The organism is Actinoplanes sp. 13, assembly GCF_056134165.1.
In genome coordinates this window covers 111,869-205,054 of record NZ_JBVYOQ010000013.1, presented here as the reverse complement: position 1 = coordinate 205,054, position 93,186 = coordinate 111,869, and the positions used below count along the sequence as shown (strand labels likewise).

The 93,186-nt window shown below is 68.8% G+C and carries 85 protein-coding genes and 1 pseudogene; 35 read left to right on the top strand and 51 right to left on the bottom strand.

The genetic code is table 11. The features are described from left to right. Positions 1-112 precede the first annotated feature (112 nt). Both AC0NH5_RS24890 and AC0NH5_RS24885 read right to left on the bottom strand, forming a co-directional pair. A complete protein-coding gene (locus AC0NH5_RS24890) occupies positions 113-1,219 on the bottom strand; it encodes an L-dopachrome tautomerase-related protein (RefSeq protein WP_474408054.1) in 1,107 nt (368 codons plus the stop codon). 62 nt (positions 1,220-1,281) lie between these two features. Beyond that, on the bottom strand, positions 1,282-1,533 hold the full coding sequence (locus tag AC0NH5_RS24885; protein WP_474408076.1) for a hypothetical protein: 252 nt from the start codon (positions 1,531-1,533) through the stop codon (positions 1,282-1,284). A gap of 479 nt (positions 1,534-2,012) precedes the next feature. On the opposite strand from AC0NH5_RS24885, the gene AC0NH5_RS24880 reads away from it, so the two are divergent. Then, positions 2,013-3,893: a hypothetical protein gene (locus AC0NH5_RS24880; RefSeq protein ID WP_474408052.1), complete on the top strand. Its 1,881-nt coding sequence runs from the start codon at positions 2,013-2,015 to the stop codon at positions 3,891-3,893. Between the two features lie 63 nt (positions 3,894-3,956). Here AC0NH5_RS24880 and AC0NH5_RS24875 read toward each other — a convergent pair whose 3' ends face one another. Together AC0NH5_RS24875 and AC0NH5_RS24870 are read right to left on the bottom strand one after the other, a co-directional pair. Continuing rightward, positions 3,957-5,042, bottom strand: coding sequence for a GNAT family N-acetyltransferase (locus tag AC0NH5_RS24875; protein WP_474408050.1), 1,086 nt, complete (start codon positions 5,040-5,042; stop codon positions 3,957-3,959). Then, on the bottom strand, positions 5,039-5,911 hold the full coding sequence (locus AC0NH5_RS24870) for a PIG-L deacetylase family protein (protein WP_474408048.1): 873 nt from the start codon (positions 5,909-5,911) through the stop codon (positions 5,039-5,041). The genes AC0NH5_RS24875 and AC0NH5_RS24870 overlap by 4 nt, the downstream gene beginning before the upstream one ends. A gap of 114 nt (positions 5,912-6,025) precedes the next feature. Here AC0NH5_RS24870 and AC0NH5_RS24865 point away from each other — a divergent pair, with 114 nt between their 5' ends. Together AC0NH5_RS24865 and AC0NH5_RS24860 are read left to right on the top strand one after the other, a co-directional pair. Beyond that, positions 6,026-7,000: an endonuclease/exonuclease/phosphatase family protein gene (locus AC0NH5_RS24865; RefSeq protein WP_474408045.1), complete on the top strand. Its 975-nt coding sequence runs from the start codon at positions 6,026-6,028 to the stop codon at positions 6,998-7,000. Positions 7,001-7,037: 37 nt separating this feature from the next. After that, positions 7,038-8,171 (top strand): cellulase family glycosylhydrolase, encoded by a 1,134-nt coding sequence (locus AC0NH5_RS24860; protein WP_474408042.1) that lies wholly within the window; start codon positions 7,038-7,040, stop codon positions 8,169-8,171. Here AC0NH5_RS24860 and AC0NH5_RS24855 read toward each other — a convergent pair. The 10 genes from AC0NH5_RS24855 to AC0NH5_RS24810 form a co-directional block, all read right to left on the bottom strand. After that, on the bottom strand, positions 8,139-9,884 hold the full coding sequence (locus AC0NH5_RS24855) for a glycosyltransferase (protein ID WP_474408073.1): 1,746 nt from the start codon (positions 9,882-9,884) through the stop codon (positions 8,139-8,141). The two genes, AC0NH5_RS24860 and AC0NH5_RS24855, sit on opposite strands and share 33 nt — an antisense overlap. Next, complete coding sequence (locus AC0NH5_RS24850) at positions 9,884-11,158, bottom strand: polysaccharide pyruvyl transferase family protein (protein ID WP_474408039.1); 1,275 nt, start codon at positions 11,156-11,158, stop codon at positions 9,884-9,886. The genes AC0NH5_RS24855 and AC0NH5_RS24850 overlap by 1 nt, the downstream gene beginning before the upstream one ends. Then, positions 11,155-12,468 (bottom strand): lipopolysaccharide biosynthesis protein, encoded by a 1,314-nt coding sequence (locus AC0NH5_RS24845; protein ID WP_474408037.1) that lies wholly within the window; start codon positions 12,466-12,468, stop codon positions 11,155-11,157. Before AC0NH5_RS24845 ends, AC0NH5_RS24850 begins: the two co-directional genes overlap by 4 nt. Before the next feature lie 4 nt (positions 12,469-12,472). Next, positions 12,473-13,570: a glycosyltransferase family 4 protein gene (locus AC0NH5_RS24840; protein WP_474408034.1), complete on the bottom strand. Its 1,098-nt coding sequence runs from the start codon at positions 13,568-13,570 to the stop codon at positions 12,473-12,475. Between the two features lie 8 nt (positions 13,571-13,578). After that, positions 13,579-16,155, bottom strand: coding sequence for a glycosyltransferase (locus AC0NH5_RS24835; protein ID WP_474408032.1), 2,577 nt, complete (start codon positions 16,153-16,155; stop codon positions 13,579-13,581). Continuing rightward, positions 16,152-18,431: a hypothetical protein gene (locus AC0NH5_RS24830; RefSeq protein WP_474408029.1), complete on the bottom strand. Its 2,280-nt coding sequence runs from the start codon at positions 18,429-18,431 to the stop codon at positions 16,152-16,154. The genes AC0NH5_RS24835 and AC0NH5_RS24830 overlap by 4 nt, the downstream gene beginning before the upstream one ends. A gap of 92 nt (positions 18,432-18,523) precedes the next feature. After that, complete coding sequence (locus AC0NH5_RS24825) at positions 18,524-19,627, bottom strand: glycosyltransferase family 4 protein (RefSeq protein WP_474408026.1); 1,104 nt, start codon at positions 19,625-19,627, stop codon at positions 18,524-18,526. Continuing rightward, a complete protein-coding gene (locus tag AC0NH5_RS24820) occupies positions 19,628-20,590 on the bottom strand; it encodes a glycosyltransferase (RefSeq protein WP_474408024.1) in 963 nt (320 codons plus the stop codon). It lies immediately after the preceding gene. After that, positions 20,566-21,744: a glycosyltransferase family 4 protein gene (locus AC0NH5_RS24815; protein ID WP_474408021.1), complete on the bottom strand. Its 1,179-nt coding sequence runs from the start codon at positions 21,742-21,744 to the stop codon at positions 20,566-20,568. The genes AC0NH5_RS24820 and AC0NH5_RS24815 overlap by 25 nt, the downstream gene beginning before the upstream one ends. Then, a complete protein-coding gene (locus AC0NH5_RS24810) occupies positions 21,741-22,658 on the bottom strand; it encodes a glycosyltransferase family 2 protein (protein ID WP_474408019.1) in 918 nt (305 codons plus the stop codon). The genes AC0NH5_RS24815 and AC0NH5_RS24810 overlap by 4 nt, the downstream gene beginning before the upstream one ends. Before the next feature lie 551 nt (positions 22,659-23,209). On the opposite strand from AC0NH5_RS24810, the gene AC0NH5_RS24805 reads away from it, so the two are divergent. Then, complete coding sequence (locus AC0NH5_RS24805; protein WP_474408017.1) at positions 23,210-23,728, top strand: hypothetical protein; 519 nt, start codon at positions 23,210-23,212, stop codon at positions 23,726-23,728. Positions 23,729-23,897: 169 nt separating this feature from the next. Here the strand turns inward: AC0NH5_RS24805 and AC0NH5_RS24800 are convergent, their stop codons facing one another. Both AC0NH5_RS24800 and AC0NH5_RS24795 read right to left on the bottom strand, forming a co-directional pair. Beyond that, positions 23,898-24,452 (bottom strand): hypothetical protein, encoded by a 555-nt coding sequence (locus AC0NH5_RS24800; RefSeq protein WP_474408015.1) that lies wholly within the window; start codon positions 24,450-24,452, stop codon positions 23,898-23,900. Between the two features lie 65 nt (positions 24,453-24,517). Beyond that, positions 24,518-25,174: a hypothetical protein gene (locus AC0NH5_RS24795; protein WP_474408012.1), complete on the bottom strand. Its 657-nt coding sequence runs from the start codon at positions 25,172-25,174 to the stop codon at positions 24,518-24,520. 106 nt (positions 25,175-25,280) lie between these two features. Here AC0NH5_RS24795 and AC0NH5_RS24790 point away from each other — a divergent pair, with 106 nt between their 5' ends. Next, positions 25,281-25,478 carry a hypothetical protein gene (locus tag AC0NH5_RS24790; RefSeq protein ID WP_474408010.1) on the top strand — a complete coding sequence of 66 codons (198 nt, stop codon included), beginning with the start codon at positions 25,281-25,283 and terminating at the stop codon, positions 25,476-25,478. A 97-nt stretch (positions 25,479-25,575) separates the two neighbouring features. On the opposite strand, the gene AC0NH5_RS24785 is transcribed toward AC0NH5_RS24790, so the two are convergent. The 4 genes from AC0NH5_RS24785 to AC0NH5_RS24770 all read right to left on the bottom strand — a co-directional run bounded on the left by AC0NH5_RS24785 (position 25,576) and on the right by AC0NH5_RS24770 (position 27,870). Continuing rightward, positions 25,576-26,085 (bottom strand): hypothetical protein, encoded by a 510-nt coding sequence (locus tag AC0NH5_RS24785; protein WP_474408008.1) that lies wholly within the window; start codon positions 26,083-26,085, stop codon positions 25,576-25,578. Positions 26,086-26,224: 139 nt separating this feature from the next. Beyond that, on the bottom strand, positions 26,225-27,184 hold the full coding sequence (locus AC0NH5_RS24780; protein ID WP_474408005.1) for a YihY/virulence factor BrkB family protein: 960 nt from the start codon (positions 27,182-27,184) through the stop codon (positions 26,225-26,227). 89 nt (positions 27,185-27,273) lie between these two features. Then, positions 27,274-27,600, bottom strand: a complete 327-nt coding sequence (locus AC0NH5_RS24775; RefSeq protein WP_474408003.1) for a carboxymuconolactone decarboxylase family protein — start codon at positions 27,598-27,600, stop codon at positions 27,274-27,276. Between the two features lie 135 nt (positions 27,601-27,735). After that, entirely contained in the window at positions 27,736-27,870 is a 135-nt protein-coding gene (locus AC0NH5_RS24770) for a hypothetical protein (RefSeq protein ID WP_474408001.1), read from the bottom strand. A gap of 425 nt (positions 27,871-28,295) precedes the next feature. On the opposite strand from AC0NH5_RS24770, the gene AC0NH5_RS24765 reads away from it, so the two are divergent. Then, positions 28,296-29,045 (top strand): FadR/GntR family transcriptional regulator, encoded by a 750-nt coding sequence (locus tag AC0NH5_RS24765; RefSeq protein WP_474407999.1) that lies wholly within the window; start codon positions 28,296-28,298, stop codon positions 29,043-29,045. A gap of 22 nt (positions 29,046-29,067) precedes the next feature. Here the strand turns inward: AC0NH5_RS24765 and AC0NH5_RS24760 are convergent, their stop codons facing one another. From AC0NH5_RS24760 to AC0NH5_RS24740, 5 genes are read right to left on the bottom strand one after another with little or no spacing between them, the layout of a single operon-like run. Continuing rightward, positions 29,068-30,213 (bottom strand): mandelate racemase/muconate lactonizing enzyme family protein, encoded by a 1,146-nt coding sequence (locus AC0NH5_RS24760; RefSeq protein WP_474407997.1) that lies wholly within the window; start codon positions 30,211-30,213, stop codon positions 29,068-29,070. 27 nt (positions 30,214-30,240) lie between these two features. Next, a complete protein-coding gene (locus AC0NH5_RS24755; protein ID WP_474407995.1) occupies positions 30,241-31,122 on the bottom strand; it encodes a carbohydrate ABC transporter permease in 882 nt (293 codons plus the stop codon). A 4-nt stretch (positions 31,123-31,126) separates the two neighbouring features. After that, entirely contained in the window at positions 31,127-32,059 is a 933-nt protein-coding gene (locus AC0NH5_RS24750; protein WP_474407992.1) for a carbohydrate ABC transporter permease, read from the bottom strand. Next, positions 32,056-33,378, bottom strand: coding sequence for an ABC transporter substrate-binding protein (locus AC0NH5_RS24745; RefSeq protein ID WP_474407990.1), 1,323 nt, complete (start codon positions 33,376-33,378; stop codon positions 32,056-32,058). Before AC0NH5_RS24745 ends, AC0NH5_RS24750 begins: the two co-directional genes overlap by 4 nt. Positions 33,379-33,391: 13 nt before the next feature. Beyond that, positions 33,392-35,776, bottom strand: a complete 2,385-nt coding sequence (locus AC0NH5_RS24740; RefSeq protein WP_474407988.1) for a ricin-type beta-trefoil lectin domain protein — start codon at positions 35,774-35,776, stop codon at positions 33,392-33,394. A gap of 248 nt (positions 35,777-36,024) precedes the next feature. Between AC0NH5_RS24740 and AC0NH5_RS24735 the strand changes: the two genes are divergently transcribed. Next, positions 36,025-37,362 carry an RICIN domain-containing protein gene (locus tag AC0NH5_RS24735; protein WP_474407986.1) on the top strand — a complete coding sequence of 446 codons (1,338 nt, stop codon included), beginning with the start codon at positions 36,025-36,027 and terminating at the stop codon, positions 37,360-37,362. A gap of 124 nt (positions 37,363-37,486) precedes the next feature. Here AC0NH5_RS24735 and AC0NH5_RS24730 read toward each other — a convergent pair whose 3' ends face one another. Continuing rightward, on the bottom strand, positions 37,487-37,816 hold the full coding sequence (locus AC0NH5_RS24730) for a hypothetical protein (RefSeq protein ID WP_474407984.1): 330 nt from the start codon (positions 37,814-37,816) through the stop codon (positions 37,487-37,489). A 131-nt stretch (positions 37,817-37,947) separates the two neighbouring features. After that, positions 37,948-38,427 (bottom strand): hypothetical protein, encoded by a 480-nt coding sequence (locus AC0NH5_RS24725; protein WP_474407982.1) that lies wholly within the window; start codon positions 38,425-38,427, stop codon positions 37,948-37,950. Between the two features lie 502 nt (positions 38,428-38,929). Between AC0NH5_RS24725 and AC0NH5_RS24720 the strand changes: the two genes are divergently transcribed. Both AC0NH5_RS24720 and AC0NH5_RS24715 read left to right on the top strand, forming a co-directional pair. Next, complete coding sequence (locus tag AC0NH5_RS24720; protein WP_474407979.1) at positions 38,930-39,421, top strand: sigma-70 family RNA polymerase sigma factor; 492 nt, start codon at positions 38,930-38,932, stop codon at positions 39,419-39,421. A 222-nt stretch (positions 39,422-39,643) separates the two neighbouring features. After that, complete coding sequence (locus AC0NH5_RS24715; protein WP_474407976.1) at positions 39,644-40,159, top strand: hypothetical protein; 516 nt, start codon at positions 39,644-39,646, stop codon at positions 40,157-40,159. Between the two features lie 59 nt (positions 40,160-40,218). Here AC0NH5_RS24715 and AC0NH5_RS24710 read toward each other — a convergent pair whose 3' ends face one another. From AC0NH5_RS24710 to AC0NH5_RS24690, 5 genes are all read right to left on the bottom strand, one after another. Further along, positions 40,219-40,539, bottom strand: a complete 321-nt coding sequence (locus AC0NH5_RS24710) for a transcriptional regulator (protein ID WP_474407973.1) — start codon at positions 40,537-40,539, stop codon at positions 40,219-40,221. Beyond that, positions 40,536-40,976 (bottom strand): hypothetical protein, encoded by a 441-nt coding sequence (locus AC0NH5_RS24705; protein WP_474407971.1) that lies wholly within the window; start codon positions 40,974-40,976, stop codon positions 40,536-40,538. The genes AC0NH5_RS24710 and AC0NH5_RS24705 overlap by 4 nt, the downstream gene beginning before the upstream one ends. 560 nt (positions 40,977-41,536) lie before the next feature. Then, positions 41,537-42,028 carry a sigma-70 family RNA polymerase sigma factor gene (locus AC0NH5_RS24700; protein WP_474407969.1) on the bottom strand — a complete coding sequence of 164 codons (492 nt, stop codon included), beginning with the start codon at positions 42,026-42,028 and terminating at the stop codon, positions 41,537-41,539. Positions 42,029-42,187: 159 nt separating this feature from the next. Next, complete coding sequence (locus tag AC0NH5_RS24695; RefSeq protein ID WP_474407966.1) at positions 42,188-42,652, bottom strand: roadblock/LC7 domain-containing protein; 465 nt, start codon at positions 42,650-42,652, stop codon at positions 42,188-42,190. 316 nt (positions 42,653-42,968) lie between these two features. Continuing rightward, positions 42,969-43,406 (bottom strand): helix-turn-helix domain-containing protein, encoded by a 438-nt coding sequence (locus AC0NH5_RS24690; protein WP_474407963.1) that lies wholly within the window; start codon positions 43,404-43,406, stop codon positions 42,969-42,971. 400 nt (positions 43,407-43,806) lie between these two features. On the opposite strand from AC0NH5_RS24690, the gene AC0NH5_RS24685 reads away from it, so the two are divergent. The 8 genes from AC0NH5_RS24685 to AC0NH5_RS24650 all read left to right on the top strand — a co-directional run bounded on the left by AC0NH5_RS24685 (position 43,807) and on the right by AC0NH5_RS24650 (position 51,398). Continuing rightward, entirely contained in the window at positions 43,807-45,216 is a 1,410-nt protein-coding gene (locus tag AC0NH5_RS24685) for an FAD-dependent oxidoreductase (protein ID WP_474407960.1), read from the top strand. A gap of 5 nt (positions 45,217-45,221) precedes the next feature. Further along, positions 45,222-45,755: a hypothetical protein gene (locus AC0NH5_RS24680; RefSeq protein ID WP_474407957.1), complete on the top strand. Its 534-nt coding sequence runs from the start codon at positions 45,222-45,224 to the stop codon at positions 45,753-45,755. Beyond that, positions 45,752-46,972, top strand: coding sequence for an MAB_1171c family putative transporter (locus tag AC0NH5_RS24675; RefSeq protein WP_474407955.1), 1,221 nt, complete (start codon positions 45,752-45,754; stop codon positions 46,970-46,972). The genes AC0NH5_RS24680 and AC0NH5_RS24675 overlap by 4 nt, the downstream gene beginning before the upstream one ends. 210 nt (positions 46,973-47,182) lie before the next feature. Continuing rightward, positions 47,183-48,157 (top strand): ABC transporter substrate-binding protein, encoded by a 975-nt coding sequence (locus AC0NH5_RS24670; protein WP_474407953.1) that lies wholly within the window; start codon positions 47,183-47,185, stop codon positions 48,155-48,157. Between the two features lie 5 nt (positions 48,158-48,162). After that, the gene (locus AC0NH5_RS24665; RefSeq protein WP_474407951.1) at positions 48,163-48,975 is read left to right on the top strand and encodes an ABC transporter permease; all 813 of its coding nucleotides are present in this window, start codon (positions 48,163-48,165) and stop codon (positions 48,973-48,975) included. Then, positions 48,972-49,757 (top strand): ABC transporter permease, encoded by a 786-nt coding sequence (locus AC0NH5_RS24660; RefSeq protein ID WP_474407949.1) that lies wholly within the window; start codon positions 48,972-48,974, stop codon positions 49,755-49,757. The genes AC0NH5_RS24665 and AC0NH5_RS24660 overlap by 4 nt, the downstream gene beginning before the upstream one ends. Beyond that, positions 49,750-50,550, top strand: coding sequence for an ABC transporter ATP-binding protein (locus AC0NH5_RS24655; RefSeq protein ID WP_474407947.1), 801 nt, complete (start codon positions 49,750-49,752; stop codon positions 50,548-50,550). Before AC0NH5_RS24660 ends, AC0NH5_RS24655 begins: the two co-directional genes overlap by 8 nt. Positions 50,551-50,585: 35 nt before the next feature. Beyond that, a complete protein-coding gene (locus tag AC0NH5_RS24650) occupies positions 50,586-51,398 on the top strand; it encodes a PaaX family transcriptional regulator (RefSeq protein ID WP_474407945.1) in 813 nt (270 codons plus the stop codon). Here AC0NH5_RS24650 and AC0NH5_RS24645 read toward each other — a convergent pair. From AC0NH5_RS24645 to AC0NH5_RS24630, 4 genes are read right to left on the bottom strand one after another with little or no spacing between them, the layout of a single operon-like run. Next, positions 51,389-52,876 (bottom strand): acyl-CoA synthetase, encoded by a 1,488-nt coding sequence (locus AC0NH5_RS24645; protein ID WP_474407943.1) that lies wholly within the window; start codon positions 52,874-52,876, stop codon positions 51,389-51,391. The two genes, AC0NH5_RS24650 and AC0NH5_RS24645, sit on opposite strands and share 10 nt — an antisense overlap. A 21-nt stretch (positions 52,877-52,897) precedes the next feature. Beyond that, positions 52,898-53,779: an amidohydrolase family protein gene (locus tag AC0NH5_RS24640; protein WP_474407940.1), complete on the bottom strand. Its 882-nt coding sequence runs from the start codon at positions 53,777-53,779 to the stop codon at positions 52,898-52,900. A 22-nt stretch (positions 53,780-53,801) separates the two neighbouring features. Then, positions 53,802-54,725: an SDR family NAD(P)-dependent oxidoreductase gene (locus tag AC0NH5_RS24635; RefSeq protein ID WP_474407937.1), complete on the bottom strand. Its 924-nt coding sequence runs from the start codon at positions 54,723-54,725 to the stop codon at positions 53,802-53,804. Between the two features lie 36 nt (positions 54,726-54,761). Then, positions 54,762-56,063 (bottom strand): extracellular catalytic domain type 1 short-chain-length polyhydroxyalkanoate depolymerase, encoded by a 1,302-nt coding sequence (locus tag AC0NH5_RS24630; RefSeq protein ID WP_474407934.1) that lies wholly within the window; start codon positions 56,061-56,063, stop codon positions 54,762-54,764. Between the two features lie 167 nt (positions 56,064-56,230). Between AC0NH5_RS24630 and AC0NH5_RS24625 the strand changes: the two genes are divergently transcribed. The 7 genes from AC0NH5_RS24625 to AC0NH5_RS24595 all read left to right on the top strand — a co-directional run bounded on the left by AC0NH5_RS24625 (position 56,231) and on the right by AC0NH5_RS24595 (position 67,345). Continuing rightward, complete coding sequence (locus AC0NH5_RS24625; protein WP_474407931.1) at positions 56,231-57,211, top strand: PaaX family transcriptional regulator; 981 nt, start codon at positions 56,231-56,233, stop codon at positions 57,209-57,211. 82 nt (positions 57,212-57,293) lie between these two features. Then, entirely contained in the window at positions 57,294-58,838 is a 1,545-nt protein-coding gene (locus AC0NH5_RS24620; RefSeq protein WP_474407928.1) for a CYTH and CHAD domain-containing protein, read from the top strand. Next, complete coding sequence (locus AC0NH5_RS24615) at positions 58,835-59,572, top strand: ParA family protein (RefSeq protein WP_474407926.1); 738 nt, start codon at positions 58,835-58,837, stop codon at positions 59,570-59,572. Before AC0NH5_RS24620 ends, AC0NH5_RS24615 begins: the two co-directional genes overlap by 4 nt. A gap of 532 nt (positions 59,573-60,104) precedes the next feature. Then, complete coding sequence (locus tag AC0NH5_RS24610; RefSeq protein ID WP_474407924.1) at positions 60,105-61,301, top strand: hypothetical protein; 1,197 nt, start codon at positions 60,105-60,107, stop codon at positions 61,299-61,301. Between the two features lie 173 nt (positions 61,302-61,474). Continuing rightward, the gene (locus AC0NH5_RS24605; protein ID WP_474408071.1) at positions 61,475-64,567 is read left to right on the top strand and encodes a DEAD/DEAH box helicase; all 3,093 of its coding nucleotides are present in this window, start codon (positions 61,475-61,477) and stop codon (positions 64,565-64,567) included. After that, positions 64,564-65,814: a hypothetical protein gene (locus AC0NH5_RS24600; protein WP_474407921.1), complete on the top strand. Its 1,251-nt coding sequence runs from the start codon at positions 64,564-64,566 to the stop codon at positions 65,812-65,814. Before AC0NH5_RS24605 ends, AC0NH5_RS24600 begins: the two co-directional genes overlap by 4 nt. Continuing rightward, positions 65,807-67,345 (top strand): phospholipase D-like domain-containing protein, encoded by a 1,539-nt coding sequence (locus AC0NH5_RS24595; RefSeq protein ID WP_474407919.1) that lies wholly within the window; start codon positions 65,807-65,809, stop codon positions 67,343-67,345. The genes AC0NH5_RS24600 and AC0NH5_RS24595 overlap by 8 nt, the downstream gene beginning before the upstream one ends. 226 nt (positions 67,346-67,571) lie before the next feature. Here the strand turns inward: AC0NH5_RS24595 and AC0NH5_RS24590 are convergent, their stop codons facing one another. From AC0NH5_RS24590 to AC0NH5_RS24545, 10 genes are all read right to left on the bottom strand, one after another. Further along, entirely contained in the window at positions 67,572-68,174 is a 603-nt protein-coding gene (locus tag AC0NH5_RS24590; RefSeq protein ID WP_474407916.1) for a DUF4865 family protein, read from the bottom strand. A gap of 125 nt (positions 68,175-68,299) precedes the next feature. Beyond that, on the bottom strand, positions 68,300-68,878 hold the full coding sequence (locus AC0NH5_RS24585) for a TetR family transcriptional regulator C-terminal domain-containing protein (RefSeq protein WP_474407913.1): 579 nt from the start codon (positions 68,876-68,878) through the stop codon (positions 68,300-68,302). Positions 68,879-69,245: 367 nt separating this feature from the next. After that, positions 69,246-69,509 carry a hypothetical protein gene (locus AC0NH5_RS24580; protein ID WP_474407911.1) on the bottom strand — a complete coding sequence of 88 codons (264 nt, stop codon included), beginning with the start codon at positions 69,507-69,509 and terminating at the stop codon, positions 69,246-69,248. 213 nt (positions 69,510-69,722) lie between these two features. After that, positions 69,723-70,637: an S-4TM family putative pore-forming effector gene (locus tag AC0NH5_RS24575; protein WP_474407910.1), complete on the bottom strand. Its 915-nt coding sequence runs from the start codon at positions 70,635-70,637 to the stop codon at positions 69,723-69,725. Positions 70,638-70,756: 119 nt separating this feature from the next. Next, positions 70,757-71,743, bottom strand: a complete 987-nt coding sequence (locus tag AC0NH5_RS24570; RefSeq protein WP_474407907.1) for a nucleotidyltransferase-like protein — start codon at positions 71,741-71,743, stop codon at positions 70,757-70,759. A 32-nt stretch (positions 71,744-71,775) separates the two neighbouring features. After that, complete coding sequence (locus AC0NH5_RS24565) at positions 71,776-72,456, bottom strand: hypothetical protein (protein ID WP_474407905.1); 681 nt, start codon at positions 72,454-72,456, stop codon at positions 71,776-71,778. A gap of 827 nt (positions 72,457-73,283) precedes the next feature. Next, positions 73,284-74,366 (bottom strand): hypothetical protein, encoded by a 1,083-nt coding sequence (locus AC0NH5_RS24560; RefSeq protein WP_474407903.1) that lies wholly within the window; start codon positions 74,364-74,366, stop codon positions 73,284-73,286. An 818-nt stretch (positions 74,367-75,184) separates the two neighbouring features. After that, positions 75,185-75,748 carry a histidine kinase dimerization/phospho-acceptor domain-containing protein gene (locus AC0NH5_RS24555; protein ID WP_474407901.1) on the bottom strand — a complete coding sequence of 188 codons (564 nt, stop codon included), beginning with the start codon at positions 75,746-75,748 and terminating at the stop codon, positions 75,185-75,187. 143 nt (positions 75,749-75,891) lie between these two features. Beyond that, complete coding sequence (locus tag AC0NH5_RS24550; RefSeq protein ID WP_474407898.1) at positions 75,892-76,287, bottom strand: ATP-binding protein; 396 nt, start codon at positions 76,285-76,287, stop codon at positions 75,892-75,894. Positions 76,288-76,539: 252 nt separating this feature from the next. Then, positions 76,540-76,803 carry a GlsB/YeaQ/YmgE family stress response membrane protein gene (locus AC0NH5_RS24545; RefSeq protein WP_474407896.1) on the bottom strand — a complete coding sequence of 88 codons (264 nt, stop codon included), beginning with the start codon at positions 76,801-76,803 and terminating at the stop codon, positions 76,540-76,542. A 682-nt stretch (positions 76,804-77,485) separates the two neighbouring features. Between AC0NH5_RS24545 and AC0NH5_RS24540 the strand changes: the two are divergent. Beyond that, positions 77,486-77,629, top strand: a pseudogene (locus AC0NH5_RS24540) (IS5-like element IS4811 family transposase); the annotation flags it as partial. Between the two features lie 91 nt (positions 77,630-77,720). Here the strand turns inward: AC0NH5_RS24540 and AC0NH5_RS24535 are convergent. Next, a complete protein-coding gene (locus AC0NH5_RS24535; protein WP_474407894.1) occupies positions 77,721-78,221 on the bottom strand; it encodes a MarR family winged helix-turn-helix transcriptional regulator in 501 nt (166 codons plus the stop codon). An 89-nt stretch (positions 78,222-78,310) separates the two neighbouring features. Between AC0NH5_RS24535 and AC0NH5_RS24530 the strand changes: the two genes are divergently transcribed. Beyond that, positions 78,311-79,267, top strand: coding sequence for an NmrA/HSCARG family protein (locus AC0NH5_RS24530; RefSeq protein WP_474407892.1), 957 nt, complete (start codon positions 78,311-78,313; stop codon positions 79,265-79,267). A 245-nt stretch (positions 79,268-79,512) separates the two neighbouring features. Further along, positions 79,513-80,130: a transposase family protein gene (locus AC0NH5_RS24525; protein ID WP_474408069.1), complete on the top strand. Its 618-nt coding sequence runs from the start codon at positions 79,513-79,515 to the stop codon at positions 80,128-80,130. Positions 80,131-80,247: 117 nt separating this feature from the next. Here AC0NH5_RS24525 and AC0NH5_RS24520 read toward each other — a convergent pair whose 3' ends face one another. Then, the gene (locus tag AC0NH5_RS24520; protein WP_474407890.1) at positions 80,248-80,769 is read right to left on the bottom strand and encodes a GAF domain-containing protein; all 522 of its coding nucleotides are present in this window, start codon (positions 80,767-80,769) and stop codon (positions 80,248-80,250) included. Between the two features lie 384 nt (positions 80,770-81,153). Between AC0NH5_RS24520 and AC0NH5_RS24515 the strand changes: the two genes are divergently transcribed. From AC0NH5_RS24515 to AC0NH5_RS24500, 4 genes are all read left to right on the top strand, one after another. Next, entirely contained in the window at positions 81,154-82,791 is a 1,638-nt protein-coding gene (locus tag AC0NH5_RS24515) for a sensor histidine kinase (RefSeq protein ID WP_474407888.1), read from the top strand. Positions 82,792-82,925: 134 nt separating this feature from the next. Further along, complete coding sequence (locus AC0NH5_RS24510; protein ID WP_474407886.1) at positions 82,926-83,774, top strand: response regulator; 849 nt, start codon at positions 82,926-82,928, stop codon at positions 83,772-83,774. Positions 83,775-83,923: 149 nt separating this feature from the next. Further along, positions 83,924-84,832, top strand: a complete 909-nt coding sequence (locus AC0NH5_RS24505) for a GAF domain-containing protein (RefSeq protein WP_474407884.1) — start codon at positions 83,924-83,926, stop codon at positions 84,830-84,832. 123 nt (positions 84,833-84,955) lie between these two features. Further along, a complete protein-coding gene (locus AC0NH5_RS24500) occupies positions 84,956-85,351 on the top strand; it encodes an ATP-binding protein (protein WP_474407882.1) in 396 nt (131 codons plus the stop codon). 73 nt (positions 85,352-85,424) lie between these two features. Here the strand turns inward: AC0NH5_RS24500 and AC0NH5_RS24495 are convergent, their stop codons facing one another. Both AC0NH5_RS24495 and AC0NH5_RS24490 read right to left on the bottom strand, forming a co-directional pair. Further along, positions 85,425-87,101: an ATP-binding SpoIIE family protein phosphatase gene (locus tag AC0NH5_RS24495; protein ID WP_474407880.1), complete on the bottom strand. Its 1,677-nt coding sequence runs from the start codon at positions 87,099-87,101 to the stop codon at positions 85,425-85,427. Between the two features lie 106 nt (positions 87,102-87,207). After that, a complete protein-coding gene (locus tag AC0NH5_RS24490) occupies positions 87,208-87,624 on the bottom strand; it encodes an STAS domain-containing protein (protein ID WP_474407878.1) in 417 nt (138 codons plus the stop codon). A gap of 158 nt (positions 87,625-87,782) precedes the next feature. On the opposite strand from AC0NH5_RS24490, the gene AC0NH5_RS24485 reads away from it, so the two are divergent. The 4 genes from AC0NH5_RS24485 to AC0NH5_RS24470 all read left to right on the top strand — a co-directional run bounded on the left by AC0NH5_RS24485 (position 87,783) and on the right by AC0NH5_RS24470 (position 91,828). Next, positions 87,783-88,583 (top strand): alpha/beta fold hydrolase, encoded by an 801-nt coding sequence (locus tag AC0NH5_RS24485; protein WP_474407876.1) that lies wholly within the window; start codon positions 87,783-87,785, stop codon positions 88,581-88,583. Between the two features lie 32 nt (positions 88,584-88,615). Beyond that, the gene (locus AC0NH5_RS24480) at positions 88,616-91,036 is read left to right on the top strand and encodes a SpoIIE family protein phosphatase (protein ID WP_474407874.1); all 2,421 of its coding nucleotides are present in this window, start codon (positions 88,616-88,618) and stop codon (positions 91,034-91,036) included. Next, entirely contained in the window at positions 91,033-91,416 is a 384-nt protein-coding gene (locus tag AC0NH5_RS24475) for an STAS domain-containing protein (RefSeq protein ID WP_474407871.1), read from the top strand. The genes AC0NH5_RS24480 and AC0NH5_RS24475 overlap by 4 nt, the downstream gene beginning before the upstream one ends. A 148-nt stretch (positions 91,417-91,564) precedes the next feature. Next, entirely contained in the window at positions 91,565-91,828 is a 264-nt protein-coding gene (locus tag AC0NH5_RS24470) for a hypothetical protein (RefSeq protein WP_474407868.1), read from the top strand. Positions 91,829-92,216: 388 nt separating this feature from the next. Here the strand turns inward: AC0NH5_RS24470 and AC0NH5_RS24465 are convergent, their stop codons facing one another. After that, complete coding sequence (locus AC0NH5_RS24465) at positions 92,217-93,101, bottom strand: hypothetical protein (protein WP_474407865.1); 885 nt, start codon at positions 93,099-93,101, stop codon at positions 92,217-92,219. Positions 93,102-93,186: the final 85 nt, after the last annotated feature.

The following is a 93,186-nucleotide window of genomic DNA, read 5'->3' as shown; positions in this document are numbered from 1 at the left end:
CAAACCCCCGCGACTGTGTGGAAGAGCCCTTAAGCGGATTGTCCTTGTCCGCACCCTCCCCCTTGTCTCTCTCGCCCCGTCTCCCTCTGTTTTGTCGGGGCCCCCCCCGCGCCTACCTGTGCAGCCGGACGGGGCCGGCGTCGATGGCGACGCGGAACAGGGCGTACGGCTTGTGCCGCAGATCCTTGCCGCGCTGGTAGGTGGCCTGCCGGTGCAGCTGGTTGGCAGTGACGTACAGATGTCCGTCGGCGGCGACCGACATGGTGTCCGGCCACAGCAACCGCGGATCGTGCACCAGCGTCTCGTACGCACCATCGGGCCCGCGCCGCAGGACGGCGTTGTGCTCGTACGCGGTGAGGTACAGATTGCCGGCGTCGTCGGTCTCCAGGCCGTCGGAGCCGCTGCCCTTGTCGCCCTCGTCGGTCACGGTCGCAGCGACCGCGCCGTCGTCGAGCGACCGGTCGCAGAGGGCGTCGACAGAGACGCTGTAGAGCCGCCGGGAGGCGAGCGCGCAGTAGTACAGGCGCTGCCCGTCATGGGAGATCGCGATGCCGTCGGCGCCCATCGTGATCGGTTGCGGATCGTCGTCGGCAGGCCGTTCCATCAGATAGCGACCCTCCACCACGGGCCGGAAGGCGGTCAGCGGCTCCGCCTTCGTCGACGGGTGCTCGTGCAGCCGGCGCCACGACTCACCGGTGGCCAGATCGACGACGATGATCCCGTTCGGCCCCTGGTCGGAGGAATCGGTGATGAAAGCCATCCCGTCGGCGCCCCGGCGCAGGTCGAAACGGACGTCGTTGAGGTACGTGGTCGGCAGGGCGACGTCCGGTGGGAACACGATCGTGCGTACGACCTCGTCGGTCCCGAGGTCGACGCAGACGAGCTTGGGCCCGCCGGGCTGTGTGGGCCGGAACATCGGCGAGCCGGTGTCGAGCACCCAGAGCCGGTCGGCCGGGTCGACGACGACGCTCTGCACCGAGACGAAGGCGTGCTCGTCGGCGTCGCCGTCCGGGGTGTTCCACCGCTGGTCGGGGAACGGCACCGGCCGGCCGTCGCGCAGCTCCGTGACGGTGGCCGGCACGTCGTCGCCCCACTTCGGGAAGTTGACGAAGACGCGGCCGCCGCGGGAGACCGTGACGCCGGTGGGCATCGGGCCGTCGAACGTCGCAACGGTCTCCAGGGCCCCGACCGGCTCGTCGCCGAAGATGGTGGTCGTCATGCGACCTCCTTCCAGAGGCGCTCAGAGGCGAACACCATGGCGACTACCCCGTCACGAGCCCTTTATGGCCCCTCAGAAAAAGTGAGGTGATTCGGGGTCCGCAGCGCATCCCAAGTCACCACGCTCAACCGGCGCACCTCACCCTCGGCGGATGGTCCTCGTGCGGAGGTGCCACAGCCGGACTCGTCGTCCGCGCCGGCGGTGGGCAGGTGCTCACTGTCCGGGCTGAACACGACCGAACGCACCGCGCCGTCATGACCGGTGCGGGTGGCCCACAGCCGGACGGTGCCGTCGTCACCGGCGGTGGCGACCAGGCGCCCGGCGGCCGGGCGCGGTGTACCACTGTTTCACCGTTCCGTGCCGGACGGTGGCGAACATCCGCCCGTCGGGTCGCACAGCGATGATCCCGGCCATCCCGAGCAGGACGGGTCCGGGACGGGGCGGCGATCGCCGCGCCCGTGACGTCCACGGTCGGGCTGCGCCAGGCGAGTTCTGAGCCCAGGGTGAGCGAGGGCTGGCGCTCCACTGAGGACGGCCGCGCCCGGCCGTCGGCCGGCTCATCCCGGCAACCGTCGCGCACCCCGATGCCGACGAAGGCGCAACCCCTCAACCGACACGCACCTCGACGTCAACGAACGCGCACCCGTCAACCGTCGCGCACCTCAACCCCAACGGATGCGCACTCGCCGCACCTGGGACCGGGTCCGAAGAGGCACCTGTCAGCCGATGGAGCATCGACCGCCGCCGCGGTCCAGTTCGCCCATCGGTCGTCCCTGAACCAGGAGCCGCCCGAATGTCGCCACTGTCCACCAAGTTCTCCACCGTCGTGGGTGTCATCGCCACCGCAGCCTCCGCCGGGCTCACCACGGCCGTCATCGCCCCCGGCCCGGCCGCCGCGACGACCGCCGTGACGTACGACGCGGCCGTGCTGGCCGACCGGCCCCTCGGGTACTGGCCGTTGAACGAGCGCTCGGGACAGGTGCGCGATCTGACCGGCAACTTCGCCGCTTCCACAGTGTCCACCGGTGTGCTGGGCGGCGAGGGCGCCGTCGGGACCGGCGTGTCGTTCGACGGTGTCAAGCAGCAGATCCGGGTGCCCTACAAGTCGACGATGCGGCTGCCCGCCTCGTTCAGCGTGGAGGTCTGGGCGAAGCTGCCGGCCCGCCCGCAGACGACCGGCTGGCCGACCGTCTTCAGCCGGGGCAGCAGCATGGCGGGCCGCTTCGGCGCCGCGATGTGGGTCTCCCCGGACAGCCGGCACACCGTGCGCTTCAAGCGCAACGGCATCGATCTGAGCACCTCGCGCGGGCTGAACTCGACGTCGTTCCGCCAGCTGGTTTTCACCTTCGACAGCACGAGCAAGCGGTGGAGCTGGTTCGTCGACGGCACCCTGGACACCACCGGTGTCGCCGCGGGTCTGGCCGGCACCGACACGGAGACCGCGCCGCTGGAGATCGGAGCGATGCTGAACTCCGCGACGGGCTCACCGGTGAACTACGGCCGGCTGCAGGTCGACAGTCTTTCGATCTACCCGAAGGCCCTACCGGCGTCAGGGGTGGCGGCGCACTTCGCCGCGGCACGCAACTCCGGCACGCCGACCACGGCGCCGACCACCACACCGGCCAAGACCCCGACGACCGCACCGGTCACGGCTCCGACGACCACCGCTCCGACGACCACCGCACCGGCGAGCACGCCCGCCGACCCGGCCGCCGGGACCGGCGCGAAGCGCTACGTCGCCGGTGTGGCGCTGGGCGCCGGAATGCCGTGGAACACGCGCCGTGTCGCGGACTTCCAGGCCGTGCGGAACGCGAACGCCAGCTGGATCCGCACGGACCTCGGCTGGCAGTACCTCGAGCCGGTCAAGGGCGACTGGCGCTGGAGCACCTTCGACAAGGTCGTCGCCGACGCCAACGCCAACGGCCTGCGTTACCTGGCGATCCTGCACACGGTGCCGGGCTGGGCCAACGGCAACGTCGGTGACTACGGCCCGGCCAAGGACAGCTCGCTGCTGAACAACTACTGCTACCAGACCGCCAAGCACTACATCCCGATGGGCGTGGTCGACTACGAGATCGGCAACGAGATCAACCTGCCGCACCCGGGTCTGCAGACTCCGGACGGCGCGTCGTACGCCCGTGACACGTTCGTGCCGTGCGTGTCCGGTGTCCGCAAGGCGGCTGCCGAGCTCTCCGCGAAGGTGACCATCGTCTTCGGTGCTCTCGCGCCCACCGAGTGGACCGGCGGCGCCGACCCGTTCACGTTCCTGACCGACGCCTACGCCAACGGCGCCAAGGGCCTCGTCGACGCGGTCGGCTGGCACCCGTACACCGGCAGTTACACCCCGGCGAACAGCTCACACATGAACGCCGACTCGGCCCGCCTGCACAGCATCATGACCGCCAACGGCGACGGCGCCAAGAAGCTCTGGGCCACCGAGTTCGGCCTGCCCACCGGCGGACCGTACTCGTTCACCGAGGCCCGGCAGGCGTCGGACATCTCCGAGGGACTCGACGTCTGGTATGCCAAGTCCTTCGCGGGACCGATGTTCATCTACTCCGCCCGCGACACCGGCACCTCCACGACCGATCGTGAGCAGCACTTCGGTGTGCTGCGTCACGACGGCAGCGAGAAGCCCGCGTACGCGACGATGAAGGCGCGTCTGACGCGCTGACCGGTGCACGACGGACTGCGGCGGTGCGCTGAGCGCACCGCCGCAGTCGTGTTCCGGCACGATTCATCGCCGCAGCCAGGCGGCCGCCCGTGCCACCGCCCGGTGGCGTCCCAGCCGGGCCCGACCAGCCCGGTGCAGCACGTCCAACATCACCGCGCAGTGGCCGCGGCCGACCTGCGGCCGGAGCAGCTCCAACCGCTGGTTGCGGCGCGGCTGCGGCTGCCAGCGCAGCTTGCCGGTCTCCTCACCGCGCAACATCGAGAACCGCGTCGCGCCCCGCTCACGGCCGAGCGCCAACGTGGACTGGATCAGCATCGCGCTGACGTCGACCTGCTTGCGCAGTGCCGGCTCGGCGCCGTAGAGGTAACCGCCCACCAGGTCAGCGGTGTGCAACGTCACCGATACCGCCACCTGCGCCCCGTCGAGGGTGTACCGGTTGACCTCGGCCCTCCCCTGCGGCGCCAGGCTCCGCACGGCCTCGGTGAGGTGCCGGCGGAACGGCTCACCGCGATGCAGCGGGTTGCCCCCGCGCCCGGCCCACTCCCGTTCGTGCAGGTCGAGCAGATCCCCGACGGCGCGGCCGAGACTTTCCGGATCGTGGGCCACGACATCGTGGTGCACCTTCAGCCGGCTGCCCTGGCGCAGGTGCTTGCGCCCACTTCTGGGCAGCCGCGCCAGCAAGGTGTCGGTCGGCGCCACGGGCAGCTCCAGGCAGACGCTGCCCGGCCGGACGAACGAGTGTCCCGGCCAGGATGCGAGCAGTTGCCGCACCTGGCCGTCCGGCGGCGCTTCCGGCAGCACCAGCACGTCCCAGCCGGGCACCTCCAGCAGCGCCGCAGCGAGCCGAGTTCCCGCGTCGAGGCAGCCCGCATCCATGAGCACGTCACTGAAGTCGGCGATCTCCGCACCGGCCGGCTCCAGGATCCGCACGCCGTGATCGCGGCGCATCCGCAGCGCGGCGGCGGCCACCAGCCGTCCGGCACTGTCACCGACACCGACCACGCGCAGCGAACGCGGGTCGCCGAAAGCCTCCCAGTAGGAGCTCAGCCAGCCGTGAGCCAGGAACGGCGTGGCGCCGGGCGACCGTTCGTACAGCTCTTCCCAGGGGGAGCGCAGTGCGGCGAACTCCTCCGCGGTAGTCAGGATCACAGCGGCCTTCCCATCGCCGGGACACGCTGGAAGACCTCCAGCGGCTGCTGGAAGAGCGACACCGACTCGGCCGGCAGGTAACTCCACGACGGCTCGCCGGTGAGGTTGGTCGTCTGGCTCGCGTACGCCTCGATCGCCGACATCTTGGCCCGCAGGTGCTCCTCGCACCGGACGGTGACCCAGTCGGCGGCGCCGAGCTGGCGCATCGCCCAGCCCAGCAGCCGCAGCCGGCGGCCCGGGGCGGCCTCGAGGAACCAGGGCCCGCTCATCCAGGCCCAGACCGGGTACGCCAGCACTTCCGGAGGCGTCACCCGGCCGGCCGGTTCCGTTGCCGCCATCCGCCGCACCACGAGGCGGAGCGCCTGATGCAAGGCCTGGTGGTCCGGGTGGTTGTCCCCGGCACACGTGACGAAGACGGTCTCCGGCCGCTGCTGGGCGAGCAGCAGCGCCAACTCGTCGGCAAGTTCCGGCACGCAGCCGCTCAGAGATCCGTCTTCGTGATCGAGCTGTATCACGTGGTCGTCGTTCACCCCGAGCAACCGGCAGGCCCGGCGGAGTTCGGCGGTGCGAACCCGGGCCAGCATCCGCGGTCCCACGATCGCCGACGGACTGCTGTGCCGGCCATCGGTCACCGCCACGACGGCGACGTGGTCACCGGCGGCGCGGGCGCGGGCGATGACGGCGCCGCACCCGAGCGTCTCGTCGTCGGGATGAGGCGCCAGCACCATGAGCCGCCTGCCGTCCACCAGCCCGGTCGCGTCGACGGCCCGGTGCAGCAGCGTACGCCGCCACCAGCCGGCGGTGTGGGCGAGCATCGGACGGGCGACCGAGCGCGCGACGGAGACGAGCAAGGATTCCTCCAGGTACACCGGTTGCCTCCACTCAACAGGATGCGGCGCCCGATCGGGCTGGAATCGGTCTAAATCGCAACACGCCGCCCTTTCGCGTCGGAGCCGGACGCGACCCGGGTACGTTCGATGGCCATGACCATGCGCCCGATCCTGTGGTCGCTGATGGTGGCTCCAGGACTGATCTGGGGAGCGTTCCGCGTCAGTGGCGCCCACGTCGACGCCACCGCCCAACTGATCGCGCTCACCCCGTACGCCGCGGTGTGGTCCTTCGTTCCGCTCCTGCTGACTCTGATCCGGCGCCGCCGGCGTCTCGCGCTGCCCGCCGTGCTCGCGACCGCGCTGCTGGTCGGCAGCGTCGCCCCCCGCGCGATCCGCGCGAGCGATCCCGGCCCCCGCAGCGGAGTCACGGTGGCCGTGATGACCGCGAACACGCGTGCCGGTGCGGCTGATCCGGCCACCATCGTGCGACTGGTGCGGGACAATCATGTCGGCGTTCTGGCGCTGCAGGAATCCACGAGGAAGAGTCACGAGGCGCTGACCGCCGCCGGGCTCGGCGCCCTCCTGCCGTACACCTCGCTGGCTCCGCCGCACAGCGCGGACCCGCACCATGACACCGGCTCTGCCCTCTACGCGCGGTACCCGATCAGCGCGGCCGGGGCGCGGCTCAACCACGGCGGCTTCCAACAGGCCTACGGCCGGGTTCAGCCACCCGGCGCCGGAGCGCTGCTCGTCGAGTCGGTGCACGCGCTCGCGCCGGTCTCCTCCCGGACGGTCGACGGCTGGCGCGCGGATCTCGCCGGCCAGCCGGTGCCGGCGCCCGGCGAACCGCCGCGGATCCTGCTGGGCGACTTCAACGCGACGCTCGACCACCGCCCGTTCCGCGCTCTTCTCGCACGCGGTTACCGGGACGCGGCGGACGCTGCCGGGGCGGGCCTGCGTCCCACCTGGGGACCCTACGGCGTACGACCGCTGCGGCTGCTCACCATCGACCACGTCCTCGCCGACCAGCGCATCGCTGTCGCCGCACTGTCGGTCCGCGACCTGCCGGGCAGCGACCATCGGGCGCTGCTCGCCGTTCTGCGGGCCCCGGTGCTCACCACATCGTGAGGTGCGCCGCCACACTTGTCCGGTATATCCTTTTCGCATGATCCGTCGCCGGTATCCGATCGTCGCGCGGCGGTTCCTGGTGATGCTCGCCACGGTGTCCTGTGTGCTGGTCACCTGGTCGTCACCGCCACCGCGACCGGATCCCCCGGCGCCCGCCCTGCAGGTCGGCATCGCCTACGGCGACACCCTGGTGTGGATGTCGGAGAAGCTTCTCGCGCAGGCGCTCGACGACGCCGTCCACGTCGGTGCGACCTGGATACGCGCCGACCTCCGCTGGGACGAGGTCCAGCACGAAAGCCCGGCACGATACCGGTGGGAGAAATTCGACCGGGTCGTGGAAGCGGCCGGGAAGCGCGGCCTGCGGGTTCTTCCCATCCTCGCGTTCACGCCACCGTGGGCACGACCGGCGGGATGCCACGATCGAACGTGCGCACCCGCCGATCCGGCGGCCTTCGCCGCTTTCGCCGCCGCGGCCGCCCACCGGTACGCGCCGTGGGGCGTCCACGTCTGGGAGATCTGGAACGAGCCGAACATCGACTTCGGTAAGCCCACGCCGGATCCGTACGCCTACACCGCACTGCTGAGAAGCACGAGTGCCGCGGTACGGGCGACCGACGCCTCGGCCCGGCTTCTGCTGGGCGGGCTGGCCTCGGCCCCCACCGAGGCGGGGAGCATCGCGCAGTCCGACTTCCTGACGGCGGTGCTGCTGGCGGGCGGTGGCCGATTCGTGGATGCGGTCGGCTACCACCCCTACACCTACCCGTACCTCGCCAGCGAACGACCCGCGGTGGGCACGGCGTGGGAACGCATCACCAGGGGACCGGACAACCTGCGCGCCGTGCTGGCGCGGCACGGCCACGCCGACATGCCGATCTGGGTGACCGAGGTCGGCGCCCCGACCGGCGGTCCCGGTGCCGCCTCCGACGGAAGGCCGGTCACCGGGAACCGCATCACCCACGTCACCGAGGGCCGGCAAGCGGAGATCGCGGCGGACGTGCTGGCCACCGCCGCTGCCGAGCCCCTGATCGACGCGGTGTTCTGGTACTCCCACCGCGACCATGACTTCGCGTCGTTCACCAGCGAGAACTTCTTCGGCCTCCGGCGAGCGGACGGATCCGTCAAGCCCGCGTACGAGGCGTTACGTGTGGCTGTCCACACGGTCCGCCGCTGACGCCACCGGGACGCCCGCCAGGTCGGCGAACAGGGCGAGATAGCGATCGGTGAGGTGCGGCCAGGCGTACCGGTCCTGCACCTCCACCCGCCCGGCGGCGCCCAGCCGATCGGCGAGCGCCGGGTCGTCCAGCAGGCGCCCGCAGGCCGCGGCCAGCGCCTCGTGGTCGCCCGGCGGGGTCAGCAGGCCGGTAACCTCCGGGGTGATCAGGTGCGGGATCCCGCCGACCGCGGAACCGACCACGGGGGTGCCGCAGGCCATCGCCTCGGCGAGCACCATGCCGAACGACTCCGCCGCGGTGAGCGAGGGAAGCACCAGCACCGCAGCCTCCTGCATCGTCCGCACCAGGTCCGTGCCGGTCAGCTCGCCGGCGAAGTGGACACGGTCGGCGATGCCCGACTGCACGGCGAGGCGGCGGTGGTCGTCCAGTGCGTCGCCACCGCCGACCACCCGCAGCGTTGCGCGGGAGATCAGCGGGATCGCCCGGAGCAGCACGTCGAGGCCCTTCCAGGCCGAGGTCCGGTCGATGCGGCCGACATAGAGCAGCGTGCGCGGCCGGCGGGACGGCGGGGGCCCGGGAGTGAAGCGGACGACGTCGACGCCCGGCGTGATCTCAACGGCTCGCGGCCGGCCGGCGGCGAGCGACGTCTGCGACACCGGCACCACCACGTCGGCCCGGCCGAAAAGGCGCGGCAGCACGAACCGCTCGTACGGGCCGATCATCCAGTCCGCCGGCTTCGCTCCCTTGAGCATGGTGCCGGCGTGATAGGTGAAGACCGTCGGGCGGCGGCCCGCGGAGCAGAGCGCGACATCCGGCAGACCGGGCACCGGCGCGTGCGCGTTGACCACATCGACGCTCAGCCGACGCAGCCAGCGGCGTACCTGGACGACCCACAGCGGGTTGAGCGGCGTGTTGGACACCCGCAGCCAGGTCCCCAACCGGATCACCGGCACGTCGCCGTCCAGTCCAACGGTGGTACGCCGGCCGGCCGGGTTGGTGGTGAGCACGACGGCCCGGGTTCCCGGTGCGGCGGCGAGCGCCCGCGCGACCTGCGCCGCATAGTTCTCCGCACCGCCGATCTTGGGCGGATAGTACGGCGAGACGACCGCGACCGTGACGCACCGGGCCGGACTCCACGCTCGCCGGAAGACCTCGACGGTGCGGTCGGACGCACGCTGCCACGAGGCCGGGTCATGATCCGCTCCGGGCTCCACGATCGACCGGCGACCGGCGAACAGAGCCGGAAACGCCTCGGTGCCGGCGTCCGACGTACAGATGATCTCCCGAGCATGCCGCGCCGTCGCCGCGAGCAGGAACCGCTCGTACATCGCGCGGATCGCGTCCGGCACCATCCGGCCCGTCCGTATCCGCCCGCCGTGGTACGTCAGCACGAACGGAAGGTCGCCGGCGGCGAGGCGCGCGGCACCGGCGAGGACCGGTGCCGGGCCGTGTGCGTTGACGAGGTCGATCCGTTCCTCCCGGATGATCCGGCGGACGGCGCCGGTCCAGCCCGGGGCGGGCGCCGTGAGCCGGTACACGACGACGCCGTCCTCGCCGGTCCCCCGGCCCCCACCCGCGCCGCGGGCCGCCGGGGCAACCACGACGACGCGCATACCGTGCCGGCTCACCAGAGACCGAGCCAGCTCGACGACGTATCGCGGGACGCCCCCGGGGGCCGGGTGGCAGAAGGGCGTCACCAGCAGGGCGGACATCATCGGTGGCCGGCCCGCGCGACGCCCGGGAGATCGACAGCGCGGAACATGTCGAGGAACGAGTCCGCGCGCGCCACGTACGCCGGCAGGGTGGCGCCCAGGTGGCGCAGGTACTCGTCACGACTGCCGTCCAGGCGCTCGATCATCCCGCGCAGCCGCTCGTACGTCACTTCCTCGATCGGTAGCACCCACTCCCCCAGACCGAGGTCCCGCATGATGCCACCGGTCTTGTGCTCGTACTCGATGGCGATACACGGCACCCGGCTGGTGAGCGAGAAGATCACCGAATGGAACCGGGTGCCGAGCAACATGTCGCATTCGCTGTACAGACCCTTGAGGTCGCGGTAGTCGACGATGTCGTCGATCAGGATCGGCTTCGTCGCGCAGTGGGCATGGATCCGGCGGCTGACGATACGGTCGTCGTCACCCAGGTAATCGGTGGCCACCTGCGGGATCAGTACCACCTGCGTCTGCTGTGCGTGTAGGTGGTCGATGGTGGCGGCCAGCGCGAGCTCGTACTCGTGCTGCTGACGCGGCGGCAGCCATTGCCGTGCGGTCAGCCCGGCGAGCCGTGCCGACCGATCGACTCCCAGCCTGGCCCGCCAGTCCGACGAGGTCACGGGATCGAAGGCGAACCCGGAGTCGACGGCACGCGTGACCCGGCTCGCGGGCACCCCGCACTCGGCGAGGATGCCGACGCTCACGTCCTCGCGGCACGACACCACGGCGGCGCGCCGCAGCACAGCGGCGACGAAACGGCGCTGGAGAGCGGTCGAGAACGGGCCGTAGGACTGGGGCGCGAAGACCACCGGAACCTGATGCTTCCCAGCGATCAGGGCGGGCAGGAGCACGAAGAGCAGATTCTGGTAGCCGTTGAGACCGGGGCGCGCGTTCAGGTACCCGCCTCCCATCGACACCAGCACGTGCGCCTGCGACACCGCGTCGATCTCGCGCCGGACCTCGGCCGGCAGCCGGCGTTTCAGCTGCCTCCCCACCCGGGACGGCGTGGCGAGATAGAGGCCGACGGCCAGCACGACGAACGCCTTGCGCAGATGGCGCACGCGCCGGCGCACCGTTCCGTCGCCGATGTAGCGCCGGATCGAGCCCAGGTTCCGGGCTCCGTCGAAGGTCGCGTGCAGCTCGGGCGCCTCCATCCCGGCGATGACCACGTCGGCTCCGGGGAAGGCCTCACGGACCTGGCGTAAGCAGACCGAGAGCAGGGCGGCGTCGCCCGCGTTCTCGCGCAGGTACGCGTTGATGATGACAACTCTCAAGGATTCTCCCGTGCGATCAGGCGGCCGGTGGGCCGACCGGGAATGTTCCGAACGACTCCTAGGCACGCCACCACGCCCGCGAGGAGGTTGCCGATCCCCCAGGCGGCGGCCGCCCAGGGCAGCCCGTCGGGTACCTTCGCCACCGCGACCCCGATGGTCACCACGGCGAAGACGGCGTTGGACGCGGTCAGCAGACTCAGCTGACGCGTGATCTTCAAGAGGAAGCCGGCCCAGGTGTTGAAGGCGACGGCCAGTGACGACGTCGCGAACAGGATCAGGGTGACCGTGCCGATCCTCGCGTAGTCCGCGCCGAACACCTGCAGGACCGGCTTCGCCAGGACGATCAGGAGCACCGACGCGGCACCGGTGAGGGCGAGGATCAGGCCGGCCGACCGGAGCGCGATGGTCCGCAGGTTGCCGCTCTCGTGCGAGCCCTCGGCGAACAGTGACTGGCCGACCGCGAACGAGGCGGCATTGATCAGGCCCGCGACCTGGAAGGCGACGAAGTACGCGGCGGATCGGACCGGGCCGAGCTGGTCCAGGACGATGATCGGTAGCGCGATCTGCGGGATGAAGCTGAGGCAGGTCGACAGGTAGTTGCCCAGTGAGTACCGCAGCATGCCCCGCAGTGACACCAGGCTGATCCGCGGGCGCATCCGGATGCGCAGGTGCCGCCGGATCACCACGATGCTGATCACGGCGGCGACCGTCGATGCGACGCCACTGGCGGCGAAGACACCGAAGGCGCCGAAGGGCACGGTGACGACGAGGAGCACGAGCTTGACGGCACCCATAAGCACGCCGTTGATCAACAGGTTGGCGCCCGCGGCGCGACAGGCCACGAACACCGCGTCGGTGAGCAGGTTGATGGCCGCGCCGCCGGCCAGCACCACGAACAACAGCACGTGCGTGCCCGAACTGCGGACGAACCCGAGGTTGGGTACGAGCCAGGGGCCGACGAGCGCGAACCCGGCCGTCGTCACCACGCTGCACAGGAACACCGTGGAGATCGCCGTGCCGGCGTCCGCGGCGCGATCCCGGCTGGTCGGCAGGAAGCGGATCAACGTGCTGCTGAACCCGAAGAGGCTGAAGCAGGAGAGCAACGCGACGCTGGACAGCAGCGACGAGGCACCGCCCACCTCGGCGGCCGGGTACAGGCGGGCGGCCAGCAGCCAGAACATGAAGCCGGAGACCGCCACCAGCCCGGTGGTCAGCATCAGCAGGGACGAATTCCACATCAGCGGGTCCCCCCGCCAGGCGCTGAGCCGAACGGCTGAGGAGAGGCGCGACGTCCCGCGTACTGCCGTCATGCGGTCATGCCAGCGCCTCGGCGTAGGCGGATTTCACGCGTTCCACCACCGCCGTCCAGGTGTGCGACGTGGCGGCCGCAACGCTGCGACCGGCCATGCGCTCGAAGGCTCCCGCGTCGGAGGCGAGCGAGTCCAGGCCCGCGGCGAGGGCCTCCGAGGTGGGTTCCACGAGCATCGCGATGCCGTCCAGCAGTTCGATGTTGCCCGGCACCGCCGTCGCCACGATGGGCAGGCCGGCCGCCATCGCCTCGAGCGCGACAAGCGGCATGCCTTCCCGGTCGGAGGGCAACACGAAGACGTCCGCGGCCGCGTACGCCGCCCGCAGTTCGGCGTCGAGACGCGTGCCGGCGAAGGTGACGTCGGTCAGCCCCAGTGCCCGCGCCCGCTCACCGAGCATCGCCCGCTGCTCACCGTCGCCCACCACGGTGAGACGCACCGGGTGCCGGCACCGCGACACCGCGTCGAGCAGACGGGCGACGTTCTTCTGCGGGCTCAGCCGTCCGACGAACAACAGGTTGAGCGGCTCTCCGCCGGTCCGTGCGCCGCGCGGCGGCAGGAAATACTCCTCACCCACCCCGTTCGGCACGACATGGATCCGATCGCGCGGCACGGCGTAAGCGCGCTCGACGAAATGCGCCTGCGCCTCGGTGAGCACCAGCACACCTGCGGCTGCTCGCAGCACCCTCGCGAACAGGTGCTTCTTGTAGAAGGGCAACAGCCGGCCGAACGGGCCGGACGCGTCGACGTCGAGGTGGAAGTGGAACAGGAACCGTTGACCGCGGAGCCGGGCCACCAGGGCGAGGACCTCGGGGATCAAGGCCTGCGCGCTGTGCAGATGCAGCACCGTGTCCCGGGGTGTCCGCAACAACGAGAGCACCAGGCCCGGAGCGATCGGCGTGTGCGCGAACTCCCAGGACCGGTGCCGGAGCACGCGTACGCCGCCGTCGTGTACGCGGCGCGGCGAACCCTTCGCACCGAGTGTCGTGGTCAGGACGGTCACGTCGTATTCCCGGCCGAGGCCGCCGGCGAGGATCTCGACGACCCGCTCCATCCCACCGAGATGGGGCGGGTAGTAGGGAGTGATCTGAGTGATGGTCGTCATCTGTCTGCTCAATTCCCGCCTGCGACAAGTGGTTGACGGCCGGGCAGTTCGTGCGGCCCGGCGCGCAGCGCCCGCGCTATGACCCGGAGATAACCCGCGGCGAGCAGGATCTCGCCGCCGAGCATGGCCACGCCGATCCACACCAGACCGTGACCGGCCAGCAGATAGGCCGCGGCCAGCGAGACACTGTAGGCCGCCGCCGAGAGCCGGCAGAGCAGCCGGATGCGACCGGTGGCCAGCAGCAGCGTGCTGCCGATGAAGCCGACGGCGCACAGCGCGGTGGTCAGAACCAGCAGGATCAGCAACGGGTATGCCGACACGTAGTCGTCACCGAAGACGCGCAGCAGAGGCCGGCCGACCAGCACGAGAGTCGTCAGCACTGGCAACTCCAGCACTGCCGTGACGACCACGACGCGCGGCAGGAGTTCGCGCAGCCGCTGCCCGTCGTGGGAGACCTCCGCGAAGAAGCTACGCGCCGTCGCCTGAGGCACGAAGACGAGCACCCCGGCGAGCAGCGAGGCGATGTAGTAGTGCGCGGCCTCCCGCGTACCGATCCGATGGGCGACCAGGATGGGCATCACCAGGCTGGGAGTCATGAGGATCGCGGTGGCCATGTAGTTGGCGGCGGAGTACCGCCACATGGCGCGCAACCGCGCACCGGCGAAGGCGAGCCGGAGCCGCATGCCGTGGCGACGGGCGCCGGTGAGGTACAGCGGCAGGGCCAGGGCCAGGGCCAGCCAGTACGCGGCGAAGATGTCGAACGCGGCGCTGCCGAGCACGAGCAGCGGCAGGGCGAGACGCAGGCACACCACGAGCAGGTTGCGTCCCAGGACGTACCCGCTGCGGCGCACCGCCACGAAGACGTTGTCGCAGCAGATCCCGACGGCGCCGGCGACCGTCAGGGCGATGAAGGCCAGCGACTGTCCGGGGTGGCCGATGCCGACGAGTCCGGGGGCGAGCGTGGGCAACGCGGTGACGAAGAAAATCGTGCCCGCCGTCGCGGCGACCGCCACGACGGTGATCGCCGTGTTCACCGTGCGGGCCCGGTCCGGCCACTTCTCGAGGTAGTGGATCAGGGAGTTGTTCAGCCCCAGCAACGACAGGTTGACGACGAGTGTCGATGCTGAGATCAACGCGCCTGCCCGGCCTACTTCGGAGGTCGGCAGCAGCCCGGTCACCACCCGCCAGAACAGGAAACCCCCACCGGCCAGCACCGCCGTGGACAACAGAAGCAGCGCGGAGTTGCGCAACAGGCTGTCGGTCATGACCTGCCGGGCCTGCTCCGCCACCCGGGTGAGCAGGCCGGCGACGGGATGCCGGCCCGTGCCCCTCGCCGGCCGGCGCCGCTGCCGCAGGTCGATGGCGTCGCGGTACACCTGGTGCAGGGCGGACACGTGCCGGTCGAGGGCGAATTCGGCGTGCACCTCACGTGCCGCCCGCCCGAGCGCGTTGCGTCGTTGCTCGTCGTCCAGCAACTCGCAGATCACCCGGGCCAACTCCCCGGCGTCGCCCGGCGGGACCAGCAGGCCGGTCACCCCGGGGCGGACGAGGTCGGGCAGCCCTCCGACACCGGAGGCGACGACCGGCACGCCGGCGGCGAACGCCTCCAGGCAGGTGCGGTTGAACGCCTCCGGCCACACCGACGGCACCAGGACCAGGTCGGCGCCGGCGATGCGGCGCTGCAGCGCGGCCGGATCGAGCCAGCCGGTCAGCTCGACACAGTCGTTCAGGGCGTGCTTGTCGGCCAGCGCCCGCAGCTCCGGTTCCATCGGGCCGGCCCCGCAGATGCTCAGACGCACGCCGGGATGCGCCGCGCGCACCGCCGGCAACGCGGCGATCGCGATCTGTGGCCCCTTGAAGTGTTCGAGGCGCCCGGCGAAGACCAGTCGTGGACCCCGCTCCGCGGCCGGCGCCGATCCGGGATGCTCGTCCACCTCGACAGCGGTGAACCCGTTCGGGACGACCCTGGTGGTGCCGAGATCACGGCTGACCAGTTCGGCGAGGTAGTGGCTGGGCGCGAGAATGATGTCCACGACCCGCAGTCCCCGGCGCCAGCAGCGCCCGGCGACCAGTCCGGCGATGACCATCGCGAGGCGGCCGCGCCAGGTCAGCACCGTTCGTTTCCCGCCTGCCTGCCGGAAGTACCGGCCCGGAAGGCAGGCGTACCCGTTGGCCCGGATGTAGATCTCGGGTCCGTGCACGGTGAGCACCGTCGCTACGTCCCGGAGAACCGGCAGGCTGCCCGGTGCGAGCAGCCCGACCGTGTGCAGGTGCACCACGTCCGGCCGGAAGCTGAGCAGCTCTCGCGCCAGCACCTCCCGCGCGGCCGGGTTGCGGCGCAGACCGGCCAGGCGGGCGGCCCAGTGCCGGGACCGGGCCGCCTGCGGCCACGCGACGTCGTTGAATCGCTCACCGCTGCCGGGCAGGTCGCTGGAGAGCACCAGGACCTGGTGGCCGGCGGCTCGCTGGGCGGCGACGGTGTCGGCCAGTTGCCGTTCCGCTCCCCCGGCGGTGGTGCCGAGGTTGATCACGTGCAGGATGCGCAGCACCCCCTGGCGTGGCGGTGCCGGCGCTGCGGCGCTCACGGATGCTCCACGGGGCCGTAGAGGCGGTGCTGAGCCGTCGCGTTCAGCAGTGGCCGGTCGGCGGCGACGCACGCGATGGGAAAGGTGTACCGCACGATGCGATCACCGATGATGGCGACGGCGACAGCGAGGTCGGGGTTCCCGCGGACGGCGGTCAGGGTCACTGCCGCATTGAGCGGGACCATGCCCGGCAGCACGCCCTCCTGCGGATAGAGGACGGTCAGGCTGCGCAGGCTGGCGGTGTCGCGGCTGTCCGTGATGACATACGCGGCGGGGTGCAGGTTGCGGCGCATCCAGGCGGCTCTGCTGATGTCGCTCCGGTCGGTGTAGTAGGCGCGGTAGTACGGGCCGGCGTTGTTGAGATGGAGCTGCGGGACGTAGCCCCCGATGACTTGCGGGACCACACCGCTGGTCGTCAGCAGGCAGCCGATGGTGGCGGTCGCCGCGATCGCCGCGGTCACCCGGCGGGCACGCGGGACCGGGACGACCCGAGTGATCAGCCACCCCAACGGCACCGTGACGCCGAGTACGACCAGGGGGCCGAGCAGCGCCAGGAACTGCTGGAACAACCGGAGCAGTCCATAGCTGTCGGACAGCTGCGGCGCGACGACCACGACAGCCAGCAGGATCACCGAGCCGCCGGCGAGGTGGGCCAGCGCCTCGGTGGCCTCCCGGCGACGGCGCCACCACAGGATGACGCAGCCGACGACACCGCCGCCTTGGAACAGCAGCACGGCAGCCTTACGCACCGCGTCGTTGACCTGCTGCGGCGGCACTCCGGCCCGGTTCAGGGCAGCACCGGCTCCCGTCGTGCTCAGCGTGTCGGCCGGTAACAGCCGCGGTATGCACTCGGGTGGCAGAAACAGCGGGCCGGCCGGCACATTGTCGTTGCGGCGTACCTCTGCGGCGTAGCCGGCCAGCAACTCGCTGTCGCTCTGCGGCTTGCCGTCGGCGATGAAGCTGTACCGCGTCGACTCGGCGGTCACCGAGGCGTCCTCGATGACCGCGGCAGCGGCTTGCGCGAGCCCGGCGGCGAAGGTGGTGGCGCTGGCGGACACCATCGCCCAGGCGACCGCCATCAGGGTCATCGCGAGCCCGGCCCGGCCGAGGCCGAGAACTCGCCGCGGCGGGCCGACGGTGACGGCGGCCCGGGACAGGCGCCGGCGGCGCAGCACCCGCAACGCCCAGCCGATCAGCAGCAGGACAGCGGTGATGTAGGTGCTGGTGTAGTGCGACACCGTCATTCCGGCTGCCGAGACGGCGAACAGGATCGCCCGCTGTCGGCGCGGGCTGCGGACGTCGAGAAGGGCGCTGAGCAGCACGGTGAAGAAGATCAGAGCGATCTCCTGCCGGTTCAGCATCGGCATGTCGTTGATGAACGTCGGGAACGCGATGAACAACACGGCCGCACAGACCGCCGTACCGCCGGGGAATCGCCGGCGGGCCAGCAGGAACACGCCGACCGGCGCGGCGGCGAAGAGGATCTGGAAGCAGATCCGGAAGGCATCGTCGGCAGCGATGCCCAGCAGCCGCACCAGCAAGGCGGGCAGCACGGTGATGCTCAGGCACGAGTTGTAGGCCACGAAGAACCCGGCGGGGCGCTGCCATGTACCGGTGGCGAGCGTATCCACCAGCACCCGGTATTCGATCTTGACGTCGTGGCCGGTCACTCCGACGCCGCGCAGCGAGGTGGCCAGCAGGATCGCGAGCGCCACCAGATAGATCGCGGTCGCGGGGGCGGTGACACCGTGCCGGCGCCCGGAGACCACGGCCGCGACCAGCGCGGCGGCTGCCACGGCGAGTCCCGTCGCGGTCAAGGCCCCGGTGCCCCCGGAATTGAGGCGTTGCGCGCCGAGAACGGTCAGGATCACCGCAACGACGCCGAGGGCCACTGCCACGATTCCCGCGACGTCTCCGGCAGCGGGCCGCGGGGCGTGGGCGGCTGATCCCGCACCGGGCGCCGGCCACCGGCGCTCGCCCAGCACGGCAGCCGTCGCGAGGACCACGATCAGCAGATCCAGCGCCAGCAGCGACCCGATCTCGGTCAGCCCTCCGCCGGGCAACAACCCCAGGCAGACACCGATGGCCAGCAGTCCGGCCAGCGACAGCGCCATCGCGTGCAGCAGCCAGTTCCAGCCGGTCCGATCGACGATCCGCAACGCGCGCAGGGCGAGGGCGCCGGGCAGCACCGTCGCCACCGGGAACCCGATCACCGCGCGCAGCGGCGCCAGCACGTCGGTGAGCACGGCCAGATTCAGCAGGACCAGTCCGGCCACCGCCGCGCAGGACAGCACTCGGCTCCGGCGACTGCCGGGCCAACCAGGCGACAGGAGGCCTTCGCATCCCCGGACCAGACCGTCAGCCGCGATCAAAAACCCTCCTCCAGTACCTGGGCGTAGACAGCGTCCACGCGATCAACGACCTGGGGCCACGCGTAACCAGCCGCCCGGCTGCGTGCCAGCCGGGAGAGCCGCTCCCGGCGCGGGGCGTCGGCGAGAAGGTCGCGGACCGACTCGGCGAGCCGCTCGGGGGTGAGCGGCTCGACCGCGACCACCGCGTCCCGGCCGATCTCCATCAGTTCCGGCAGGTCCGAACAGATCACCGGCGCGCCCGCAGCCATCGCCTCGAGGAGCACCAGCGGCAGACCCTCGTGCGTGGACGGCATGAGCACGGCGGTGGCCCGCTGGTAGCAGGCGGCGATCTCAGGAGCTGCCAGTTGGCCCTCGAACCGGACGTTCGTCAGGCCCAGTTCAGCGATCCGGCGCTCCAGCGCCTGGTGGAGTTCGCCGGTGCCGACGACGCGCAGAGTCGCCTCCGGCAGCGCAGCCATCGCCTCCACCAGCAGGCCGACGTTCTTCTGTGCGGTCAGCCGGCCGACGAACAGCAGTTCGCGGTCCGCCCGCCGGTCCGGTTCGGCCACGGTGAACACGGTGGTGTCCACCCCGTTGGGCACCACCACCACCCGCTCCGGAGGAAGTCCGAAGATCTCGATGACCCCCTGCCGCATGGCCTCGGTCAGGCAGATGACGCGGGCCGCCTGCCGCAGAAAACCGCGGTAGAACATCCGCTGGTACAACGGGAGCAGCCAGGTACCGGCGCGGCTGGAAGGCCGCACCATCAGGTGCAGATGTACGACGTACGGGATCCTGCGCAGCCAGGACGCCAGCCGTACGATCTCCGGGGTGACCGCCAGCCCGGCGTGCACGTGCACGATGTCCGGCCGGGGCCGGTGCTGCAGCAGGCGGCGCAGCAGATGCGGGGTGATGGGCGTGTTGCCGATACGCCGGGCCCCGTCGCGGAAAACTCGCAGCCGCCCGTGCTGCTCGAGACGCGGGGCGGTGGCCGCGCCGATCCGGGAGGTGTAGACGGTCACGTCGTGTTGCTGTGACTGCAGGCCCGCCAGGTGCTGGGCCACCTTTTCCTCGCCACCCAGGTGCGGTGGGTACAGGGCGGCGACCTGAACGATCTCCATTCAGGCCGCCGTCCGGGTCAACTGCGGCGGCACCTGGGAGCGGGCGGTCGACTGCTGGACGATCGCCACCAGGACACCGAGACCCCACCCGGTGTTCTTGACCAGCCAGCCGAGCGCCATGAGCGGCCACAGCCGGATCGGCGGGCGCCGGTAGCTGATCACGAAAGCCGTCTCCGCGAGCGACATGCCTGGTACGGTCAAAAACCAGTACGGCGACACGGCCGCGCTCAGCACCACGGCGGCGACCAGCGCGGCGGTGGGCACGTAATCGATCGCCCGCACCTTACGGGTGCGTGCCGCGTACCGAACCCGCCACAGGCCGTACCGAAACATCTGCCGTAAGTACGCGCAGGGTGTGGCTCTGCTCTCGTGCCAGACGCGAGCCGCTGGAGCGACCGCCCAGCCGCACCGGTCCCCGACACGGTCGACGAACTCGATGTCCTCGGCGTGCACCCAGCGCTCGTCGAATCGTTCACCCGCGACGGCGGTCAGGTCGACGGCCATGTTGCAGCCGCCGACCAGCAGCTCACCGGAGGTCGCGAGCCGCCGGACCGTGTCGTCGTTGACGGCGACCGCCTCGGCGAACGGCGACGCGTGCGCGGTGTCGATACCACCACCGACCACGCCCACCCCGGCCTGTCCGGCGAACGCGGCGACGAGCTCGCCGGTCCATTCGGGGACGGCCCAGGCGTCGGAGTCGAGGAATGCCACAAGCCGGGTCCTCGCGGCTGACATCCCGAGGTTACGGCCGCGGGAAATGTTGTGGCTGCCGTTGCGCAGAACGCGCACCGGCACATCGCACCGATCGCGGAACGCCGCCACGGCGGCGAGGGTAGCGTCCGTCGAGTCGTCATCGACGACGACGATCTCCGCGGGCGCGATCTGCTGCGCGGCGAGGGAGTCGAGGCAGCGGTCGATGGTACGGGCGCTGTTGTAGGTCAGGACGACGACGCTGATGTCCATGTCCGGTCCTCACGGTTGGGGTTCCCGTCGGCGTGGTCACCCTGGTCGTACACCTGGGAAAGGGCCTTCTGGTTGACGCGCCAGTCGAAGTGCTCGACCGCGAACCGCCGGGAGTGCTCGGTCATGCGCCGGCTCAGGGCGGGGTCGGCCAGGATCGCGCGGATCGCCCGGCGCAGCTCGCCGGGGTGGGGATCGACGAGGAGGAACAGCTCGCGGTCGATGTCGTAGGTGTGGTAGCGGGGGTCGTCAGTCGTCACGATCGGCAGACCGCAGGCCATCGCCTCCTGCACCGCCAGCGGGAACACCTCGCCGTCGGACGGCAGGACGAAGATGTCGGCGAGGCGGTAGAGCGTGACGAGATCGGCGCGCGGTACGGGGCCGACCCAACTGACTCCCGCCGGCACCGGGCGCGCCGGCCGGCCGGAACCGGCCAGCACCACGTGGTAACCGGCCCCCGCCGCCTCGATCAGCCGATCGTAACCTTTTCGCGGTACCAGCCGACCGGCGAACAGCACCAGCGGAAGCCCGTCCGGCAATCCGAGCCGCTGCCGCATCGCGTGCTCGTCACGGGTCCGTCCGGGAGTGAACGCCGTGGTGTCGATGCCGTTGGGGGCGAGCACGACACGAGTGGCGGGCACCCCCCGGGCCCGAAGATAATCGGCGACGAGTCCGTTGTGGGCGACCACCTGTCGGGCCTTGCGCCAGAGGTAACGGCCGGCGACGGCCACCGACAACCGCGTGATCGCCACCACCACCGGGTTGGGGTGGTCGATGTGCCCAACGTGCTGGGTGACGTACATCGGCTTGCCGGCGAACCGTGCGAGCAGAGCGGCGAGCTGGGACGGCTGGTACAGCACATCATGCACGTGGACCAGGTCGCACCAGTTGATCAGCGAGGCGAGGGCACGGCAGAAGGCCGGCCCGATGATCGGGTACGGCACACCGGTGCGACGCTCCACGACGTTGCTCACGGGTAGCCGGACGACGTCATAGCCGTCGCGTCCGTCCTGCCCGGCCGGAACGGGCTCGGTGTGTGAGGTGGCGACGACGACCGTGTGACCGGCGTCGGCAAGGCTGTGAGCCTGTTGCTGGGCCACCACCTCGACACCGCCTACATGGGGCGGGAAATAGCTGGAGACGATCAGGATCCTCACGGCGGTGTCACGGGGGCCAGGTGCGGCGCGCTCCGGTCGAAGCAGGCACTGCAGACCGCCGCGGGAGCGGTCGGGAAGATCTGTGGTACCCCCAGGCCCTCCGCCGTGTCCGCATAGCCGCGGCTTCGGGCGGAGGCCACCGGCCTGGTGCGCTCGACCATCAGCTGCGCCAGGTTGCGCAACCCGTCGACGACGGTGTGGATCTTCGATTCGCCGCCGCGCGGGCGGTAGACGATGGGGATCTCCGCGCACTTGAATCCGTGCCGGAAGGCCTCGACCTTGATCTCCTGGGAGAAGGCCATCCCGCCGGAACGCATCCGCAGCGCCGCCCACACCTTCCGGCGGAACACCCACATGCCGGACTGCGAGTCGTGGAAGGGCACACCGAACAGCTGCCGTGCCGCCGCACTCAGTCCTCTGTTGCCCCAGAGGTGGGAACGCGACATCGATCCAGGCTCCAGGCCGTCGAGTCGGTTGGTGGTGAGAAAGTCGATGTTCTCACTCTCCAGAGTGCCCACCACCTCCGGCAGGATCTCGAAGGGGTAGGTCCGGTCCGCGTCCCCGGTGGCGATGATTTCACCGGAACAATTGGCGAATCCGGCCTTGTACGCATTGCCATAGCCTCGTACCGGCTGGACGATCACCTTCGCACCGAGCTGCCGGGCCAGCTGCCCGGTGCCGTCCGTCGACCCGTTGTCGACGATGACGATCTCCGTCTCGTGCCCTTCCGACCTCAACTTCTCGACCGGGATGGCCCCAATGGTCTGCGCTATGTTCTCGCGCTCGTTCAAAGCGGGAACGACTACTGAGACGAGCAACTTTCCTCCAGGTGCACCGTTTGTGCTCCCGGAAGAATTAACACGGTCCGGAACCCGGGCGTGGGGGAATCCCCAAAAGAAAGGTTCGGCCGCCATTCAACAGACGTTTCATGGCCATTCGGTGGATCCGCGTCGTCCCTCCTCCGTGCAGCCGTGAGTGATCTTCACCGTCATCCGGCCGATCCGCCGGGCACCGCTGCCGTTCGCAGGAGCGGTTCATCGCCCGGCTGCGGATGTCGCCCATGACCTGCGGCAAGCCGGGTGGGCGCACGTCCTGGCCGACCTGCTCGGCCGCGGCAGCAGTTCACAACCCGGGATGGGGAGTACGCTCCGAAAAACGGTTATGATCACGTACGGGATCTTTCCGGTATTTCGCCTCCTGGCCGCCGGGCCGGCCGCCCCCGTCGCCGGAAGACAGTCACGGGCCTATGAGGGCGAACCAAAATCAGCGCCGACACGGACGACCGCTCACCTCTGCCCCGCCGGGCGAAAGGATTCGGGTCGGCCCACATTTTCGCTCGAACGCGGGAAATGAAGATTGTGACGGCGGGCCTCCCCGATGCGGCGCTTCAAGGTCGGCATGATGAGGCAGCACCGGAAAGTGGTTATATCCGGCACTCCCCCATTTGCTCACGTGAAGGATTCCTATGAAGAATCACCTGAGGCTGGCCGTCCTGACCGGCGCAGCGGCTGCCGCACTGGGCTTCGTCGCGGCGCCCGCCGTGGCGGCCCCCTCGACGAACGCCTCCGTCGCGGCTCAGAACGGCAGCAACACCGCCAGGGGAAAAAGCCCCGCCTGCAGTAAGAACGACATCCGGCGGAACAAGCCCCACTGTGTCCGAGCGGCCTCCGGCAACGACACCAAAAATGACAAGGGTGACACCATCAATCGCCACACCAGTCGTGACACCCATAACAACACCAGCCACGACACCCACAAGAACATCAGTCATGACACGCATAAAAACACGAGTCGCAACGTCACTCACAACACCAGTCGCGACACTCACTACAACACGACTCGTGACACGCATTACAACACCAATTACAGCAAGACATACAATACAAATTACAATACGACTTACAACACCACGTACGACATGGGTGACAAGCGGACGCTCCCCGACGTCCAGGACCTGCCCTTCCTCGGGTCTTTCTTCAACTGATTTCGGACTGGTGAACCCGCGCGCGGCGAGTGTCGGCTGACGTCCGGATCCGTCCCGGCGGAACCGACGTCGAGCTGCCGGCACAGAACGGAGTCACGCGGGCCGTCTCCATCGCCACGGGACCGGCAGGCTCCTCGCCGGCACGGCAGGACCTCGTCGCGGGTTAGGATCACGGTCCTCTCGCCACCGAACCCCGACGAGGTCGCCGCCACCGGAAGCCCGGGACAGGTTGAGGTCGTCCACGTCGAGCAGCGCGTAGATGCCGGTCTTGGCGTCCTGACTGCCGATGAAGTCGGCCGCCGTGGGCCGGTTGCGGTCGCTGCCGCCGGACAGCGCGGCGGCCGGCGGGTTGACCGCGCCCTTCGAGTGTGAGGTCGTTGGCGTCGGAGCCGGTGAAGCGGAGCACCGCGCCCGGCTCACCGGCCAGCACCTGCAGGCGCTGGCCGACCGTGTGGACGCGAGCGCCGGACAGCGCCGTGGAGCCCGGGCGGCCCGGGGCGGCCCGGCGCAGTTTGCGCTCGAGCAGTAGGGCCAGCTCGCTCACCCGAGCCGGTCCGGCACCGTCGGCGGCCGGGTCGAAGAGGTCGATGTCCCAGTCCTTGTCGCCGTTCTCGACGGACACCTTGAACGTCTTGCCGGTGACGTCCGGCAGTGGGTCACCGAACGCACCCGAGACCGTGCCCGACGGTGTCAACGCCACGGCGCGGTCGGGAATCGGACTCACCCGACGCATTCACCGATGCGCACGGACACTGACATCTATGGATCAGCAATAAGAAGAAGATCCAATCATCCTGCCGCGGAACCGGGAGTGGCGGCCGGCGCCGGAGATTGCCAGCCGACGTTGATGCGCGGCGGGCGCGACGGCTTGTCCTCGAGCCGGCTCAGCAGAGCGTCCATCCGCTTGTTGAGCGTGGTCATGGCCGCGGCGAGGTTGCGATCAGCGCCGTACCGGCTGCGCTGGTCGTGCAGCGTGTCCGTCAGCTCGCGCAGGAGCTGGGCCGCCGCCGGGTCGGACTTCTCGAAAGCGGTGAGCGCCTCGTCGATCTCTTCGCGGGCCGCGGCGAACGCCGTGGTCAGCAGCATGTCCAGGCGCTCCTCGGTCAGGCCCCGCAGATGCGACAGCGGTCCGGGCGGCGCCGGTTTCCACGTCTGGAGCAGTTCGACCGGGTGCGCCGACTCGTTGCGGTCGATCGCCTTGCGGTGCGGGACGCAGAGCAGGAGCAGGTTGTCATAGCTGTCCCGCTCCTCGGGGGTCAGCCCCGGCGCGTGCCGCGGTCCGTCCGGGTCGGTTCCGCGGATGCGGACCGGCTCGACGTTGACCTCGGGTTCACCGCCGAGAAGCACCGTGACGGGTGTGCGGCAGCCGGGGAAGTCACAGCTGCCCTGGGAGAGCGCCACCAGAGCGGCGCGCGTGGCCGGCGTCAGCCGGGTCGTCTCGTCCATAACTCGCTCCACGGAGAATGTGCCACTTCCAGTGGCTGTGGGCAGTCGGGTGATTAAGGCCGGATCGCTCGGGAACCCTGGAATCCCGGCCAGAAGCGAGGTTGATATGGCGATCCACACCATGATCTGCGAGGCGGAGAGCGCCACCGACGTGCTTTTCGTCTGCGCCGACGAGGTCTGCGGCCGCCGGGTGGTCGTGGGCAAGTCACGTCCCCGGCTCACCGTGATCGACCAGGGTGACTTCGACGCCCGGCACACCGGGTCCCTCGGCGCCATCACCATCGACGCCGTCGATCTGACGTGATCCGGCCGATCCGCGGCCCGGGCCTGTCCGACGCGGACCCGAAGGCCGGCCGGCCGGACCGGACGCCGTTGTCCGGGCGGGCCGACCGGCCGGGCCGTCAGTTGGGGTCTTCCACCTTGATGATCGGCCCCTCGGCGTAACCCATCATGTCGTAACCGACGGGCCCGAGGTCGGAGTCGAGGAACGTCGTAACGACGATCTTGTAGACGCCGGCCTCTGTGGTGTTGCCGGGGTTGCCCTCGGGCAGCGCGAAGGCCGGGACCTCGATCCTGGCCTTGTAGATCTCGTTCTGCGAGAAGAACGGCCCGCGAACCGGGACCCGGACCTCACCGAGGGACACCTCGACGCCGGGGCCCTGCGACTCCGCGAACGCGGTGACGACCCAGTCCTGGGTGCGCACGGACAGCGCCGTCAGCCACAGTGGGACCAGGTTGCCGAACACGCGCCAGCTGACGTCGATGTCGAACGGCTTGGCCCGGTTGACGACCAGGTTGGACTTCCCGAGCGTGGGCCTGTCGGTGATGCCGACGATGCCGAGGAACTCACCCTCGATGGCAGGGTCGGTCGGCCCGGTGGGTGGAATGTTGGGATCGAAGCGATCGGTCATGGCGATGCTCCCTTGCATCTCCGAGATCCGGTGCCGCACCGATGTGCCTGGCGCCCAGCGTTGTCGGGCGTACCGGGGAATCACCCAGACCGTATCCCCGGCGGGAGACAGCAGGCTGCCGGATCAGGGACACAGCGTGTCAAGACCCAGTTGCTTCATGTGAGGGAACAGACTCCCCGTCGTCGCCCGGCGAACCGGGCGGGTCGTGCCTCTCGCTGTCATCGGCGGTGGCGAGGTCGGCCGGGCGGCCGGCGGTGCTCGTCGCGGTCAGCGCGGCGGCGAAGAGCACCATCTGGTTGACGGCGTTGAGGAAGACCAGCAGCCCGACCGGGCCGGCCACCAGCTGATACGCGGGATTGGCCGCGATCTGCCCGACATAGAGGCTGCCGAGGGCCTTGAGCAGTTCCAGGCCGACGGCCACCAGCAACGCCGGGCCGAGAACCCGGCGCCACGACATCCGCACCCGCGGCAGTCCGGTCAGCATGGCGGCGGCCAGCACCAGGTTCACACCGGCGCCCAGCAACAGCGTCACCGCGGCCAGGATCCACCGCGCCGGCGTGGCATCGGTGTCGGTCGCATCGACCAGCCGATTCGCGACGATGGTGCTCAGATATGCCGCCGACAGCGACACGACCAGCAGGATCCCCAACCCGGCCAGTATGAGCAGATCGATGAGCACCCGGACGACCAGCCGGCCGGGATATTCGGGCATCTCCCAGATCCGGCGGATCGACGATCGCATCGCGTCGGCCCAGAACCACCCGGTGAGCGGCAGGCCGACGAAGGCGATGATCCCGGCCGTGCTGCCGACGTTCCGCAACGTCCCCACGTCCACGTTGGGCAGATATTCCGCGGCGTACTGTTCCGTCCAGCCCAGCACCGACGGGTTGTCCAGGACCGAGGTGAGGACCGCGAACCCCAGCATGCCCAGCGAGAACATCGCGAAGAACGCGTAATAGGTGACCGCGGCGGCGAGCCGGCCCCCATCGGCGACGTCGTACCGCATCCCGGCGCGGGCCAGATGCTTCCACCACCCGGCACTGCGCCGGAACCGGCGCCACCCTGCCGCAATCAGCCGTACGAAACCCGGAGCCGTCACAAGAGGCGGCTATACCCGGCGTACACCCCTTCGACGCAGCCGGGATCCGGCACCCGACGCCGGCGCCCGCCACGACCGGCGCTCGTGAGTCAGGCGTCGGCCTCGTCCGCTGTCTCGCTCGTCATGGCGATGGCGACACCGAGCGCCTTGGTGATCGCGCCCGCGGCCCGGAGCACGCGCGGCGCGCCGACGATGGGCGCGACAGCGACCAGGACATCCTGAACATCGTCGAGCTTGACGCCGGACTCCACCGCCGGGGACACGTGCAGCAGGTAGGAGGCCGGGGGTGCGTCGACCGCGACCAGCGCGGCGATCCGGACCATGAGCAGTGTGGCGGGGTCGAGCTCGACCCGGGCCAGCGACACCGCGTTGATCTCGGTCAAGGCCTCGAAAACGGGTGCTTCTCCGGTTGCCATCGACGTTCTCCTTCCGGCTGACGTGAGCCGTCCGCTCGCGCAGCTACAGGCTCGTTCGGCGGCGTGCGGTTTTCCTCATCCGAGAGGGATGAGCGGGCACCGCCATGCGTCGCCGGCGGAGAGATGCTGCTGCTCTCAATGACCGGTAGGCGGGATGTTCGAGGTCTTGCCCGCCTGCATGATGCGCTTCACCTTCTTCGCCTGCTGCTTCTCCTTCAAAGTCTTGCCCTTTTTCTTGTCGTTGCTCTTGCGCACGGACTTCTCTGACATGACCACTCCTTCTGGACGGGGAACTGCCGGTGAACGAGCCCCAGTTCCGTGAACCGGAGACTTGTCCGCGAGACGGCCCTGGTTGTTCGGGCCCAGGCATGGGTGATGGCGCCGCACGGGGAGAACCTGAAGGCTCCGGCGGGATTCTGATGGCCCGGCACGGCGTTACGACGGTGTTCGTCGCCGGTCGCCGAGTTGCGCATGACGGTCACCGCCCTGGCCACCGGCATCGACGCCGGCGAGTCGCGCTGAGTCTGACAGGTCGTGTTCGCGCTGGACGGCCCGCAGATCGGGATCATCGCCGAGGGCTGGGGCAACAGCCCCATGCTACCGCCCACACCGGAGCTGAACGCGATCACGACATCGCTTTTCTGCCCGCGGCCGAGGGCCGGGAAGGACGTGTCACGCGCCGTATATTTGCGGGCATGGCAGCCCAGCCCTACACCTTGACCTTTCCGCCCCGGCGTCGTTCGGAGCGGCTGGGTGTGGCGGTGACCAGTGAACTGGTCGAGCTCATCGTCACCGGTGAGATCCCCGAAGGTGGCTTGCTTCCGCCGGAGGGACCGCTCAGTGAGCACTTCGGGGTGAGCCGCACCGTGATCCGCGAGTCGGTGAAGCGACTCGAGGAGAAGGGGCTCGTCGTCGTCGCGCAGGGGCGCGGCACCCAGGTGGCCCGGTCCGGGTCGTGGAACATGCTGGATCCGATCATCCTCTCCGCACTGATCGACAACGACGAGTCGCTGGGCATCCTCGACGAACTCACGATCGTGCGCGGCAACCTGGAGTCGGCCATGGCCGGCGCGGTGGCCGCCCGCCACACCCCGGACGAGCTGGCCCGTGTCGAGCACGTGCTGGACGCCATGCGGGAGATGGGGCAGGAGAGCGACGCCTTCCGGCAGGAGGACGTGGTCTTCCACTTCACGATCATGGAGATCTCCCGCAATCGGCTGGCGGAGAACATCACGAAGCGGCTCTACCGTCGCGCGCTGGAGAGCCGGAGATATCAGGGGCTCGGCTACGAGGGGGCGTTCACCTCGACGATCGAGGAGCACGGCCGGGTGGTCGAGGCCATCCGGCGCGACGACGTCCAGGGTGCCGAGCGGGCGATGCGTGACCACATCGTCAACTCGTGGCAGCGGCGCCGCCCGGCAGCGCCACCGGAGGGCAACGAGTAAGGCCGCAGTGCTCCGGTCGTACTCACGCGGGATTTTCGGGGATCAGCCGCAGGCCGGCCCGTGCGGGACGGACGTGCGGACCGGCGATCCGGGCCATCGGATTGACCGCCCGGACCTCCGCGATCCGGTCCTCGTCGACCCGGATGCCCAGGCCCGGCTGATCGCCGAGGACGATCCCGCCGTCCAGAATTTCCTGATCGACGCGCAGGCCGATCGGCGGGTCGAGGTGCTGGACCTCGAAGGCCAGGTGGTTGGGCACCGCCACGGCGGCGTGCGCCACCGGGTTGCCGTGGTAGGCCACCGGGCTCACCGGCAGGTCGCGGCTGTGCGCGACGGCGGCCACCCGGAGGAAGTGGGTGATGCCCCAGACATTGCCGACCTGCACGATGTCGACGGCGTCGGCGTCGAGCAGCGGCCGGTACTGTTCCAGGCCGGTCAGGTTCTCGCCGGTCGCCACGCCCGCGCGGACGTGCTGCCGCACCGAGGCGAGACCCGCCGCGTCCCACCGGCGCACCGGTTCCTCGATCCAGGCGAGGTCGACGGTACGTTCCAGCTCACTGACGAAACGGACTGCCTGGGTACGATTCCAGGCCTCGTTGGCGTCGAGCATGAGTGCCGGGTGTGCCGAGTTGCGGTCGAGTACCTCGCGGACCGCCAGGAGCCGCCGCCTGTCGCGGGTGACGTCGAGGCCGCCTTTGAGCTTGGCGGAGCTGAAACCGCGGTCGGCGAAGCGCTCGTAGAGCCGGACCAGTGCCTCGTCGTCGAGTGCGATGTCGAGGCCGGAGGCGTAACCCGGCACATACCTGTCGAGTGCGCCGAGGGTGCGCCAGAGCGGCTCCCCCGCCGCCTTCGCCTTGAGGTCCCAGAGCGCCATGTCGATCGCGCCGATCGCCCCGAACGTCGCCCCCGCGTGGCCGGCCTTGAAGACCCGGTTCAGCATGCGGTCGTAGAGCGCGGTGACCGCCCGCGGGTCCTCGCCCTCGACCGCACCGAAGATCCGGTCGATGTCGCCGTGCGCGCCGAGGCCGACGCCTTCCAGGCCGTCGTCGGTCTCCAGGATCAGGACGTGCACGTCGGTACGCGGCCCCGGCATCACGCCGTTGGCGTCGCCCGTCAGCCGGCCCCAGTCGTGCTCGGTCAGCAGGCTCCGATAGCCGGTGACCTTCATGTCAGCTCCTCGCCGCAACGGTTGGGCTCACTCCTTGGTCCCGCCGGCTGTCATGCCGGCGACCAGGAAGCGCTGGGACACGATGAAGACGATGAGCACCGGCAGCACCGAGACGGCCGTCGCCAGGGCGAGCGTCGGCAACTGCACCGACTGCGCGCCCGCGGAGCTGGGGTTGAACGCCGGCGTCGAGGCGAGCAGGGAGGTCAGTCCGACCTGCATCGGGTAGCCGTCGCTCGACGGCAGCATCACGAACGGCAGGAAGAAGTTGTTCCAGTTCTGGACGAAGCTGAAGAACGCGACGAGCGCGACGATCGGCGCGGCCAGCGGCAGGGCGATCCTGGTGAAGACCTGGATCTCCCGGCACCCGTCGATGCGGGCCGCGGCGAGCAGGTCGCGGGGGATGCTCGTGGAGAAGTAGATGTAGGTGAGGTACACCCCGAACGGGAAGAACGACATCGGCAGGATCACCGACAGCGGGCTGCCGATCAGGCCCACCGCGTTCAGCTCCAGGAAGATCGGAAGAACCAGCGCGGTGTTGGGGATCAGCATGACGACGAGCGTCAGCACCAGCAGCAGCCGCCGGAACCGGAAGGTGGTCAGGGCCAGCGCGTAGCCCGCCGGGATGCTCGCCACCAGGGTGAGCGCCAGCGCACCCAGGGCGTACAGCGCCGAGTTGGTCATCCAGGTGGTGACCGCGCCGTCTTGGTAGTCGAACAACCGGTTCCAGTTGGCGGCCAGTCCGGCCGCGCTGCCGGGCGTGAACGGGTTGCCGACGGACAGGCCCCGCGCGGATTTGGTGGTGGCCAGCAGCAGCCAGACGATGGGTACGGCGAAGAACAGCACGAAGACCGTCACCATGACCGCGACGATCGTACGGCCGCTCCAGCCACTGACTTTCGCAGAGGTCATGGTGTCACTCCCGTTCGAACAGGCCGCCGCGCGTCACGAAGACGGCCGACAGCGCGAGGGCGACGACGAGCAGCAGCAGGGAGATGGCCGCCGCCCCGTTGAAGTCGTTCTGCTGGAAGGCGTATTGGTAGGCGAGCTGGTTGAGCGAGTAGTCGTTCGGCACGACGGCGTTGCTGGCCTGGGAGAGCAGCTGCGGCTCGACGAAGAGCTGGGTGCCGGCGGCGAGCGACATGATGCCCATGTAGGAGATCCATCTGCGCAGCATCGGCAGCTGGATGCGCCAGGCGATCTGGACGGCGCTCGCACCGTCCACCCGGGCCGCCTCGATGATCTCGGCGCTGATCGTGTTCAGGGCGCCGTACATGATCACGATCCAGCCGCCGGCACCGGTCCAGAAGGCGATGATCGCGAACACCACGGGTAGATTGCCCGGGACGATGACCTGGACGAAGCTGTCGAAACCCAGCAGCCGCAGCAGGCCGCCGGCCGGGCTCGCCGCCGGGTCGAGGACGAACAGCCACAGCAGGACGCTCGACGCGCCCGCCAGCGCCCCCGGCAGGTAGAAGACGAACCGCAGTGTCCGGCTGAGCCAGCGGACGCTCATCGCGTGGACGACGATCGCCAGCACCGTCACCAGCACGACCAGCGCGGCAAGCCAGATCACCAGGTACAGCGCGACGTGGGAGACCGCGGGCCAGAAGCGGAAGTCGCCGGCCACCTTCGTGAAGTTCGCCAGGCCCGCGAAGCGGCCCGTGGTGTCGGTGAACGCGAGGTAGACCGCGTAGCCGCCCGGCAGCACCCCGAACGCGAGCGTGAGCACCACGTAGACGGAGATCAGGCCGTAGCTCAGTGCGATGCCGCGCGGGGCGGGTGGTCGCCCACCCGCCCGCGCTGTCGTCATGGCCGCCGCGGGGACGGCTTCACCGACGACCGTCATCCGACCGTGTATCCGTCGACCTGCGCCTGGTTCGTGATCGCCGTCTGCCATTGTGGAAGGAGGTCGACGAGGCTCTTGCCGTCGGCGATCGCCGGGGTCATCGTCTTGGCCCAGATGGCCTCCTGGCTGAAGATCCCCGAGCCCCAGCCGCTCCAGATCGACGCGCCGGCCTTGACGACGGGCTGCAGGTCCGTGGCGTAATAGCCGCTCGACTCCTGCTTCGCCACCCACCTCTCGGCGGCCGGTCCGTACGCGGGGTAGCCGGGGGCGAGCGCGACCTGGTATTCGTCGGCCGTCGTGACGAACCGGGCGAAGATCTCGGCCGCCTTGAGATTCTTCGAGTGACTGCTGACGAACCAGGTGCCGCCGCCGACGTTGCCGGTCACCGCTTCCTCGCCCGCCCACGCCAGCGGCGCGGCGACACCGAGCTGACCGGCCGGGACGTCGAGGGACTCCGGGTTGTTGAAGATGGCGCCCGCGTACCAGGCCGGTCCGGGCGTCATGAGCACCTTGCCGGAGTACTTCTTCACGAACTCGGGCGCGAAGACGCTGACGTTCGGCGTGGCGCCATTTTTGATCAGCGTGTCCAGCATCGACGCGGCGCGCCGGCACTGCTCCGTCCCCGTGTTCACGGTGACGGACTTCGGCCCGGTGATGTCGTTCGCCTGGCACTTGCTGCCCCAGAAGTAGGTTTCCGGGGTCCAGGCGTCGCCGACGGTGCCGACGATGTGGCCGGGGTGCTCGCGGACCACCCGCTCACCGAGTGCCTGGTACTGCTGCCAGGTGGTGGGGACCTGATATCCGAACCGCTCGAACAGCGCCTTGTTGTACCAGAGCACCACCGGGGCGAGGTCGTTGCGCAGGCAGTGCACCTTGCCGTCGACGGTGCACGGGTTCAGCGCGCCCTCGATGAACCCGTCGAGGGTCTCCTGGGGCACGAGCCCGCCGTCGAGGACCGCGGCGAAGGCCTGTTTGCCGTTGTTCGCCTGGGCGGCCCACGCCGCGTCGTTGTTCTGCGTGGAGAACACCACGTCGGGCCAGCCGCTCCCGGTCCGGTCGAAGAGCTGGATCTTCGTACGGAAGGAGTTGGAGCCGTTGGCCGAGCCGTCGTAGGTGACCACCTCGATCGGCACCTCGGGGTGGGCCTTCTTGAAGGCGTCGGCGGCCTTGGTCCGGTCCGCGTCCACCCACACCGTGATCGTGGCCTTGTCGTCCTGGGCGACCTGACTGTCACCGCCACCGCCACCGCAGCCGGCGAGGGCGACGGTCAGTACCGCGACGCAGCCGAGAATGGTGCGGACGGACCTGGTTCGTACCATGTATTCGTCCTTTTCAGCGAAGGGCCCATTGCTGGTTGGCGCCGCCGTGGCAGGACCAGAGGTTGAGCCTGGTTCCGGCGGCGGTGCCGGCGCCGGTGGCGTCCAGGCAGAGCCCGGACTGGCCGCCGACGACGGTCCCGCTCGCGGTGAGGTTCCACTGCTGGTTGGCCTGGCCGTTGCAGTCCCAGATGATGACCGCGGTGCCGTTGCTGGTGCCGGCTCCGCTCGCATCCAGGCATTTGGTGCCGCCGTAGACGGTCAGCTGCCTGCCGGACGTCGCGGTCCAGGTCTGGTTCGCCGCACCGGTGCAGTCGCCGAGCTGGGCAGGGGTGCCGTTGGCCGTGCTGCCGCCCGGCACCTCGACGCACCGGGCGGACTGAGCGCCGACGATCCGGCCCGTCTGCGGGTTGCCGCCGCTGCGCACCCCGGCGGCTGCCATCGCGGCCTGGGCGGCCGGCGGCCAGTTTCCGTTCGTCACCGTGACGTTGTTGGTGACCACGTTGCCGCGGTCGCCGTTCGTCACGTTGCTGCCGCTGCTGCTCGTCCAGTTGCCGGTGACGGTGAAGTTGCCCATGTTCTCCCCGCCCCAGTAGTTGGCGGTCAGCCAGGTGCCGACGGAGGAGAAGACGTTGCCGGTGGCGGTGAAGTACTTGGAACCCTCGTCGAAGTAGAGCCCGAACCAGCCGTTGGTACGCAGGCAGTGGTTCCCGTCGATGCGGGCGCCCGGGTTCCACGACAGCGTGTAGATGCACCCGCCGTCGGTCATCTGCTGCATCACGTCGTGGATGTAGTTGCCGATCAGCCGGTTGTTGCTCGCGGTGGTCGGTGTGGTGTACCGCAGCTGGTAGTTGTACAGGCCCCGGTTGGCGTACTGGGTGCTGCCGCCGGGCTCGTTGGCGCCCCAGCCGTAACCGATCGACATGCCGGAGTAGGGCATGTTGTAGACCTCGTTGTGCGACACGGTGGAGTTGGTGACGTAGGTCGTCAGGACCGACACGTTGCCCCGGTACTCCACGCCGAGGTCGTGGATGCGGTTGTCGCTGATCGTGATGTCGCGGTTGACCATCCGCTGGTCGCCGGGGTGGTGCGCGTCGGCGCGCACGCCACCGACCACGATGCCGCCGGCCGAGCTCCGGGCGATCTCCGACCCGGTGACCGTGATGCCGGCCGCGCCGAGGCCGACCCCGCTGCCGTGGGCGTTGGCGTCGTTGCCGATGCCGATGGCCGTCTGGCCGAGGTTGACGAATCGGGAGCCGCTGAACGTGATGCTGGTGGCGGCGGAGACCTGGACGGCGGCGGGCATCTGGTTCCAGTGCGGCCGGGCGGCCTCGAACTGGGTGCAGCCCTGTTGGCAGGCACTCAGCGCCGGCCAGTTCCAGTTGCCGGTCAGGTACGCGCCGGTCTGCTGGTCCGCGAAGCCCTGATTGCTGCCGGCGCCGCGCCAGCTCGTACCGGTGAAGGTGATCCCGGTGAACGTCAGGTGGTGGGCGGGCGCGTCGTAGGTGCCGCCCACCTGCACCAGCGACTGGAGGACCGGCAGTTCCACGCTGACGGCGCTCATGGTCTGCCCCGCCGCCGGGATGTAGTACAGCGCGCCGGTGCCGGGGTTGAGGTACCACTCCCCCGACGCGTCCAGGAATTCGTAGGCATTGACCAGGTACAGCGGGCCGGCCCGGTGCGGGCTGGTGAACGTGTCGTACCCGAACGTGTTGTTGTTCCAGCCCGGCTGCTGCATGGTGATGAAGTTGCCGCTGATGCCCTGCACGGACACGTACCTGTCGGTGAAGGAGTTGACGCTCTCCATCTGCACCCGGCTCTGGTCGGCCACATTGTTGAGGTAGCTCAGCGCACTGTTGCTGAACCGCAGGCCGGTGTTGGTGGCGGTGAAGTCCGCCCGGTTGACCTGGGTGCGCGCCCGGGTGGCGATGGCGCCGTCGACGTAGAGCTGCCGGGTGTCCGTCCCGGCTCCGACATCGGCCCGCCAGATGTTGCGACCGGCGTCGGCCAGAGTCCATCCGGTGACCGCCCGCGCGCCGCTGATCGCCGGACGGGCCGACGGGGCCGCGCGCCACACCACGGTGTGACCGTTGGTGCCGGAGTCCTCGGCCGTCAGCCGCAACGGTGCCGACAGGCGGTACACGCCGTCGGCCAGCTGTACCACGATGTCGTCGGACATCGCGTCGTTCAATGCCCGCACCGCGGTCTGCGCCCCCGTCAGCGAACACGGCTGGGCACTGGAGCAGGTGCTCCCGGAGCCGGTGGGTGAGGCGTAGAGCATCGTGGGCGCCGCCAGCGCAGGGGTGGCCCCGGCGACGGTCACCGCGGCGGCGGCCACGCTTGCCGCGAGGGATCCGGCCAGGACCCGCCTTCGCACCGTGGACAACGCGGACACCGACATGGGGATCTCCTCGATGTGGGGATGGAGGCGAGGCCGTCGAGCTTGCGTATGACGTATGACGTTTGACCCGGCCGACGTTAAGGCGGCGTTTCCACCACGTCAAGCGATGAACGTCGATCGACAAAGCTCCAGAAATCCGTAACGGAGCTGGTCCCGATTCAGTCGCATTGACTTACGGCGATACGTGCTCACATGCTGGCCACGTCCTTCGGTGGTCTTACCGCCGCACCATGAAGAGCGGAGCACTCATGCGACAAGGCACCGGTCATCATCGGTGGCGGACCTTCTTCGTCACCGCCGCGACAGTGGTCCTCACCGCCGCCGGCGTCACCGCCGTCACGCCGCCGGCGGCGTCGGCGAAAGCGGCCGTCGCCCTCGCCCCGAGCAGCGGATGCGGCAAGGCACCGGCCTTGACCAGCGGTTCGCGCTCGATCCAGGCCAACGGGAAGAACCGCAGTTACATCCTGCGGATCCCCGACAACTACGACAACAACCGCCGGCACCGCCTGGTCCTCGGGTTCCACTGGAACGGCGGCACCGCGGGCGACGTCGACTCGGGTGGGACCAGTGGCTACCCCTGGTCGTACTACGGGCTGCGGGCCCTGTCCGGCAACAGCACGATCTTCGTCGCACCGCAGGGTCTCAACAACGGCTGGGCCAACGCGGGCGGCGAGGACCTGCTCTTCGTCGACGCCATGCTCGCGCAGATCGAGGCCGCCCTGTGCGTCGACACCACACAGCGCTTCGCCGGCGGCTTCAGCTACGGCGGCGGGATGAGCTACGCCCTCGCCTGCGCCCGCGCGACCGTGTTCCGCGCGGTCGCGGTCTACGCCGGTGGACAGCTCAGCGGATGCACCGGCGGCACCCAGCCGATCGCCTACATCGGACTGCACGGCCTACGGGACCCGGTCCTCAACATCTCCCAGGGCCGGGCGTTGCGGGACAGGTTCGTCCGCAACAACGGCTGCACAGCGCAGAATCCGCCCGAGCCCGCGCAGGGCAGCCTCACCCACACCGTCACCGCCTACTCCGGGTGCCGAGCCGGATATCCGGTGACCTGGGCCGCGTACGACGCGGGACACACCCCCGGCCCGGTCGACGGGTCGGCCGGCGACTTCGAACCGGGTGAGCGTTCGTGGACCAGGACGGTGGTGTGGAGCTTCTTCACGCAGTTCGCCGGCTCCGACCCCGGACCCGGGCCTGGGCCGACCACGTTCCGGCTGCGCAGCGAGTCGGCCGGCAGGTGCCTCGACGTCAGCGGCGCGGGTTCGGCCAACGGCACCGCGACGCAGGTCTGGGACTGTCACACCGACGCCAACCAGCAGTTCAGCCAGAACGGGCGCGAGCTCCGGGTGATGGGCAAGTGCCTGGACCTGGCGCCGAACGCCGCCGCCGGCACCCGGGTGCAGATCTGGGACTGCAACGGCGGCACGAACCAGCAGTGGAACGTCACCGGCAACGGCACGATCAGCAACGCGCAGACCGGGCTCTGCCTCGACGTCACCGGCTCCGCCGCCGCGAACGGCACCGCGGTCGTCGTCTGGGGCTGCCACAACGGCGCCAACCAGCGCTGGGCCCGGGCCTGACCGGCGGCATTGAACGCGGGCCTGACGCCCTCCTCGACGCGGACCGCAGGAACGCCGCCACTCTCCCCACCCGGCTGTTGCCGGGCGTCGGGGTGCCGGCGTTCCTCCGTCAGCGCCGTTACGGTCAGGGGATGCGCCTGGTCAAGACGATGGAGCTGGGATTCACGGGAGCGCCGAAGTACACGTCGCCATCAGGCGAAAATGTCCGGTCGGCCCGTCCCGGAACCTTTACCACGCCACCATAGCTTCCTGTTTCTATCCAATACACGCCAACCTTGTTGAACTCGTTCGCGCCGAGATTGAAAAAGCAGATCTGCGCGCCACCGATCAGATGAACCTTGACGAATGATGCATCACCGCACGGGACTTGGGCGGCAGATGCCGGGCTGGTGACGCTCAACGTTGCCGCCAAGGCGGCTATCAGTACGCCGAAACTGGTGAACATCTTGCGCACGAAACACTCCCGTATGGTCTCTGGTGTGATTGCGCCGAAACGGCCTGGCCCGCGGCAGTCCGGCTCCGAGTGCTCGCCCGTTGAGGACGATGCGGCTCAGAGCCGTATGCGATGGTGCGTTCGGAGCAGAGTCAGCCCCGGATGATCAGCAACAGCACGTCAGCGACGATGCCCGCCACCCGTTCCGGCACGCCGAGCCCGGTCAGGTGCGCGATGAGGCCGGCCCGATCGACCCGCTGAGCCTCCTCGAGGAAGTCAGCGATGCTGTCGGCATGCTGCCGGATGGCGGCGCCGGCCTCCGGGCTGACGGCACCCACAATGGTATTCAGCAGCACGCCACCCTGCCGCAAGGCGTTGATGACGACCTGGAGCGGGAGGTCGGCCGCGACCATGGCACCAGTCTCGGACCCGGTCGCAGAGATGGTCGCCCCGGACACCACGGCTACCGTTTCGGCGGGCGGTGAGACCGACGCCGATGCAGCAGCCGGGGCGACTGCCATGGCGATGGTGCAGGCGCCGGCCGCGGTGAAGGCGATTTTTGCGAGAAGTTTCGAGCGCACGAATTGGTTCCTTTCACGGAGGAGGGGATCCTTCGGGATCTTGCTTCCCACACGACCGCCGACCGCTGGAATGCTGCAGCTTGGCAGCAATCGGGCCGGTGAGAATCACTCGGCTTCCGGTTCTGATGCCGCGATGCCCGCCGTTTCATTGCCTTCTCCGTTTTCTGACGGCACGACTCAACCGTGTACACGACTTGAAGTCGCCGCCGGACTGCACGGCTGCACGGAATATTTTTTCCAATAAATAGGCCATCCGGCTGCATGGCGCCGGACTTGCGAGATCAGTCGCCGTCTCGGCTCACAGTATCCCCACAGAGCCTGCACAGGATCACGATCCGGGTTGCCCAGGGATTGAATCCATGACAATGTCTTCATTCGCATAGATAGATGAGCGTCTATCAGTGGATCTTGCCTTTCGGCAGCTTGCGCACCAGTTCACTTCGGATGGAACAGCGAAGTAGCTCATCAGTAGAGGCGGCTCAATAAACACACGACATAGCCGCAGCAGCGTGCTGCATGCCGCACCCATCACATGTCGAAACGGGGAAAGTTGATGGCCGACGAGCCTGACGAGACGAACTTCGAGGTGTTCGCACAACGAATCCGGCGCTGGCTACGCCATGAGGCTTACGGCATCTGTGGCGACTGGCACGAGGCTGAGGATCTTGTCCAGATGGCCTTGTTGAAGATCTACCGCCGATGGTTCCGGCTGCACCGGCACGCCGAGCTGAGGGCGTACGCCCGGCAGGTGATGGTGAGCAGCTTCCTGACCGAGCGGCGCCGTTCTCGCTGGCGACACGAGGTCACGACCGCGACGACGGTCGACTGGGGGCAGGTGTCCAGCGGCCATCGCGCGATCGAAGACCGCAGCCTTCTGGTAGCCGCGATGCGGCAGCTCGGGGCCCGGCAACGAGCCGTTCTTTCGCTGCGGTTCATCAGGGATCTCAGCGTCGAGCAGACTGCACGGCTCCTGGGATGCGCACCCAGCACCGTGACCAGCCAAACCGTGCGTGCCCTGGAGACGTTGCGCCGCACGCTGCAATAGCTTTCGCCACTCGGCGGACAATTAGTTGTCGGTGAATGCAGTCTCGCAGCGGCCTCGAGTTGTGTACCTGGCAAGGCCCCGGAGGCGACGTGCCGCAACAACGGCAAGCCGCTCCTCCGTAACACCGATGCTCGCGGCCTCTCCCGGGACGCCGGAAAAAGACGCCGAGCAGCTGTCTCAGCACCACGTCCGTATTCCGGTACACCCCAGAGGGGACAACTCATGCTCCGCAGAAGTCTGCAGGTCTTCTTCATGATGCTCACTGCCGCCGCGATGCTGTTCACCGCCGGCACCGGCGCGTCAGCCTCCGGCAGCGCCGCCGTCGCCAAGCCCCCGACCAAGACGGTGACCGTCAACCTCGCCGGCGTCCCGGCGGCCGGTTCGCCGCAGGTTCGCCAGATCACCCAGGCCTTGCAGGCCGGCCAGCGGGTCGTCCTGAATGCCGCTGACGGCGGGTCAGCGACCGTGTCGCTCAACAACGGTGTGATCGATGTCGTCGCTGCCGGTGGCGGAGCGGCCTCCACCATCGACGGGCGCGGCTGGTGCGCGAGCTCGATCGCCACCGTCCTGTTCGGCATGGGTGCCATTGCCATCGGGGCACTCGCTGTCGCCTCCGGCGGCGCCGGCGTCACCATCGCCGGTTACTTCATCACCACCAACGCCCTGTACGGGGCCGCGGCCGTCGCCGGCAGCTTCTCGGCCCTCTACGCCTTCATCGACAGTAAGATCTGTAAGTAGAAGTCCTCGAAACACCTGGGTCCACGGTGCGCGCCTCGGCACCGTGGACCCAGGTGTTTTCATGCTGATGAACCCGTGTCAGTGGACGCATCGGACAACATGTCCTGCAAGGCCTCGGCGTGTGCTCGGAAGGCACGCCGACCGTGCGAGGTCAGCGACACCCACATCCGCCCCCGGCGTGACACCCCGATCTCACGCCTGGTCGTGATGTAGTCAGCGATGGTCAGTGGGGCCAGATGCTTGCTGAGCACCGAGTCGCTGACTCCGAGCGTGTCGCGCAGGGTGCTGAACTCGATCGCTTCGGATGCCGCCAGCATCGCGCAGATCCGCAACCGGTACGGCGCGTGAATCAGTTCGTTGAACCCGGTGGCGGAACTCATGACCGGGTCACTCGCGCGCCGACAAGAGCGCGCCGCCAGGAGATCATGCCCACGGTGACCGCGACCGCCGAGACCGCAGCCAACCCCGTCAACCACCGCATCTCGAAATGCTGACCCGCCAGGCCGGCGGTGAACACTGCGAACAACAGCGCGGTCCCGGCGCAGACCTGGACCAGGGACCGACGGCTCTCCCGGGGCACCACACCTGCCCGGACCGGAGTGCCGAACACCACCAGGGCACCTGTCAGGTAGACCACCGTCGCCATCACCAGCACCACCGAGTTCTCCACCAACAACGCGGCGACCGCCGCGCCCATGACCCCCGCCACCACCCACTGCGAACGCGTCACCCACGCCTTGTCCAAGCGATCGGCCACGGCGGCCTGCTCCTGCCGGATCACGGCCAGCGCCTCTTCAGCGCCTTTGTCGTCTGTCATGAGGACAGCTCCAATCTTTCCGTGCCGGAAACTTATCACTTTCCGTCATGGAAAGAAAGGATGTGGCCGGGACTCGAATCAAGGTGGGGGTAACGCGTGGAGAACCGCGGTGAGCATCGGCGACCCTCAACCGGTCCGGCACCGACGCGCGGAACTGCCGGCCCACCAGATCGGTGCGGGCCGGCGGCCGGGGTCCTGCCGTGTTGAGCCGCCGCGACGCCGCGCCGCGCCCTGCCGTTCCTGCTCGCGCCTGGGCCCTGTTTCGCAGAGGGGCAGGAGCGAGGTGCGGCGGCCCTGGCCGAACGGGGGGTCGGCCAGGGCCTGCTCAGCCGCGCGGTTGCCAGCATCGCCGCCTTCTCTGCGGGGCCGCGCCTCAGCAAGTTCGAGGCCCTGCGGTCGTGGCAGGAGCGGGCTTCCGGCTCAGCCGTCGAGCTGGATCGCACGGCACACGCTCGACGTCTCTGCCCGTGTACACAACATGCACCCGCGGAAAGACTGCATCGGCCGGCGGCCTGATGAGAAAAGGCAGACGCGTGAGCCGGGGCCGCCGGAGCGACGTCCTACATCAGTTGGCGGCGCAGGTTTTCCAGGGCACGTACGGTCTGGCTGGTCACCGTGCTGGGCGCACATCCCAGGTACTGTGCGGTCTGCTCGACGCTGAGGTCTCTGAAGAACCGCAACGAAAGCACCGCTTGCTGACGAGCACCCAGTTGAAGCATCGCGCTCACCAGCAGGCTGCGGTCCTCGATCGCCTGATAGGCGCCGCAATCCTGGGCCCGGTCGACCGTCGTCGCGGTCGTCATCTCGAATCGCCAGCGCGAACGGCGCCGCTCGGTCAGGAAACTGCTCACCATCACCTGCCGGGCGTACGCCCTCAGCTCGCCGTGCCGACGCAGTGCGGCCCAACGGCGATGGATTTTCCACATGGCCATCTGAACCAGATCATCGGCTTCGTACCAGTCACCGCACAAGCCGTAGGCCTCATGGAGCAGCCAGCGCCGGATCATCCCGGCGAACTCCTCGAAATTCGCCTCGTTCCCCTCACCGGCCATCGGCCGCCCCCACTCCCCCCGTGCTATCGCTCCTCGGCGTGCGGCACGCCCAGGGCTGCGACCAGCTTCACCAGCTCCTCATCACAGAAGAACCAGTCCTTGCACTGCCGATCCTTCATCCATCTGAATGAGCCGTCCGTTGGCGTTCCCATCCCGGAATCACGCAGGCGGCACGGGTAGATTCCGCCGGCGCATTCCGTGGCGGACGCCGGGGGTCAATACGGGACCCATCGCCCGCCCGAAAGAAGTCATCGCGCAGCCGAGCACGTTCATCTGGGCCTGCGGCGCGGCGGCAGCGAGCAGAGCAGCCGCGAATTCACCCACACTGTCGTTGATTCGCAGGAGCGCGAGATCGCCGTCGGGGTAACGCATACTCAGCATCTCCGGCGCGGGCCCGAGCATCAGCTCGGCACCGAAATGGCGAGTCATGCTCAAGAAAACACCAGCGAGCGCGGCGCTTCTCTCCGCGCGATCGCGGCGGAGAGCGCCTGCGCTGGCCAAGTGCAACCCGTCAGCCGAGACGAGGACGACGCACCGGAGCGCCGGCACCTCCTTCAGGAGCCTGTCGAGCATCCGTTGAACACGACCCACGGGAACGTCAGGTGGTTCATCTGGATGGATCATGCTGCCGCCCTCCAGCGAGAACAGTTGATGTCTGCGCGGCGCCGAGCCTCCTGGCATGCGGACGGTGAGATGCCTAGCGCAACACTGCAGTGTCCGGCGCCTGATCATAATTCACTACAGTGCTGCGATTGTCGCAGCATAGATTCATACACGCCGATAGCAACAGGGGTGCGCGAAATATTCACTGTCAGTTGCCGCCACGGGGACGTCACGGCGCGCGCGCAGGACGGCCCAAGCGGTTCATGCGGTGCGACAAGCGCCGCCTCAGCGGTGCGCGGCAGCCGCCGGCATCCTCATCCCGCCGTTCGGGCCGGAGCTACCGGTTCTCCTCGCCTGCACCAGCGTCCCGCCTGGGGGCACGTTCCTTGTCGATCAGGAGTTCGACCAGATGGGCGATCGCCTCCACCCCCGAGCTGCTCAAATTCAGCATTCGAGTCGCCAGCCGATCCACGTCGGCGCGTTGCATGGTGCGGTTCAACGCGACCAGGCTGCGGAGCTGATCGAGCTGCTGCTCGATGCGCTCGGCAGCATCCTCATCGGCGGTGAAGTAGGCGACGGGTACGCCGAAGAACTTCGCCAGCGCCTCGGCATTCTGCAGGGTCGGGTTGTCCCGCTCACCTCTCAGCAGGTAGCCGATGTAGGACGGCGAGAGGCCGGTCCCGGCCGCCACTTCGGCGTTGGTGAAGCTGTCCCCGCCCTCCGACTTGACCGTCTCCAGCAGGTACCTCAGCTTCTCCGCCAATGTGCGCGCCATCGGATCGAGCTCCTCTCGCCGGGTCCAGTATCAACGCGGCCAGGCCGATGGCGCCTCATACCAAAGATCAATTATTGGCGGCAACTCTTGATGCGGGAGTCACCAGAGGACTTCGGTCAGGAGGGGACGAGGCAGCCGAGCCGAGTCGCTCTGAGGAGATCCCAGGACGGATTACAACGAGTACCCTCAATGACCGATATAGACGTCGATGGAAGCGACTAGATAAAACGGGGCGGGCTGGCGTGGATGAACGAGACCTGATCCACCGATCGGAGAGCAGTTTCCCGGCTACCTTGCCGTTTCCGCCCGCGCTGCCAACCGTCCGGAATCCCGCGCCGGTCCACGCCGACCGCAGCCATGGCGGAGCCCGGTGTCCACTCGCCGCGGTCAGCACTCAGGGATGACGATGCCGACCAACACGCATGCCGTCGTGATCGGCGCCGGCATCGCCGGTCTCTGCGCTGCTCAGGGACTCGCCGACGCCTATGACCACGTCACCTTGATCGACCGCGACCCGTTGCCCTCGAGTGCCGTTGCACGACCTGGAGCGCCACAAGGCCGGCACGTACACGCCGTACTCGTCTCCGGGAGCCGTGCGATACAAGAGCTGTTCCCCGGTCTGGTGGACGAGTTCATCGCCGATGGGGTACCCACCGGTGACCTGCTGGCCGATGCCCGCACCTACAGCGGCCGCCATCGCCTGGCACCGGCACCCAGCGGTTTCGACGGCATCTACATCGGCCGTCCCGACCTGGAGCACCGCCTGCGTAACCGGCTCTGCCAGCGATCGAACGTCGCCGTCGTCGAGCGGTCCGTCGTCGGTCTTGCCGCGTCACCAGACACGGCTGCTGTCACCGGAGTACGCACGACCACCGCTGGAAGCACCCAGGAGCAGTTCCTCGAAGCCGACCTCGTGGTGGACGCTTCGGGCCGCACCTCCCGGATGCCGCAGTGGCTCACTGACATCAATCACACTCCGCCACCGGAGCAACGACTGCGCATCAATGTCGCCTACAGCAGCTGCACCTTCTCCATGCCCGACGACGTCATCGATCACGATCACGGAATCTTGATCACGCCGAGCCCCGGCAACCCTCGCGGTGCCGGACTCATCGACATGGGTGACGACCGGTGGCTGGTCTCGCTGACTGCCTACGGCGACACACCGCTGCCGGTGGAGCTCGGCGCCTTCACCGAATTCACCCGGCAGTTGCCCGTGCCCGACATCCATCAGGCATTGCTCCGAGCGACACCCACCGGCACCCCGGTGCGGTACCGCATGCCGGAGGCCATCCGGCGCCACTACGAGAAGTTGCGCCGCTTCCCGGACCAGCTCGTCGTTGTCGGAGACGCCGTCAGTGTCTTCAACCCGATCTATGCCCAGGGCATGAGTGTCGCGGCGCGGCAGGCCCTTCTCCTGCGCCGGCATGTGCAGAAGCACGGGCCGCATCGCTTCCCTGACCTGCGCTCGAGTATCGCTCGGGCCGCCGGCCCGGCATGGACCATGTCGACCAACCACGACCTGCGCATGCCCTGGATTCGCGGGCGCCGCACACCGGCGGTCCGGCTGGGAAATGCCTACCTCGCCCTGCTGCATCAGGCGGCCGCCACCGATGCCACGGTTGCCCGAGCCTTTCTGCGGGTCGCCAATCTGCTCGCTGCGCCTACCCACCTCGCACGGCCGTCGATCGTCTGCCGGGTCCTGATCGGTGCGGTGTCTGCGCGCCGGCGGCCTTCGCCCGGCAACACGACGCCCGGCACAGTGTCGCCCGCTCCGCACGAGACCACATTCCGCGACGGGAGCCGGTAGGAATCATGCGCCCGAAGGAAGCACGCCACCGCTGCCAACAGATCATCAACGAACTCGATATTCCGCGGCCGTTCGACCTGCGGGAATTCTGTGCGCGCATCGCGGCCACCCGCGGGCGGCCCATCGACCTCGTTCCCACGGTCATGCCGCTGGACAGCCCCACAGGAATCTGGATCGCGACCGGCGGGCGCGACTACATCCTCTACGAGCAGAACACCGCAGCCCTGCACCAAGAACACATCGTCGTGCACGAACTCGGGCACCTTCTCGACGACCACGGCGGGTCGGGACTGCTGACCTCCGACGCGGCGCAGCTGCTGCTGCCGGATCTCGATGCCCGCATGGTCAGCCGCATGCTCAAGCGCACCGCATACTCCGACGAGCAGGAAGTCGTCGCCGAGATGATCGCCACCATGATCTTGGAGGCGGCGAACCGGTGGAAACCACTGGCCGAGTGGGAGGCGCCTGCCAGCGGTGCCGGCACTCGGCATCGCATCCACCTGACCGTCGAATCTTCCTCCGAGCGGTGGCCGCAATGAGGGCTGCGGTCTTCGTGCCCATGGCCGTCGGTTACGTGATCTTCCTGGCACTGAGGATCAACAGCCTGCGGCAGGATCCGTACAATCCGTTTCTCAGATCCATATGCGTGGTGCTGGCGCTGGCAGCCATGGGGGCCTGCGCCGGCATCCCCGCCGTCGCGACGGCCCTGGAAACCTCCAGCGGCATAGTCGCCGTCTGGATCCTGGTCCCGGTCACTGCCGGCTGCGCCGCGCTGTGGTCGATGTTCCTGCTGTGGGCTCACCCGCTGCCCGAGGCGGTACGCAAGATCCGCGTCGGCCTGGTGTTCTACGCGCTTGCCATCGGCGCCATCATCACCTTGGGCCTCGCAGCTCGTGGCAGCGTCACCGCCGAGGAGATCATCCGCAACGAGCAGGCACCCGAACCGTTGTGGGCCGTCACACCGCACATCCGGGACGCATATCTGATCTACGCCGCCGCTCTTGGTTTCACGTGGGCGAACACCGCCATTCGCGCGATCTCCATAGTCCGGCTCGTCGACCGTCGCTGGCTACGGCGAGGCATGTGGACCATATTCATCGCTAATGTGCTCTTCTTCCTCTACACCGCATCATCGGCCGCCTACTTCATCAGCGTTCGGGGAGGCAGCGAAATACCCGCGCTGCGAGCCATCGGCCTGATCGCGGCGGGCTTCGCAGGCATCCTCAGCGCGATCGGCGTCGCCCTGCCGACCGTCGGCCCGCGGTGGGAGCGCCTGCGGCGGTACCGGCGCCTGGAACCGCTGTGGGCGGCTATCTACCAGGCCGTACCGCACATCGCCCTCGAACGGCCGTGGACGGCCGGCATCGGTGGCTGGAATCCTTGGCGGTCCGACTTCCGCGTGTATCGCCGGGTCATCGAGATCCGCGACGGCATCCTTGCCCTGCGGGCATACTTCGACCCTGAGGTGGGTGCCCTCGCCAGGCAACTCGGGCAGGCCGCCCATCAGACGGGGCCCGACCTCGACGCAACCGTCGTCGCTGCCCAACTGGTAGCAGCGATCCGCGACAAGCAGCACGGTCGGTCACCTCACCGGCAGGACATCACCGACGCCCCACCGCGCTCGGGAGGACACGATCTCGACTCGGAGATCGACCTGCTCCTTCCCCTCGCCGACGCGTTCGCCAAGTCGCGGATCGTCAGAACGGCAGCAGCACATGCCTCGCTGCCCGACAGCGGATCATCGCCAGCGCGCTGACGTCTCCGCACCGCACCGCCGGCCGGATGGCGGCCGATGACGGAGCGCTCAGCGCCCGCAACCGCGATCATTTTACTTATTCATGACGGTCGTCAGATTTTCTTGACACTGTGTGCCCGCTCGCTGGACCATGACGGCACACGAGCGGTGTGGTCCACATCACTCACCAGCCCCGCTTCCCGGCCCGCGCCGCCCAGGAAGGGCTTGTCGATGAAGAAGGTCACCGCTCTCGCGCTTGTCGCCGGCGTCACGATCGCCGTCGCCGGATGCACGGACTCCGATGCCACCACCCCGTCCCCGGAATCCGGTGCCGAACTTCGGCAGGTGCGCGTGGCAGCCCTGCCCATCACCGAGACCGCCGCGCTGTGGGGCGGCATCAAGGCCGGAATCTTCGCCGAGCGTGGACTGCGGGTGGAGGTGCTGCCCGCTCAGGGCGGGGCGCAGGCCATCCCGGCACTGATCAACGGCGACATCGATTTCGCCATCGGTCAGCCGTTCGGCCCGTTCCGCGCCGGCCTGCAGGACCTAGGGGTCGTGATCATCGGCAACTACGCCTCGTCCTATGCCGAGGGTGACGACATCAACGCCGTCATCGCCTCCGCGAAGTCGGGCATCAAGCGGCCTGCCGATCTCGCCGGGCGCAAGGTCGCGGTGAACAGCCTCGGGGCGGCCGGCGACGTCACGATCATGGCGTCGGTCGAGAAGGACGGCGGCGACCCGAAGGCGATCGAGTTCGTCGAGGTGGCCTTCCCGGACGCCCCGGCACAGCTGGAGGCCGGCAACATCGACGCCGCGTGGGTGCCCGAACCCTTCGTCACCCAGCTGCGCAGCCGCGGCGACACGTTCGTGGTCGCGCCGTACCAGGCCACCGTCCCCGGGCTGGCGACGCTCACCACGATCACGTCGACCACGCTGCGCGACACCGATGCGGCGCTGATCGCGGACTTCTCCGCGGCCATGAAGGAGACGCTGCGGTGGGCGCAGGACCCGGCCAACGAGCCGGCCGTCCGGCAGGCCGTCAAGGACAACCTGGAGCTGCCGGACGCGGTCGCCGAGTCGGTGCGGCTGCCGGAGTTCGGCTGGGAGATCGACCGGGCGGACCTGGAGTCGCTGGCCCGACTCGCCCAGAAGTACGGCGTACTCGATCGCCTGCCCGATCTTGATCGTCTCGTCCAGCAGCAGTGACCGGCGTGCTGACCGCGCCTCGGCGCCCCTCGGCCCGGTCCCGGCGTTCCCGGCGCGGCGTGCTGCTGGGCGCCGCCGGCCTGCTGGGCTTCCTCGTCGTCTGGCAGCTGGTCCCGGCGTCGGGACTGATCAGCCCGCAGTACCTGCCCTACGTCACCGACGTCGCCGCCCGGCTGGCCGAGGAGCTGCGCGACCTGGCGTTCTGGCGGCGGCTCGGGCTCACCATGACGTCGTGGGCGATCGGCCTGACGGGGGCGACGCTCGCCGCCGTCGTGCTCGGCACGGTCGTCGGTCTGGTGCCGTTCCTGCGCCGCGCCACCCACACGACGATCGAGTTCCTGAGGCCGATCCCGTCGGTCGCACTCATCCCGCTCGCCGTGCTCATGTTCGGCCTGCAGATGCGTGCCGCCCTGGTGATCATCGTCTACGCGTCGTTCTGGCAGGTGTTCGTGCAGGTGATCCACGGTGTCGCTGACGTGGACAGCGTCGCCCGGGACACTGCTGCCAGCTTCGGCCTCACCCGGCGGGAGCGTCTGATGTACCTCGTGCTGCCGACCATGCTCCCGTACCTCCTGACCGGCCTGCGTCTCGCTGCGGCGGTCGCCCTGATCCTGGCCGTGACCGCGGAGATGGTGATCGGCAATCCCGGGCTGGGGCGCATGATCGAGCTGTCCCGCTCCGCCGGTGACGCCCCCGGCCTGTACGCCCTCGTCGTGGTGACCGGGCTGCTGGGGCTCGGGGTGAACCTCGTCTTCCGGTTCGTCGAGCGCCGCTCGCTGGCCTGGCACCAGTCGATACGGGCGGAGGAGGGCCGGTGACCGCCCGCCTCGGCCGGACCGCGGCCCACGTCGGCTTCGCGCTCGGGCTGCCGTTGCTGATCGTGGTGCTGTGGGCCCTCTGGTCGACCGGGTCGGCGAACCGGTTCTTCGTCGGCCCGCTGCCCATCGCGGCGGCGTTCCGGGACACATGGATCGGCCCCGCTCTGGTCGACGACGTGCTGCCGAGCCTGGCCCGGCTCGCCCTCGGCATCGTGGTGTCCATCGTCGCCGGGGTCGCCGCCGGTGTCGTCATCGGGCGCGTGCGCTGGTTGCGTGAGCTGCTCGAGCCGTTGCTGGAGTTCTTCCGCGCCATTCCGCCGCCGGTGCTGATCCCGGTCGCCATGCTGATGCTCGGCATCACCGACACGATGAAGGTGGTGGTCATCGTCTCCGGCGCGATCTGGCCGATCCTGCTGAACACCGTCGAGGGCGTGCGTTCGACCGACAGCGTGATGAGCGAGACCGCGGAATCGTTCGGGCTGACAGCCTGGGAGCGGCTGTGGTTCGTGGTGCTCCCGGCGGCGAGCCCACGGATCATGACCGGTGTGCGGCAGGGACTCTCGGTCGCCCTCATCCTCATGGTGATCTCGGAGATGTTCGCGTCGTCGTCCGGCCTGGGCTATCGGATCGCCTACTTCCAGCGCAACTACCTGGTCGCCGAGATGTGGAGCGGCATCCTGCTGCTGGGCCTGGTCGGTGTCCTGCTCGCTGTGATCTTCGGTTTCGTCGAACGGCGCGTCCTGCGCTGGTATCACGGCATGCGGGAGGTGACCCGTGCCTGACGGGAGCACCCTGCTGAGGGTCGAGCACCTGCGCAAGGTCTATCCGTCACCGGCCGGTGCGGTGGAGGCGATCGCGGATCTCAGCTTCACGATGGACGCCGGTGAGCTGGTGTGCGTCGTGGGGCCTTCCGGCTGCGGCAAGACGACGTTGCTGAAGTGCCTGGCCGGGCTGCTGCGGCCCACCAGCGGGACCGTCGAGATGGAGGGGGCGCCGGTGACCGGTCCGAGCCCGGCCATGGCGGTGGTCTTTCAGGAGTACGGCCGCAGCCTCTACCCGTGGCTGACGGTGCGGGGCAACGTCGAGCTGCCCCTGCGTCACCAGAAGCTGTCCCGGGCCGAACGCGACCGGATCGTCACCGACGCCCTCGACGCGGTGGGGCTGCCGCACGCGGCCCGTAGTCACCCGTGGCAGCTGTCCGGCGGCATGCAGCAGCGGGTCGCGATCGCGCGGGCCATCGCGTACCGTCCCGAGATTTTGATCATGGATGAGCCGTTCGCGGCGGTCGATGCGCAGACCCGCGCCGATCTGGAGGATCTGGTCCGGGAACTGCACCTGACCCGCAAGATCTCGACAGTGTTCGTGACGCACGACATCGACGAGTCGGTGTATCTGGGACAGCGGGTCCTGGTGCTCTCGCAGGCGCCGACCGTCGTGCGCGAGGACGTCGCGATCGACCTGCCGCAGGAACGCGACCAGCTCACGACCCGGTCGCTGCGGCGCTTCACCGAGCTGCGCACCCACATCTACGATCACATCCAGCGGGCCAAGGCCGCCGCCCGGCCACCGTCGTGATCACCCGGGCGACGGACCCGCCGGGGAGGAGAACGGTGCGCAGCAGGCAGCCGAAACAGTTGCTGCTCGCGTTCTTCGGCGAGCACGTCGTCGACGATCCGCCGGGGCCGATCCGCGCCAGCGCCCTGATCGGCGTGCTCGAGGGTGCGGGCGTCGGCGCCCCGGCGACCCGGGCGACCCTCGACCGGCTGGTGCACAGCGACGTCCTGCAGCGCAGCCGCAGCGGCCGCGAGATCCGGTTCGCGCTGACCGCGCACGGGACAGCAGTGCTGCGGGAGGCCACCCATCGGGTCCGCGGCCCGCACCCGTTCGACCCGCAGGGTGAGGGATGGACGCTGGTCACTTTCTCGATCCCGGAAGGCCGGCGGACCCTTCGGCACCGGCTGCGCTCGACCTTGACGTGGGAGGGCTTCGCACCGCTGCGGGACGGCTTGTGGCTGGCGCCCGGCGAGGTCGATCTGGCGGGATCGCTGGAGCCGATGCGGCGGGATCTGCCGCCGAACACGGTCGTTGCCTTCCACGCGCGCGAACTCCCCGGCTTCCCGATCGCCGAGAGTGTCCGCGCCGCGTGGGACGTCGAAGCCATCCGGCGTGAGCACCTCGCCTTCATCGAGGCATGGGACGAGCCGGCGGCGGCCGAGCTCGTGCCGAGCGCCCTGACCGTGCGAACGATGCTGGTGGCGGACTGGCTCGCCCTGCTGCGCGCCGATCCACGGCTGCCGCGTGAGTTCATGGACGCGCAGTGGCCGGCCGCCCGGTCGGCGGCGGTCTACCGGCGGATGCACGAGAAGCTCGCGGAGGACTCGGCCGCGGAGTTCGCGACGCTGGTACGCGACAGTCAGCAGTAACGGCCGCGCAGCTCTGCCTTGCGCACCTTGCCCGACGCCGTGCGTGGCAACTCGTCGACGACGACCACCTTCCGCGGCATCTTGTAGCGGGCGAGCCTGCCGTCGAGGTGCGCCCGCACGCCGGCGAGGTCGATCCAGGCCCCGTCGCGCACGGTGAGGATCGCCCACGGCACCTCACCCCAGCGGTCGTCCGGCACGCCGACGACGGCCGCCCCGGTCACCCCGTCGATCTCGCTGAGCAGCAGTTCGATCTCGGCCGGGTAGATGTTCTCGCCGCCCGAGATGATCATGTCCTTGATCCGGCCGGCGATGTGCAGACAGCCGTCGGCGTCGACATGGCCGAGATCGCCGGACCGGAACCACCCGTCGGCGGTCATCGCGGCGGCCGTCGCCTCCGGCATCCCGTGGTAGCCGCGGAACACGTTGGGGCCGGCGATCTCGATCTCGCCGACGGTGCCGGGCGGGACCACCGTGCCGTCGGCGGCGGTGACCCGGACCGCGGTGAAGAAGTGCGGAAGGCCGACGCTGCCCTGCTTGGCACGGGTCATCGCGGGCGGCAGGCTGGTCGCGCCCGGCGACGTCTCGGTCATTCCATAACCCTGCGAGAAGGACAAACCCCTTTGTTCGTACGCCTGGAGCACGTGTCCGGGCACGGGCGAGCCTCCGCAGGTCAACTTCGCCAGCGTGGACAGGTCGGTGCCGGCCCAGTCCGGATGCTCGGCCATCAGCTGGAAGGTGGTCGGCACACCGCTGAGCATGGTGACGCCGTGCCGCTCGATCTGGGCCAGGGCCCGCCCGGCGACGAAGCCCTGCTCCAGCACGATCGTGGCGCCCTTGAGAATGGCCGGCAACGCGCCCATGCCCAGCGAGGCGACGTGGAACAGCGGCGAGATCATGAGGGCCACGTCGGTGGAGACGATGTCGTAGTCGACGATGCAGTTCAGCGCCACCCAGGTCAGATTGCCGTGGGTGAGCACGGCGCCCTTGGCCCGCCCGGTCGTGCCGGAGGTGTAGATGATCGCGGCCGGGTCCTCGAGGCCGGTCGTGACGTCGGGCAGCCGCCCGGTCCCGGCCGGGAACTCGCCGGCGCCCAGGACGTGCGGAGTTCGCGCACGGGCCGCGGCGCCGGCTGCGCGGCCGGCCAGCGCGGGGTCGTGGGTCAGCAGACGGGCGCCCGAGTCGGCCAGCACATGGGCCATCTCCGGCTCGGCCAGCCGGGTGTTGACCGGCACGAAGACGGCGCCCAGCCGCGCGGCGCCGAACATCACCAGCAGGAAGTCGGGGCTGTTCTCGCCCAGGTGGGCCACCGCGTCGCCGGCTCGGATGCCCCGCCCGGCAAGCAGGGCGGCGGTCCGGTCGGCGCTGTCGGCGAACTCCCGGTAGGTGATGGCCCGGTCGCCGTGGACAAGGGCGACCTTGTCGGGCGACCGGAGCCGGCGTTTGGCCAGCCAGGTGCCGATGCCCTGCGCAGTCGTCATCGGTGGCCTCCTCGCCGTGTTCTACGGGCACAGCCCCAGCAACCGGGCGGCGTTGTCCTTGAGGATCCCGGGCAGCACCTCGGGCTTGAGGTCGGTGTCCTCGATGTCGCGCAGCCAGCGGTCGGGGGTGAGCATCGGGTAATCGGTGCCGAACAGCACGCGGCGTCTCAGGATCGAGTTGGCGTGGCGGACCAGTGTCGCCGGGAAGTACTTCGGGCTCCAGCCGGACAGGTCGATCCACGTGTTGAGCTTGTGGGTCGCCACCGACAGGGCCTCGTCCTGCCAGGGCACCGACGGGTGGGCGAGGATGATCTGCAGGTTCGGGAAGTCCGCCGCGACCGGGTCGAGCAGCATCGGGTTGGACAGCCCGAGCCGCAGGCCGTACCCGCCCGGCATCCCCGCGCCGATGCCGGTCTGCCCGGTGTGGAACAGCGCCGGGATCCCGGCCCGCTCGATCAGGCTCCACAACGGCGCGTGCTGCTCGTGGCTCGGGTCGAAGCCCTGCACCGTGGGGTGGAACTTGAAACCCCGTACCCCCTCCTGCTCGATCAGCCGGGCGGCCAGGTCCAGCGCCGCCGGCCCGGTCCGGGGATCGACCGAGCCGAACGGGATGAGGACGTCGGCGTGCCGGCCGGCCGCCCGGGCGATATCGGCGCTGGACAACGGCGGGTGACCCAGCTGGGTGCGGGCGTCCACGGTGAAGACCACGGCGGCCATCGCCCGCTCCCGGTAGTACTGTGCGATCGCGTCGACGGCTGGTCGCGGGCCCTGCGTCCGGAAGTACTTCGAGGCGGCCGCCACGAGCGCGCCGGGCAGCGAGGTGTGACCGTGGTCGTCGACCTCGACGTGCACGTGCATGTCGATCGCCGTGACGGCGTCCAGGTCGATGGCGCTCTGGTACACGATGCCGGCCTCCGCGCGGTTCTCAACCAGTGGACCGGAACTCGGCGGGCAGGTCCGGCAAGCTCTCGCCCACGCTCTGCGCGGCGCCGGCGAAGCGCGCCGGCCAGGCTTCGACCAGGGCTTCGTACGACCAGCCGCCCTCGCGGTAGGCGGTGAGCGCCGCCTCCGGGTGAGTCCACACCTGCAACCGGTCGCCTCCGATCCCGATCACCTGGCCGGTCACGCCGGCCGCCGCCGCGGAGCACAGGAACGCGACCAGCCCGGCCGCGTCACCGGACGTGCCGAACCCGAGATCGTGCCGGAAGAACGCCGGCAGCGGCCGTCCGTCCGCCTCCGCCCGCACCGCGGCGGCGAAGTACCCGACGGTGGCGGTCATGGCGGTGGCCGCGACCGGGACGACGGCGTTGGCGGTGATGCCGGCGCGCCGCAGCTCCAGCGCCCAGGTTCGTACCATGCCGACGATCCCGGCCTTGGCGGCCGCATAGTTGGTCTGGCCGAAGGTGCCCCGCTGCCCGGTCGGGGACCCGACGCAGACGATCCGGCCGCCCTCGCCGCGGGCCCGCATGTGCCGCACCGCCTCGCGCACGGTGGTGAAGGTGCCGCGCAGGTGCACGTCGATGACGGCGTCGAAGTCGTCGTCGGTCATGTTCCAGAGGGTGGCGTCGCGCAGGACACCGGCGTTGGAGACGAGGATGTCCAGGTGCCCGAAGTGCCGGACCGCCGCCGCGACGAGTTCCACCGCCGTCGCCGTGGGGCCGACCGGTCCGGCGACGGCGACGGCTCGGCCGCCGATGTCGCGGACGGCCGCAACCGCCTCGTCCGCGGCCGTGGCGTCCACATCGTTGACGACGAGGGAGGCGCCCTGCCGGGCCAGCTCGCGGGCGTAGGCCAGACCGAGGCCACGGCCGGAGCCGGTGACGACGGCGACCTTACCTTCCAGCGACATGGCGACTCCCTCGTGTCGATGAGTGGCGAAACGCGCCTAGGAGCACGCCGCGCCGTTGAGGGTGAACCCGGTCGGCGGCGCGGGGTTGCCGGTGTGCGCGGCCTGGAAGCCGACGGTGACCGAGCCGCTGGCGGCGATGGTCGCGTTGTAGCCCGCGTTGCGGGCCGTCACCTGTCCGGAGGCCGGCGTGTACGTGGCGTTCCAGCCGGAGGTGATGGTCTGCCCGGCCGGCAGCGTGAAGGCGAGCGACCAGCCGTTGATACTGCCGGTGCCCAGGTTGGAGACGGTGAGGTTGGTGGTCAGGCCGGAACTCCAGGCGTTGACGGCACTGGTGACCCGGCATGCGCCGGTTGCCGGCGAGCTGGGGGCGGAGGCGGACGGAGAGGGCGACGGCGGCGTCGACGGGGTCGTGGTGAGCCCGAAGAAGGCAATCGCGGCGGCAGCCATCCCGCTGCTGGGCAGGGTGTGCCCGGCGCCCTGCACGCTGTAGGCCTCGACCTGGACCGTGCCGCTGCTGTCGGCCCACCGGCGGCGGTTCCAGTTGGCCTGCGGCGTGTCGCTCGACGTGGGTGTCGCAGCGAGCCGGAACACGTCGGTCCATTGCTCGACCGACTCCTGCAGCAGCGAGAAGGGCACGAGCGTGTCGTTGGTGCCGTGCCACAGCTGCACCCGCGGGCGCGGGCCGGCGTAGCCGGGGTAGGCCCGGCGGACGGCGTCGCCCCACTGCTGCGGGGTGCGGTTCATGCTGCCGCCGGTGCACCGGCCGCCGGGCGGGTAGTCGGCCGCGTCGGCGAAGCAGTCGAACGGCACGCCCATGAAGGAGGCGCCCGCCTTGAACAGGTCGGGGTAGAGGGCGAGCATGTGCTGGGTCATCATGCCGCCGGAGGAGCTGCCGGTGGCGTACACCCGGCTCTGATCGGCGCCGTACTGGCGGCCGGCGTAAGCCACCATCGACGCGATGGAGACCGGGTCGCTGCCGCCGTCACGCCGTTTGGCCGCCGCCGACCAGGTGTCGAAGCACCTGCCGAAGCCTGCCTCCTGCATCGCCGACGGGTAGATCACGATGAAGCCGTGGCGGTCGGCGAGCGAGGCGAACTCGCTGCTGGAATAGAAGCCGGGGCCGGAGCCGCCGCAGCCGTGCATGGCGACCACGACCGGCGGGTTTGCCGGCCGGGTGTCCGGCACGTAGACGTGCATGCGCATGCCGCCCGGGTTGGCGCCGAAGCTGGTGACCTCGGTCAGCGCGGCGGCGTAGGCGGGGCCGCCCACCGGGACGGCCAGGGCGGCGACGGCCAGCGAGGCGGCCGCGATCAGGAGCGCTTTCCGTCTGATCCTCATGTCGGGAAACTCCTCGGGAGATGGCTACCGCGCGGCCCCGGCGCAGTTGATGTGTGGCACTTAGATTCCTCCGGGTCTGCAAAACTGTCAATCGATTGCCCTCGATCGACAGCAGCCACCGTTTACAGTCGAGGGCAACCGCCGCCTGAATCCGCCGGAGTGTCGCCGTGACCAGCCCGTACGACATCGAGGAGATTTTTCCGGACGATGCGGCGGCACCGGTGCGGCTGCCGCGCCGCCAGAGCGGGAACGCTCCGCAGGACCTGGCGGTGACCCTGATGGCGGACTACACCCTGCGGGCCCGGGCCTGGCTGCCGTCGGCTGCCGTCGTGACGCTGCTGGGCGAGGCCGGGGTGAGCCCGGCCGGCGCCCGCACCGCGATCAGCCGGCTGGCCCGCCGCGGGGTGCTGGAGGGCCGCCGGCACGGACGGCAGAGCTCGTACCGGCTCACTCCCCCGGCGGCCGCGTTCCTCGCGGTCGGCGGCAGCTCGATCGTCTCGACCGCCGCCGAGCCGTGGGACGAGCACTGGACGCTCGTCGCGTTCTCCCTGCCGCAGGAGGAAACCGCCCAGCGGCGAGGGCTGCGCGCCCAGCTGCGGTGGATGGGATACGCCCCGCTCTACGACGGCCTGTGGATCTCGCCGCGCGACCTGGCGCCGCAGGCGCGGGCCCAACTGGCGCGGCTCACCCTCGGCGCCATGACCGTGTTCCGCGCCCGGCACGTCGACGTCGACGCGGCGATCGGGCGGGCGCCCCTCGACGCCTGGGACACCGCGGCCATCGCCAAGGAATATGACGCGTTCATCCAGGGCTGGAGCGCTACGCCGGCCCGCACCGCGGAGATCACCGGCGCCGAGGCGGTCCGGGTCCGCACCGAGGTGATGGCAACCTACCGGCGGTTGCCGGTCCTCGACCCGCACCTGCCCCGCAGTCTGCTGCCCGTGGGCTGGCTGCGCGAACCCGCCCGGGACCTGTTCACCGCCGTCTACGACGGTCTCGCCGCACCCGCCGAGGACCACGTGCGCGCCGTCGCCGCCGGTGACGACGGCACCCCGGTGCCGGGCATCCGGGCGCACACCGTGGCGGAGCTGGCCGCCGGGCTGACCCGGCCCGAGCCGGCGGCGCGCGGATTCACTCCGCCTGGATGAGGTGCGGGCATCCATCGCCCGTTATCGTTACCTCGGACAGATGTTCGGTCCGCCAGCCACTGACCACGGAGCCGGAGCTGACATGCGCCGATCATCCGCTCCGCCGTACCTCGCGGTAGGCCGTGCACAGCTGCTCGGCCTACCGGATCGGAACGACGATCCGATCACCGCGGAAACCGTCACCGCCGCCCTCGCCGACGAGTTCTCCGTCGGGTTCGACCCTCCGTCGCTCGTGCACGGCGCCGCCCTCGACACCTTCGACCGGCGGCTGACCGCGGCCGGGCTCTCTCTTCATCACGTGTCCGACCCGGCGGGTGAACGGCTCGTGCTGTCCTCGGAGAAGGCCGGCGCGCCGTTGACGACGCCGATCACGGACGCGCGTTGGCCGGCGCTCGTGACCGCCCTGCCCGCCGGTCCGGTTCGCGACGCGCTGGCCCCGGTGACGACGATCCGCGCCCTGATGGTGCTCGACGAGCAGACCCACCGGGTACGCCACGGCGCGCTGCGCAACCAGGACCAGAAGATCCTGGCCAGGCTCGAACTGGTGGAGCACGCCACGGACGCGGCGACGGCGACCTCTTGGTTGAGCGTGAACCCGCTCCGCGGATACCGCACCGAGGCACGGCAGGCCGTCCGCCGGCTCGCCGCGGCGGGGCTGCGCCCGGTCACGCCGGCCCCCATCGCCTCGACCCCCGACGACACCGGCGTGCGGCCCATCTCGATCGATCGGTCCGCGCCGGTGACCACTCTGCTGGTCGCCGAGTGGTCCAAGTACCTCGCCACGATGCGCGCCAACCTTCCGGGGGTGCTCGACGACGTGGACACCGAGTTCCTGCACGACCTGCGGGTGGCGGTGCGGCGGACCCGATCGACCCTGAAACTGGGCCGCCCCGCGCTCCCGGAAGGCGTGTCCGCACAGTGGGAGCCGGCATTCAAGTGGCTGGGCGACCTGACGACTCCGGTACGCGACCTCGACGTCTACGAACTGGGCCTGCCCGAGATGGCCGGCTGGCTGGTGGCAGCCGACGGCGCCGACCTGCAGCCGATCGCCGACCAGTTGCGTCGCCGCCGGTCGGCCGCCCGGCGGAGTCTGGTTCGCGGGCTACGTTCCGCCCGGCTCCGAACCACCCTGTCCGGCTGGACGGACATGCTGGCAGACCTCTCCGACGCCCCGCCCGGACTCACCGTCGGCGTGCTGGCGAACCGGAGTATCGGGCACGCCTATCGACGTGTGGTGCGACACGGTGCCGCCATCGACATCGGGTCGCCGGCCGAGGCGCTGCATTCGCTGCGCAAGAGGGGCAAGGAGCTGCGCTACGCCCTGGAGCTGTTCGCGTCTGTCAGTGACGACACCGCCCGCAAGCACGTGGTGGCCGACCTCAAGGACCTGCAGAACGTCCTCGGCCGCTTCCAGGACTCGGACGTGCAGAAACAGATGCTCTACGGTCTCGCCGAACAGATGCGGGCGGCGAACGCGCCCACCAGGGCTCTCCTTGCGACGGGTGAGCTCGTCGCCCACCTGGAGATGGACCAGCGGCGGGCCCGCGCCGAGTTCGACCGTGCGTTCGCCCGGTTCAGCCGACCGGCGAACCGCGACCACATCCGGCTGATGAGGGTGGGTCGATGAAAGTCGTCGCGACGTACAACATCAAGGGTGGCGTCGGAAAGACGACCACCGCGGTCAACCTGGCCTACCTGGCGGCGCGCGAAGGGCAGCGAACACTGCTGTGGGACCTCGATCCCCAGGCGGCGGCCACCTTCATGTTCCGGGTGCGACCGCGGGTGAAAGGCGGAAGCCGCGCCCTGCTCACCCGCGGGCGCCCGCTCGCGGCAGCACTGAAAGCAACCGACTTCGAGGGCCTCGACCTGCTCCCGGCCGACTTCAGCTACCGCAACATGGACCTCGAGCTCGACGACACCAAGAAGCGGACACGAAAGCTCGCCCAACTGATCAGCACACTCTCCGGCGACTACGACATCGTCTTCCTGGACTGCCCGCCCAGCATCTCCCTGGTGTCGGAGAACGTGATGCACGCGTCCGACCTGCTCGTCGTCCCGCTCATCCCGGCGACCCTCTCGCTGCGAACACTCGATCAGCTGACCAGCTTCGTCGCGGAGGCGGGCGGCAACCAACCACAGGTGAAAGCCTTCTTCTCGATGGCCGACCGCCGCAAGAAGCTGCACCGCGACGTCATCGCCGCGCTCTCGCGCGACCATCCCCACGTCGCGCAGACGATCGTGCCGGCGCTCTCGATCATCGAGCAGATGGCCGAGCGGCGTGCCCCGGTGCCGGCCTTCGCCCCACGCAGCCGCGCCGCCATCTGCTACGAGCAGCTGTGGGCCGAGGTCCGCCCGACCTAGATCTGACCCCGCACCGCGCGGGCGTGCCGCATCTGAGGGAGTGCGCTTGGGTGGCCAGTCACCGTCCCGTGGGGAGCGACATGGACCGCTACCTCCTCGTCGGCCGGGTGATCGGCAATCGGCCCAGTCCCAGCACGTACTCAAGGTCGGCGAATTCCTGAGCATCGTCCGATCTCGTCGCTCCTCTTTGCTCGGCGCATGTGGTCCGGTAATGTCGCTCTCTTGCTCCGGAGACGGGGTGGGTACCGGAAGGCATCCATAGATGGGAAACGGCGAAGACACCGTCCACGGGATCGCCCGAGCCGACGTCGAGCGGTACGCGCGGATTCACCGGGGCTTGGAGCAATACGGCACCGGTACCCGATCCGATCAGGCGACGGCCTTCTACCTTCAGCATCTGATCAAGCCCGCAGTCGAACAGGCTCGGTTGGTCAGCGTTCGGCCTCCGGCGAAAGTCGATCTTCTGGTCAGCCTGAGCGGGTTCACGCCGACACCGGCGATCCTAGCCTATGAGCTGCTCGAGCCGGAGCGCATGGTCGTGATCGTATCCGAGGCGGCGCAGCGCAGCATCGATGTCATTCATGACCACGCGGTGCAGCCCGGCGGCCGGCTACGGCCCAGCCAGTTCCGGGCCATGGACTGCGACCCCACGGACCCGCTCAGCATCTATCGCCTCGTCAAGGAGGAACTCGACCGCCTGGTGCGGCACTCCGAGTCCAAGCCGTACGCCATCATCGATATCACCGGTGGGCGCAAGGTGATGAGCGCCGCCGCCGCACTCGCGGCCTGGCAGCTGAAGCTCGGTCTCGCATACATGGAGGGTGAGTTCGACCAGAACACCCGGCACCCGATCCCGGGCACCGACCGGTTGCTGATCCTTGACGACCCGAACACCATCTTCGGCGAGCAGGAGATGTCACGTGCCCGCGAGATGTTCCGGGCCGGCGCCTTCGAGGCCGCACACCGCCGGTACGACGAGCTTTGTGACAGCATCGACGTCCCGGCACACGCCCGGTTCATGCGCGGACTGAGCGGGATGTACCGGGCATGGTGCGACCTCGACATGGAGCAGTTGCCCGGTGCCGTCGATGCGGTCGTGCAGGCGATGGGCTACGTCCGCCGCAGTGTCGGTGCCGCCTACATCGACACCCTGGAGCAGCAGATCACGTTCGTCCGCCGGCTGATCGACGGCGACCGCGACGCGATGGCGCTGTGCTTCTTCGTTCTAGGCCTGCACTACCAGGAACTCGGCCGGCGCGACTTCGCCGCCCTGCTCTTCTACCGGACCATCGAGAGCTGCCTGACGCGCCGGCTGCACCACCGTTTCGGCGGCCTCGACCCCGACCGGCCCGACTGGAGATTGCTCGGCGACGCCGCGGCGGCGAGGGACCGCTACTCGGCGCTCGCCCGCAAGATGGGCTGGAGCAGTGCTCCGCCGCACAAGCTGATGCTGATCGCTTGCGCCGTGATGCTCGCCGCCGAGCAGGACGATTACGCGAACGAGTGTGGATTCGCCACGACCGCCGGCCTCAAGCAGCTTCAAACACTCACCCGGGTGCGCAACCGTTCCGTGCTGGCGCACGGGTTCGAGGCGATCGGCACGAGGCAGACCGACGCATTGCGGGACCGCGCGAAAGATTTACTGAAGGCGTTCTGGCCACGGCACGGCGACAACCAGGACCTGGATCTCATGCTGCAGAACCTGCGTTTTCTGCGAGCGGACCGGTGAGCCCGGGAGCGGTTTTTGAGCCGTCCGAAGCCGACCTGCTGCGCTACTGCCGGACCAGACACCCGGAGGAGTTCGGGCCGACCCCCGTCGAACGAACGGCGATCACCCTCGGCTGTTCGCCTACCCGGCCCTTCCTGTCGACGACCGACCTGGACGACGTCGCCGCCGACCTCATGTCCGGCCTATCGATAGCGAAGAAGACGGGCCAGACCAGCGACTATTACGTCCTGACCGGAGCTCGCTTCGCCGTCGCCGCCGACGCGGTCATCGGTGGCGACGGCCATACCTATGCCGATGTCACCAGCATCAGGCCGGTCGGCCGGATGCGCCGGCAGGACCCGGCACGCCCGGCGGCAGTCACGTTCGCGTCAAACCGGGTGGTGACCCCGTTCGATCTTGGGGTGCTGGCCGCTCATTACGCCGCGAGCGTGGCGATCACCCGGCGGCGTACTCAATTACGCCGTGAGCTGTCACGGCAGCTGCGCCACCCCGGCGCCGCCCCGCCTCAGCCGATGGCGGGTTTGCGGACCCGGACTCAGCGCTACTACCAGCCACTGCAGATGCTGCTCGACCTGCTCCGGGACCGGAGCAGGCTCAGTGGCGACGTCAGCGCCGAAGGGCGGGTCATAGGCGCGCGAGAAGACGAGTTCTACGTACGGATGAACGGTCTGCCGGCCGACTTCGCCGAGCGCCGTGCGGCCCGTCTCCACGTCGACGGCCGAGAGCTGACGACGGCCGTACAAAGCATCGAGGAGTTCGAGGGTGACCTGATCCTGTGCCTGGAGCCACCGCGAGGCGCACCCGTACCGCCGCTCGGGGCGGCCGTGAAGGTCACGCAACGGGGGCGCTTCTCGATGTCCCGGCACAGCCAGGCGCTGCGGCAGCTGCTCGACGAAGACGTGGAAGGCCACTGGGAGAACCTTGCGATGCTGTTGTGCCAACCCCAGGACCTACCAGCGTTCACCGTCACCGAACCGGCTCGGTATTTCGCCGACGACGGACCACGGCGACTCAACACCGAGCAGCGGGCCGCAGTCGCCGGCGCGCTGTCCACCCCGCATGCCTACCTGATCCAGGGTCCACCCGGCACCGGCAAATCGACGGTGATCGAGGAGTTGGTGCTCCAGCTCCTCGCGCGAAACGAGCGCGTGCTGGTGCTTGCCCCGATGCATGTAGCCGTCGACGAGGTGCTCAGCAGGCTTGGCGATCAGCCCGGCGTGCTCGCGCTACGGATGGCTGCCGACAGCGACAACGTACGACCTGAGAACCTCCGCTTCCTGCCCGGCAATGTCGCGACGTCCTGCCTGGCTCAGGCCAAGACCCCCGAGCGGTCCGAGTCGCCGGCATGGCAGGCGCAAGCAGCTGAGTTGACGGCCGCAGCGGAACGAATCGAGGAGTATGTGACGGCCGCCGAGGGGCTGGCCGGACTCGTGGCGAAGCGGGCGAAACTCGTGGCGGAGCACGAGGACCGTCGGCGCACGCTCGATACCGAGCTGGCAACCGCGGCCGATGAACAGAACCGGAGTGCCCAGCAGATACTCCATGCCGACGAGGAGCTGCGGCGGGTATCCGCCGAGTTGGCCGAGCTGCAAGAACGGCTTGCGGCGTTCTCACGCTGGATGCGGCTCGTGAGCCGGCTGCGAAGCGCATTGCACTCACCGGACGAGGTAGGCAAGCTCACCACAAGAAGCGCCGCGCTCGTCCTCCGATCCAGCGGACTCGCCAACGATCTGCGCCGTTGGACCGGATCCCGAGACGGAGCGGAGGCGCGGCAGGCAGATCTGGTCGGCCGGCTGGCCTCGACGAACGCCGCCCACTCCACCACGCTCGCGAAGCACGATCGGAAGATCACCGAGGCGCGAGCACGCCTGACCGCGGCCGAGGCTCAGCTGAGTGCCACTGACGGAAGTCCAGGTTCACGGGATCTTCCGCGGTGGCGGCAAGCGGCAGCCCAAACGCGGCAGCGGGCCGACCTCTTGCGTCAGCAGCGTGAGCTGGAGAGACGTTGGTTCGAGGTGACCGGCTCAGGTGGCATCGGTGGGCTCGCCGATGACGAGCGGCTCCGCTCGGAGCTGATGCAGGCCGTCAACGTCGTCTTCGGCACCACTGTCGGCGCCTTCGGCAAGGAGATCGACGATGCCGACTTCGACACTCTCATCCTGGATGAGGCGAGCCGGGTCGTCGACAGCGAGTTCCTCATCGGCGCGGTCCGGGCCCGCCGCTGGATCCTGGTCGGTGACCAGCGTCAGCTGCCGCCATTCGTCGACCAGACCGAGGAACATCACCTGCACGCTCTGACCGCCGACCACCTCCGTGCCCGCCAGGGCGGCACGCCCGCGGCGGCGATCGGCCGGCTCGCCGAGCTATGGCAGGAGGAGCCACAGCTGCACGCCTTCCGCAACAGGTCGGTGGAGGCCACCCTGGACCGGCTCACCAGTGACCCGAAGTGGGAGACGTACCAGCGCAACTTCACCCGGCACCCGGCCGTTGGCGCGTTCGGCGCGGAACCCGATCGAGGGGTGCTGGCAGCCATGCGTAACCACCTCGTGCGAAGCTTGTTCGAGCGCTGCTTCACCGCCGAGCCCGCCGCGATCACGACGGCGCTGCGGTGGCAACACCGGTCCATCGACGCCATCGCCGCGCTGGTCCGCGATCCGGTGTACGGAGGACGGTACGAGACAGCGCCCGATCTCGACCAGCAGCCGGTGACAACGTCAGCCTTCGAGAAGCCGGTGGTCTTCCTCGATACCAGTAACCACGGCGACCGGGCCCGCGACCAGCCGCAAGGCCTCGGCTTCCGCAACCAGTTCGAGGCAGAACTCGTCGGGCGGGTGCTCCACGAGTTGAATCGGGCCGCGACGGCCTCACCTGGCGGGTCAGAGCTGACGATCAGCATTCTCAGCTTTTACCTGCATCAGGTACGCGATCTCCGAGCCCACGTGCGGTCGGCCGAGTACCCGGCCCTCGCCATCAAGTTGATCGACGTCATCGACCGGATCCAGGGTCAGCAGAGCGACATCGTGATCATCAGCTTCTGCCGCACTTTCCTGAGCAAGGGTCGGCCGCGGGCCAATTACGCCAGGTGGCTGCAGGACGTTCGTCGCCTCAACGTCGCCGTGACCCGCGCCAGGCGCGGACTCTATCTCGTCGGGCACGCCGACACCCTCAGCAAGATCAACGGAGTGCCCGAGGCAGAGCTGTTCTACCGCAACATGTTCACGCAGTTCCAGAACAACCCGTCCATGGTGCGGGTGAGAGACATATGACCGACCCGCAACGCTTCGAGCTGACCCGCATCGCACGGCCGGAGGAAGGAACGGTGGCTCTCATCGTCGATGCGGACCTACCGCTCGCGCACTGGCGCGGGGTGCCGGTTCACAAGCAGTCGACCGTCGAGCTGAGTCGCCTGGAGCTCTTCGTACTGGAAATCGCGACCACCTTGGGCAATGTCGGCGAACAACAGCTGACCACGATCACCGGGCTGCCCGGACAGCTGCTCGCGCCGCTGACACGGCGGCTGCTCCGCGACGGTGCGCTGATCCGGGCGCCCGGCGGCTTCGCCCCGGCACCGGACAAGGCAGCGCAGGTGCTCGCCGCCGGCCGGGTCCACGAGATCCGCGAAGCCCGAATCAATCTCGTGTACCTACCGAACAGCGACGAGATGATCATGGTGGACGATGGCTTGGCCGCCATCGACAATCGCCGGCTGGACCCGGTGGGGCGGGCACCGGTCGGCGATGACATCGCGCAGGCTCCGTGGTCGGAGTTCATCGGCGACCGGATCCGATCCCGCCGGATCGCGGGACTGTCGCCGGACATCGTGGACGTCGGTGCCACGGCCGACGGTTCGCCGTTGCTGCCGACAGGATTCTGCCCCGTCTACCGCTGCGACGCCCAGGTTCGCCGGCGGGACTCGACACTCACCACCTTTCTGACGTTGAAGGGCACTTCCCAGCGCATGCGTCGCGGCGAGACGTCAAGACATCGGGAGGCGGCGATCGTGCTCGGCGGAGCCGACCGCCTCGCCGCCGGCTGGTCGGCTTCAGCAGTGCTACCTCGGCTGCCCGACGACCGTACGAAGATCTGGACCGTGCTCCTGGGACGGTTCGCCGAGTATGCGCCCGCCATCGACCAGGTCGACGACATCACCTGGCGAGTGCACCTGACCGAACGCTCGGCACAGGAACTCGCCGGCTCCGGGTGCGACCTGGCACAGGAGCTGATGCTACGGATCGCTTCGAAGTCCTTCACGGCGCATGTGATCGTCGAACTGGTTCCGACAGATCCCGGCTCTCGCGCCCTGATCGACCGGGACCGGATCCTGGCCCGGGCGGAGTGGGATGCCGCCCATCTCGTAGCAATAGAACAGGATCTCGCCCACCTGGCCCGTGACCTGCCGTACGAGATATCGGGTCTGGTGAATCCCGTCGCGGTCCGCGACCGGGCATGGCAGCTCAAGCGCTACCACCTCGCCTACACCCTGCGCCGGCGGGAGGACTTCCGCTATGCCTGAGATCGACCTCGGCGCATACCGGGCAGAGCAGGGCTTCTACCTGTTCAAAGCCCGCACCGAAGCCCCCTTCGAGGATCGCACTGCCGCGCCTGCCGGTTACGCGCACCGCTTCTCCTACCGCGGGTCGGCGACCACCATTGCCGACACCGCCGTTGACCTCGTCCGCGGCGCGCGCGGCAAGATTTTCCTTGCCAGCTACCGCATCGGCGACGGGCCACTGCTGGAAGCTCTCTACGAGGCTGTCGACCGCCTGCGCGGCGGCGTATACGTCATCACCAGCTGGGATGAGAAGGCGCTGCGAAAGGACCTGCCGGACCTCGCGCCCGAGGAGACGGCGCACGACGTCAAGGCGCAGCGTAAGCGCTTCGACGAGATGACCCGGCGGGGCATCATCGTGCGGGGTCACTCCTCGTGTCACGCCAAGTTCCTCGTGGTCGATGACAAGGTCGCCCTCGTCTCCAGCGCCAACCTCGAGACCAGCGCGCTACGCGGAACCGCCGACCGGCCCGTCACCGGCGAGAGCGGAACGTTGATCACCGACTCCGGCGAGGCGGAACTGCTCGGCCGATTCTTCACCCGGATGTGGTTCGCCGGCTGCACCGGAGAGGCGCGGCCGGGCGAGACATATGTCCTGAAGGACCGCGATGTCGAGCCGAGCCCGTGTGATGTCTCCGTGCCCGCAGCCGAACCCCGGCCCGGCGTCATCTGGACCCACGACGATGAACACGCCATCCTGGCAACGATCAACGACATCGTCGACCGGTCCCGCGACGAGCTGCTCCTGGCGAGTTACAGCCTCGTCGGCCTGGCCGAGCAACCCCAGCGCCTGCTCGACGCCATCGCCCGCGCCTGCGCCCGCGGCGTGAAGGTCGCACTCCTCGTCCGCGGTAGAAACCTGCCCCGAGACCTGCGCGACGCCCGGGCTCTCACGGAACTCGGCGTTCAGATCCACCCCGACTCCCTCACCCATGCCAAGGGTGCCATCGCCGACGGGCGGACCGGCGCCGTCTTCTCCGCGAACTTCGACTTCGACCACGGCCTGATCAACGGCGTCGAGATGGGCGTACGCCTCGATAGCACTCCCGCGTTGGCGGACGCCCGCCGCTATCTGCTGCACGCCATGCAGCACGCTGACATGGAGTACGCCGCCCGCCCCAACCAGCGCGAACTCGCCGCCCGGTACCCGGCTCGGTGGCGCAAGCCCTGGCCCCTGCCTGCAGTGGTGACTGTTACGGCGGACGGAACAACTTGGACGCGATTCGCTGCTGCGGCGGCTCACCCGCCAGTTCTGTTCGAAGCGCAAGGCGACGTGGTCATGCTCGCGACCGCCCAGGACCGGTGGCGCCTGGAGCGTGACGGGAACCGGTGGCGGCTCACCGGACAGCCGTCGACCGACGATCCACTGACCTTGCTCAGCAGGTGGTCCCGGCCTGGCGACCAGCGCACGGCAACTGGCCAGCCGGAGGCCACGCGCGGCTTTGCCGATGCGGTCCTCTGCATTGATGCACTCCGCGGTAGCGGGGAGAATTGATCTCTGCGCCGAGCTCGGGTCAGCTGCCGACCCGCCGCACCGACCGGACCGGGCCTTCGGGCGTGCCCTAGGCACCCCTGGAATCACCCGAAAGTCCAAGCACTGCTCGCCAATGCTCACTGAGTTCATCTCAGCAGGGAATGTACATCCACAGGATCATTCGCCCGGACGGCCTGCCGATCCGGACGTCAAATGCGTCCCCGGGGCACGACGGTAGGTCATCGCTCTACCCCAGGCGGTTTTCCACCCGGTCGGGCAGCTGTCCACGTTCCGGCGCCGCGGCGTGCAACACCTGGAACAACTCAGCGGCCTCCGGGACCTCGGTGGGGCGCTGCTCGTGCAGGGTGACGGTGACGAGCTCCCAGGTGCGCGGGTCGATCCCGTACGCCCCCAGCTGGGTCTCGCCTGCCGCGACAGCCTCGGCCAGCCGGGCGTCCGTCGAGCGGGCGATCTCCACCAGGTCGGCATCACCCGCAAGCGCGGTCTTCTGCCGCACGGCATACGCGGGAGGAACATGCCAGTCCGGGCTCTGATGGGCCGTGCCGCCGATCCAGGTCTGCACGACCGGTCGGCCGAAGTCGCGCAGGATCGCGGTGAATCCGGCACCCGACCAGAGGAAGGACGCCGCACCCGCCGCGTCGGCCCAGAGATAGAACGGGGCGTACTGGTTGGCGGTGGAGCCGTCGACGCCGCGTTCGCGGATCAAGAACACCTTCATCCCCAACCCCGGGTACGAGTCGAGCAGGTGACCGGTCGCGGCGACGCGGTCGCGGATGACCTGCATGTCGTAGTCGGCGGGCAGGGTGATCTCGTACTGCATCGCGAGCATGGGTGGTTCTCAGTCCTTCGGGTAGTCGTCGGCGCTGACCGGCTCCCGGACAGCGGCCCCGCCTCGGGCGTCGCGTTCCTGCACCGAGGCCGGCGCGGGCCGGGAGGGATGCTGACGGCTGACGATCACGGGGCGATCATCAGGCCGCGGAGCAGCCCGAGCAGACCCCGGACAGCGGCGGTGAACCGCTCCGCGTCGAGTTCGGCGCGCGCGAGCACGTACCCACCCTGAAGCGTGGCCAAGATGGTTCCCGCGAGGTCGTCGGGGGCGATGCCGGGGGCCAGCTCGCCCCGGGCCTGTCCCTGCTCGATCACCGCGGCGATCGCCCCGCGAACCGAGGCCAGCGCGTCGGCCACCGGCTGCCGCAGGGGGTCCTCGGCAACCACGTCCGGGTCCTGCGCCATCCGGCCGATGCGGCATCCGCGGAGCACGTCGCGGTCGCGTAACAGGAAACGCTCGAGCCGTTCGTAGGCGGTGCCGGGTCCGTCGAGGGCGTCCCGCGCCGCCTGCATGAGGGTGTCGGCGTTGAGCCCGATACCGGCCACCGCCAGGGCCTGCTTGCCGGTGAAGTGGTGGTACAGGCTGCCCTGTCCGACCCCGGCGCGTTGGAGCACAGCCGACGGGCTGGTGCCCACGTAGCCGCGCTCCCACAACAGGTCCGCCATGCCCTCGACCAGCCGCGTACGGGCGTCCTTGCCGGTCATGCCGTGACCACCGCCTTTTCGCATGTGAGTTCCCGCTTTGAAGTGCCGAGACGCCGAGGACTCGGTTCAACATACCTACTAGTATGTATGCTCGCAACCGCGAAGACGCGAATCATCCAGATGTCGCCGCCGGCACACCCGGCCATGCGACTGACTGGCCGATCACTCCTGGTCTCGAGGTCGCCGGCCTCCTTCGGTGAACATCCGTCAACGCGTAGTCGCGACCTGCTCAGTGGTTAGGATCCGGTCCCGGCCGGGGCGCGCGGGTGAGAAGCGTTTCCGGAGCTGCCCGCCGGGACCGCGTCGGTGCAGATGCTGATGCCGTTCGGCACGGCTGCGGGCCGGGTGCCGGTCGGTGGCGGAGCGCTCATGCCGACGGCGGGGAACCGGCGCACCGCTCGGAGGAGTCGTCGGCGCCGGGCTCGGCCCCGACGGGGATGGTCGCGACGACCTCGTCGACCGCGGACTCGTCTGGCAACCCTCCGAGCTCTCCTTCGAACAGCAGATGACCGGTGCCGATGATCGCGTGCGCCAAGGCGGCCGGTGCCACGCCGGTAAGGATAAGGATGCGGCCGGCCCTCTGCTCGGCCCGCAGGTGGTTCGTGAGGGCGTTGATCGTCTCGGCGAGCATCGGAGTCCCCTGGCGAGTTCCCGCCGGCAGGCGGGAACGGAGCTGATCGCGGGAGAGTACGAGTCGAACAAGTGCCAGCCCAAGCAGGTCGAACAGCTGGAACAGCGCTGCCGAGAAGTTTCGGATCACGGTTGCACTGCCGGCACAGTCGACCAGATCGGATCCTGCTCGGTCACATAGACCTCCGAGGAACACGACTCGGGACGCAATCTCTCAAGGCTGGCGCCGGGTGATTATGGCGTCCTGGGCCTCGCGGACCATGAGTGCGGCGGTGACGCGCATCGCGTTGTTCAGATGCTTGGCCAGGACGCTGTTGAACCAGTCCGGGACCGATGCGTTGCTTTGCCGGAACTGCACTATTTTGTCCTGTACCATGCGGCAGTCTCCGGCCGTGACGTCGGCGGGGTCGGACAGTCCACGCCGCCAGTGGGCGAGGACTTTGCTTTCGGCAGCGGATTTGCTGTTAGCGCCTTCCAGATTGGCGCGAAAGTTCTCTAACAATTCCTTCAGCAGAGAGATCTGAGGGAAGAACACTCCGACTAGTGCGCCGATGAAGTCCAAGCGGCTCACGATCGAGAGCGCCACCGACAGCGATACGAGAAGCAGCAGTGCCGCGGTCAGGACCGCGGACCAGGCGCGGTGCGTGGTCGCTCCCCACCCGAGGTTGCTGTTCTGGCAGATCAGCACATTCATCGGGTAAGGCACGTCACCGGTGTCGGGATACCAGTCTTCCAGCTCTTTTGTGTCGCCTTTGAAACGTGTCGCCGCGCCCGTGATCACCGTAACGGTGGGCCTGTCGGAGCACATTTCGTTCCAGGGCAGCTGAAACAACATCACGTCGAGCTCTTCCTGCACCGACGAGGCTTCCTTGATCTTACGTTTCTCCCGTGCGCCACCCAGGACGCTGAGGGTCAGCAGGATGAAGCCGGTCGTGACGCCGATCGGAGTACGCCATTGCGGGAGGGCGAGCGCGGCCGCCACGCCACCGACCGCACCGACGAGGGCGACAACGAGGCGCGCATTGTGGATGATTTTGGCGTCGGAGTACAGGCGTCGCTGGGCGGCAAGCAGGGTCAGGGCCCGCTTGCTGTTCTGTAGGGCCGCGATGGCCGGACGTCTTGTGGGCATCTGGCGTCATCCTTGCACTCGCACAGGGGTCCGGTCGGCACATGTGCCGTCAGGCAGCCACGTCATCGATTCGCTTGGTGGATGTTCCGATGTCGGCCGATGGTCTTGCTTGCCGAGACCTATCGAAGGCGCCGGGCGACAGCCTCGGCGTGCAAGGCGAACACCATGGCATTGCCGCTCTCCAGCCATAGCGTGAACGGGCTCGCCGTCAGCTGGTTGAACGCCGCCAGCCCGTTGGGCATGACGAGATCGACGTCGAACCGGCTCTTGGCCGCCGCCTCGCAGTACTCCAGCAACCATCGGGAAACCCGGTCGAGGCAGACAAGGGGTCTCCTGTCAAAATACTCGTCCGGAGCGTTGTACAACAGGCATTCGATGAAGTAGGAAAGCAGATTATTCCGAACAATCCGATGGTAGACGGTCTGTCCGTTGAATTGACGTTGGGCTTTGAGAAGGCGTACCAGTCCACAATAGGCGCCGCCGGTCCGTGCATCCTTCAAGTGGGTGTTCCTCAAGTGCTCGTGTGAGTTGCCGAGAAGGACCGTCCAGGCCGGAGCCTCCCACATGACGAATGAACCGGCCGGTAGGCCCGCACCGACGACCGACTGGGTGACGATGATTTCGTCGGGCATCACTCGGGCCGGGTCGTGCAGCTTGAGGTAACCTCCCGCACTGAGGCTAACGGCATTACCGAATCGTGCTCGGAGCTGAGTCTCCACCGCCTGGCGAAACGATATCCAGTATGTCGCTAACGCGGCCTGGTACGTCATGACGGGAGCCGGTACTGTCACATCCGCGTATGCGGACATCGATGCGAGCATGGTGTTCGCACGCAGATCGTCCGGACTGACCCAGCCCTCGCGGTGGGGCTTGAGGAGTAGGTCAAGCGCAAGGGGATGCTGCAGTTCGACCACCACATCGAGATCGAGTTCATGGCCGGTCGCCATCTGCGTGGCAACGGACCCCTGAAGATAGATGTCATGCGGAAATCCCAGGAACGCCAGTCGATCGGCCAGGAATCCGCGGATGATTCCGAAGCGTTCCAGCGCGGTCCTGACGTCGGGCAGAGCGGCCCAGTCCGGCGCTCGCCGGAATCGGTTCAGCATGCCTTGCCCTTCTCTTGTCACGGGTGGGTCGCTCAGGGATCGAGCTGACGCCTCCACTGGTTCCAGACGGTCAACGGGCCGAAGCAGTACCGCTCGAAGGCGCGGGCGCCGTATCGGCCGACGGAGGTGTTCGCCGGTGCCGGCGGTCCGGCTATACCCAGGATGGCGAGAACCGCACGAGCCTCACCCTCGAGCGAGCACAATGCCGCGTTGAGGTCGAACTCCCGCAGCTCGCCGTGCCGGGCTGCCGTACCGTGATGCCTCGTGCCAGCATCCAGGCACTTGCGCAGCAGCGGGTGCGCGCGAGCCGCCGCAATCGCCCCGGTCAGCCCGGCATACCGGTTCGACGCCTCGGCTGTCACGTGCCATCCGTGGGCGGACTCGAGCAGATCTGCCAGTGACAGCGCCCGGGAGTGGACACCGGCCATGATGATGTCGGCTTGACGAATGAGCTCCTGCATTTTGGAGCGACCGAACCCCCAACGCGACCATGCGAACACTGTCGCTCCCTTCTCGTCTTCAGACGGGGTCACGCCGGCGCAACGGCACCGAGCGTCCGGGATCACGGTCGGCGACCGCGCTGCCAGCGCGCCGCACGCTGCCGCCCACGCCGCATCGAGATCCGCCTCCTGGAGCAGAGGTGCTTCCGGCTCCGGAACCACCACACCGGTGAGCGGCCGCTTGCCCTCCCCCGGACGCACGGCCGCAGACATGTCGGGTCCGAACCATGGGGAAGTCGGAAGGTGTGCCGAGGACACTTCGCGACAGCGATACACCAGAACAAGTGGGGCATCGGCGGACGTCTCGAGCAGACATAGCCACGCTGGTGGACCACTCGGGACCGGATCCGCGATGCCACGAAGAATCGATGCCAGCCTCGCCCCGTCCATTCCCGGCGGAAGCACAATGGGCCGCGGACGTCTCGTATCGGGATCGAGCAGGGCGATCGGCCATGCCTGCGACGCATTCACCGGAGACATCCCGCCGGGGTATGCCCCGGCCGAGCCGACAGTGCGCTCGCGATCCTCCCCCGGAGCGGCCTCGCCCGGCGGCGTATGTCTGCTCGGGGCCGAGCACAGCCGCGTCCCATCGCAGCGGCAGAGAACAGAGCTGCCCAAAGGTGAGTTTGTCGGCGAGGTACCGGCGATAGGCAACGAGCCGGCAGTGCCAGGCGATCTGCATGTCACGCTCGACCAGGCGCGCCGTGTCCCCAGCGGCGGACCGAATGATCAACCCGTAGGCCGCCCTTATCGGTCGCTGAAACTGATCACGGACCGGAGCGCCGGAGACCGGTCCCGAGGCCAGCCAGGAGCGGGCAGCGAGGTCGGATTCGCGTATGACGCAGCTGCGGTAGCACGAGGTCGAGCCTTCGGCAGTGGGGTGCGGAAGGGGACGGCGCAGCACTCGGTCGCCCCGATGCTCGAGGTCCACGCTGTCGCGCACCGTGGCGCCGAGGCGGCGTTCGGCCAGCCAGTCCGGCAGGAGAATCGAGCGTTGCCCACGGCGGCGACCGGCGGCGACCAAGAACGGCGCAGCAAGGCTAGACACGGCCGAGCACCGAGGCCGGTAGGCGGTCCTCCAGGTCGAGGAGGACCCGTTCCAGGCGGTTGAAGACATGGTTCGTTGCGACGTACCGACCGGCGAGCTGCCCGCTTTTGCGAACCACGTCTTCCAGGCGGCGAACCGCCGCTTCCACGACCACGGGAGGGGTCTTGAACCCCCGCCGGCTGAACTTCCGAGCGACGAGGCAGATCACCTCGTTGACGACCCTGTCCACGGGAACCGAACGCGCGCCTTCGGCGATCCGGACGAGAGCCCGGTGCATCCGGCGGCGGCGTCTTTCGCCGGCGAACACTTCCGCGACCAGGTGCTCCACCATGTCCGGAAGGACGGCGGCGAACGGCACCTCCACATCGCGCGGGCTGATCCGGACCCGCGGATCTGTCCGCTTACGCTGCACGCCACCGTCGATCTCGACGAACGCGTGTCCGACCGAACTCACCGGGATCAACCGGATGACGCGCTCGCCCTGACATCCGGTGATCAAATCGTGCAAGTTCGACAACTGCATCAAGGCCTCGGAGACTTCACTCAGGCGACCGTTCTCCTCAGCGTTTGGCGGACACAGAACATCCCACTTCGTAATGACGAGATGCACCGGGCACACACCTTTTTGACCGACATCAAGGATCCCCGGCAAGAAGTTGTCGATATAGTCGATGCCGGACTCCTCGTGCCTGAGCCGGCGGTCAAGCATGTCACCGCCTAGCAGACAGAGCTTCGCCGATGCCCGCCCGATGCGGTCCTCAAGCATTTGCCAATTCTCCGAGAAGCCGTCGGCCTCCGACCAGAGCGGCTCCAGCAGTTCGCCAGAGTAGTCGAGATAGCGCAGCGAAAACAGGGTGTCCTCGTCGTGCCTCGGCTGGGCGGTCTCGCGGTCCCGCAGTCGCGCGCGGCAGTCGAAGGTGTACTCGCGGACTTCGCTGGTAGGTGTCGCGGCGGGCCACTCGCCGTGCGGTTCAGCCAGTTGCCGACATCGTCGATGCAAGAGATCGCGCTGCTCCCGCGGACATTTCAGATAGAAGCCTGTCTCGGGCGGTGCGATGCACAGCCGATCGAACATGGCAGCGAGGTAAACAGTTTTTCCACTTCCTCGTGCACCCAAGACGATCACCGTTGGCGCGAACCGAGATGTACGTTTACGAAACGGCATCAGAACTCCCCGCCCGAGGCCGGCGACTCGGCAATCATAAGGGCGCGAGAAGATCGACACCACAGGGTTAACACTTTCGGTCGGCGAGTCCGCCGTGATCACAGTGAGAATTGACCTTGCATTTCGCTGCCGTCCCGATGAAGCCTCCTGCCTGAACCCTCGACATCCGGTTCTGACGTCGATCGTGCTCCGCGGGTGGTGTGGCGGCTGCTGATCCGTATCGACATCACTGTGTCGTCGCAGGTCCTGGCCCCGATGGCTACGGAGCCGGACAACGCCGGGGCGGGCCGCCGGGCATTGGTGGCGCCTGGTCGTCGCCGTCGACGGCAAGGTCGAGCGTGGTGCCCGGCTGGCCGACGGCTGCCAGGTCCATCTGCTCAGCGCGTACGACACCAGCACCGGCATCGTGCTCGCCCAGGTGCAGATCGCCGCGAGGTCCAACGAAATCCCCATGTCAAGGGCCTTCCCTGGGCGCAGGTCACGATCGGGGCGCAGGCCCGTGAGAGCGGTCACGGCGATGGCGATAAGGAGACCCGCACGGTCAAGGCGCTCACCGTCGTGACCCCGGGCGGGCTGGGATTCCCCACGCGCAACAAGCCGTCCGGATCGCCCGCACCCGTACGGTCAAGGGCAAGACCGGCCGTGAGACGGCGTACCTGACGATCTCGCTGCCCGCCGGCCAGGCCCGGCCCGGCCGAACTGGGCGCATGGGCGCGGTCTAGCCCTGGTCAGAGCGGTGAGGCTACGTTGTCGAGCAGCCGCTGCAGGTCCTGCGCGCACTGGTAGATCACTCGCATCCGGCGGGCGTGTACCGGGTCCACGGTGTCGTCGTCGTGCAGGATCTCCGCCCAGCCGAGGATCTTCGCGACCGGATGGCGAATGTGGTGCGACAGCTCCCGCCGATCGTGATCGCCGCAACTGAGCCACATCGCGGTCAGGTGCGGCACCGCCGCCGACGCCGCCTGCATGTCACGTTGGCCCGGAAAGCCCTCCATCGCGGCCAGCGCCTGCCGGCACAGTTCGCACAGCGGGAGGTGGGCCTGCCCGTCGACGACTTCGGCGGGCCGAAGACACGCGATCTTCGAACCGGGATCCACCATCACGCAGCACTGCACGGTCGCGGGCGTGAACTCGTCGGCCCAGAGCTCATGCTCGGCCAGCTGCTCCGCAAGCTCGCCGGCCCGGCGGTCGCTGACCCAGAATCGGTCCCGGTACAGCCGGTGACAGCTGTCCTGCCCATCCACATGTGGCACCTGCGACAGCCGCCACCCGCGGGCATGAACAAGCTGCATGAATGCTCCCAGATCCCAGCAGGCTCAGGGCCTGCGCATCGGCGTGGACCTCGAACATCGGCAGAGCGCGCCCTGACATGAGCACAGCCCGACCTTGCAGCGGCACTGTGTCAGCCTGACGCCGGTGGCCGCGCCCGGACCGGCTACAACGTGCTGGCCGGCAGTACTGCCGGCAGGAGCACCCAGACGCATTTTCCGGCGCCGTACGGCCGCACCCCCCAGGCACGGGACAGGGCGTCGATAATGGCCAGGCCACGTCCGCCGGTCTGGTCGCCGCGCCGCTGGCGTGGTGGGGTCGCGGTACGGTCCGCGGCGGTCACCGTGACACGGCCCCGCACGGCATGAAGACTCAGGGCCAGGATTCCGCCGCCGTGGCGGACGGCGTTGGCGACCAGTTCGCTGATGACCACCGTCGCGTCGTACACCCAGTCGGCGTCGGTGAAACCCCAGCTCTGCAGCACGGACCGGGTAGCGGTCCTGGCGGCCGCAGCCGCGCCGGTGCCCGGCAGCACGTCCAGGTGCGCAACGAGGGCGCTCATCGGCCTGGCACCTCCTGGAGTTCCAGCGTGATCGGCAGCAGTCGTTGAGTTCTGTACCCGGCCACACCGTTCCAACGCCGGGTGTCGCCATCAAGGCTCGCGCTCACGACGGCCGGCGTTACCGGCAATGGCGTCAAGCAGAGACCCGGGCACCCCCCGGAGGGCGGATCACGCCGGGACGGGACAGACAGGGGTGAGGGGCAGGCGGATCGTTCCGCTCTGCCCCTCACGTGGGCTGGCGTGCTGGGGTGCCTACCGGCGTACGCGCTTCGCCCACAGGGGGGTGACGACGGCGATCAGACCGGCGGCGGCGGCGATCTGGACGATGTGGCGGATCCAGTCGATGCCGCCGGTGTCCCTGACGCCCAGGGCAGTGGCGATGACGTTGCCGATGATGGCGCCGAGCACGCCCAGGATGATGGTCAACCAGATCGGGATGTCCTGCCTGCCCGGCAGAACCGCGCGTGCGATCAGACCGATGATCAATCCGGCGATGATGGCCCAGAGGAACGACATGACGTGCCCTTCGGTGAAGTGTCCATGTGCTGCGGATGCCCGTGAAGTACCGGGGGGGTTCAACGGCCACGATTGTTTCCTCAGCGCGCGACCGCCAAACACCCCGCCTCGCGGTCTTACGGCTGTGTACGGCAACGCAGCCCGGTGCCACACGAACAGACCGCCGACCCATCGCGTACCCGGACGCAGGCGGGCACCGCACCGCGAGCACGCCGCAGTGGCGTGAGGCCGACGGCGCTGCCGAACGAGCGCGCCGAGACCACCTGGCGGGCACCAGGACAAAGACAACCAGCAGCCCAGCATCGGTACGCCCGAGCTCGGTCTCGTCTGGCATCCCATGGACTCGCACCACGCCGGCCGTGTCGCAGTAGATTCACCTCAGTCTGCCCGGCGGGCAGTCGCCGGACTCGCCCTACTGGCTCCGCGTCTCCTCGGCGAGAAGCGACTGGCCTATGACTCTGAATTTGATGATCGCCGCTTGCGCGCAAATTCAGGGTGGGCGAGCTGGCGCATGTAGTTCGCCGTCATTGGGCGTCTTGCCGGCAGCATCCCTGAGCTAGTCGTGCACACTAAGCGTGTGCCTAGAGAGTTCAACTGGCATCAACAGGCCACGAGTCGTGGTGGCTCAAGATGATGGGAGCAAGCGGCACGTCGTGGTGGACACCAAGGCCTGCTCATTACCGTGCTCCCACGCCGGTGGATCGTGGAGCGCTCGCTGTCCTGGCAGGTGCGCGCCCGCCGCAACTTCCGCGAACGCCTGCCGGAGCACTCTGAAGCTCACATCACCTGGGCGAATATCACCCTTATGACCCGCCGCCTCAGCCGAGCGAACAAGCAGCAGGTCACGCAGCCCACGATCCTGGCGCCTGACCTGGCCCACGTGCCGTAGGGACCCTTGGGCCCGGTGGGGAGCTATCTCACTCCTCCTGAGGTGCGTCCGTCCTGAGGGAGCAGTCGTCGGCTTGGTGGGCGTCGAGGCCGCCGAGGATCTTCCGGGTAATGGCGTCAAGGGCCGACCGACCCTCCTGGCCCAAGGGCTCGAGGAAGAGTGACTGGACAGCTGCGACGTGTCGAGGCGCAGCCCTGGTGATGAGGGCGAAGCCTTCTTCGGTCAGGACGACGTCGGGGTACCGGGTGTGCGGCGAGGGTACACGGCCGATCAGGCCGCGTTTACCGGTCCGGGTCAGCTGGTGGGACAGGCGGCTCGGGTCCCAGCCGGTGCTCTCGGCGAGGGTGGCTACCGGCAAGCGGTGTCCGGGGGCTTCGGAGAGGCGCGCGAGCAGCTCGTACTCGGGTACCGACATGCCGCACTCGTGCTGTAGGTGCTGCCGCAGGTGGCGCTCGAGTTCCCTGACCATCGTCAGGTAGCTCCGCCACGTCTTCTGCTGGATGTCGTCAAGCCAGGTTTCAGCCGCCATGGTCAGCATCCTACAAGTTAGATTGACACATCAAGCTGAGGCTCTCTAAGGTCTAGCTTGACACGTCAATCTAGAGAGTCGAGCTGAGAATGAGCGCGAAACGCATCATCACCGTGCTGGGTGCCACCGGGGCTCAGGGAGGCAGCGTCGTCCGCGCCATCGCGGCCGATCCCACCGGCGGGTTCACCGCTCGCGCGGTGACCCGGGACAGGGCGAAGGCCGAAGACCTCCTGGCCGCGGGTATCGAGGTGGTCGAGGCCGATCTGGACGACGAGGCGAGCCTGCGCCGTGCTTTCGACGGCGCCCACGGAGCGTTCGTGGTGACGAACTGGTGGGAGCCGCCGGCTGCGGGCTCGGTCTGGACCTCCCGGACCGAACGCGAACAGGGGCAGGCCGCGAACGCGGCCCAGGCGGCCGCCGCGACCGGCCTGCGGCACGTCATCTGGTCCACACTTGCCGACACCCGGCCCTACCTGCCGGACGCCCCGCGCCAGGAAGCCGGCTATACCGTGCCGCACGCCGACGGCAAGGCCGAAGCGAACGCGTTCTTCCTCGACGCGGAGGTCCCCACCACGTTCGTGACCGCGCCGATGTATTACGAGTCGCTGTTCACCTTCAATGCCCCGCGACGCACGGAGGACGGCACCCTCGTGCTGGCGATGCCGATCGGTTCTGCCCGGGTGGTCAGCGGCACCGTCGACGACGTCGGCCGTATCGCGTACGCCATCTTCAGCAGGGGTGACGCCCTCGTCGGTCGCACCGTGCCGATCGCGAGTGACCTGTGCTCCGGAGAGGATTTCGCCGCCGGAGTTGCCGACGCGCTCGGCGAACCTGTGCACTACGTACCGGTCGATCCGGCCGCGTTAACTCACTCGGGCATGCCCGACGCCGGCGAGCTGGCCAACATGTTCCAGTACTTCGTCAACGCCGAAAAGGACCTGACCCAGATCGACTTCAACTGGCTGCGTGACCTCAACCCGGGCCTTCAGTCGTTCACCACTTGGGCATCCGCCAACCGCCACCGCTTCCGGGCTCTCGACCTCTGAGGCCGAGGAGCCCCTGTACGGGGTCGGTGTGTCGATCGGCCATCTCGGGTCGCCTTCCGACTACAGCCCGTCGATCCTCGCATCGGCCCCTCCGCGGGCCAGATCACACCGTCATACCATCGAGTCCGGTGGGGCCACTTCAAGCCGCTTGTAGCCACTGGTTTTGTTCGTGAGTTCCGGGTTCTGGCACAGGAAGTGTTGTTGATCTTCGCAGATGACTCGTTGGCACTCCGTGTGACGCGACGATCAGCCGACTCCTGCCGCACCTTGGCGCGCTCAGTATCGAGGGGATTGAGCAGTCGGATGATGGGCTGTGGCTGTCGGCCAGCGTACGAGTTCAGACGGCGACCTGCTGGTCCTGCGGCACGGCTTCGGATCGCGTGCACGGACGGTACTCGCGCAACCTGACGGACGTCCCGATAGCTGGCGTGGCCGCCAAGATCTGGCTGCAGGTACGCCGCTTCATCTGCGGCAATCCCGCCTGCACCGTCCGGACCTTCGTCGAGCAGGTAGACGGCGTGACCTGCCGCCGATTGCGCAGCACCGACCGCCTGCGGAGCATGCTCACGGCGATCGGCCTGGCGCTCGCCGGCCGAGCAGGGGCACGGCTGGCGGCGGTTCCAGGGATGGTCACCAGCCGCAGCAGCCTTCTGCGGCTGGTACGGGCCGTGCCTGACCCGCCAGAGCGTCCGGCAGCATGTGTCTTGACCGCTGCAGGCGGCGGGGGCTCACCGGGTGGTCAAGGCGGTATGGGCGCGAAGACGAACATTGAAAGAGGTATCAGCTACTCGTACCGGACAAGGGGTAGTCTTCAGCGCGGTCACGATCAGGACGGCCAGGTCAGCTACGGTCGCCCGCACTAGTCCGTAGGGGTGGTCGGCGGCAACGTCGGTGGTCATGAAGGGTGTCGAGCCTTTCAGGCGAAGGTCAGCGCAGGGCTGTCGTACGCCGGGCGGTCCGGAGGATTTAGGCCCGGCCGGTTAGTTGCGGGCTACGTCCTGCAGCAGCTGAACAGCGTGCGCGGTCAAGGCGCTGAGCGTGTTGAGATCAGCGGAGGAGAACGCTCCCGGCTGCCCGGAGAGTACGCATAACGAGCCGACCGGCTGTCCGTCCAGGTGCAGCGGGACACCGGCGTAGCTGCGGATGCCGGTGATCGTCACCAGCGGGTTGGCGGTGTGGGCGGGATCGTCGTGCATGTCGGTGATCAGCAAGGGGGTGTTGGTGCGCACCACCGTGGCGCACGGTGCCCATTCGGCCGGCATGCCTCCGGCTTCGGCGAGCCAGCCATCGACCCCGTGGGTGGCGACCAGGATGCCGGCGGTGTCGAGGATCAGCGAGATTCCGGCACACGGGGCCTGCAGCATGTCCGCGACGTGTTCGATGAATTGTTGCAGCGGCTGCGGTGTTTCCTCGGTGCTCGGCAGGAGCCTGGCCACGGCCTGCAGACGTTCGGGGCGAGTCAGCGCATCGGGTGCGGTGTCGCAGCTGGGAGTGATCACCATGGGACCTTCCAAATCTTGAGGAAGCACCTACGCTATTGACCGTCGGTCACCGGTCGGGGCGCCGGGAGGTGGCGATGCGGTTGCGCACCGTCACCGCTGCCATAACGCGCGGGCGCTGACCTGGTCGACCGCCGCACCGCTGGGCGGCGCTCGATCGAACTCGAACCGAGATACCTGAGTTCCGGCCTCGCTGATCGGACGATTCATGCGAGGGCGCCGATGACACGACGAACGATGCGCGGGCGGCGGTCACGTGACGCCGACATCGACGTTTCCGTTCGCGAACGCCCGCCATCTGGTGCCGCTAGGCTGGGCATGACGGTGTCGTCCGCCTCCCCCGCAACGCCGTCGGCCGATCGCGCCACAGCTTCGCCGGGGGGAATGATGCCCGCAGAACCCGCACTCACGGGTGACCCGGACGCCGCGCTGCCCGCCTCGTCGTGGGTGGTGCTGGCGGCAGCCCTGGAGGCCTACTTCGCGTTCGACGCCACGGGGCGGGTCCTGGCGTGGAACCCGGCAGCCGAGACGGCATTCGGCTACACCAGGGCGCAGGCGTACGGCCGGTCGATCGAGGAGCTGATCGTGCGGCCTGCCGCACGCGAGGTTGGCCGCAGGGAGCTGGCCGCGTTGGCGGGCGGTGAGCCTGGGCAGACCTTGGACCGGCGCCTGCAGTGGATGGCCTGGCACGCCGACGGTCATGAGTTCCCTATCGAGATGACGCTGACGGCCACCGACGAGCCCACAGGCCGTGTTTTTCACGTGTTCGCCCACGACATCACCATCGCCCAGCGCGCCAGCCGGTTCACCGCGGTAGAGGCCGCCGTGGCCCGGGGCTTGGCCGAAGCCGAGTCGAGCACGGGGGCTGCCACACGGGTCGTCGAGGCGCTCGGGGTGACGATGAACTGGCCGGTGGCCGAGTTGTGGCTGGCCGACGACGACCGGCAACTACTGGTCTGCGCCGCCCGTTACGTCGGGCCGGACCGGCGGCTGCATGACTTTGCCCTCGATCAGCTCGAGCCCGGCGTCGGGTTGCCCGGCCGGGTCTACGCCGGTCGCCGGCCGCTGTGGATCCGGGATCTGAGCGTCGACAGCGCATCGCTGCGCAGCCGCGCCGCCGCCCGGATCGGGCTACGCGTCGCCGTGGGCGTCCCGTTGTGCAGCGGCCCGCGGATGCTCGGCGCCCTGTGTGTCTATGGTGATCACGCCGAAGACCCGGAGGACAGCCTGCTCGGCCTGCTGAACGGGGTGGCCGCCCAGGTCGGGCAGTACCTGGAACGGCGCCGCGCCGAGGAGCTCGCCGTCGAACTGGCGCGGACCAAGAACGAGTTCCTGGCCATGGTCACCCATGAGCTACGCAACCCGTTGGCGGTGATCACCACCACCGCCGCCATGTTCACCGAAGAACTCGGCGACCTGACCGCAGACGAGCAGCTCCACCATCTGCAGGCAATAACCCGTAACGCCGAACGGTTGTCGATCATGGCCGAGGACCTGCTCGACCTGGCTCGCCTGGAAGCCGGGCATCTGACCATCGACCCCAGCCCGACCGATCTGTGCACCATCATCACCCAGGCCCTACAGGCCGCCGCCGCAGCCACCGACGACAAACACCTCACCGTGGCAGTGGATCTCCCCGAGCGGCTCGAGCTGACCGCCGACCCACTGCGGTTACGGCAGGTCGCCGACAACCTCATCGGTAACGCCATCAAATACACCCCCGCCGGCGGCCGGATCACCGTCACCGCCGGCACCGACGCCACCGCACAGAAGATCACCTGGAGCGTCGCGGACACCGGCATCGGCATCCCCGCCGCCGAACGACCCCGGCTGTTCCGCCGCTTCTACCGCGCCTCCACCGCCGTGGACCGGCGCATCCCCGGCACCGGTCTCGGCCTGGTCATCACTCGCAGCATCATCGAACACCACCACGGCACCATCATGGTGGCCGAGCACCGCGGGCCCGGCACCACCTTCCTCATCGAACTGCCTGTCAAGCCGCAAACCACTTCCGAGGACGGGTGAGGCCGGACCTCACGGCCGCCTGCGAACTGACCTCACATGAGCTCGCCCGCAGCCGATGATGCAGGCAGGGTGCTCGGCGTGACGCCGGCCCGAGGACACGAGAAAGCGGGCGGTTCATGCCGGTGGTGGTCGCAGTGGAGGATGACGCCGACGTCGTCGATGTGCTGTCAGTCGTACTGCGGGAGGCCGGATACACCGTCTACCCCGCACCCGACGGGGAACAAGCCCTGCCCCTGATCGTCCGGCATCAACCCGACCTGGTGATCCTCGACCATCACCTACCAGGCATGACCGGTCTGCAGATCGCCCAGACGCTACGCGCCGACCCCCGGACCGCCGCCGTGCCGCTGCTGATGATCAGCACGGATGCGCCGCACGATGCCACCGTCTTCGTCGACGAGGTGCTGCCCAAACCGCTGCGCCCCCGCGTCTTGAAGGCACACGTCGAGAGCCTGCTCGCCACGACCAGGCCGGACTGGCCGGACCCGCCTTCACCGCTGCTGGACCGGCGCCGGCTGCGGGCGCTGGCCGGCTACGACTGGGACCATCCCGAGCTGCGCCGGGGCATCGAGGCGATCACCGAACGCACCGCCCGAAGGCTGGAGCTACCGATCGCCATGGCCACCATCGGGCTGGACACCGCCCAGTTCACCGTCGGTGCGCACGGCGTGACCGGCTGGATCGCCGAAGCCGGCGGTACCCCCGTCGAGTGGTCCTTCTGCGCTCAGACGATCCCCACCGCTCGCCCCTACGTGGTCCCGGACGCCACCGTCGACCCTCTGCAGCAGCACAATCCCCTGGTGACGATCGACGGCGTTGTCAGCTACGCAGGCGTTCCCCTGATCGACCACAACGGGCAGGTGCTCGGCGCCCACTGCGTGCTCGGCACCAGCGCCCGCACCTTCACCGAGTCGGGCCTGGCGCACCTGCGTGACGCCGCCGCCGAGATCATGACGCTGATCGAGCAATACCGGCTATCCTGAACCGCAGCCGCAGATCTGCCGTCCGGGCGATGTCGTTGCTCGTCCGGCGCCGGCTTCGCCACGGGACCACCATCCGCGGCGTGAGGGGCCCACGCCAGGGGCCGACCACTGATATGCACACTGCCGAGGGCTGACTTACAGTCGTAGCCATGACCGCGGGCATCACCACCGACGCGCAGCAGCAGCACACTCCGCCGACGGCCAGCAACAGCCAGGCCGCGGCGGGCCTGCCGGCGGCGGTCCTCGATCCGGCACGGTTGGCGGCGGTGCGCTCCACCGGGTTGCTCGACACCGAACCCGAAGAGGAGTTCGATGCCCTGACTCGGCTGGCCGCTCAGGTCACCGGAGCCCGGCGGGCGTTCGTGACCGTCGTCGACGACAGGCGGTCCTTCTGGAAAAGCTGCCACGGCGGCCCGGAACTACCCGTGAGTCAGCGGCAGAACCTGGTCCACGAAAGCCCCTGCCACATCCTGATCGCCACCAACCAGGCGCTGATCAGTGACGACGCCCGCCACGACCCCCGCATCCGGGACGTGCCCGCCGTCGAGCAGCTCGGTATCGGCGCCTGGGCCGGTGTGCCGGTCCGCGACCGCGACGGACACGTCATCGGCGGGCTGTGCGCCGTCGACGACAACCCGCGCCCGTGGCAGGAACAGCAGGTGCAGACTTTGCACACCCTGGCAGAGGCAGTGAGCGCGCACATCAAACTGCGACAGGAACTCGACCGGACCCGTGCCCAAGCGCAACAGCTAGAGGCCACCGCCCGCGCGGAACAGCAGCTGCGTGCCGAGGCCGAACAGCGCGCCGCCGCCGCCGCGCAACTCGCCGACCGGATGCGCGCCGCCGCCGCCACCCACGCCGTCACCCCCCGGCCCGAGCACTGCCAGCTCGGCGGCGTCGACGGCTGCACCGGCCCCGCCGACCTGAAAATCGCCGATTCGTGGGGCGACTCCGCGTGGGGCTGCACCGCCCACGTCGAGGAAGCCATCCTCACGGTGCGGTCAGTGTTCATCGCCAACGAAGAACTCGGCGGTCTGGCCGTCTACCTCCACCGCTGACCTGCGGCATCGTCCGCGAGCGCGTGGCTCGGTGGCGACACCGGCGTGAGAACGGTATGGCCGGGTAAAAGAACCCGAGCAACGTTGCCGATCATTCCGCCGCCGCAAGGAGGTGCCAGGCCGATGAGCGCCCTCGTCGCGCATCTGGACGTGCCGCCCCACACGGATGCGACCGCGACTGCCCGGAACGCTGCCCGCTGCGTGCTGCGGGCGTGGGGCTTCACCGACGCCGACTGGCTGTACAACGCGACGCTGGTGGTCAGCGAGCTGGTCACCAACGCGATCCGCCACGGCGGCGGAATCCTGGACCTCACCGTTCACGCCGTACGGGGCCGGGTCACCGTGACCGCCGCGGACCGTACCGCCGCCCCGCCACGCCGGAGACGCGGCGACCAGACCGGTGGACGTGGCCTGGCCATCATCGAAGCCCTGTCACGCGCCTGGGGTGTGCAGCCGTACGGCCGCGGAAAATGCGTATGGGTGCTCCTGCCGGCATCACCGCCGGCCGGCACGGTGTAGCCGGTCCCCGCACGGCACTGGCATGGCAATCCGCGAGACGGTCGACAGGGGAAGGCTGTGCGCGAGGTTCGGCCTATGCGCTGGGTACGACCAGTTCCGCCCAAACGATTTTGCCGTCATCGGTGGGGCGGGTGCCCCAGCGGTGAGCCAGAGTCTCGACGATGACCAGGCCACGACGGCCCGGCGCGGTGTTGCGGGGTTGCATGCGGCGAGGGGTGCGAGGGTCACGGTCGCTGACGTCGATGACGAGCCGGTCGTGGCAGTGGTGCAGGCGTAGCTGCAGCGGGGCCGACGTGTGGCGTACGGCGTTGGCGATCAGTTCGGTGGCGACGGTGGTCACCTGGTCGGTGATGTGCTCGATGCGCCAGGCGGACACCGCGTTGCGGATGAAGCGGCGTGCTTCCGCGGCGATGCCCGGGGCGGGGGTGAGCGGCTGGATGGCGAGCCGGCCGGGCGGATGGGTGTTGCGGGCGTAGAGCAACGCGACATCGTCGTCGTAGTTCCCGCCGGTGAGCTGGTCGATGAGCTTGTCGCAAGCGACGTCGATCTCCGTGCCGGGCCGGACGGCGAACTGGTGCAGGGCGCGGCCAAGTTCGTCGATGCCGTCGTCGACGGGCCGGTCACGGCGCTCGACGAGACCGTCGGTGTAGAGCGCCAGTCCGGTGCCGGGCGGGAAGTCCACCTCGCGCTGTTTGAAGCGGACTCCGATGCGCAGTGGCAGCCCCAGCCGCTCACGCAGAAACGTCACGGCACCGTCCGCGGAGACGATCGCCGGTGGCAGATGGCCGGCGTTGGCGTAGGTCAACGTGCTGCCGATCGGGTCGTACACCGCGTACACGCAGGTGATGAACTGGTGACCGGGCATGGTGCGAGCCAGCTCCGAGACATGCTGCAGCACCTGATCGGGTGGCAGGTCCAAGGCGGCGTAGGCGCGCACGGCAGTGCGGATCTGCCCCATGACCGCCGCCGCGGTCACACCGCGACCCATCACATCACCCATGACGAACGCGGTACGCCGCCCCGGCAGGGCGATGACGTCCAGCCAGTCCCCGCCGACCTGGGAACCGGTGGCCGCCGGCAGATACTTCGACGCGACGTCGAAGCCTGGCACCGCATCGATCACCGGCAACATGCTGCGCTGCAACTCCACAGCAGTATTGCGGTGCAGGGCGAACAGGCGCGCGTTGTCCAGCGCGATGGCCGCATACCCGGCGATACCGACGGCGAGCTGCTCATGCCGTTCGGTGAACTGGGCGACGTCGGGGTGGCCGAAGAAGAACCCGCCGAGCACCTCACGCGAGGTTGAGGAGACCACCGGCACGGCCAGATAGCTGCGCAGCGGCAGATGTCCCGCGGGCATGCCGTGATACGGAGCGCTCCGGCCGTACCGACGATCGGCGGTGATGTCGTCGGAGCGCACCACCCCGTCCCCGGCGAACGTCGGCCCGAACACCGCCGTGTTGCGCGGCATCGGAAACGACGAGAACGCCTCCCGTGGCGCCCCGGACAACGTATAGAGGGTGTACGACTCGCCCCGGTCGTTGACCACGTTGTAGAAGAATGCGCCGAACGCCGCGCCCGTAGCCTGTGTGGCCGCGTCGGTCGCATCTTGCACCAGCACGTCCATGTCCAGCTGGGAGGTCAACCGCCGGCCGACACTCTGCAACCGGTCGACCAGTTCCCGCTCGGCTTCCAGCCGAGCTTGAGCATCGGCCAACGCCACCGCCTGCGCCTCGATGGTCGCCCGCAACGCCCTCAGTTGCTCAGCGGGCCCGCCGCTGTGGCCAGGCTGTTCACTAGAGGTCACCGTACGGCAACGGCACGAGACCGGCCGCTCCTCGGCTCGTGAATCCCGCTCACGGGCAGCCGATCTGGCGCAGAGCAGCGTCGACGTCCGCGCACATCACGAACAGCTCATCGACATTCGTCATGATCAATGCCGAGGCCACCTGAGCTTGGGCGCCGGCCAGAAAGGTCCGGCCACCGCCGGTGTCCGCGGCCTGCTGCATCACGATCAGCGCACCCAGCGCGCTGGAGTCACAGAACCCGACCTGGCTGAGGTCGACGATCACCGAAGCACCGGCAGGTGGCTCACCGTCAACTGCACTCAACAGCTTCGGGGTTGTGCCGAAGTCGAGTTCACCGAGGATCCGCACGACCAACGCGGCCGGCAGATGACTGCGATCCACCCGCACCTCTATCAACGCAGCCTGATCCACGCGACCCCTCCCCTCAGGCCCCGATGCTAGCCCCAGCGCGACCACCGGTTTCATGCACCGGTCGACGGTCCACCGAACGCCTAACCCGAACCACCCGCCCCCTCCGGCCATCACAGCGGAGCCTGCTGCCTGAGGAGGTCCTCGCTTCGATTATCTCGTGCAGCAGTGGTGCGACTGCCGGTACGTCCGCCGGGAAGGTAGGGTCACCGCTCGTGAACACGCTGGCCCGCAACAATGTCACGGTGACTGGACCCGCCGATGGCCGCACCATCGTCCTGGCTCATGGCTTCGGCTGTGACCAGAACATGTGGCGCTTCGTTGCGCCGGAACTCGCCGCGGATCACCGGGTGGTGCTGTTCGACCACGTCGGCGCTGGCGGCTCCGACTTGTCGGCCTATGACCCCCAGCGCTACGGATCGCTACAGGGCTACGCCGACGACGTCCTGGAGATCCTGGCCGCTTCGGAGGCGTCCGACATCGTCTTCGTCGGCCACTCGGTCAGCGCGATGATCGGTGTGCTTGCCGCGGTGACCGAACCGGATCGTTTCTCCGGTCTGGTGTTGATCGGGCCGTCACCACGCTACATCGACGACGAGGGCTACCGTGGCGGTTTCAGTCAGGCCGACATCGTGGAGCTGCTGGAATCGCTGGACAGCAATTATCTCGGTTGGTCGGCCGCAATGGCGCCAGTAATCATGGCGAACCCTGATCGCCCTCATCTGGGCGCCGAGTTGACCAACAGCTTCTGCCGCACCGATCCGGCGATCGCCGCGCAGTTCGCGCGCGTCACGTTCCTGTCCGACAACCGGGCGGACCTGCCCAAGGTCACAGTGCCGAGCCTGGTCCTGCAATGCAGTGAGGATGTCATCGCACCGGACGAGGTCGGTGAGTACGTGCACCGCCAACTTCCACGGAGCACCTTTGTTCGTCTGGCCGCCACCGGGCATTGCCCCAACCTCAGCGCGCCGGAGGAGACAACCCGGGCGATCCGCGCGTTCCTGGAACGCCTGTGAGCCTGGTACCACCGGCTGAACCCGTCGGCCCGTTGACCGAGAGCGCCGAGGAGTTGTACGAGAACGCCCCGTGCGGCTACCTCTCGGTGCTGTCCGACGGTGTGTTGGTCAGGGTGAACCAGACCTTCCTCGACTGGACCGGCCACCGCCGCGAGGATCTGCTCGGCCGCCGCGTCCAAGAGCTTTACGGCGTCGGCAGCCGCATCTTCCACGAGACTCATCTGCGCCCGCTGCTGCACATGCAGGGCGAGGTACGCGGGGTCGCCATGGAGTTTCGCCGGGCAGACGGCACCCTGTTGGACGCACTGATCAATGCGGTCCAGCGAGGCGACCCGGCGACCGGCTCGACTGTGCTGCGGATGACAGTCTTCGACGCCACCGACCGGCGTTCCTATGAGCGGGAACTGCTCGCCGAACGCCGGCGCGCCGAACGCACTACGGTGCGGCTGCGCGCGCTGCAGGACATGGTGGTCCGGTGCGCCGCCATCGAACGGGCCGTCGAACTGGTCGATCCGATCATTGCCGCGGGTACGGCAGCGTTCGAGGCCGCCACCACCACGGTCTGGCTGCTGGACATCGACCACTCCGTGTTGACAGACGCGAGGGCTGCCACCGGAGACTCCACATCCATCAGCCTCGACGATCCGGTTCCGCAGGCTCTTGCGGCTCGCAGCGCAGAACTGGTCGGACCCGGGCAGGGTCAGGTTGCCGACCAGGTGTCGACTCCCCTGGCCGCTGACGATCAAGTGCTGGGCGTGGTGTCGTTCGGCTTCGCCGCCGCCCGGCAGTTCGATGCCGACGAGATCGAATTGATGCGGACCCTCGGCCGGCAAGCCGGGCAGGCGCTGGAACGCGCGCGCCTTTATGAGGAGACCACGCGGCGGGCCTGGCAGTCGGCGTTCCTGGCGCGCCTGGGCCGCGACCTCGACGAGCCGATGGCAGCCGCCGACCGTGCCCGCCGGCTGGTGACGATGGTGGTGCCCGACCTGGCAGAGTACGCGCAGGTCGATCTCGCCCACGACGACCAGGCGGGATGGCTGGCCGGCAGTGCACCGCACGCCGCCACGGATCCCGTGAGCAGTGCTGACGCGGGCAGGCCATGGCCGCTGACCGACCTGGTGCACGACACCATCCGGCGGGTACAGAGTTCCGGCGAGGCCCGGCCGGTACCACTGGCGGCGCCGGATGGCCGCCCCGCGGTCGGGTTACCGCTGCGGGCACGCGGCGAGGTGGTCGGCACCCTGCTACTCGCCGGCAAGCCCGCAGTGCCAGACCGCATCGATGCGGCATTCCTGCTCGACCTCGCTGATCGAGCGGGACTCGCGCTGGACAACGCTCGTCTCGCCGAGCGGGACCGGCAGGTGGCACTGACGTTGCAGCGCAGCCTGCTGGCCGGCGAACGGCCGACCGACAGCCGCTTCCACATAGCGACGGTTTACCGCCCAGCGGTGCAGACCCTGGAGGTCGGCGGCGACTGGTACGACGCCTTCATCACCGTCAGCGGCAGCGTCGGGGTCGTCGTCGGTGATGTAGTGGGCCGCGGCGTGCGGGCGGCCAGTGCGATGGGGCAGCTCCGCAGCGCGGTACGTGCCTTGGCCAAGGCGGAGCGCAGCCCGGCCGACGTGCTACACCATATGGACGACTTCGTTGCCACCCTGGAGGCGGGCCAGATGGCCACCCTGGCTTATGCCGAGTTGGAACTCGACACCGGTCAGTTGCGTTACGCCTGCGCCGGGCACCCCCCGCCGCTGCTGCTGTCCCCCGGTACCGGACCGAACTTTCTATGGGAAGGACGTTCCGGCCCGCTCGGCACTCGAGCCGGCAACCGCCGGCGGCGTGAGGCCGAATTGAGCATTCCCCGCGGTTCGCGGCTGCTGCTCTACACCGACGGCCTCGTGGAGCGCCGCGACGAGCGCATCGACCAGGGCTTGAGCCGGCTGGAAAGGACGCTGGGCGACCACTGGACGACCCCGCTGGCATCGCTGGCCGAACAGATCAGCGACACGATGCTGCGCGGCGACGGCGGCCACGACGACATGTGCCTGCTCGCTCTGGCCTTCGACGGCGCACCCCGATTCGACAAGAATGTGCCTGCCGAGATGGGGGCACTACCCACCATGAGAGCCGAACTCGACGACTGGATGGCGGGCTCCGCTGTGCCTGAAAGGGAACGATACAGCGTCGTGCTGGCCTGTTCCGAAGCGGTCGCCAACGCGATCGAACATGGATACCGGCGGAACCCGGACATGCGCGTCCAAGTCAGCGCGACGATCGACGGAAACACCATAGAGATACAGGTCAAGGACTCCGGTCATTGGCGAGCGCCGCAGACCACCGCGGACCGCGGACGCGGAATGGCGCTGATGGGACGGCTGATGGACGACCTCGTAGTGGATCGCGGCGAGGGCACGACGGTACTGATGCGTCGCAGATTTCGGGGAACAAGGCCATGACCGCCGCGAACCGGGTCGCCCTGACGACCGAACGCGACTGCGCGGTCGTACGATTCCACGGCGAAGTCGATCATGTGAACGCCAGCCAGATGGAAATCGATGTGCTCACTGCCACCCGCGCAGCCGCCGGAGTAGTGATCGATCTGACCCCGGTCACCTTCCTCGACAGCGCTGGACTGACCTGCCTCGACCGAGTAGTGGCCGCCTTCCTCAACCGGCAGGCACAGGTACGGGTGGTCGCCCCAGCCGACGGAGTAGTCCGCTTCACACTGGACCTCGTCGGCTTCCTGCCCGAACTGCTCACCGCGACCTTGGACGAGGCGCTCACCGACCTGACCCGTCTGTCGAACGACCATCCCGATTCAGGTACATCGCAGTAGGAAGATCAGCGCCACTCCATTGATATCGTTTCTCCCCCCAGGTCAAGGTCGGAAATTTCCTCGCAACGTCCGAGGGGTCGCCGCTCTCGGCGCGCCGGGTACCGGGCCGCCTCCGGGACCAGCGCGTTCGTGGCGAGCACTTCTCAGGGTGGACGGCGAGGCGCCGCGCCACCGGCGCATGGAGCCGCGGATCGGGCTTGCGGCATCGCTCCTGCCAGGAGAAGACGAGCGGGACGAACGCGGTGGGGCTCCAGCACTGCGTCAGCTCGGCACCGCAGTCGCTCAGCAGGCCGATCCGGAGCCCCCGCCGCCGGAGTTCCGCCAGGACGCCGAGCGCGTGGTGCCGCGGCTTGCGGAGGCGGGCATGACCGCTCCGGTGATGCACGAGCGCGACGGGGAGCTGGGCGGATGACGGGTCCGCTCCGCAGGAAAGCGCCACCGCCCTCAGCGTGCTCTCCGTCCCGCCGTGGACCCCGATGGTGCGCTCGCCGAAGCTCCCGGCCAGCGCCTCCCAGAACCGTGGCCGGCAGACGCCGAGCAGCTCGCCGGTGCGGTGCGCGAGGGGCTCGCGATACTCCTCAGCGCCGGGGTCGGTCAGCGTGCCGAAGTAGCCGAAGGTCCCCACGCGCATGACCCACACACGGACGCGCCGGAGACCCCCGTGGTGCGAGGGCCTCCGGCGAGGCGGTTCCGTGCGGTGCATCAGGATCCGCGAAGGACCAGGTTGCCGTTGTCCGCGGCGCCGCTCTGCGAGCCGCCTGTTTCGCTGGCGCGTTTGCGGCGCCGCATTCCTCGCGGCTTTATCCGGCTGGCGTTTCGTTCAGACCCAAACCACGCAGGATGTCATCGCGGTCCGCATTTGCGCGCAGCGCGGTCAAGGACTTCAAGCGGCCCAGCAAAGTCGTGGAAGATGCGGGGCATTTCAAGTCCTGAATCGCCGACAAGGTTTTTTCAAAACGTTGGATGCGGCTTTCAAGGTCCGTTCCACTCGGAAGGTTCGCATTCTTGAGCGCTACCTGCGCGTTCACTTGGGCCTGAGTGGGTGGGCAGCGACCGGGAACATTCACCCCGGTAGGGCCCACGCGGTCGGCCGTCGCGTTCGGATTGCCCGGGCTGAAACCCAGCGCCGGCACCAAAGCGTTGATGTCATCGGAGCCGGCTCCGGCGTTCCCCGTCGCTCCACTCGCGGCCGCGTCACCGGATCCTGTGGCGGCGGCTTTATCCGCTGGCGTTTCGTTCAGACCCAAGCCACGCAGGATGTCATCGCGGTCCGCATTTGCGCGCAGCGCGGTCAAGGACTTCAAGCGGCCCAGCAAAGTCGTGGAAGATGCGGGGCATTTCAAGTCCTGAATCGCCGACAAGGTTTTTTCAAAACGTTGGATGCGGCTTTCAAGGTCCGTTCCACTCGGAAGGTTCGCATTCTTGAGCGCTACCTGCGCGTTCACTTGGGCCTGAGTGGGTGGGCAGCGACCGGGAACATTCACCCCGGTAGGGCCCACGCGGTCGGCCGTCGCGTTCGGATTGCCCGGGCTGAAACCCAGCGCCGGCACCAAAGCGTTGATGTCACCGGACTCGGCGGCCTGGCTCATCCCCGTGCCGACCGCGAGCGCCGAGCCGAGCAGCGCTGCGGCGGCACCTACAATCACCAGCTTGCGCGTCCGGCTGCTGACTCCGCGTCGATACATGCACGGCTCCTCTTCGTCTCGGTACTGCTTGTGCCGAGATGTACGAGCAATGATGTGGCAGCAGTTCATGACGCTGAGCAAGCGT

What these genes read in the sequence shown, in the direction of transcription:
- AC0NH5_RS24710 (WP_474407973.1), bottom strand. Translation starts at nt 40,539, where the DNA reads ATGAGTTCCGCCACCGGGTTCAACGAACTGATTCACGCGCCGTACCGG.
- AC0NH5_RS24675 (WP_474407955.1), top strand. Translation starts at nt 45,752, where the DNA reads ATGAGGGCTGCGGTCTTCGTGCCCATGGCCGTCGGTTACGTGATCTTC.
- AC0NH5_RS24515 (WP_474407888.1), top strand. Translation starts at nt 81,154, where the DNA reads ATGCCCGCAGAACCCGCACTCACGGGTGACCCGGACGCCGCGCTGCCC.
- AC0NH5_RS24745 (WP_474407990.1), bottom strand. Translation starts at nt 33,378, where the DNA reads ATGGTACGAACCAGGTCCGTCCGCACCATTCTCGGCTGCGTCGCGGTA.
- AC0NH5_RS24635 (WP_474407937.1), bottom strand. Translation starts at nt 54,725, where the DNA reads ATGTCGCTGGAAGGTAAGGTCGCCGTCGTCACCGGCTCCGGCCGTGGC.
- AC0NH5_RS24630 (WP_474407934.1), bottom strand. Translation starts at nt 56,063, where the DNA reads ATGAGGATCAGACGGAAAGCGCTCCTGATCGCGGCCGCCTCGCTGGCC.
- AC0NH5_RS24570 (WP_474407907.1), bottom strand. Translation starts at nt 71,743, where the DNA reads ATGCTGAACCGATTCCGGCGAGCGCCGGACTGGGCCGCTCTGCCCGAC.
- AC0NH5_RS24855 (WP_474408073.1), bottom strand. Translation starts at nt 9,884, where the DNA reads ATGTCCGCCCTGCTGGTGACGCCCTTCTGCCACCCGGCCCCCGGGGGC.
- AC0NH5_RS24585 (WP_474407913.1), bottom strand. Translation starts at nt 68,878, where the DNA reads ATGACCGGCAAGGACGCCCGTACGCGGCTGGTCGAGGGCATGGCGGAC.
- AC0NH5_RS24735 (WP_474407986.1), top strand. Translation starts at nt 36,025, where the DNA reads ATGCGACAAGGCACCGGTCATCATCGGTGGCGGACCTTCTTCGTCACC.
- AC0NH5_RS24645 (WP_474407943.1), bottom strand. Translation starts at nt 52,876, where the DNA reads ATGACGACTGCGCAGGGCATCGGCACCTGGCTGGCCAAACGCCGGCTC.
- AC0NH5_RS24755 (WP_474407995.1), bottom strand. Translation starts at nt 31,122, where the DNA reads ATGACCTCTGCGAAAGTCAGTGGCTGGAGCGGCCGTACGATCGTCGCG.
- AC0NH5_RS24615 (WP_474407926.1), top strand. Translation starts at nt 58,835, where the DNA reads ATGAAAGTCGTCGCGACGTACAACATCAAGGGTGGCGTCGGAAAGACG.
- AC0NH5_RS24465 (WP_474407865.1), bottom strand. Translation starts at nt 93,101, where the DNA reads ATGTATCGACGCGGAGTCAGCAGCCGGACGCGCAAGCTGGTGATTGTA.
- AC0NH5_RS24690 (WP_474407963.1), bottom strand. Translation starts at nt 43,406, where the DNA reads ATGGCGCGCACATTGGCGGAGAAGCTGAGGTACCTGCTGGAGACGGTC.
- AC0NH5_RS24845 (WP_474408037.1), bottom strand. Translation starts at nt 12,468, where the DNA reads ATGACGGCAGTACGCGGGACGTCGCGCCTCTCCTCAGCCGTTCGGCTC.
- AC0NH5_RS24595 (WP_474407919.1), top strand. Translation starts at nt 65,807, where the DNA reads ATGCCTGAGATCGACCTCGGCGCATACCGGGCAGAGCAGGGCTTCTAC.
- AC0NH5_RS24790 (WP_474408010.1), top strand. Translation starts at nt 25,281, where the DNA reads ATGGCGATCCACACCATGATCTGCGAGGCGGAGAGCGCCACCGACGTG.
- AC0NH5_RS24750 (WP_474407992.1), bottom strand. Translation starts at nt 32,059, where the DNA reads ATGACGGTCGTCGGTGAAGCCGTCCCCGCGGCGGCCATGACGACAGCG.
- AC0NH5_RS24550 (WP_474407898.1), bottom strand. Translation starts at nt 76,287, where the DNA reads ATGAGCGCCCTCGTTGCGCACCTGGACGTGCTGCCGGGCACCGGCGCG.
- AC0NH5_RS24740 (WP_474407988.1), bottom strand. Translation starts at nt 35,776, where the DNA reads ATGTCGGTGTCCGCGTTGTCCACGGTGCGAAGGCGGGTCCTGGCCGGA.
- AC0NH5_RS24765 (WP_474407999.1), top strand. Translation starts at nt 28,296, where the DNA reads ATGGCAGCCCAGCCCTACACCTTGACCTTTCCGCCCCGGCGTCGTTCG.
- AC0NH5_RS24805 (WP_474408017.1), top strand. Translation starts at nt 23,210, where the DNA reads ATGAAGAATCACCTGAGGCTGGCCGTCCTGACCGGCGCAGCGGCTGCC.
- AC0NH5_RS24605 (WP_474408071.1), top strand. Translation starts at nt 61,475, where the DNA reads ATGTCCGGCCTATCGATAGCGAAGAAGACGGGCCAGACCAGCGACTAT.
- AC0NH5_RS24620 (WP_474407928.1), top strand. Translation starts at nt 57,294, where the DNA reads ATGCGCCGATCATCCGCTCCGCCGTACCTCGCGGTAGGCCGTGCACAG.
- AC0NH5_RS24475 (WP_474407871.1), top strand. Translation starts at nt 91,033, where the DNA reads ATGACCGCCGCGAACCGGGTCGCCCTGACGACCGAACGCGACTGCGCG.
- AC0NH5_RS24720 (WP_474407979.1), top strand. Translation starts at nt 38,930, where the DNA reads ATGGCCGACGAGCCTGACGAGACGAACTTCGAGGTGTTCGCACAACGA.
- AC0NH5_RS24880 (WP_474408052.1), top strand. Translation starts at nt 2,013, where the DNA reads ATGTCGCCACTGTCCACCAAGTTCTCCACCGTCGTGGGTGTCATCGCC.
- AC0NH5_RS24530 (WP_474407892.1), top strand. Translation starts at nt 78,311, where the DNA reads ATGAGCGCGAAACGCATCATCACCGTGCTGGGTGCCACCGGGGCTCAG.
- AC0NH5_RS24825 (WP_474408026.1), bottom strand. Translation starts at nt 19,627, where the DNA reads ATGGAGATCGTTCAGGTCGCCGCCCTGTACCCACCGCACCTGGGTGGC.
- AC0NH5_RS24580 (WP_474407911.1), bottom strand. Translation starts at nt 69,509, where the DNA reads ATGCTCGCCGAGACGATCAACGCCCTCACGAACCACCTGCGGGCCGAG.
- AC0NH5_RS24890 (WP_474408054.1), bottom strand. Translation starts at nt 1,219, where the DNA reads ATGACGACCACCATCTTCGGCGACGAGCCGGTCGGGGCCCTGGAGACC.
- AC0NH5_RS24810 (WP_474408019.1), bottom strand. Translation starts at nt 22,658, where the DNA reads ATGGCGGCCGAACCTTTCTTTTGGGGATTCCCCCACGCCCGGGTTCCG.
- AC0NH5_RS24560 (WP_474407903.1), bottom strand. Translation starts at nt 74,366, where the DNA reads ATGTTCGATCGGCTGTGCATCGCACCGCCCGAGACAGGCTTCTATCTG.
- AC0NH5_RS24610 (WP_474407924.1), top strand. Translation starts at nt 60,105, where the DNA reads ATGGTCGTGATCGTATCCGAGGCGGCGCAGCGCAGCATCGATGTCATT.
- AC0NH5_RS24545 (WP_474407896.1), bottom strand. Translation starts at nt 76,803, where the DNA reads ATGTCGTTCCTCTGGGCCATCATCGCCGGATTGATCATCGGTCTGATC.
- AC0NH5_RS24715 (WP_474407976.1), top strand. Translation starts at nt 39,644, where the DNA reads ATGCTCCGCAGAAGTCTGCAGGTCTTCTTCATGATGCTCACTGCCGCC.
- AC0NH5_RS24590 (WP_474407916.1), bottom strand. Translation starts at nt 68,174, where the DNA reads ATGCTCGCGATGCAGTACGAGATCACCCTGCCCGCCGACTACGACATG.
- AC0NH5_RS24555 (WP_474407901.1), bottom strand. Translation starts at nt 75,748, where the DNA reads ATGCAGCTTGTTCATGCCCGCGGGTGGCGGCTGTCGCAGGTGCCACAT.
- AC0NH5_RS24600 (WP_474407921.1), top strand. Translation starts at nt 64,564, where the DNA reads ATGACCGACCCGCAACGCTTCGAGCTGACCCGCATCGCACGGCCGGAG.
- AC0NH5_RS24775 (WP_474408003.1), bottom strand. Translation starts at nt 27,600, where the DNA reads ATGGCAACCGGAGAAGCACCCGTTTTCGAGGCCTTGACCGAGATCAAC.
- AC0NH5_RS24700 (WP_474407969.1), bottom strand. Translation starts at nt 42,028, where the DNA reads ATGGCCGGTGAGGGGAACGAGGCGAATTTCGAGGAGTTCGCCGGGATG.
- AC0NH5_RS24670 (WP_474407953.1), top strand. Translation starts at nt 47,183, where the DNA reads ATGAAGAAGGTCACCGCTCTCGCGCTTGTCGCCGGCGTCACGATCGCC.
- AC0NH5_RS24520 (WP_474407890.1), bottom strand. Translation starts at nt 80,769, where the DNA reads ATGGTGATCACTCCCAGCTGCGACACCGCACCCGATGCGCTGACTCGC.
- AC0NH5_RS24500 (WP_474407882.1), top strand. Translation starts at nt 84,956, where the DNA reads ATGAGCGCCCTCGTCGCGCATCTGGACGTGCCGCCCCACACGGATGCG.
- AC0NH5_RS24490 (WP_474407878.1), bottom strand. Translation starts at nt 87,624, where the DNA reads ATGAAACCGGTGGTCGCGCTGGGGCTAGCATCGGGGCCTGAGGGGAGG.
- AC0NH5_RS24695 (WP_474407966.1), bottom strand. Translation starts at nt 42,652, where the DNA reads ATGATCCATCCAGATGAACCACCTGACGTTCCCGTGGGTCGTGTTCAA.
- AC0NH5_RS24685 (WP_474407960.1), top strand. Translation starts at nt 43,807, where the DNA reads ATGACGATGCCGACCAACACGCATGCCGTCGTGATCGGCGCCGGCATC.
- AC0NH5_RS24565 (WP_474407905.1), bottom strand. Translation starts at nt 72,456, where the DNA reads ATGTCTGCGGCCGTGCGTCCGGGGGAGGGCAAGCGGCCGCTCACCGGT.
- AC0NH5_RS24535 (WP_474407894.1), bottom strand. Translation starts at nt 78,221, where the DNA reads ATGGCGGCTGAAACCTGGCTTGACGACATCCAGCAGAAGACGTGGCGG.
- AC0NH5_RS24785 (WP_474408008.1), bottom strand. Translation starts at nt 26,085, where the DNA reads ATGACCGATCGCTTCGATCCCAACATTCCACCCACCGGGCCGACCGAC.
- AC0NH5_RS24795 (WP_474408012.1), bottom strand. Translation starts at nt 25,174, where the DNA reads ATGGACGAGACGACCCGGCTGACGCCGGCCACGCGCGCCGCTCTGGTG.
- AC0NH5_RS24770 (WP_474408001.1), bottom strand. Translation starts at nt 27,870, where the DNA reads ATGTCAGAGAAGTCCGTGCGCAAGAGCAACGACAAGAAAAAGGGCAAG.
- AC0NH5_RS24860 (WP_474408042.1), top strand. Translation starts at nt 7,038, where the DNA reads ATGATCCGTCGCCGGTATCCGATCGTCGCGCGGCGGTTCCTGGTGATG.
- AC0NH5_RS24820 (WP_474408024.1), bottom strand. Translation starts at nt 20,590, where the DNA reads ATGGACATCAGCGTCGTCGTCCTGACCTACAACAGCGCCCGTACCATC.
- AC0NH5_RS24705 (WP_474407971.1), bottom strand. Translation starts at nt 40,976, where the DNA reads ATGACAGACGACAAAGGCGCTGAAGAGGCGCTGGCCGTGATCCGGCAG.
- AC0NH5_RS24575 (WP_474407910.1), bottom strand. Translation starts at nt 70,637, where the DNA reads ATGCCCACAAGACGTCCGGCCATCGCGGCCCTACAGAACAGCAAGCGG.
- AC0NH5_RS24505 (WP_474407884.1), top strand. Translation starts at nt 83,924, where the DNA reads ATGACCGCGGGCATCACCACCGACGCGCAGCAGCAGCACACTCCGCCG.
- AC0NH5_RS24760 (WP_474407997.1), bottom strand. Translation starts at nt 30,213, where the DNA reads ATGAAGGTCACCGGCTATCGGAGCCTGCTGACCGAGCACGACTGGGGC.
- AC0NH5_RS24865 (WP_474408045.1), top strand. Translation starts at nt 6,026, where the DNA reads ATGACCATGCGCCCGATCCTGTGGTCGCTGATGGTGGCTCCAGGACTG.
- AC0NH5_RS24680 (WP_474407957.1), top strand. Translation starts at nt 45,222, where the DNA reads ATGCGCCCGAAGGAAGCACGCCACCGCTGCCAACAGATCATCAACGAA.
- AC0NH5_RS24840 (WP_474408034.1), bottom strand. Translation starts at nt 13,570, where the DNA reads ATGACGACCATCACTCAGATCACTCCCTACTACCCGCCCCATCTCGGT.